This window comes from Flavobacterium hungaricum (assembly GCF_015182285.1).
GTDB lineage: Bacteria > Bacteroidota > Bacteroidia > Flavobacteriales > Flavobacteriaceae > Flavobacterium > Flavobacterium hungaricum.
Genome location: NZ_PRDM01000003.1, coordinates 576,717 through 692,059, shown reverse-complemented (window position 1 = coordinate 692,059; position 115,343 = coordinate 576,717). Strand labels below are relative to the sequence as shown.

At 34.8% G+C, this 115,343-nt stretch carries 93 protein-coding genes and 3 pseudogenes (2 of these 96 cut by a window edge); 40 read left to right on the top strand and 56 right to left on the bottom strand.

Features of this window, described 5'->3' with window-relative positions; all coding sequences use genetic code 11:
• A protein-coding gene (locus C4F50_RS16020) for a Fe(II)-2OG oxygenase family protein (RefSeq protein ID WP_194139650.1) crosses the window boundary here: on the bottom strand, nt 1-1,000 show its 5' portion. The gene continues 113 nt to the left of window position 1, outside the view; 1,000 of the gene's 1,113 nt are visible here — the first part of the coding sequence; it begins with the start codon at nt 998-1,000; its stop codon lies off the left edge, out of view.
• Between the two features lie 274 nt (nt 1,001-1,274).
• On the opposite strand from C4F50_RS16020, the gene C4F50_RS16015 reads away from it, so the two are divergent.
• The 18 genes from C4F50_RS16015 to C4F50_RS15930 all read left to right on the top strand — a co-directional run bounded on the left by C4F50_RS16015 (nt 1,275) and on the right by C4F50_RS15930 (nt 30,878).
• The gene (locus C4F50_RS16015) at nt 1,275-1,910 is read left to right on the top strand and encodes a nitroreductase family protein (RefSeq protein ID WP_194139649.1); all 636 of its coding nucleotides are present in this window, start codon (nt 1,275-1,277) and stop codon (nt 1,908-1,910) included.
• A 23-nt stretch (nt 1,911-1,933) separates the two neighbouring features.
• A complete protein-coding gene (locus C4F50_RS16010) occupies nt 1,934-3,451 on the top strand; it encodes a pyridoxal phosphate-dependent decarboxylase family protein (protein WP_194139648.1) in 1,518 nt (505 codons plus the stop codon).
• Nucleotides 3,432-5,888: a GNAT family N-acetyltransferase gene (locus tag C4F50_RS16005; RefSeq protein WP_194139647.1), complete on the top strand. Its 2,457-nt coding sequence runs from the start codon at nt 3,432-3,434 to the stop codon at nt 5,886-5,888. Before C4F50_RS16010 ends, C4F50_RS16005 begins: the two co-directional genes overlap by 20 nt.
• A 1-nt stretch (nt 5,889) precedes the next feature.
• Nucleotides 5,890-7,212, top strand: a complete 1,323-nt coding sequence (locus C4F50_RS16000) for a lysine N(6)-hydroxylase/L-ornithine N(5)-oxygenase family protein (RefSeq protein ID WP_194139646.1) — start codon at nt 5,890-5,892, stop codon at nt 7,210-7,212.
• Between the two features lie 10 nt (nt 7,213-7,222).
• A complete protein-coding gene (locus tag C4F50_RS15995) occupies nt 7,223-9,076 on the top strand; it encodes an IucA/IucC family protein (protein WP_194139645.1) in 1,854 nt (617 codons plus the stop codon).
• Nucleotides 9,073-10,479, top strand: coding sequence for an MATE family efflux transporter (locus C4F50_RS15990; RefSeq protein WP_194139644.1), 1,407 nt, complete (start codon nt 9,073-9,075; stop codon nt 10,477-10,479). The genes C4F50_RS15995 and C4F50_RS15990 overlap by 4 nt, the downstream gene beginning before the upstream one ends.
• Nucleotides 10,480-10,777: 298 nt before the next feature.
• Nucleotides 10,778-11,020, top strand: a complete 243-nt coding sequence (locus C4F50_RS15985; RefSeq protein ID WP_194139643.1) for an acyl carrier protein — start codon at nt 10,778-10,780, stop codon at nt 11,018-11,020.
• A gap of 17 nt (nt 11,021-11,037) precedes the next feature.
• Nucleotides 11,038-12,453, top strand: coding sequence for an AMP-binding protein (locus C4F50_RS15980; protein WP_194139642.1), 1,416 nt, complete (start codon nt 11,038-11,040; stop codon nt 12,451-12,453).
• A 248-nt stretch (nt 12,454-12,701) separates the two neighbouring features.
• Nucleotides 12,702-13,814 (top strand): heparan-alpha-glucosaminide N-acetyltransferase domain-containing protein, encoded by a 1,113-nt coding sequence (locus C4F50_RS15975; RefSeq protein ID WP_228012052.1) that lies wholly within the window; start codon nt 12,702-12,704, stop codon nt 13,812-13,814.
• A gap of 108 nt (nt 13,815-13,922) precedes the next feature.
• Nucleotides 13,923-16,292 carry a TonB-dependent receptor gene (locus tag C4F50_RS15970; protein WP_194139640.1) on the top strand — a complete coding sequence of 790 codons (2,370 nt, stop codon included), beginning with the start codon at nt 13,923-13,925 and terminating at the stop codon, nt 16,290-16,292.
• A gap of 20 nt (nt 16,293-16,312) precedes the next feature.
• Nucleotides 16,313-17,530, top strand: coding sequence for a DUF4374 domain-containing protein (locus tag C4F50_RS15965; RefSeq protein ID WP_194139639.1), 1,218 nt, complete (start codon nt 16,313-16,315; stop codon nt 17,528-17,530).
• Nucleotides 17,531-17,966: 436 nt separating this feature from the next.
• Entirely contained in the window at nt 17,967-19,979 is a 2,013-nt protein-coding gene (locus C4F50_RS15960) for a M13 family metallopeptidase (protein ID WP_194139638.1), read from the top strand.
• A gap of 115 nt (nt 19,980-20,094) precedes the next feature.
• Nucleotides 20,095-20,481 carry a hypothetical protein gene (locus tag C4F50_RS15955; protein ID WP_194139637.1) on the top strand — a complete coding sequence of 129 codons (387 nt, stop codon included), beginning with the start codon at nt 20,095-20,097 and terminating at the stop codon, nt 20,479-20,481.
• A 336-nt stretch (nt 20,482-20,817) separates the two neighbouring features.
• Nucleotides 20,818-22,080 carry an MFS transporter gene (locus tag C4F50_RS15950; protein ID WP_194139636.1) on the top strand — a complete coding sequence of 421 codons (1,263 nt, stop codon included), beginning with the start codon at nt 20,818-20,820 and terminating at the stop codon, nt 22,078-22,080.
• Nucleotides 22,081-22,918: 838 nt separating this feature from the next.
• Entirely contained in the window at nt 22,919-23,371 is a 453-nt protein-coding gene (locus C4F50_RS15945; RefSeq protein ID WP_194139635.1) for a T9SS type A sorting domain-containing protein, read from the top strand.
• Between the two features lie 5 nt (nt 23,372-23,376).
• The gene (locus tag C4F50_RS15940) at nt 23,377-29,466 is read left to right on the top strand and encodes an FG-GAP-like repeat-containing protein (RefSeq protein ID WP_194139634.1); all 6,090 of its coding nucleotides are present in this window, start codon (nt 23,377-23,379) and stop codon (nt 29,464-29,466) included.
• 9 nt (nt 29,467-29,475) lie between these two features.
• On the top strand, nt 29,476-29,874 hold the full coding sequence (locus C4F50_RS15935; RefSeq protein ID WP_194139633.1) for a DUF6896 domain-containing protein: 399 nt from the start codon (nt 29,476-29,478) through the stop codon (nt 29,872-29,874).
• A gap of 245 nt (nt 29,875-30,119) precedes the next feature.
• Nucleotides 30,120-30,878 (top strand): protein phosphatase 2C domain-containing protein, encoded by a 759-nt coding sequence (locus C4F50_RS15930; protein WP_194139632.1) that lies wholly within the window; start codon nt 30,120-30,122, stop codon nt 30,876-30,878.
• Nucleotides 30,879-30,990: 112 nt separating this feature from the next.
• Here the strand turns inward: C4F50_RS15930 and C4F50_RS25905 are convergent, their stop codons facing one another.
• The 25 genes from C4F50_RS25905 to C4F50_RS15815 form a co-directional block, all read right to left on the bottom strand.
• Nucleotides 30,991-31,266: a DDE-type integrase/transposase/recombinase gene (locus C4F50_RS25905; protein ID WP_431357479.1), complete on the bottom strand. Its 276-nt coding sequence runs from the start codon at nt 31,264-31,266 to the stop codon at nt 30,991-30,993.
• Nucleotides 31,267-31,271: 5 nt separating this feature from the next.
• A complete protein-coding gene (locus tag C4F50_RS25900; RefSeq protein ID WP_431357478.1) occupies nt 31,272-31,394 on the bottom strand; it encodes a DDE-type integrase/transposase/recombinase in 123 nt (40 codons plus the stop codon).
• 23 nt (nt 31,395-31,417) lie between these two features.
• On the bottom strand, nt 31,418-31,606 hold the full coding sequence (locus C4F50_RS25685; protein WP_228012051.1) for a hypothetical protein: 189 nt from the start codon (nt 31,604-31,606) through the stop codon (nt 31,418-31,420).
• 1,406 nt (nt 31,607-33,012) lie between these two features.
• On the bottom strand, nt 33,013-33,834 hold the full coding sequence (locus tag C4F50_RS15920) for a DUF5694 domain-containing protein (RefSeq protein WP_194139631.1): 822 nt from the start codon (nt 33,832-33,834) through the stop codon (nt 33,013-33,015).
• Between the two features lie 139 nt (nt 33,835-33,973).
• Entirely contained in the window at nt 33,974-35,122 is a 1,149-nt protein-coding gene (locus C4F50_RS15915) for a DUF7005 family protein (RefSeq protein ID WP_194139630.1), read from the bottom strand.
• A gap of 2 nt (nt 35,123-35,124) precedes the next feature.
• Nucleotides 35,125-38,025: an NHLP bacteriocin export ABC transporter permease/ATPase subunit gene (locus C4F50_RS15910; protein WP_194139629.1), complete on the bottom strand. Its 2,901-nt coding sequence runs from the start codon at nt 38,023-38,025 to the stop codon at nt 35,125-35,127.
• A 10-nt stretch (nt 38,026-38,035) separates the two neighbouring features.
• Nucleotides 38,036-40,234: an NHLP family bacteriocin export ABC transporter peptidase/permease/ATPase subunit gene (locus C4F50_RS15905; protein ID WP_194139628.1), complete on the bottom strand. Its 2,199-nt coding sequence runs from the start codon at nt 40,232-40,234 to the stop codon at nt 38,036-38,038.
• A gap of 9 nt (nt 40,235-40,243) precedes the next feature.
• Nucleotides 40,244-41,506, bottom strand: a complete 1,263-nt coding sequence (locus C4F50_RS15900) for an NHLP bacteriocin system secretion protein (protein ID WP_194139627.1) — start codon at nt 41,504-41,506, stop codon at nt 40,244-40,246.
• A 12-nt stretch (nt 41,507-41,518) separates the two neighbouring features.
• Nucleotides 41,519-43,069 (bottom strand): TolC family protein, encoded by a 1,551-nt coding sequence (locus C4F50_RS15895; protein WP_194139626.1) that lies wholly within the window; start codon nt 43,067-43,069, stop codon nt 41,519-41,521.
• Nucleotides 43,070-43,093: 24 nt separating this feature from the next.
• On the bottom strand, nt 43,094-43,633 hold the full coding sequence (locus tag C4F50_RS15890; RefSeq protein ID WP_194139625.1) for a cyclic nucleotide-binding domain-containing protein: 540 nt from the start codon (nt 43,631-43,633) through the stop codon (nt 43,094-43,096).
• Nucleotides 43,634-43,737: 104 nt separating this feature from the next.
• Entirely contained in the window at nt 43,738-44,391 is a 654-nt protein-coding gene (locus C4F50_RS15885) for a helix-turn-helix transcriptional regulator (RefSeq protein ID WP_194139624.1), read from the bottom strand.
• A 657-nt stretch (nt 44,392-45,048) separates the two neighbouring features.
• A complete protein-coding gene (locus C4F50_RS15880) occupies nt 45,049-45,711 on the bottom strand; it encodes a response regulator (protein WP_194139623.1) in 663 nt (220 codons plus the stop codon).
• A 6-nt stretch (nt 45,712-45,717) separates the two neighbouring features.
• Nucleotides 45,718-47,598: a tetratricopeptide repeat-containing sensor histidine kinase gene (locus C4F50_RS15875; protein ID WP_194139622.1), complete on the bottom strand. Its 1,881-nt coding sequence runs from the start codon at nt 47,596-47,598 to the stop codon at nt 45,718-45,720.
• A 218-nt stretch (nt 47,599-47,816) separates the two neighbouring features.
• Nucleotides 47,817-48,005 carry a hypothetical protein gene (locus tag C4F50_RS15870; RefSeq protein WP_194139621.1) on the bottom strand — a complete coding sequence of 63 codons (189 nt, stop codon included), beginning with the start codon at nt 48,003-48,005 and terminating at the stop codon, nt 47,817-47,819.
• 529 nt (nt 48,006-48,534) lie between these two features.
• Complete coding sequence (gene lanM, locus C4F50_RS15865; RefSeq protein ID WP_228012050.1) at nt 48,535-50,022, bottom strand: type 2 lanthipeptide synthetase LanM; 1,488 nt, start codon at nt 50,020-50,022, stop codon at nt 48,535-48,537.
• A gap of 140 nt (nt 50,023-50,162) precedes the next feature.
• Complete coding sequence (locus C4F50_RS15860; protein WP_194139619.1) at nt 50,163-50,504, bottom strand: hypothetical protein; 342 nt, start codon at nt 50,502-50,504, stop codon at nt 50,163-50,165.
• A gap of 208 nt (nt 50,505-50,712) precedes the next feature.
• On the bottom strand, nt 50,713-51,054 hold the full coding sequence (locus C4F50_RS15855) for a hypothetical protein (protein ID WP_194139618.1): 342 nt from the start codon (nt 51,052-51,054) through the stop codon (nt 50,713-50,715).
• A gap of 111 nt (nt 51,055-51,165) precedes the next feature.
• Entirely contained in the window at nt 51,166-51,495 is a 330-nt protein-coding gene (locus C4F50_RS15850) for an NHLP leader peptide family RiPP precursor (RefSeq protein ID WP_194139617.1), read from the bottom strand.
• A gap of 100 nt (nt 51,496-51,595) precedes the next feature.
• The gene (locus C4F50_RS15845; protein WP_194139616.1) at nt 51,596-52,675 is read right to left on the bottom strand and encodes a hypothetical protein; all 1,080 of its coding nucleotides are present in this window, start codon (nt 52,673-52,675) and stop codon (nt 51,596-51,598) included.
• Nucleotides 52,676-52,788: 113 nt separating this feature from the next.
• A complete protein-coding gene (locus C4F50_RS15840) occupies nt 52,789-54,741 on the bottom strand; it encodes an adenylate/guanylate cyclase domain-containing protein (RefSeq protein WP_194139615.1) in 1,953 nt (650 codons plus the stop codon).
• Between the two features lie 95 nt (nt 54,742-54,836).
• Nucleotides 54,837-55,163 carry a TOMM propeptide domain-containing protein gene (locus tag C4F50_RS15835; protein ID WP_194139614.1) on the bottom strand — a complete coding sequence of 109 codons (327 nt, stop codon included), beginning with the start codon at nt 55,161-55,163 and terminating at the stop codon, nt 54,837-54,839.
• A gap of 239 nt (nt 55,164-55,402) precedes the next feature.
• Entirely contained in the window at nt 55,403-55,822 is a 420-nt protein-coding gene (locus C4F50_RS15830) for a hypothetical protein (protein ID WP_194139613.1), read from the bottom strand.
• Between the two features lie 295 nt (nt 55,823-56,117).
• Nucleotides 56,118-56,642, bottom strand: a complete 525-nt coding sequence (locus tag C4F50_RS15825) for a hypothetical protein (protein ID WP_194139612.1) — start codon at nt 56,640-56,642, stop codon at nt 56,118-56,120.
• 401 nt (nt 56,643-57,043) lie between these two features.
• A complete protein-coding gene (locus C4F50_RS15820; RefSeq protein ID WP_194139611.1) occupies nt 57,044-57,490 on the bottom strand; it encodes a hypothetical protein in 447 nt (148 codons plus the stop codon).
• A 105-nt stretch (nt 57,491-57,595) separates the two neighbouring features.
• The gene (locus tag C4F50_RS15815) at nt 57,596-58,621 is read right to left on the bottom strand and encodes an SDR family NAD(P)-dependent oxidoreductase (protein ID WP_194139610.1); all 1,026 of its coding nucleotides are present in this window, start codon (nt 58,619-58,621) and stop codon (nt 57,596-57,598) included.
• Nucleotides 58,622-59,065: 444 nt separating this feature from the next.
• Between C4F50_RS15815 and C4F50_RS15810 the strand changes: the two genes are divergently transcribed.
• The 6 genes from C4F50_RS15810 to C4F50_RS15785 all read left to right on the top strand — a co-directional run bounded on the left by C4F50_RS15810 (nt 59,066) and on the right by C4F50_RS15785 (nt 62,622).
• The gene (locus tag C4F50_RS15810; RefSeq protein WP_194139609.1) at nt 59,066-60,646 is read left to right on the top strand and encodes an FAD-dependent oxidoreductase; all 1,581 of its coding nucleotides are present in this window, start codon (nt 59,066-59,068) and stop codon (nt 60,644-60,646) included.
• 13 nt (nt 60,647-60,659) lie between these two features.
• Nucleotides 60,660-61,418 carry an SDR family oxidoreductase gene (locus C4F50_RS15805; protein ID WP_194139608.1) on the top strand — a complete coding sequence of 253 codons (759 nt, stop codon included), beginning with the start codon at nt 60,660-60,662 and terminating at the stop codon, nt 61,416-61,418.
• A 279-nt stretch (nt 61,419-61,697) separates the two neighbouring features.
• Nucleotides 61,698-61,880, top strand: coding sequence for a DUF3606 domain-containing protein (locus tag C4F50_RS15800; RefSeq protein ID WP_194139607.1), 183 nt, complete (start codon nt 61,698-61,700; stop codon nt 61,878-61,880).
• 4 nt (nt 61,881-61,884) lie between these two features.
• On the top strand, nt 61,885-62,097 hold the full coding sequence (locus C4F50_RS15795) for a DUF2188 domain-containing protein (RefSeq protein WP_194139606.1): 213 nt from the start codon (nt 61,885-61,887) through the stop codon (nt 62,095-62,097).
• Nucleotides 62,078-62,299, top strand: a complete 222-nt coding sequence (locus tag C4F50_RS15790; protein ID WP_194139605.1) for a hypothetical protein — start codon at nt 62,078-62,080, stop codon at nt 62,297-62,299. The genes C4F50_RS15795 and C4F50_RS15790 overlap by 20 nt, the downstream gene beginning before the upstream one ends.
• Nucleotides 62,300-62,319: 20 nt before the next feature.
• Nucleotides 62,320-62,622: a hypothetical protein gene (locus C4F50_RS15785; protein WP_194139604.1), complete on the top strand. Its 303-nt coding sequence runs from the start codon at nt 62,320-62,322 to the stop codon at nt 62,620-62,622.
• Between the two features lie 225 nt (nt 62,623-62,847).
• Here C4F50_RS15785 and C4F50_RS15780 read toward each other — a convergent pair whose 3' ends face one another.
• The 4 genes from C4F50_RS15780 to C4F50_RS15765 form a co-directional block, all read right to left on the bottom strand.
• Nucleotides 62,848-64,011 (bottom strand): zinc-dependent alcohol dehydrogenase, encoded by a 1,164-nt coding sequence (locus C4F50_RS15780; protein ID WP_194139603.1) that lies wholly within the window; start codon nt 64,009-64,011, stop codon nt 62,848-62,850.
• 275 nt (nt 64,012-64,286) lie between these two features.
• Entirely contained in the window at nt 64,287-65,303 is a 1,017-nt protein-coding gene (locus C4F50_RS15775) for a VOC family protein (protein WP_194139602.1), read from the bottom strand.
• A gap of 55 nt (nt 65,304-65,358) precedes the next feature.
• Nucleotides 65,359-66,216, bottom strand: a complete 858-nt coding sequence (locus C4F50_RS15770) for an SDR family oxidoreductase (protein ID WP_194139601.1) — start codon at nt 66,214-66,216, stop codon at nt 65,359-65,361.
• Between the two features lie 162 nt (nt 66,217-66,378).
• Nucleotides 66,379-66,957 (bottom strand): Crp/Fnr family transcriptional regulator, encoded by a 579-nt coding sequence (locus C4F50_RS15765; protein WP_194139600.1) that lies wholly within the window; start codon nt 66,955-66,957, stop codon nt 66,379-66,381.
• A gap of 250 nt (nt 66,958-67,207) precedes the next feature.
• Between C4F50_RS15765 and C4F50_RS15760 the strand changes: the two genes are divergently transcribed.
• The 3 genes from C4F50_RS15760 to C4F50_RS15750 all read left to right on the top strand — a co-directional run bounded on the left by C4F50_RS15760 (nt 67,208) and on the right by C4F50_RS15750 (nt 71,037).
• Nucleotides 67,208-68,200 carry an SDR family NAD(P)-dependent oxidoreductase gene (locus C4F50_RS15760; RefSeq protein WP_194139599.1) on the top strand — a complete coding sequence of 331 codons (993 nt, stop codon included), beginning with the start codon at nt 67,208-67,210 and terminating at the stop codon, nt 68,198-68,200.
• A gap of 30 nt (nt 68,201-68,230) precedes the next feature.
• The gene (locus tag C4F50_RS15755) at nt 68,231-69,037 is read left to right on the top strand and encodes a helix-turn-helix domain-containing protein (protein WP_194139598.1); all 807 of its coding nucleotides are present in this window, start codon (nt 68,231-68,233) and stop codon (nt 69,035-69,037) included.
• 272 nt (nt 69,038-69,309) lie between these two features.
• Nucleotides 69,310-71,037, top strand: coding sequence for an FAD/NAD(P)-binding protein (locus C4F50_RS15750; RefSeq protein WP_194139597.1), 1,728 nt, complete (start codon nt 69,310-69,312; stop codon nt 71,035-71,037).
• A gap of 691 nt (nt 71,038-71,728) precedes the next feature.
• Here the strand turns inward: C4F50_RS15750 and C4F50_RS15745 are convergent.
• The 5 genes from C4F50_RS15745 to C4F50_RS15725 form a co-directional block, all read right to left on the bottom strand.
• Nucleotides 71,729-72,064 carry a hypothetical protein gene (locus C4F50_RS15745; protein ID WP_194139596.1) on the bottom strand — a complete coding sequence of 112 codons (336 nt, stop codon included), beginning with the start codon at nt 72,062-72,064 and terminating at the stop codon, nt 71,729-71,731.
• On the bottom strand, nt 72,039-72,458 hold the full coding sequence (locus tag C4F50_RS15740; protein WP_194139595.1) for a hypothetical protein: 420 nt from the start codon (nt 72,456-72,458) through the stop codon (nt 72,039-72,041). The genes C4F50_RS15745 and C4F50_RS15740 overlap by 26 nt, the downstream gene beginning before the upstream one ends.
• A 184-nt stretch (nt 72,459-72,642) precedes the next feature.
• Nucleotides 72,643-73,176, bottom strand: a complete 534-nt coding sequence (locus C4F50_RS15735) for a hypothetical protein (RefSeq protein ID WP_194139594.1) — start codon at nt 73,174-73,176, stop codon at nt 72,643-72,645.
• Nucleotides 73,177-73,234: 58 nt separating this feature from the next.
• Nucleotides 73,235-74,929, bottom strand: a complete 1,695-nt coding sequence (locus tag C4F50_RS15730) for a WG repeat-containing protein (protein ID WP_194139593.1) — start codon at nt 74,927-74,929, stop codon at nt 73,235-73,237.
• Nucleotides 74,930-74,984: 55 nt separating this feature from the next.
• Nucleotides 74,985-75,566, bottom strand: coding sequence for a hypothetical protein (locus C4F50_RS15725; RefSeq protein WP_194139592.1), 582 nt, complete (start codon nt 75,564-75,566; stop codon nt 74,985-74,987).
• Nucleotides 75,567-75,695: 129 nt separating this feature from the next.
• On the opposite strand from C4F50_RS15725, the gene C4F50_RS15720 reads away from it, so the two are divergent.
• The 5 genes from C4F50_RS15720 to C4F50_RS15700 all read left to right on the top strand — a co-directional run bounded on the left by C4F50_RS15720 (nt 75,696) and on the right by C4F50_RS15700 (nt 80,144).
• The gene (locus C4F50_RS15720; protein ID WP_228012049.1) at nt 75,696-75,893 is read left to right on the top strand and encodes an EthD domain-containing protein; all 198 of its coding nucleotides are present in this window, start codon (nt 75,696-75,698) and stop codon (nt 75,891-75,893) included.
• Nucleotides 75,894-76,145: 252 nt separating this feature from the next.
• Nucleotides 76,146-76,868, top strand: coding sequence for a helix-turn-helix domain-containing protein (locus tag C4F50_RS15715; RefSeq protein ID WP_194139591.1), 723 nt, complete (start codon nt 76,146-76,148; stop codon nt 76,866-76,868).
• A 178-nt stretch (nt 76,869-77,046) separates the two neighbouring features.
• Nucleotides 77,047-77,991, top strand: coding sequence for an NADP-dependent oxidoreductase (locus tag C4F50_RS15710; RefSeq protein ID WP_194139590.1), 945 nt, complete (start codon nt 77,047-77,049; stop codon nt 77,989-77,991).
• Between the two features lie 119 nt (nt 77,992-78,110).
• Nucleotides 78,111-78,596, top strand: a complete 486-nt coding sequence (locus C4F50_RS15705) for a hypothetical protein (protein ID WP_194139589.1) — start codon at nt 78,111-78,113, stop codon at nt 78,594-78,596.
• Nucleotides 78,597-78,788: 192 nt separating this feature from the next.
• Nucleotides 78,789-80,144 carry an amidohydrolase family protein gene (locus C4F50_RS15700; protein WP_194139588.1) on the top strand — a complete coding sequence of 452 codons (1,356 nt, stop codon included), beginning with the start codon at nt 78,789-78,791 and terminating at the stop codon, nt 80,142-80,144.
• Between the two features lie 94 nt (nt 80,145-80,238).
• Here the strand turns inward: C4F50_RS15700 and C4F50_RS15695 are convergent, their stop codons facing one another.
• Together C4F50_RS15695 and C4F50_RS15690 are read right to left on the bottom strand one after the other, a co-directional pair.
• Nucleotides 80,239-82,428, bottom strand: a complete 2,190-nt coding sequence (locus C4F50_RS15695) for a glycoside hydrolase family protein (protein WP_194139587.1) — start codon at nt 82,426-82,428, stop codon at nt 80,239-80,241.
• A 194-nt stretch (nt 82,429-82,622) separates the two neighbouring features.
• Entirely contained in the window at nt 82,623-82,793 is a 171-nt protein-coding gene (locus C4F50_RS15690; protein WP_194139586.1) for a hypothetical protein, read from the bottom strand.
• A gap of 258 nt (nt 82,794-83,051) precedes the next feature.
• On the opposite strand from C4F50_RS15690, the gene C4F50_RS15685 reads away from it, so the two are divergent.
• From C4F50_RS15685 to C4F50_RS15675, 3 genes are all read left to right on the top strand, one after another.
• Nucleotides 83,052-83,282: a hypothetical protein gene (locus C4F50_RS15685; protein WP_194139585.1), complete on the top strand. Its 231-nt coding sequence runs from the start codon at nt 83,052-83,054 to the stop codon at nt 83,280-83,282.
• A gap of 38 nt (nt 83,283-83,320) precedes the next feature.
• Nucleotides 83,321-83,470 carry a hypothetical protein gene (locus C4F50_RS15680; RefSeq protein ID WP_194139584.1) on the top strand — a complete coding sequence of 50 codons (150 nt, stop codon included), beginning with the start codon at nt 83,321-83,323 and terminating at the stop codon, nt 83,468-83,470.
• Between the two features lie 334 nt (nt 83,471-83,804).
• Entirely contained in the window at nt 83,805-84,383 is a 579-nt protein-coding gene (locus C4F50_RS15675) for a hypothetical protein (protein ID WP_194139583.1), read from the top strand.
• Between the two features lie 1,256 nt (nt 84,384-85,639).
• Here C4F50_RS15675 and C4F50_RS15670 read toward each other — a convergent pair.
• Nucleotides 85,640-86,668 carry a rod shape-determining protein gene (locus C4F50_RS15670; RefSeq protein WP_194139582.1) on the bottom strand — a complete coding sequence of 343 codons (1,029 nt, stop codon included), beginning with the start codon at nt 86,666-86,668 and terminating at the stop codon, nt 85,640-85,642.
• Between the two features lie 806 nt (nt 86,669-87,474).
• Here C4F50_RS15670 and C4F50_RS15665 point away from each other — a divergent pair.
• Nucleotides 87,475-92,304: a T9SS type A sorting domain-containing protein gene (locus tag C4F50_RS15665; RefSeq protein WP_194139581.1), complete on the top strand. Its 4,830-nt coding sequence runs from the start codon at nt 87,475-87,477 to the stop codon at nt 92,302-92,304.
• Between the two features lie 29 nt (nt 92,305-92,333).
• Nucleotides 92,334-93,644, top strand: coding sequence for an OmpA family protein (locus C4F50_RS15660; RefSeq protein ID WP_194139580.1), 1,311 nt, complete (start codon nt 92,334-92,336; stop codon nt 93,642-93,644).
• Between the two features lie 530 nt (nt 93,645-94,174).
• On the opposite strand, the pseudogene C4F50_RS15655 reads toward C4F50_RS15660, so the two are convergent.
• The 5 genes and pseudogenes from C4F50_RS15655 to C4F50_RS15635 all read right to left on the bottom strand — a co-directional run.
• Nucleotides 94,175-94,900, bottom strand: a pseudogene (locus C4F50_RS15655) (DUF932 domain-containing protein); the annotation flags it as partial.
• A gap of 32 nt (nt 94,901-94,932) precedes the next feature.
• A complete protein-coding gene (locus C4F50_RS15650; RefSeq protein WP_194139578.1) occupies nt 94,933-95,295 on the bottom strand; it encodes a single-stranded DNA-binding protein in 363 nt (120 codons plus the stop codon).
• A 718-nt stretch (nt 95,296-96,013) separates the two neighbouring features.
• Nucleotides 96,014-96,268 (bottom strand): hypothetical protein, encoded by a 255-nt coding sequence (locus C4F50_RS15645; RefSeq protein ID WP_194139577.1) that lies wholly within the window; start codon nt 96,266-96,268, stop codon nt 96,014-96,016.
• A 273-nt stretch (nt 96,269-96,541) separates the two neighbouring features.
• Nucleotides 96,542-97,184 (bottom strand): annotated as a pseudogene (locus tag C4F50_RS15640) (IS6 family transposase).
• Nucleotides 97,185-97,258: 74 nt separating this feature from the next.
• The gene (locus tag C4F50_RS15635; RefSeq protein ID WP_194139576.1) at nt 97,259-97,441 is read right to left on the bottom strand and encodes a hypothetical protein; all 183 of its coding nucleotides are present in this window, start codon (nt 97,439-97,441) and stop codon (nt 97,259-97,261) included.
• 483 nt (nt 97,442-97,924) lie between these two features.
• On the opposite strand from C4F50_RS15635, the gene C4F50_RS15630 reads away from it, so the two are divergent.
• The 3 genes and pseudogenes from C4F50_RS15630 to C4F50_RS15620 all read left to right on the top strand — a co-directional run bounded on the left by C4F50_RS15630 (nt 97,925) and on the right by C4F50_RS15620 (nt 99,289).
• Nucleotides 97,925-98,326 (top strand): hypothetical protein, encoded by a 402-nt coding sequence (locus C4F50_RS15630; protein WP_194139575.1) that lies wholly within the window; start codon nt 97,925-97,927, stop codon nt 98,324-98,326.
• Between the two features lie 8 nt (nt 98,327-98,334).
• Nucleotides 98,335-98,517 (top strand): annotated as a pseudogene (locus C4F50_RS15625) (VIT1/CCC1 transporter family protein); the annotation flags it as partial.
• Nucleotides 98,518-98,902: 385 nt separating this feature from the next.
• Entirely contained in the window at nt 98,903-99,289 is a 387-nt protein-coding gene (locus C4F50_RS15620; RefSeq protein ID WP_194139574.1) for a helix-turn-helix domain-containing protein, read from the top strand.
• A 288-nt stretch (nt 99,290-99,577) separates the two neighbouring features.
• On the opposite strand, the gene C4F50_RS15615 is transcribed toward C4F50_RS15620, so the two are convergent.
• From C4F50_RS15615 to C4F50_RS15555, 13 genes are all read right to left on the bottom strand, one after another.
• Entirely contained in the window at nt 99,578-100,672 is a 1,095-nt protein-coding gene (locus tag C4F50_RS15615) for a glycosyltransferase family 4 protein (RefSeq protein WP_194139573.1), read from the bottom strand.
• Nucleotides 100,673-100,678: 6 nt separating this feature from the next.
• A complete protein-coding gene (locus C4F50_RS15610; protein ID WP_194139572.1) occupies nt 100,679-101,887 on the bottom strand; it encodes a DUF1972 domain-containing protein in 1,209 nt (402 codons plus the stop codon).
• Nucleotides 101,888-102,007: 120 nt separating this feature from the next.
• Complete coding sequence (locus C4F50_RS15605) at nt 102,008-103,078, bottom strand: glycosyltransferase family 4 protein (RefSeq protein ID WP_194139571.1); 1,071 nt, start codon at nt 103,076-103,078, stop codon at nt 102,008-102,010.
• Between the two features lies 1 nt (nt 103,079).
• Entirely contained in the window at nt 103,080-104,306 is a 1,227-nt protein-coding gene (locus C4F50_RS15600; RefSeq protein WP_194139570.1) for a glycosyltransferase family 4 protein, read from the bottom strand.
• Nucleotides 104,303-104,992, bottom strand: a complete 690-nt coding sequence (locus tag C4F50_RS25825) for an acyltransferase (RefSeq protein ID WP_194139569.1) — start codon at nt 104,990-104,992, stop codon at nt 104,303-104,305. Before C4F50_RS25825 ends, C4F50_RS15600 begins: the two co-directional genes overlap by 4 nt.
• A gap of 1 nt (nt 104,993) precedes the next feature.
• Nucleotides 104,994-107,351 (bottom strand): hypothetical protein, encoded by a 2,358-nt coding sequence (locus C4F50_RS15590; RefSeq protein ID WP_194139568.1) that lies wholly within the window; start codon nt 107,349-107,351, stop codon nt 104,994-104,996.
• Between the two features lie 138 nt (nt 107,352-107,489).
• Nucleotides 107,490-108,782 carry an O-antigen ligase family protein gene (locus C4F50_RS15585; protein WP_228012048.1) on the bottom strand — a complete coding sequence of 431 codons (1,293 nt, stop codon included), beginning with the start codon at nt 108,780-108,782 and terminating at the stop codon, nt 107,490-107,492.
• Nucleotides 108,779-109,894, bottom strand: a complete 1,116-nt coding sequence (locus C4F50_RS15580; protein ID WP_194139567.1) for a glycosyltransferase family 4 protein — start codon at nt 109,892-109,894, stop codon at nt 108,779-108,781. The genes C4F50_RS15585 and C4F50_RS15580 overlap by 4 nt, the downstream gene beginning before the upstream one ends.
• Nucleotides 109,885-111,111, bottom strand: a complete 1,227-nt coding sequence (locus C4F50_RS15575; RefSeq protein WP_194139566.1) for a lipopolysaccharide biosynthesis protein — start codon at nt 111,109-111,111, stop codon at nt 109,885-109,887. Before C4F50_RS15575 ends, C4F50_RS15580 begins: the two co-directional genes overlap by 10 nt.
• 12 nt (nt 111,112-111,123) lie before the next feature.
• The gene (locus C4F50_RS15570) at nt 111,124-113,274 is read right to left on the bottom strand and encodes a GumC family protein (RefSeq protein ID WP_194139565.1); all 2,151 of its coding nucleotides are present in this window, start codon (nt 113,272-113,274) and stop codon (nt 111,124-111,126) included.
• Between the two features lie 11 nt (nt 113,275-113,285).
• Nucleotides 113,286-114,014, bottom strand: coding sequence for a polysaccharide biosynthesis/export family protein (locus tag C4F50_RS15565; RefSeq protein ID WP_194139564.1), 729 nt, complete (start codon nt 114,012-114,014; stop codon nt 113,286-113,288).
• 12 nt (nt 114,015-114,026) lie between these two features.
• Nucleotides 114,027-114,461 carry a response regulator gene (locus tag C4F50_RS15560; RefSeq protein ID WP_194139563.1) on the bottom strand — a complete coding sequence of 145 codons (435 nt, stop codon included), beginning with the start codon at nt 114,459-114,461 and terminating at the stop codon, nt 114,027-114,029.
• Nucleotides 114,462-114,597: 136 nt separating this feature from the next.
• A protein-coding gene (locus tag C4F50_RS15555) for a PAS domain S-box protein (RefSeq protein ID WP_194139562.1) crosses the window boundary here: on the bottom strand, nt 114,598-115,343 show its end. Its footprint extends 2,284 nt past the window's final position; the window shows 746 of its 3,030 coding nt (coding positions 2,285-3,030); the start codon falls outside the window, past its right edge — the gene reads right to left on this strand; the stop codon is at nt 114,598-114,600.

Genomic DNA, 115,343 nt, shown 5'->3' with positions numbered 1-115,343 from the left:
TTTGTCGTCTCTCACACTTCACAATCCTGCCGTTTTCCTCCCTCTGCCCTGCCGTAAAAGCACTTCTTCCGTGAGCACATAAGTGATTGTTGACAAATATAACGTCTCCTGAATCGGGTATATAATCACTATTGATCAATTCTTTGGCCTCGTTCCAGAATTCCGTTAAATTGTAAAGTGCTTCAGGCGTCTGTCCGGCCTTTTCATTAAATATCTGCTCTGCGGCATCAAATCTGATAAAAGGCAGTTCTTTATTTCCATATAGAACAGAAGCCAGCGGACCACTATTCGTTTCTTCCTCATAATTAGCATCCTTAGGACATTGATAAATTGGATCAAAAAGTTTTTCCATAACTGAATTAACTTTTCCGTGCGAGCGTACAGAGTAAAGTGTTGAAGGAACTCGCTCTTCATTTCGCAGATAAAGAAAACTCAAAAAATCGGCTTGATGAAGAAGAAACGCATCCTCGGTATGAACATACAGATTTGTTTTAGACCCAGAGCCTGTCTGCGTTACAGCCATTTTTTCATCTGGAATAACCGCATGCAGAATACCGCCCCCTTTTCGCTGCGCATAATACTGCACCGGTTTGGATGGAACGGCCCCATGCAGCAGCGAACAAATAAATCCGTACTTATTAAGCTTTGAGTAATCGGCACTCTGCCAATTAGCAGGAGTCGGTCCCAGATGATCCTGATCGACTTCCAAAAGACCTCTAAAAACAATAGCTCCGTACTGCTCTGCCGAAAAATCAGTTCCAAAACGGCTTAAGATTCTGGCTATCCTTTCTGGAAGAAGCTGAAAAGAATGCAGATGAAGCGCCGCTATATAATCTGGATTTTCATAGCTATTAAACGCTTTCTCCAAAAGAGTGCCCACATGAGATAAAATATTTCTTTCCTGAGGCGTAACCTCCACTATCAGCGGGCTTGTAGGAATTTGATAACCATAATTTTCTTTTACTGCTATTTCATCTTCAATTAATGATTGTGATTTCATTTTACTAGTTTATTTAATAGTTATTAAAAAATTGGGGACAAATAAAAAACACAAACTACTAGAAAATAATCAGATACAAATAAAACATCATTCCTTAACATTCTGATAATGTAGAGAAATTCGTATAATATTTTTTCTGTTTTATTTTTTTTATAAAGATTAATTTCTACATTTGCTTACTCTGTTTTTATTCATTCTAAATAAAATCTACTTACAAATATATTTGTTTTATAATTTAAAAAAAGAATTTTCTTAAATAATTTTTTAAAAAAATATGAATAATACCACGATACCCAATAAAATCAGGACTTCAGATTTTAGGACTGAAAAAAATTCAATCTCAAAAATCATCCGGAAGAGACGAAGTATTTATGCTGATGAATTTATAAAGCAAAATATTCCGGATGCATTATTAAATGAGATTTTGACAAATGCCACTTATGCCCCTACGCATAAAATGACCGAGCCTTGGAGGTTTATTGTTTTGAAGGATACTTATTTAGAACAATTAGGATCTTTTCTCTCCGCCTATTACAAAGACTTTTATTTTGAAAAATTTTCTGCTGAAGCTGCTGCTGAAAAGTACAAGCTTCTTAAAGAATATCCTCTTAATTCTGCCTGTGTTATTGGAGTTGTAATGGTTCGAAATCTCAAAATAGACCTGCCGGAATGGGAAGAAGTCGCTGCCGTTTCATCTGCCGTTCAAAACATGGCACTCACCTGCACTGCCCATAATATCGGGAGTTACTGGAGTACATCTGCCGGCGCAATTGATTATGTAAAGCAATTTGGCTTGGCCGAAAATGAAAAATCTCTCGGGTTAATGTATGTGGGTTATTATCCTGAAGATCTCGAACCTTCTAAAAAAAAGAGAACCCCTGCTTCAAACAAAGTAACTTATTTTAAATAACCTCAATTCTAAAATTAATCATTATGCAAAACCTATTAGACAACGATCAGGACGTCATTGTTAAAAGTTCTACTGATAATTTTTATCAGGATATTTTTCATGAAAATTCAGGCACAGAATACAACAACGCAATTGCGTTAGTACAAAAACGTGTAGCTGGTTTTCTCGAAAATACTAAAATCCCGTTCAGCGGTATTAAGCCAGATGAAATCAAAAATAAAGTAGAAGCCGTAAATTTAGACCAGCCACTCAAAGATTATGAAAGCCTTTGGGATGAGATCGATGAGATTTATGTCAACCATGCAACTGCTTATCATTTACCAGAATATATAGCGCATTTAAACTGCCCTGTAGTAATTCCTGCTTTAGCCGCCGATGTGCTGATTAGTGCTATCAATTCGTCTCAGGATACCTATGATCAAAGTGCCGGAGGAACATTTATAGAACGAAAACTAATTGCCTGGACAGGCGAACAAATTGGATACAACACAGATTGTGACGGAATTTTTACAGGCGGCGGTTCGCAGAGTAATCTTATGGGACTGCTTCTGGCAAGGGATTATTTTGCTTTGAAATACCTGAACTGGAACATCAAAATAAATGGATGTCCTCCTGATTCAAGCAAGTTTAGAATTTTTGTTTCAGAGAAATCTCATTTCAGCAATCAAAAAAATGCCTCTATTCTAGGACTTGGCGAGCAGTCTATCGTTCAGGTTGTTACCGACAGCCGTTATCGAATGGATGCAGAAAAATTAAATCAAGCCATTATTGCAGAACTGGAAAAAGGCAACATTCCGATTGCTATTGTAGCTACGGCTGGTACAACTGATTTTGGAAATATTGATCCACTATCTGAAATCGCAGTTCTGGCAAAAAAATACGAGTTATGGATGCATGTTGATGCGGCTTATGGATGCGGCTTATTATTGACAGACAAATACAAACATCTTCTAAACGGCATCGAACAAGCCGATTCTGTTACGATTGATTACCATAAATCTTTCTTTCAGCCCATCTGCAGCAGTGCTTTTATGGTGAGAAACAAACAGCATCTTCATATTATAAAACACCATGCCGATTATCTAAATCCTAAGGAACAGGATTATGATGAACTGCCGGCTCAGATTAATAAATCGCTGGTACAAAGTACACGTCGTTTTGATGCTTTAAAACTATGGTGTACACTGCGTTATATGGGCAGAACTAAATTAGGACAGTATACCGATACTATTATCGAAACGACCAAAGAAACCGCTGCAATATTAGAAAACGACAAAGATTTTGAACTTTTAACTGATTCTGATTTAAGTGTTTTGGTTTTTAGATATAAACTCGACGGCTGGCCTGGAGATACCTGCAAAATGAACTTACACATCAAAAAGAAAATGTTTTTTAATGGCGAAGTTTTAGTGGCAAGCACAAAAGTAAATGGCATTTTTTACCTGAAGTTCACCATTTTGAACCCATTAACTACTATAGCACATATTAATAATATCCTTTCAATTATAAAAAAACACGGAAATGACTACATCTTCTCCTAAAGAGATTGCTCAGGAAGCAGTCGATATTACGTTTACTATTTTACTGAATTGCTGTCTGCGCGAACTAGGCAACAGCAGTTTTTATGAAGGGGTTCCCAAATACGATCCGGTGCTGCAATCTTATATGTCAAAGTATAATCATAAACTGCATCTAAAATTGGATTTTCCTGTGGATAAGGTCGAAGTCTATGCACCGATACGCTACAGATCTGAAACCTTCAGACATTTGTATGATTTTCCGGTAATGGAACGTGACCTTACAACTGAAACCATAAAAGAAATAGATGCAGACCGTCTTTTAGAATTAATTACAAATCAGGTAAGACAACAGTATCCGCTGGCAGATTCTAAAAATGTAAAGAAAAGAATGCAGCTGAGTACCGAAAAAATAGCACAGTTTTTAGAACATTTTAAAACTTCCGGTCAAGACTTTAACAAACCTGAAATGACCTTTATTGAAGCGGAACAATTATTTCCGGCAGGGCATTTACTGCATCCGCTTACCAAAGGGCGTGAAGGTTTTACGGAAGCTGAAGTTTTAAAGTATGCTCCCGAAACCGGCGGTCATTTTCAATTGTATTATTTTTTAGTGCATCCTGATCTGGTTACCGAAAAATCGGTAGACGATGTTCTGCCTTCTGATTTTGCAAGAACAGCTGTTTTAGAAGCAAGCAACGGAGATCAAAAAGCACACGATTTACTGGCGAAATATCCGGATTGGAAAGTAATTCCAGTGCATCCGTGGGAAGCGACGCATTTTAAATCTCAAACCATATTTGATACACTGACAAAAGAAAATCTGCTGATTGATTTGGGCGAATTTGGAAAAGAATTCACCGCAACCTCATCGGTAAGAACCGTATACAATAACGAAAGTGATTATATGTATAAATTTTCGCTTCATGTAAAAATTACAGGAGCAGAACGCATTAATCATTATCATGAACTTTACAGAGGTTATGAGGTATCGCGCCTGATGCAGAGTGCTTGGGGTGACGCTGTAAGGAAAACTTATCCTGATATTGAATTGATCTGCGATCCGGGTTTTATATCAGTATCTTATGACGGAGATGTATTGGACCCTTTTTCTACCAGTGTGCGATACAATCCGTTTAAAAGTGCTGGAGGCGAAAAAGAAAATAACGTTTCTTTATTGGCTTCTTTATGTCAGGACAGCCTATTGGGAGCACCTTCCAGAATGCAGAACTTGATTCAAAAAGCTTCGCAGCAAACGGGATTATCAATAGAAGAAACTAGTGAGCTTTGGTTTACAAAATACATTGATATTATAGTTGACGGTGTAGTAAAAATGTTCAACGAGCAGGGAATGTTCTGCGAGTGGCATCAGCAAAACACCTTGGTACAATTGGATGCGGCATTCCTGCCTGAAAAATTATTTTTCCGTGATAATCAAAGCTTTTTATTCCGAAAATCTTTTGAAGAGCACTTAAATACTATCGTACCCGGTTTATCTGAAAATGGAAAAATGTTTATTCCAGACGATCGCTTATACAATTTATTACTTCATTATTTCTGGGTGGGTAACATTCTGGCAGTTGTAAATACTTTTGGCACCAGCGGTCTTGCAGATGAAAAAAATCTCTTAAACATTCTGTACGACAAATTAGAGGATTTACAAAAAGAAGACGAAAGCGGTCTGGTTACATTTATCCTTGAAAGCAGACATTGGAAGGTGAAAGGCAATTTGCTTACGGCCTTAAATGACATTGACTGCGGCGGTAATCCTGCCGGCGTGACGCGTATCAATTTTCCGAATGTTTTGCATAAACGCTTTTTTTCAGAACAGCTGATACATCCAAAAGGAAAAGAAAATGTCTACAACCGTTATTTTCCAAAAGAAGATGTGACAATCAGCTTGCGTCCTGTCGATTTAGAAAATGATTTGGAAATGCTGCATGAATGGTTTCATCGCGACCACGCCAAAACCGCATGGAAAATGGACTGGCCTCTGCGTGAACTTGAAACGTATTACAGAACCCTGCTTCCGAGTGACAGCTTGTACAGTTATATCGGAATGGCCAACGGAGAGCCGACTTTTAATATTGAAGTATACTGGCCGACCCGTGATGTGCTGGGAGATTATTATGATGTGCTGCCTACAGATTACGGAACGCATCAATTTATTGCGCCTACAGATCCTAAGCTTAAATATGTTTCACCAGCTACGCAATGTATGATCGATTATGTATTTGCTCAATCGGAAGTTGGTAAAATGGTTGGTGAAGGCGCTGTTGATTCCAGAGCTTCGATGATGAACAAAGCTTTTCATGGTTTTAAAATCGATAAAGTCATCGAAATGCCGCATAAAACCTCAAATCTTAATTTTTGCTACCGCGAATGGTATTGGGCAAAATTCCCTCAGAATAAAGACATTATAATCAACGCTGCAGCAGAGCATAATCTTATAAACCACTAATATGGAAGATCGTAAAGTATATACATTAATAGGAATCGGAATCGGACCTTTCAATTTAGGCTTGGCCGCTTTGTTAGAACCCGTAGAGGACGTTTCATCACTTTTCTTTGATCAAAAAGAACAATTTAACTGGCATCCGGGACTGCTTTTTGACCATGTTACCTTGCAGACTCCATTTTTATGCGACTGTGTTTCAATGGCTGATCCTACAAGTAAGTTTAGTTTTTTAAATTTTCTTAAAAAGACAGATCGCTTGTATAAATTTTTTATCCGCGAAAATTTCTTTGTACTCCGCAAAGAGTATAATTTATACTGTCAATGGGTCATTAAACAGCTGCAAAACTGCCGTTTTTCATCGAGTGTAAAAGAGATTTATTATAAAGACGGTCTTTATGAACTGCATGTTTTTCATAAAGAAGAAAACCAAACCAAAATTTACTATTGCGAAAAATTAGTATTAGGAACAGGTACCGTGCCGATACTTCCTGAGTTTGTCGATTTAAAAGAGATGGAAAAAGTTTGTCATACGTCAAGCTATCTCTTTAGAAAAGAAGAAATTCTGGAACAGGATACCGTAACTGTAATTGGTTCCGGGCAAAGTGCTGCCGAGGTTTTCTTTGATCTGCTTCAAAACCGACCTAAAAATCTAAAACTGAATTGGTATTCACGTCCCGATCGCTTTTTTGCAATGGAATATTCTAAACTTATTTTAGAACATACCTCGCCGGATTACATCGACTATTTTCATCAAATGCCTGCTTCTACCCGTAAGGTCATGCTCGATCGTCAGAAATCACAATTTAAGGGAGTCAACTTTGATTTACTCAACGAAATTTACGATCATCTGTATGCGCTTAGTGTAGACAACGATGACATTGGTGTAAAAATCAGACCCAACATACAATTGGATGATATAACGGCGGGAATTCATAATAATTACGAGTTGCATCTGGAGCAGATCGAACAGCAGAAAAAGTTTACTGAGCATGCCGACTATGTAATTTTAGGCACCGGATATCATTATCAGGAACCGCAATTTCTTAAAGACATACAGCATCGCATCAGCAGGACTTCGACAGGCAGTTATGATGTAAAAAGAAACTATACTATCGATACTAACGGAAGCGAAATTTTTGTGCAGAATGCAGAAATTCATACCCACAGCTACATTTCATCTGATTTGGGCATGGGTGCTTACCGCAATTCTTATATCATTAATGAAGCAGCGAAACGCGAAGTATATAAATTAGAAAAAAGGATTGCTTTTCAGGATTTTGACCTTTCTGGTATTGCCGTAGAAAGAGCTGCCGAAATTAGTATTTAATACCTCTAAAATGAATATAGAAACAATACCACACATAGAAGTTTTTACCGCTCCGGTTTGGAAAAAGGTAAATCTTAATCTGCTGGCCAAGAGTTTAGCCGAATTAATGCATGAAGATGTAGCCAAACCTGCCATTACGGGAAGTGAAAAAGATGGTCTTACACATTTCAAACTGACAACTGATCTGGCAGAGGTCTACTATACTTTTTCATCTTATCCAAGACTTTTGGAATATTGGCATATTGAAAAAGAAAGTATCCAGAGATGGGAAAACGGCACAGCCAAGCCTGCAAACGATGTTCTTTCTTTTTTTATCGAATTACAAAAGACCTTTGGCATTGATTCTTTTACACTGGCAAAATATACAGAAGAACTTCTCAATACCCTATATGCTGATGCCCATTTGTATACGAGAGAAAAGCTGAGTGCAGCTGCTCTGACCCAAGCCGATTATCAGACTATTGAGCACCAGATGGAAGGTCATCCGTGGGTAATTGCGAATAAAGGACGCGTGGGTTTCAACAACAGCGACTATCATAAGTACGCCCCTGAAGCCAATAAAAACACAGATTTATACTGGCTGGCAGCACATACAAAAAGAGCCCAGTTTAATGCTTTGGAAACAATCCATTTTAATGATTTTTATGCCGAAGAATTAGGCGAAGAAGTTTATAACAAATTTCAGGAAAAGCTCCGCAGTATGAACCTTGTGGTTGAAGATTACGTCTTTATCCCCGTGCATCCCTGGCAGTTAAACAATAAAATTTTACTGCAATTCCATCAGGATCTTGCTAACCAATATTTAGTTATTTTAGGCAAAAGCGACGATGTATATTCGCCGCAGCAAAGCATTCGAACTTTCTTTAATTTAAGTTATCCGTCTAAACATTATGTAAAAACTGCAATCTCTATTTTGAGCACAGGAAATATCCGCGGACTTTCTCCAAAACAAATGGATATTGCGCCAAGAGTGACAAAATGGGTCAAAGAAATGCTCGATAAAGACTCATATTTTCAGGAAAAAGAAGTAGTTCTTTTAGGTGAAGTGGCTACGGTTTCTTATCGTCATCCGCAGTACAATGCAATAACTGATAGTCCGTACCATTACCGTGAAATGTTAGGTGCATTATGGAGGGAAAGTGCCGAGAAATACCGCAAACCTGACGAGAAACTAATGACAATGGCATCTTTGTTATACATCGATGACAACAACCGTCCTTTTCTGCAGGAACTGATAAACGTTTCTGGATTAACTACGCAAAACTGGCTGGAGCAATATCTGGAAGTATATCTAAAGCCTTTGCTTCATATTTATTACCAGCATTCTTTGTGCGTAACACCTCATGGCGAGAATATTATTTTAGTGATGAAAAACGGAACACCGCAGCGCATCATTATTAAAGATTTTGTTGATGATATTGTTTTGACAGAAGAAGCCAAAGCAAAACTGCCTGCGGAGCTTAAAGACGGTCTTATTCAATCATCAAATAAAGAGAATACGCCTCTTTTTATTTTGATCGGTGTTTTTGATGCCTTTTTTAGATACCTGTCTGATATTTTACATACCCATATGGATTATGACGAGCATCTGTTTTGGAAAACCGTAATAGGATCAATTGAGGAATACCAGCAAGACAATCTGCATTTGACAGACCGTTTTGAAAAGTATAATCTTTTTGAGCCCGAGTTCAAGCGATTTTATATCAATAGTTTGAAACTGCTGAATAACGGTTATGCTGAACAAACCGGTTTTGCTGTGCCGAAAAAAGGCAGCAAACTCCCTAATCCGCTTTATGTCATTAAACAATATGAAATGAATGAGTTTACTGACATCAGCAGTGAAACAATACAGCACCAATCATGAAGGCAGTTGTATTAAGGCTTCAATCCTATACCGATTTGTTTGTCACGGCGGTATTAGGCAGAGAAAAAAAATTCACTTCGGGCAGTATTAATCGGGCAATTGTACTGCTTGCCGTACCAATGGTTTTAGAATTGGTAATGGAATCTGTTTTTGTTTGCGCCAGTTTGTTTTTTGTGAGCAAACTTGGGGCAGCTGCGGTTTCTATTGTGGGCTCTACAGAATCTGTTATCAGCTTTTCTTATTCGGTTTCTATTGGTTTGAGCATTGCAGCTTCAACTTTAATTGCGCGGCGCGTTGGCGAGCAGAACTTTAAAGAGGCAGGCATTACAGCCGGACAGGTAATCAACATAAGCGTAAGCTGCGGTGTTGTAATAAGTCTCATCTGTTTTGTATGGAGCGATGAAATACTGGGATTGGTTGGACTTTCTCCGCCAATGATCGAACAAGGCAGTTTGTATGCAAAAGTAATGTTTGCCAGCTGCGGTTTTATTATTATCCGCATTGCGTTAAATGGAATCCTTCGCGGTGCCGGTTATGCCTCTATGGCGATGCGCACACTATGGCTGTCCAATGCACTAAACATAATCTTATGTCCGCTGCTGATTTTCGGATGGGGGCCGATACCTGCATACGGACTACTAGGAGTTGGTATCGCTACAGCCGTCGCCCGTTTTATCGGAGTCTGCTATCAGGCATTTCATTTGATTAAAGGCACAACCATTATTCAGATTGGGAAACAACAATTGGCACTTCACCGCGAAACATTTCAAAAAGTATTGAAACTTACTTTTGGAGGCATGCTGCAGTATTTGATTCCGGCTTCCAGCTGGCTGTTTATGATCAAAATTGTTTCTCATTTTGGAGGAAATGCCCTTGCAGGTTATATCATCGCACAGCGCGTTGCTTCGATTGTTACGACACCAGCTTGGGGAATAGGAAATGCTGCAGGAATTTTAACCGGACAAAATCTGGGAGCGCAGCAGCCCGAAAGAGCAGAAAAATCGGTCTGGCGGGCAGGAATGATCAATATGTGCTTTTTGATATCGGTGGCCATAGGATGGATTTTTATGGCAGACCCTGTAGTCAGGATTTTTTCTGACGTACCCGAAGTAATTGATAACAGCACAACCTACATTCATATTATTTCTATTGCCTATGTATTGTTAGGCTACACCATGGTTATTTCCAGAGCACTAAATGCAGCCGGAAAAGTTATGATTGTTACCCTGCTTTACATTCTCATGTTTTACGTGATACAAATACCGCTCTCATTTGTTTTTGGAGTCGCATTAGATTTCGGCCCAAAAGGCATTTTTGCCGCCATCTTAATTTCAGAGCTGGTACTGGCTTTTGGCTGTATCACCATATTCAGAACAGGAAAATGGAAGCTGGCTAAGGTTTAAGAATAAGATAGTATAAATTTTTTAACACAATAGAGGCATATATTCTTTTATAAAAAAAGATATCGAAATGACCAACTTAACGGAAATGTTTTATGACACTGAATGTCCTAGCCCCGATAGAAGTGGAAATCCTTTTTTATTTTTTCTTTAAAAATAAAAAAGATTGGAACGGATAGCGGGATTAGCTCCTAAAAAAAAATGGTAGTAATTGTCCGCTTTCAAAAAAATGTTTCTATGTGTTAAAAATTAAATGCATCAATTTAAAATTAATAATATAACAAATTAAAATAACATCATTATGAGTACAACACAAGAATTACATCAGGTTTTTGCAACTGCATTTGAAATACCAGTAGAATCCATTACACCGGATTTAGAATATCAGGGCATTGTAGAATGGGATTCTATGAGCCATTTGCTTTTGGTTGAAGAATTAGAACGATTTTATAATGTTGCCATTCCTATGGAAGATATTCTGGAAATGGGAAACATCGATAAAATAAAAGCAATACTAAAGAAAAACGGTGTCGAAATCCAATAATTTCAAAAGAAAAAAGTATGGAACTTTATGATTTAATTCAAAAAAACAAAAAATTAAATTTTATAGATGCAAAAACCAAAGTTGTTAAAACGTTTACCGATTTACATGAATCTTTAGATATTGAAGATCTGCGTGCTGTTGTTTTCATTTATAATGACAATCAGCTGCCGTCAATTGAAGCGTTTTTGAATTTCTATCAAAAAAAATACACCGTGGCTCTGCTTAATGCAGATTTACATTCTTCGTTTAAACAAAACCTGGAAAATGAATATAGTCCTGCTTATATTTTTGATCCGTCAAGGACGGCAGTTGAAGGCTATGATTTAAAAAAGGCTTCTGAGGATATTTCTGTTTTTAAAAGAAAGCAGATTCGCCTCTATCCTATTCATGGCGATATTAAGCTTTTAATGAGCACGTCAGGAACTACCGGGTCGCCTAAATTTGTTAAGATTTCAGATCACAATCTGGTTCAGAATGCTTTATCTATCATGGAGTACATGCCAATAACGGAACACGATGTTGTTCCGTTAAATGTACCCATTAATTTTGTGTATGGTTTTTCGATTTTTACGACAAACTGTATAAAAGCAAATACCATTGTGTGCACGGACAGGGATGTACTTCAAAAAGAATTTTGGTCAGATCTTGCTCATTATGGGTATTCTACACTAAGCGGTGTTCCCTATTTTTATGAGCTGCTGCATCGTTTTGGTTTTTTCAAAAAAGACACTCCCTCTTTACGTTATTTGACCCATACGGGCGGCATGCTGAATAAAGAGCTGGCAAACGTCATTTCAGATTATACTCAAATTTATGGCAAACAGTTTTTTGCACAATACGGGCAAACCGAAGCCAGCGGTAGAATGGCCGTGTTACCGCCAAAAGATTTTCAGACAAAAGGAACTTCTATAGGGTTTCCTGTAAAAAATGGAAGATTTGAAATTGACGAAAGCACAGGAGAACTTATTTATTACGGCCCGAATGTTTCTGGAGGTTATGCCAACAACATCTTTGATTTACAGGATTATAATCACACTGATAAACTTTATACCGGTGATCTGGCAGAAAAAGATGAATTGGGTTATTATCATATAAAGGGACGTATTAAACGCATTATAAAGCTGTTTGGAGTTCGTTTAAACCTTGATGAAGTCGAAGTTTTACTAAAAAATGAATTAGGCGGACAAACCTTTATCTGTATCAGTGTTCAGGATAAATATCTGGGTATAATACACCAGGACGAATCTTTACAGCGAGAAACAATTACTCAGGTTTTAAAGGTAAAACTGGGTTTACATGCCAGTTCATTAAAAACCTATTATTTTGAAGAAGTACCTCTGACTGTTAACGGCAAAGTAGATTATCCTGCTGTAAACAAGTATATTAACGAAAACGAAAATTCATTTGCGGCCGCAAAAACGGTTGTCGGATAATTTAAAAATATACTCGTTGTGCACAATTATATTGTCTATACAGCATGTGAAAATTATAACGCGGATAAAACGGATTTGCTTTGCAAAAACGCGGATAAAAACGGATGTTAAGTATTGAAAAAAAATAAAAAATCCGTAAAAATCTGCGTCTTCGTGATAACAAATCCGTTTAATTCGTGTCAAAATATATAATTTTTGAATTACACCCAACAAGTAATTATTTAATAAAAATTAGGTCTTGAAAGCCTATGATAAATAAAAATAAAGCCATGGAACAGCAAAGTAAAAGAATTCCAGCACTGGATCTTATAAAAGGAATGAGTGTTATCGGAATGATAATCATCCATACACTGCTGACATTTGCAGATGTAAAATCGCAGTCAGAAAGCGCTATTGGTCTTTTTATTGTCTTTCTGGGCAGAGGAACTTCTATTTTCCTGATCTGCATGGGAATTACGTTTATGACCTCGCGTCATCAAAGCCTTAAAAGTTCTTTAACCCGCGGCGGAATGCTTTTGGGCGCCGCACTTTTTATGAATTTTTTAAAGTTCATTTTTCCGGTAATTTTTGGTTTTGCGCCAGATAATTTCATTCAACGATACGGCTGGCACGGACCAATAGAACAGCAGTATCTGTATTTGATGTTATTGGGTGATATTCTGCAATTAGCAGGAATGTCGTTGCTGTTCATTGGTTTTATTAGAAAATACGTTACCAATAAATATGGAATCTTAGCCATAGGACTGCTGATCGCATTAGTTTCCCGCGAAGTCAGCGGCATCAATTTAGATTATCCTGTAATTAATTATGTTCTGGATCTTCTTTTCAGTAATGATTTTCCGGCATACGTTTATTTTCCAGTTTTTCCCTGGATGGCTTTTATTATTATAGGAATGTTTTTTGGTAAATGGTATCAGGAACTCGAATATAACAGACCGCAATTATTTAAAAACATGCTTTATAGCGGCTTTTTGTTTGCTGCTTTGGGCGCTCCTTTGGTTTTTATGTACGGAGATTACAATTACAATGGTTTTTACCACATGGGGCCGGGCGGTGTTCTTTATTTTGCAGGCTGGACTTTAATTTTCCTATTTATCATTTATAAAATATCGGTAAACGTCAAAGAAAATAAATTTATAAAACTTTTAAAATACTGCAGCAAGAACCTCACGACAATGTACATGACACAATGGATTTTGATTTCTTGGGGAAAAGGTATTTTCGGTTTTAGAGAAAACGGAATAACCACTGTGCTGGCACTGATCGTGATGTATATTGTACTGACTTTTTCGGTTCAGATACTTCTAGATTTCTTCAGGAAAAAGAAGGAAAAATCAAAAATTATCGAAGCTTTAAATTAATCTTAATATATTTTTAGTCAACATTTGGATATTATTAATAGATAATTTCATACTTTTGAGCTTTTATTTATTCTAAATAAGGATAATTTATAATTCTAAGTATATTTCATGAAGCTCAAAATAGTATTGCTCTTTTTATTCTCGTCAGCATTTTTACTGGCACAAAAAAAAATATCTGGTAAAATAAATGATGAAGCTGGAATTCCGCTAGCAGGAGTTCACATCCAGCTTTTAGGAACAGAAATAAATACCAAAACAAATATTGATGGATTTTATCAGATAGAGAATCTGGCAGATGGCAGGTATACAATTGAAGTAAATTTAGAAGGGTATAATTCAAAGAAACAAACAGTTGTTTTAGAAAATTCTCCAAATACTTTGGTGTCTATAACTTTAGAAAAAGTTGAAAAAACATCAAAAGAAGCAGAAAAACTAAATGATGTCGTGGTAAAAGGTGTGTCTGAAAAAAGAAAAAAAGAAGAAACAGCCCAAGCCGTTTCTGTAATAGAAATGAAAGAAGCGAAGTTTAAAACCGCAGATTTAGGCGAAGTACTTGCCCAGACACAGGGTATAAATATTAGACGTACCGGTGGTTTAGGCTCACGAACCAATTTTTCGATGAATGGACTTACCGGAAATCAAATCCGATTTTTCCTTGAGGGAATTCCTTTGGAATATCACGGTTATACTTTCGGAATTTCAACAGTTCCGGTTAATTTAATTGATCGTGTTGAAGTTTATAAGGGAGTTGTTCCTATCGAATTTGGAGCAGACGCTCTTGGCGGTGCAGTCAATTTAATTACTCCAAAAATGAAATCTGGTTTCAGCGGTTCTTTTTCGGCTCAGGCAGGATCGTTTGGTACTTACAGAACATCATTAATACTTAGTGAATATAATAAAAAGACAGGTTTTTTTATAAAAGGAAACGGGTTTTACGACACTTCACAAAACAATTATAAAGTAGATGTTGATATTCCAGATGCTTCTGGAAAGATTAAAAAAGAAACTGTGCGAAGATTTCATGATGCTTACGAAGGCTACGGAATTCAGTTAATAACAGGAATAAAAGACAGAATTTGGGCAAAGGAATTGAGTATTGAAGGTTTTTATACCGATTATTTAAAAGAAATTCAGCATAATCAGTTAATGGTTGGAGCTCCTTATGGAGAAGTTATGACGTATCGAAAAGCGGCAGGAACTGTCCTTACCTACCGCAACGATTTTGGAGATAATTTTAATTTAGATTTTATTTCTGGATACAATTACAGAGAACGCCAATTTAAAGATGTATCTGATTATGTCTACAATTGGTATGGTCAACGTATCGAAGATTCTGCAGGAAACGTCAGCGGCGAGATTACAGAATCTACAGGCCCAAGCGATACTTTTACATGGAATAATGATGTTTTTGCTCGTTTGAAAGCTTCATGGAAAATCAATGAGCGATATGCTTTGAGTTTTACTTCGGCACCCACCTATTCCAAACAAACCGGAGACGACAGACTTATTAATGGGTATGATGCTGCAGCTGCTGTAAGAGATTTGTTTACATGGGTTAATGGCGCAGATTTTAAAATAAATGCATTTAATGAGAGGCTAGAAAATCTGTTTTTTGTTAAACATTATATGCAGAAAATCAATTCAGAAGAAAAAATTCCTTCTAACAATACTGTAATAGAAGAAAGCAGAAACGTAAACTATTTTGGTTTTGGAGATGGATTGCGTTATAAATTTAATGAGCAGTTTTCAACAAAATTAACGTATGAATATGCTACACGTCTGCCTCAGACAGACGAATTATTTGGAGACGGCCAATTTGTACAAGGGAATATAAACTTAAAACCAGAACGCAGCCACAACGTAAATTTTGAACTTTTCTTCAAGTCTAAAGAAAATTTAGAAAAGAGCAATTGGCAGATTCAGACAAATGTCTTTTTAAGAAAAATAGACAACCAAATCTTATTTGTTCCAGCTCTGGATCGTAATAATGTCTATCAAAATGTATTTGCAGCTACTTCCAAAGGAATTGAATTGGCTGGAAGCTGGACTTCTAAAAACGACAGGCTTTCGTTCCATGCAAACAGTACGTATCAACATTTTTATAATGACTCAAACGAAGGAATATTTGCAGCTTATAAAGGTGACCGAGTTCCAAACCAGCCTTATTTTTTTGCTAACGGAGGCGCTAATTATTCTTTATACAACCTAATTGGCAAGGCAGATAAATTTGCTCTTTTTCTGGATGCAAGGTATGTATATGAATTTTATAGAAGCTGGGAAAGTGCTTCTAATAATCAATTTGTTATTCCAAGCCAGTACACTTTTGATTTTGGAACTACGTATCATAACAGTTTCAACGGAATTAAATATGCTTTAACAGCAGAGATTCAAAACTTAAGTAATGAAAAAAATTATGACTTTTTAGGCGTTCAAAAGCCAGGAAGATCATTTAATATCAAATTAGTAACTCAATTTTAATTAATTATACAACCTGTAATATGAAAACAAATCGATTTTTTAAAAGATATGCTGTATTGGCAATAATGTCTTCAATGTTCGCATTCACATCATGTAGTTCTGATGATCCCAAAACAGATGAAGGAGGTCAAGGTGATAATCCTGCAGTTATTGCATCCGTTCGTGTAAATACTCCATCAGGAAGAGTTTTTTATTTAGGAGCGTATGATAAGTTCCCTTCAACTCTTGATTATAAAACAATGACAGAGATTGGTCCAGGTGCTACAATATACTCTTATGGCGAACATCCTTATGTTTGGAATGGTACAGCTTCTACTTTAACGAAATACAACGTAAGCAACGAGATGAAAATTTCGAGTGCAGATGCTTTAAGCCTTGCCGGAACTGGTGTAAGCGGTACTTTTGGACCTCCTGCTTTCGTATCTGAAACAGAAGCTTATTTTTTCGCCTTAAATGACGGAAAAATTATTAAGTTCAATCCAACGACTATGAGTATTACAGAAACTATTACAGTAACTCCACTGCCATTAAGTAATGATGCTGCTGTTAAAACATCAACTTATATGAGTTATGTTACTTCTGCTAAAAAAATCATTTTACCAGTAGCTGCAACTCCTACTGATTATAATAAGTTTCCACAATACGCTCAAATTGCGGTTTTTGATATAGCATCAAAAGTGGTTACTTATGTTAAAGATACTCGTATGTCAATGGGATATGATACATTTGCTAAAGGAGATGATGGTACTTTATACTACAGACCTTCACGTGCTACATCACTTTCATTAGATTACAGCACAGTTACAGGAGCTCCGCCAGCAGGAGCATTATTAAAAGTAAATCCTGACGGAACATTTGATCAAAATTTCTTTGTAGACCTGAAAGCGCCTTTAAATGCACATTCAGTAAATGTAGTAGCTTACGTTCACGGAGGTAAAGCCCTTGCTCAATATCTTGACAATACATTTACACCACCTGCAAAACCTGCTGATTGGTACAATGCTCCAACAAAATTTGCTCTTGTAGATTTAAAAACATTAAAAGTGGAGCCATTTACATCTTTCGAAAAATACGGTACAGTTTATACTGTTGGTACAATTGATGGTGTAGAATATTATGGTAACATCACAGCTCCAGATGGTAAATTCAGCCTTTTAAAACAAAAAGGTGCTGCTGATTTTGAAGTAGTTTCTGAAGCGCTTGGAGGCAGTTTAATCTTTGTTGGGAAATTAAGATAACAGCTAATATTGATTGTATTACAGCATATAATCATCTTTAAATATACGATTGGAACTTAGGTTAAAATCGTTCAAAAAAGAAGAAACAGTCCGACAAGGATGGTTTCTTCTTTTTTTATTTACACAGTTCTTTTTATACAGTATCCATCTAATTGTTTACCTGAAAAAGCATCCTTCTTAAAACATTTTTATTGGTTTTAGATTCAAACTTAAAACCCTGAAATTTAGGACAGAGAAAAGGAATTGATGTTTTTATCAGCCGTAAAAAAAGTCTTTATAGCATTGCGGAATGTGCAGCTTAAATACTAATTCTAAGAAAAATTCAGAATTAAAAACCGAATTCGTATATTGTTATGCGAAAATTATGTCAAGAATATACATTTTAAATTCTGTCTTCAAACGTTTCCGGTTCATTTTAATAGAAATAATCTAGATTATGAAAAATTCATTAATGCTCTTCATTGCATGCCTGGCTTTTACAGCGTGCTCAAAACATCAAGAAAAAAAAGATGTTGCTATCACTGGAATAGATTCCACATTACGGCCTGGTGATGATTTTTTTAAATACGTAAATGGCAAATGGTATGATTCTGTATCAATACCCGCATCTCAAGCCGGCGTGGGTGCTTACATGTTTATGAATTTCCCGCAGCGAATGCGACTGCAGGGTATTTTGGACAGTATTTCAAAAAGTAATAATGCGCAAGGAAGTATCGCGCAGAAAGTTGGTGATTTTTATGCTTCAGGTATGGATACTGTAACCATTGACAAACGCGGTTATACGCCTATAAAACCTCTTCTAGCCAAAATCGACGCAATCAGCGATTTACCCTCTTTAATGAATTTTGTAGTTAATGAAGTCAAAGCCGATAATTCGTCAATTATAGAATTCGGAGTGTCGACCGATGATAAAAACAGCAGTATGAACATTGCTCAAATCTATCAAACCGGTATTGGTTTGCCAGACAGGGATTATTATTTCAAATCAGATGCTTCAACCGTTGCTATACAGGAGTCGTACAAAAAATACCTTACTGCATTGTTTCAATTAACAGGCAGTAATGCTCAAGAGGCCAAAAAGAATGCTGATTTGGTTTACGATATTGACAAGCAATTGGCCGTTTCGCACAAGACAAAAGTTGAACTTCGTGATGTGCAGGCAAATTATAATAAAATGGCTGTGACAAATCTTGTAAAAAGGCATCCTAATATAAACTGGACTGCTTTTTTAAATAATTTAGGTGCCAAAACCGATTCTATAAATGTATCTCAGCCAGCCTATTATGATGCCCTGAACAAACTCCTAAAAACCATTCCTATTAATAATTGGAAAATTTACTTAAAAGCAAATTCTATCGAAAGATATGCGGATGATTTGAGTAAGCCTTTTGTAGACGCCTCATTTGAGTATACGAAAGTACTTTCTGGTCAGGCAGTTCAAAAATCACGCGGCGAAAAAATGGCGAATGTGGTTGACAATTACTTAGGAGAAGCACTTGGTGAATTGTATGTAAAGAAATATTTTTCTGAAGATGCCAAGAAACGTATGTTGGTTCTCGTGAATAATCTGCAAAAAGCTTATGCCAAAAGAATTGATAAGCTAGATTGGATGAGTAACATTACAAAACAAAAAGCCAAAGAAAAATTATTCGCCATTACGAAAAAAATTGGCTATCCGGATAAATGGAGAGATTATAGTAATGTACGCATAGCTAGGAATACCTACTTTGAGAATATGGTTTCGGCTTCTGCAGCGGCATATCAATTTCAGCTGGCAAAATTGGACAAACCAGTCGATAAATCACAATGGTATACTACCACTCCAACCGTTACGGCATACAATAACCCTACGGCAAACGAAATTGTTTTTCCTGCAGGTATTTTACAAGCCCCGTATTTTGACAATAATGCCGATGACGCACTTAACTATGGAGGTATCGGAATGGTTATAGGTCACGAAATAACCCATACTTTTGACGACCAAGGTGCGCAATATGATAAAAATGGAAACTTAAAAAACTGGTGGACAAAAGAAGATTATGCACAGTTTAAGGCAAGAATACAACAGGTTATCAATTTATACAACACTTATACTGTTTTAGGTGATCTGCACATTAATGGCGCCATGACAGTTGGCGAAAATACAGCAGATATTGCAGGAATTGCGGTTGCCTATGATGCTTTTAAAATGACCGAACAAGGAAAAGGAAATACAAAAATTGACGGCTTTACTCCAGACCAGCGCTTCTTTATCTCTATAGCCAAAATATGGCGTGTAAAAATGAAAGACGAGTTCCTGCGTTTATGGATTAACAATAATCCGCACTCGCCGCCAAATTGGCGTGTAAACGGCCCTCTAATGAACACAACTCCTTTCTACGAAGCATTTAATGTAAAACCTGGAGACAAAATGTTTCTCCCGCAGAAAGACAGAATAACGATTTGGTAATCATTTCGCCAAAGCAGTACTATTAGAATTTGCGCAAAATGGTGCATCTTAAAAATAACATCTTTAATCCTAACTGAGACAGCGCCAAAACCTGTCCGCAACATTTAGAACCTCTATGAAAACATTTTTTTGCTTTGTATTGACCTGTACATTTGGATTTATTTATTCTCAAGAGAAAAATAAAACTGAAAAAGATTCTATTGTTTGGGTGAAACAAAGTTGCGAAAAAGGAATTGAAGACGCCAAAATTGACGCTCAAAAAGGCATTTACAAATGTTTGTCTTATGGTTTGGTATTTGATAAAAATCCTGAATTAAATAAATTCGTTAAGGAATATCGTGAAAAAAAATATGGAATTATTGTAGGTAACGGCGGTTGTGTAATTACCAATTATTCAGAATGTTATTCAAAAACAATAAAAGAAATAATATTGGAAAAATTTGGAACAAATATATTTGACAAATCGAGAAAAGAGGCTGAAGAGCTATTTGCCAAAAAATAATACTGCACACAGCAATCGTATGTAGTGATTGTTTTTTTGGATTGAATTTAGATATGCTTTTGTATTTTTGATTTTTTTGCATAATGAAAAACCTCTATCTATAATCCTAACCACGCCCGCAATCTAAATCAAATTTTGTATAATAAAAAAGCTTCGGAGAAATCTGAAGCTTTTTTGTTACACCGGGAATAGGGCTCTAAACAATACTTTACAAATCTTGCTAAGTCGTCTTAACTAATTTATGCAGCCATACATTATAAACATGTAACATAGAAAAACAATTCTTTCCTGTTCCGTTTGAATTCGTATATTCGGCCTTTATTTTGAAAAAAGAGAATGATTGCAAAATTGAATGAAAAAAAATCCTATCCATGGATTGTTGTCGGCTTGTTGTGGTTTGTAGCTTTATTGAATTATTTGGACCGACAAATGCTTTCCACCATGAAATCAGCGATGATGGACGACATCCCTGAATTGGCTAAAGCTGAAAATTTTGGTCTTTTAATGGCTATTTTCCTTTGGATATATGCGCTTATGAGCCCTGTTTCCGGAATTATAGCAGATCGGTTTAACCGAAAAAGGATAATCATAGGAAGTCTTTTTATTTGGTCCGGGGTTACTATGGCGATGGGTTATGCCACAACCTTCAATCAGATTTATATTTTGCGCGGCATTATGGGTTTTAGTGAAGCTTTTTATATTCCTGCTGCATTATCCTTAATTGCAGATTACCATCAGGAAAAAACACGCTCTTTTGCTATTGCGATTCATACCACTGGAATTTACTTAGGACAGGCGCTGGGTGGTTTTGGAGCCACTATTTCTAAGCATTTTTCATGGCATTTCAGCTTTCATTCTGTAGGTTTGCTCGGTGTCGTTTATAGTCTAGTATTACTATTTTTTTTACAGGAAAAGAAAGCCTACTTTTTTGATCCTTCAAAAAAGTCATCTTTAAGCTATGAATTCAAACAGATGTTCAAAGGATTGGGAATATTATTCGGTAATATCTCCTTTTGGGTTTTACTATTCTATTTCGCTTCACCAAGTTTACCAGGCTGGGCAGCTAAAAACTGGTTACCCACCTTATTTACTGAAACTTTACATTTAGATATGTCTATGGCGGGACCAATTGCAACCGTAACCATTTCAATGTCTTCCTTTTTTGGGGTTTTAATTGGCGGTGCTATTTCAGACAGATGGGTGATGAAACATCTTAAGGGAAGAATTTACACGAGTGCTATTGGGCTGTTTCTTACCATTCCGGCCTTATTTTTATTTGGCTACTGTTGTGATATAGCAGCTATTATTTTTGGAGCGATCCTTTTTGGGCTTGGATTTGGAATATACGATACGAACAATATGCCAATTCTTTGCCAGTTTGTGGCACCTCGTTACAGAGCAACCGGATATGGAATTATGAATTTTGTAGGAATTTCTGCTGGAGCTGTAATCACCGAGTTTTTAGGAAAAGCTGCTGATAATGGAGGAATGAGACACGTTTTTGTACTGCTGTTATTTGTAGTGGTTACTGCCATCGTTTTACAACTGTTGAGTCTGCATCCAAAAACTATAGATATGACCGAGGAGAATGAGGTTTAAGAGTGTAAACAGATAAAATTCTGAAATTCTTGATCGGTGGAATTCATGATTGGTACGCAATAAACCTTGTTTCTAGATAAATATATTCAATTGTTGAAACGAGAATTTTTTACGGTTATTAGGTAAGTTTACATCTTACAAGAACAAATTATAAATTTTGAATCCCACTTAAAAAAGAGAATTCTCATTCCATTACATCTTTCATTTTTTTTTTGTTGATAGAGAAAAGTGAAATTTCTACATCACAATGAAACAATTTTTTGATTCAAAAAAACCGCTTTAACTAACTAAAACCTGCGTAAAGAAATTGTTTAAAACCGAGACTTTTTTTTGCACTGTCTCTTGAATAACATATGAAGTCCAGTATTTACTAGGAGTCTTAGTAATTCAAAGCGGAACCTCTTCCTACACAACAAATAAAATCTAAATCCATCTTAAGGTTACTTAAAAATTGATGTATAGAGTTTCGTGCGACAATCGCGGCACAATACTTTTTAACAAAGTAAAAACTCAGCAAAATTGAGGCCTGCCGAATTTGGGTTCGAATCGTTATGTGCTTTTATTCCTAGTAGTTTTTTCTAACTAACAGATTCGGCTCCTACTCCCGATGATAATTTAAAGTTTCAGAGAAATCTGATTTTTCTGTTTATATAAGAGTTAGGTAAACTTGACTAAAACTACCACGTAAATTCAGAGAAATTCGTACATCTTTTCGAAAAAACATTTCATATATAAATATGTTAAATTTTACAACTTTACGGAAAACCGTAAAGTTTCGATTAAGAAATTTTCAACATTTGTTTTATTTTTTGAAAACTCTAAAATTACCAATCACCCCATGAGAAACATTATAGTAATCTTATTTTTTTGTACTTTTTTCACATCCCACGCACAGTATAAACTCAAATTCTCTTACGATCCCCTGACAGGAAATCAAGTTGTCCGTGAGTTATGTCTAGGCTGTCAGGTAACCGGCAGACCTGCGAAAGAAGTTAAAGAAATTGAAGCGCTCACCCAAGAAGACCTTTTGAAATTTTCACCTGATGATATTATTTCCTACTACCCAAATCCAGTTAAAGAGGAACTATTTTTAAAATGGGAGCTCGCAGATCAAAATTTAGTTACTTCTATTCAGATTTATAACATCAGCGGGCAGGTATTGAAAAATTATTCTGACACTAAAGCAAATAGTATTAACATTCCTTTTCAAGATTACAGCAGCGGTGTCTATCTGGTGCAGTTAAATTATGACAAAGGGAATTCAAAAACTATCAAAATCATAAAAAAATAAAGCATATGAAACAGTTTTACTTTTCAATTCTATTTTTAATATACAGCTTTACTGCTTCTGCTCAATTTTATCCTATTAACAGCTCCTCTGAAGTTGGAATAATTGATGGCAAATTAAATATTTCCTTAACTGGTGCGGCAAATTACTCAGTACCAATAGCCGTCCCGCCGGGAATTACCGGTGTTGTGCCTCAAATAAGCGTGGACTATAGCAGCCGCAGTCCTTTTCAGGGAACTGCTGCCCAAGGCTGGGATATTGGCGGAGTTTCTGCGATCACCAGAATTCCATCTACCAAGTTTCATGACGGAGTGATTGACCCCGTGGATTTTGATGTTTTAGATAGGTTTGCCCTTAACGGCCAGCGATTAATTGTAAAGAACGGAACAGATACATATGGTGCACATGGCACGGTATATGAAACTGAATACTATTCTAATCTTAAAATCACCTCATACGGTGTACACCCAAATGGAAGTAGTTATGGGCCTGCGTACTTTATAGTTGAATATCCAGACGGGACAAAGGCTTATTATGGAAATTCTGCAGATTCGCGTTCAGTTACTGATTGGTCTATTACTAGCTGGATTAATCCTCAAGGAGCACAAATCAGTTACGAATACTTAAATTCAACTAATTCATTATACATTTCTTCAATCAAATATGGAACTTTAACCCCCGCAGCTCCAATCAATGAAATCCAATTTATTTACACAACACGAACTGCCGCTGAAAATGGATACGTAGGAGGAATAAATATTGTCAGGGATAAAAATTTATCTCAGATAAAAGTAACAGGCAATGGAATTGGTTTTAGAAATTATCAGCTAAGGTATGATGAACTGGATGTAATTACCCAGATTGACGAAAAAAGCGGAGATAATACCAAAGCTTACAACCCAACTATATTTTGGTATACGCCGTTGACGGAAGGAATTCATCATTTACCGGCTACATCAAATATAAACTTAGCAGATATTACTACAAAAAATACAGCCAGTATCTCTGGAGATTTTGATTCGGATGGAAAAATGGATTTAATTTTATATCGAACTTCAGGTACTGATATGAAGAATAAATACTGGCTCTACACCAATATAAAATCTGACAATACTAATATTGCAACTCAGGAGAATATAGGTGCTTTCGAAGATATTTTTCCCGTAACAGCTCTAAGCTCTACTAATATTGTAATGCCGCAGGGATGGGCAATTACAAAAAAGACAGATACAAATTATACTTTTACAATCTACAGTAAAGGAAATGTTTCTTCGATTGCACCACAATACAGCAAAGTTGTAAATTTTCCACTGGACCTTATAGACGAAACCTGTACTTCACTTTGCGCATTGACAAGCCAGACAGGCAGAATCTTTCCTAAAAAAATTATTTCAGGAGATTTTAACGGTGATGGACTTACAGATGTAATAGCATTTGATTTAAGTGCCTCGCACCGCTATTGTAAAGAAAATACTTCAACGGGACGATGTACTGCCAGTAATGAAGATGCGGTATCAAGGAAAACATACTTTGTGGATTTAAAAAGAGATCTTACCGCAAACTTTCTATTTTATGCAGGTGAACTGCCAAACTCAATAAGTGCCGCTACAAGAATTGAAGTAGCAGATTTTAATGGTGATGGCAAGTCCGATTTTTTTATTTTTGACCAAGGGTATGTTAGAGTTTTTACTTTGAGTGAGACCAATACTCTAAATTTATTATATCAAAACACTGCCTCAGATCCTGCAATTACATCTGGGATGCCTATATTAATGGGAGATTATAACGGAGATGGCAAGTTTGAATTTTTAATTCCAAATGCATTTAACAGTTCGAACTGGTCTAAATATACATCTACCGGAATCTCATTAATAAAAGAAAATATTACCACTGCTCCACCATATAGTGCAAACAACGCTACAAGCACCAATAATTTCTTTAGTACCGATATAAATAATGATGGCAAAACAGATCTTGTAAATCTTAAAAGCTTTTCCAGTGGAACTGCAACTATAAGTGTTTACCCTAATCGCTATGACTCCTTTACACCATATCCCCAAACATACAGCGTTAACGATCCAAGCATTAGTATGGATATGCTTCCAATATATTTACCGCAGAACATGCAGAGCTTATCCAATACAGTAAACAGTGTCAACTCAACACTAGAAATTGCATTTATTACGCAAAGCAAAATAAATTATTTCACAGCTGAGCAAAATCTAAGACAAAGTGCTCTACTTGCTCAAATTTTTACAGGAAACGGGGTTGAAGAAACTATCGAATATAGCACTTTAAAACCTCAAAACGTTGATTCCGACGGGAACTATATCTACACGCCAAGCACAAACTTGACCTACTATCCTAATTTGGATCTCAGGTTAAGCCCTAACACATATATTGTTTCTAAAATACAGCAGAAAAGTAAAGATGCTACCCGAAAAAGACAGTTTTACTATTATGGTGCTGTTTCAAATTTCCAAGGACTTGGATTTATAAATTTCCAATCTGTAAATCAGACGGACTGGTTCGATGATACTACAGCAATTTTTTCCAATGTGGTAAATAATCAGATTAATTTAAGGGGGGCACCTACTGAAAGTTTTAGACTAGCCCGAGAGTATGCTCCTGATGGAAGTTCCGCTCCTGCCGACTTCATTACTAAGTCTATCATTACATACAACACTCCTGCAGACGCTTTACAGTCCAACAAAGTATTTAAGCTAAAGACTTTAAACTCTAATGAGTTCAACAGTTTGAATAACTCAAATAGTGAAACTGCAAATATTGTTTATGACACATTCAATAATATAACCTCTTCAACTACTACAGTAAAAGAAGGAACGTCTACTCTTCAAACTATTAATGCTGCAACTGAATATTTTAATGCTCCGTCCTCTTCTACTTATATAGTAGGCAGACCCGCAAAAAAAACACAAACTGCAGCTGTTTCTGGAAGTACAATGACAAGTGAACAATTATTTACCTATACAAACAATTTATTAACCCAAACAAAGAAAAAAGGAACAAATACAGGTTATATTACTGAAGACAATGAATTTGATGGTTTTGGCAACCTTAAAAAGCAGACAATTTCTTCACCTAATGTCACTGCGCGGGTAACTTCTTATGAATATGATTCAACAGGCAGATTTGTTACAAAAATAACTGACCCAGAATCACTTTCTTCAACATTTGAGTATAATACAAATAACGGGACACTTACGAAGCAGACTGACAAGTATGGCCAATCCATATCCTATACTTACGATTCATGGTTTAAAATGTTAACATCAAAAGATGAACTTCTGGATAAAACAAAATCATTCACATATACCAGAAATAATGAAAAAACATCAATTACTGTAACTGATGATTTGGACGGCAGTATTTCCGAAGAAACATTTGATGATTTAGGCAGAAAAATAAAATCCGGGACAAAAAATTTAAACGATTCTTTTTCTTACGTTTCTTATCTGTATGATATATTCGATCGAAATTACAAAATCAGTGAGCCATATATCGGTTCTTCGCCAACACAGTGGAACGAAACCAAATATGACATTTACAGCAGACCTACTCAAAATATACAGTTTAACGGCAGAACGGTATCCAGCGCTTATTCAGTCTTGTCGGCTGCTATAACTGATGGCCAAAAAAACAAAACAATTTACAACAATGCGCTTGGCCAAATTTCATCAGTCAATGAAACTATAGGAGGAAGTATCAATTATACTTATTTTGCTGATGGCAATTTGAAGAAAACATCTTATAATGGTCAGGATATAATTATTGAACAAGATGGATGGGGAAGAAAAACGAAGCTGACTGATCCCAATGCAGGCATTTTCACATATACAAACAATGACATAGGCGAACTGACCCAGGAAACTTCACAAAACGGTAACGTAACAACAACAATCACGAGAGATTTGTATGGAAGGCCTACAAAAAAAACAGTTGCCGGAGGCGGTACAAGCACAGAAACAAATTATACCTATAATTCTTTAAAGCTGCCTCTAACCATTCATTTTAAAGATAATAATGAACCCGCAGGAAGCAATGAAACTTTAACTACATATATTTATGATAATCTTCATAACAGACCAACATCCATAAGTGAAGAAAAATTCGGGATCTCAAAGTTTACAACGTCTTTCGAATATGACACTTCAGGAAGGATTGCTGTCGAAACAAAAAAAGCAGAAGTTGGCGGTAAAATAAGCACCGTAGTTTTTAAATATGTTTATAAAAATGGTTCTTTACATAAATTTTTAGATGCTAATAACCAGACTCTGTGGCAGGTCAACGCTATAAATGCTAAAGGGCAGATTTTAGAATCTATATCCGGTAATGGAATAAAAGCAACCAGTACATATGATACAGACGGATACCTATCTAAAATACAGTATGACAAAACAATATCATCTACCGATAACTTGTTAACTCTTACAACCCAGTTCGACAAAAACACAGATAACCTTAAAAAACGAATAAACAGTTCTTTTGGAAATTATACTGAAACATTTTTTTATGATGATCTTAACAGATTAACAGAATTTACAAATAATTCAGGCGTCCAGGAAATACAAAACTATCAGGCGTATGGGGTTATTAAAGATAATAATTTAGGTGCTTATGGCTATGATCCTTCTAAGCCTTATCAGAATACTTCCATAACGCTTTCTACAGAGGCTGCTGATTATTACAGTAACCGCGGCAACATAGCAGAAAAAAAACTAAGCATATCATATAATGCTTTTAAAAGCCCAATACAAATTGAAGAGTCAGGAATTGACAAAATCAGTTTTACATATAATGCAAATGACCAGAGAAGTACTATGTATTATGGCAGTCTGCAGGATGAAAAAGTCTTAAGACCTTTACATAAACATTATTCCGCAGATGGAACGATGGAGGTAAAACAGAATATACAGAAAGGTGAAACGGAATTTATTACTTACATGGGGGGCGATGCCTACTCAGCTCCGGTTATTGTAAAAAGCAACGGAATCAATCAATCAGATTTACTATATTTACACAGGGATTACCAAGGGTCTATTATGGCTGTAACTAATTCCAGCGGTACACTGATCGAAAAAAGATTATATGATGCATGGGGTTCTATAATACAAGTGCAAGATGGATCGGGGAGTATATTGTCGGGGTTAACTGTTATTGACAGAGGATATACTGGACATGAGCACCTGCAGACAACAGGTCTGATCAATATGAATGCAAGATTATATGATCCAAAAATTCATAGGTTCTTACAGGTTGACAATTATATTCAGGATTTAACCGACACACAAAATTACAATCCATATGGTTACGTCTTAAACAATCCACTATTGTATACTGATCCAAGCGGAAACCTGACAAATAAATTTTGGAACACTCTATTGCAAGAAAGCGCCCAGTCAGGCAGTACAATGTGGTATCCTGATGGTTATGGTAATTTTGATAGAGCAGGAACTAACCAGTTTATTAACCGAGATGGAGATATTGGAACTAATGAGGGTATACGTCTTCCAAATATCACTATCAATAGCAGAAATGGAGATGCAAAAAATGCAAGATTAATTCAAGATCATGTTTATAAAAATAGTACTTTTTATTCGAGTTCATTAAACAAACCTACACTAATTGATATAAAGTACATTCTTAAAAACTCGGCTGGTTTAACGGAAGCGCAATGGGAAAAATTACCATTGTTAGAAAGAATGTTTACTGATAGGCCAGGTAGGATTGGTGGTAGTGGAGCACTTGGATTTATATCTGGAGGTGGCGGTATGAAATTTGTTCAATATTCCAGCGAAGGACTAAAACTTTTAAAAAGTACAGAAATAGGGGCACAAGGTGAAGCAGCAATTGCAAAATTTATAAATATGCTTAAATCTGGTGATCCCGCTTTTTACAATGACGGTATTTATGTATATCTTTATAAAGGTGAAAAATTTATTGTAGATGGGCATAATAGAATAGAGGCAGCTATAAGATCTGGAGAAAGTATTGAAGCTATTGAATTTAGCGGAACGAAATTTTATAATAAATTTGCAGCTAAAATTGAAGAAATTTGGTCAGGAGTGCATTTTTAAGTTTATTACATGGAAAATATTTTAAATCAATATATTAACTTTATAAGATATTTTGAAAATTCTTTAAAAATTAAATACAACACAAAAAGAAATCCTTGCGAAATAGCGGGATCTCTTTTTGATCGAAAAGGCTTTATTAATGGAATAAATTATTGGTTTCATGGAACTGGATGTACTGCTGAGAATAATGGGATCATTTACGAATATAATATCTCAATTTTTAAAGATAATGAAATAAATTTTACACTTTGGAAATTTTCAGAATTTATTAGAACTCACCCAGAATACAGTAAGTTAAATTATAGTATGGATAATATAGAAGATGAATTAGCTAAACTTATAGATCAGGGGACTTTAGCTTGGTTGATTATTATGGGACGTACATACAAGACATATAGAGTTATTTAAATCATTCATACTATTTATAGAATACTCTAGAAGCCTGGAAAGTTAATTTTTTTGCAGGCTTCTCTTTTTAAACTTTAAAACAACCTCGACAAAAATATATTCACATCTCTATACCCAAGAAATCAAGAATTAGTATTAATTTCGGGCATACAGAACTATCATATTAATAATATATCTAATTTGGTGGATAAAGTTTATAAAATCTAAAACATGGAAAATATTTATGAAGAAATAAAAAAGATAAAATGAAAATATATTCAGCTATACAGATTGGGGAATATCATGAAAACAATTGCGAAGATCACTTTTATATAGGAGAATATGGGAAAAATAAAATTCTTTGTGCAGTAATGGATGGTTGTACAAATGCATTAGAAAGTCATTTTGCTTCAGTTTTAATTGGTAAAATTCTTAAGAAAATATGCTTAGAAAAAGGCTATAAGGAATTTATTGACTATAACAATGAATCATTAAATATAGAAGAAAACTTAAAATCAATTTTAAGGAATTTATTAAATGAACTTAAAATTGTAAAAAATCAATTGATGATTGATACAAAAGAATTGTTAACCACATTAATCATAATTTTATTTGACAAAAAAGATACGCATGGCATTGTTATTACAATAGGAGATGGTTTGGTCAATATTAATGGAGCGATTATAGAGTATGAGCAAGATAACAAACCTGACTATTTAGGATTTCATTTATCAGAAGATTTTGAAACATTTTATAATTCACAAAAACAAAAAATAGAATTTAATAATATAATAGACATAAGTATTTCTACAGATGGAATATTTTCTTTTGAGAAGGTTATGTCAAATAAAAGAACTGATGAGATAAATGTAATTGATTTTTTGACAATAGACGAGACAAATTATGAAAAAGACGGGATGCTAAGTCTAAAATTAAAAATATTACAAAATGAATTTGGATTAAAACCAACTGATGATTTATCTATTATTAGAATAATTAATAAAGATCGAATTGACAAGATTTAAACAAAATGTTTTTTTGCAAATTAGCATTTTGTTTAAAATTATTGATTAATAAAGATATTTGGTTATATCGGATCTGTCAGAATCAAATATAAGAATTTAAGTAATTTTAAAATTAAATTGCCAATTTACAGAATGATTCAAACATAGTTATCTCTGATCTAACCATCTGATTTTTTCTCACCATATGAACAACTTCAATTCCACTCAATGTTCGTCTTGCCGATTCAAAACTTTTAAAACCTAATCCGTTTTGTATGTGCCACTTGATAAAACGATAATCTTGTTCGATAATATCGTTGAGATATTTAAACTGTCGGATTTTAATCTTTGAGAACGAACGCTTGTTATAGATCTTGATAGCGGCAGTATTAGAACCACTTTTATCAATGTTTATTACTGGTAGCCTGCAGTTATTTGGATTGCTTTAATTAGAAAAGACTGAGCGCTCATTCTCTGTCTTTTTCTAGTCACAAGAAAGTCAACTGTATTACCTGATTTATGCACTGCCCTATACAAATAACAGCAAATACCTTTTACTTTTATACAAGTTTCATCAAATCTCCAGCTTGCCCCACTTTGACCTTTCTCTTCTTTATCACTGATTGAATGAAAGGCGAAAATTTATAAAACCACCGTTGGATTGTGGCATGAATCACAAGCACTCCTCTAATTTTCATTATTTCTTCAACGTCACGATAGCTAAGTGTAAATCTTAATTTAAAATACATTGCCTGCAGGTTTTGAAAAATCAAAGATAAAACTTAGTCATAGATTCGACAGAACCATTTTGAAAAACTCACATTATTTCTTTAGAGATAATTAATTTGGATTAATTTCAATGTAATCTCTTTTTTCATACTCTAGTTCAAAAAGCCCATCTTTAAAACCAACTCTCTTTAAAGCTATTTCTTTGTGAATACTTCCATACTTGCTTGTCTCAAACCATAATTGCACCTGTAAATAAATTCTCAAAAAAAAGAAGCCCTGCTTTTCTATTTAAACACAAATGCATATCCGATCTAAAATCCCTCGTATCATTATACAAACATTTATAAACTTTTATTGATTCACCTTTACTTGCGATGTTCTTTTGATCAATTATTGTTAAAAGTTTATTTTTAAAATAAATTTGCCGTCTATAAACCTGATCGTATCGAAGTGCCTGTCTGACTCATATATCACTATTTTTTCTGTTATGTTCAATTGAAATTTTCTTTGATGCAAAGATTTGGTTATGGCCACCTACAAAGTTAAACACCCTTACTTGAATGCGCTCAATTGTTGTTTTTGGAGTCGGACTGGTACAAGATATAACCAGCAAGATTAACAATAATAAATTTACTTTATTCTTCATATCATAATTTGTTTAATGATCTTTTAAGACCCGTCAGATAAAAGGCAGAATCAGGCTGACAAAAAGAAAAACAAAAACTGTCTTGAAGTGTATGCAAATACATAGCATGACCATTTTCTTGAATAATTAAACCTAACCATCTTAGTTCACAGCATCCAAAACAAAACTAAAAAATCTCACAGAAAAAGAGAGAGGAAGATCAAACAAATAAAAAACAAATTCAAAAAAAAAAGAAAGTTTTATATGATCCAAAATTTAAATCAACATCCCTCTTCCATCCCCCCCGATCAACGGTCAAATCATACTAAGAAAAATTTCAAAAATTATAACAATCAAAAGAACAAAAATTAACTAACTAAATAAATAAAAGATAATTCACCCATCTAAGTTTTGTGGCAGCATCGTGGTGCATGAAGTTTTTTAAAAATAGAAATCCAGCAAAATCAAGCTCTATCAAGTTAGGTTCGAAACTTTTAGAAGAACCAAACTCCTCAACCAGCGTCCCCCTCACTGGCCAAAACCACAATAGAAAAATCTTCCACAATAAAAACAGTCGACAGAAAAGAAAAAAACGACAACTAACTAACTAACTAACTAACTAACTAACTAACTAACTAACTAACTAACTAACTAACTAACTAACTAACTAACTAACTAACTAACTAACTAAAGCTTAAGATAGCTTTTAATAATTCTCTCGTGCTGATAAAAAAAATCCAGCACTAAAAAGTCTAAAATAGATCTTTAAAACACAAATAGCATATTCTCTGCCATGACAGTTTATTTTAGTACACTATTTACTTCAACGAGTTCAAAATCGTCATTATTTTGTATTAGGTGTTTTAGTATAGGAATATGCCCTTGACCAAATATTAATATAACGTATTTGTCATTTGCGCTTATTTGATTCATTATATTGGAGTAAATCGCTATGTTCCTTAAATACCAATCAGAAACTGATTCAGCACCAATATAATTTTCTCCTGCTCCAACTTTTGCCAGATATTTTAAATAGAGCGATAAATTTCTTTGCAAAAGTTCCTCCTTGTTTATGTATTTTATAACTTCTGTTATTGAATTTCGTTTTAACACATTATCTATTTCAAGTAATATTTTTTTTGCATCAGTACTTAATTCTTTTAATAAATATACTTGATTTTTTTCTTTAGCAGTTACACCAAGTAAACTATCATGTTTCATTCTATAAGAAACAACATCTATGCAGTTTATATGCTTTAAATTCAATTTTTCAGCTAATCTAAAACCGATTTGTTCTCGCTCAGAAACTGTTAATTTATAACTTTTTTGCAAGTACGCATTATACAAACTGTCAATTAACTTTTGTTGATCAAATGGTTTTTCTATCATCACTTTATCGGCATTTGTTCGCTTTAAAACTCCAGTCAATTCTTCCAGTTCCAGCTGTCTTTTAGAACTTAAAAAATCGTCTGCCTTTAATTCAAACTCATCCAAATGAGGTGTTTCGAAATGAATAGTCCCGATTAATAAAATTTTAGTTTTATTTTTAGCTTTTTGTCCAAAAGTTGTTGTTACGATTAGAAGTGTAATTGAAAATGTAGAAATTGTTTTAATGAAAGTCATTTTTAGTTTATTTTTTTATTATTATCGTCCTTTAAATTGACTGGCAAGGTTTGTTCGATTATGAAATCCTAAAGCCATCATTTTGACACACCGCTTTTGTATGTCATTTTTATTTATTCCCCAAATCAGGCAGAGATGTTTAATACATATCATATTGCTTGCTTTTCCAGCCTTTATTATAATTATCAATAAGTAAAGAAGCTCCATTTGCAGCTGATAATTCTTCGAGACTTGTTTCGCACAGGGCATCTATTCTACACATTAGATCTATATCTGATTGTAAATTTCCTTGAGATTCATGAAATATTGAAATGTTTTCAATAGCCATTTTTATTATTTTAATCAACTGGTTAAAGTCTTCTTTTGATAATTTATTGTCTGATATATAATTTTCTAACCTCGCTCCTTGCCTGTAGTCTGGATAGTTTTCAAGTCCCATGAATATCAACATCCATGATTTATTGTATTGACCAATAGTCTTTACAATTCCTATGTAATCTGCGATTAACTCATCGTGCAGATTATTTGATGCTGTCCCAAATTTTTTAAGAGTGTACAGGTGTGCAAATTCGTGTTGTATTCTTATCGAAATGGAATAGGATAACCATAAACTTTCATTCAACCCCAATTGCCTTGCCGATACATTACTATACGGTTTTGTACTTATAACAATTAACTTGTCTTGATATAAACTATAATTTGGTAAAACATTCCTATAAAATTCCTCTGCCCAATTTCCTGCAATATTCGCTGCTGACCAATCATTTTTTAAGACAGCTATTTTTTGCCAATTATTTAATCCATTAATCAATACTGCGCCCATCGAATTCGGAATATGTTTAGGATTATTTTTATACAATAGACATTGTAAGATTGCTATAAAGTCATCTTTATCTGGAACTGTTATTATAGGTATTTTACCTGCTATACTTTCTCCAATTCTTAAGGTTATATTTTTGTAATCGTTTAATTTTAATAAAAAAGGAAGCTTTGTATTTTGTGTCTTCCCTCTCAAAACTAAATCTTTATACTCTTCTTTTTTGTCGATCTCTGGTTCAACCGGAAAGTTCAATTGAGGATAACATTTTTTTAATTCATCAAATACTAATTTATCCTTAGTACTTTGTCCTGCAAAATCTTCCCAGTATTTAATACCTGTTTCGCCTTCGAAAAGCGATAGTGTTTTTTTTGATCTAAAATTATTTAACAGATATTTTTGGAGTTCATCAGAACGATCAGGATTAATGAGAAGTTGTTCTTTTTTTAAGGTAGAGGCTTGATTTATCATTGCTAGGCAGTTTGACGTTTAGAAAGTTCTGTAAACAGGCCTTCCTTTTGAATCAGCTCCTCATAAGTTCCAGATTCTTTGATTTCTCCTTTATCTAAAACAAAAATTCGGTCGGCATTTTTTATTGTACTCAACCTATGCGCAATAACTATGCGGGTAGCCTGAAGTTTGTCTAAACTTTCAGCAACAATATTTTGGGTCTTATTATCAAGAGCACTTGTGGCCTCATCCATAAATAACAATCTGGGTTTATGAACAATTGCTCTGGCAATCATTAATCTTTGTCTTTGCCCGCCTGAGAATGTACCTGCTCCTTCACTAATATATGTATGCATTTCCATTGGCATATTCTTTATATCCTCTTCCATACCAGCCATTCGTGCCGCCTCCCAAGCGTCTTCTAATGTTAATTCTGAATTACCAACAATATTTTGATAAATACTGCCTGACATAAGCGCTCCATTTTGCAGGACTACGCCTATCTGCCTACGTGTAAGTTCTTTATTCATCGCATCAAATGTATTACCATCATAAAAAACAGAACCTAACTCAGGGGTTTCAAAACCTAAAAGAAGCCTCATAATAGTTGATTTACCAGAGCCAGACGCTCCTACAAAAGCAACCATTTCACCTGGTTTTATTTTAAACGTGACATTTTTTAAGATGAGCGGCTGATCTGCATAATACCTAAAAGATATTGAATTCAATTCTATCTCGCCCATTAATTCTCCCGGATCAATACTGTCTTTTATAGACTCTGGCTCTTCTTCTAAAATTGGCTTTACTCTCTCATACAGCGGAATAACATTCAGTGAGGTAATAAATGCCATACTTAATCTCAAACTATCATTTAAAAATTTATTAAAGGAAATAATAAAAGCCATAAATGATCCTACCGATAAAACTCTGGAATTTGGTGAATTTAAAACCGTATAATATATAAATGAAAAAAATAATATACTGGTAAAAAGAGGATAAGAGCTATTAAAAACTTCTACAAAATTTTGATAACTCCCTGAACTAAATCCTAACTTTTTTAATTTCGAAAACTTGTCTCCCCATAAAGAAAAAATTCTTTTTTCTCCTCCGCTTACTCGTATTTTACTAATTCCAGATAAAAATTCGAAAAGTAACCCCTGAATTTCACCTTCGCACTTAGACACCTCCCGATCATATTTCAATTTAAGCCAGCCCATTAAAATCATAAAAGCAACAGCAAGTAAAGCAAGCCCAGCTCCCACCCATGCTAAACTCGAATCATAATAAAACAGAAGTAATAAGTTAACAAATGAGAACGCCCCGCTAAGTACTACTGTCATAAGTGTATTAGAAAGGGTCTGCCTAATTGCGTTAATACTTAAAACTCTATTTGTGAGATCACCAGCAGTATATTTTTTGTAAAAAGTTACAGGTAAACGAAGTATATAATCCATCACTCCAGCTTGTAAATTGATGCTTGATTTTGACTCTACTCTCATTTGTAAAACTCCTTGGGTAAGCTGCAGTCCGGCCGATACCAAGGCTATAATTATCATAATCGTAAAGATTTCTAAGTGTATGGATTTATCTGCAGTTGGTATTACATCATCATATATCATCCCTGACAATATGGGAATTAACAAACCTATGAGACTTCCGGCTAAAGAGGCTGCTAATAATAGTTTGGCATCTTTTTTTACACCATTCATAGCAAAACTTAACACTTTTTTTATAGAATCCATTTTTATATCAAATCCAGAAAAAAACATATAACCTACAGGTTCCAAAGATGCTGCTATTTCATTATCAACAACAACTGCGGTTCCAGTTGAAAGATTTTTGATTATATACGTTGTAGAATTTTTCTGTATAAGAGCAACCGGCTCATTAAACTCTTTTAAAAATGCTAATAAATGTCCATTTTCGTCTTTCCACCATACATCTCTCAAAATAACTTTTCGTACTCTTACTTTAGAACTTTGAGCAATGGCATATAAAAGATTGTTTGTGTTATTTACTTCTGATTCAAAATGTTTTGGTTCTTCAAATTTAAAGCCAGCATGTTCCCCAATTAATTGACATGTTAAATAAAGTATGCTTTGCTTTTTCTTATTGGTGAAGTGATTTATTTTTTTTTTAGTACCAGTAACTATAGATTTTATTTTCTCTAAAGTATTTTCTAATACTTCTTCCTGATACATTAATTTGTCATTAAGGGTATTATCTTCCAGCAAACTATTGATCTCAATACTTTTGCAAAGCTGCTTGTAAAAATAAGCTTGTACTTTTTCTAAAGAAATTAAAAAATTAATTTCATCTTCTAAGACTTCTCTGGTACTCAGTAATTTAATCTCAGAAAATTCAGATACTGATTTAATCCATAATTTATTGCAGACAGGAATTGAAAATTTAAGTGAATCGTCAAAGTTAACAGCTTCCTGTTCTGCAAAAACAGAAAGTTGTCCTTGAATTAAATTTACCCAATTTATTCCTTGAGAGGGATATGCAATTGCATTTCGATTTAAAATAAAACTATTATAGCTATCTAACGTATTGTAAGCTTTTGGAATAGTACTCGAATTAATCTTAACTGAAGTTTTTACTATCCATTTATCAATCATACTTGTCAGAAAGAAATGATCAATATTAATGAGTTCGTGTTTGTTTATCGCTAATAAATTAGCTTCATTTGAAAAAACAACTAAACGGATATCATTCTTACAATCAGGAGAAAGTAAACTAAATAACAAATCTCCTTTTTTGGCAGAATAAAGATATTTTAACGCGCATAAATATTCTCCCGTTTCATCAACTCTCACGTAAAATACATTTACTTCTCCCGAAACTAACATCCAAAATTTGTCTGTATCATTAAGTATCAATGGTTCTTCAACTCCTATATATATTTTTTCCTTCGTTGCCATATCTTAACTTTTATTTTGTTTCAATCAATTTTGCATAAACACCATTTAGTTTTAATAATTTTTTATGAGAGCCTCTTTCTACGATTTTACCAAACTCCATTACAATTATCTCATCACAGTCTATTATCGTGCTTAATCTATGGGCAACAATTAAGCAAGTACATCCTCTTTTCTTAATATTATCCATGACAATTTTTTCTGTGGAAGGATCTAATGCACTGGTAGCTTCATCCATAATTAAAATTGTAGGATTACAAACCAAAGCTCTTGCAATTTCAATTCGCTGACGTTGTCCCCCACTGAAGTTCGAACCACCTTCTAATACTGAACTATCATATCCATCATTTCTAGCAGCAATAACATCATGAATATCAGCATCTCTTGCCGAGTTTATAATGTTTTTTTCAGGAATCATGGCATCCCAAAAAGAAATATTTTCTTTAATAGTACCATTAAAAACTAAAACCTCCTGATCTATCACGGCCAATGAGTCTGTTATGATATGTCTGGGTATGTACTTTCTGTTTTTATTATCAAGCAAGATATCTCCTTGCCATGGATCATAAAGCCCTGAAGCTATTTTTGCAACAGTTGACTTTCCACTTCCAGAACCGCCAACCAATGCCACTCTGCTTCCGGGTTTTAATTTTAAATCAAAGTTTTCTATTAATGGAGGCATCGTGCGGCTATAGCCAAAAGTCACATTCTTCATTTCGAAGTATCCAATCAATTTGTTATTAATAATTTGACTATCTGTGTTTTGGATATTTTCATCCGCAGTATTTGTAAATTGTTTGTCAATTTCGTAGTTCAATACATCATCAATGCGTGCCATATCACTTTCTGTTTCGTGCAGCATGGCTCCTGCTGAGACAAGTTGGTTTACAGGTGTAATAAAATTATTCATTAAATAAGTAAAAGCAACTAAAGCTCCTAAGGTCATTTCTCCTTCTATTATCCTTAGTGCACCTATTCCTAATATTAAAGCATTTGTTAACGATAAAATTAGATTTGGAAGTATATTAAGCCTTACCGTTAACCATCCAAACTCTTGTTGAGAATTCACTACTTTAGCTAAGTATCCTATCCAATTAGTAAAAAAATCATTTTCTCTGCCAGAAGATTTTAATGTTTCAATCATACTAATTCCCGAGGTAGTAGTGCCTAACAATTTTCCTGTTTCATTACCTAATCTTCTACTTACATCTTTTCTGGCTGTTGAAACATATCTTAAAGCAGCAACATTTAATGCCGCCATAAAAACACCGATTAAAGTCAGAGTAACATCATAAGAGAACATTAAAATTGCATAAAAAACAACAACAATTACATTTAATGCAGCGTTTGCCAAATCCCCGCTTAAGAGTTTTGCTACTTTATCATTTAATGAGACTCTATTACCTATTTCGCCGCTGTATCTTTGAGTAAAAAAAGCAATTGGTAAATGAAAAACATGCCAAAGAAATTTACTGGAAGTTACCAATGCAAGTTTTGTTTCTAATTTTAGCAAAAAGTATTGCTGGAGATAAACTAAAGAAGCATTAACTATTAAAAGCAAACTCATAATGAGTAAAAGGGGCATTACAAAACCTGAAAAATTATTAATTAAATATTTATCTATAAATATTTTAAGGAACGAAGGAATTACTAAACCAGGAATTACTAAAAATAAACTTGCTATAATAATGTAAATTATACTTGATTTAGAATTAGCAATTCTTGAAATTAAAGACGATAGTAATCCTTTTTTATGATTTCCTTTTTCAAACTCTTTTGAAGGAGTAAAGGTTAAAACTACGCCTGTATAACAATCGTCAAATTCTTTATGACTCACATAATACCTTCCTTGTGCTGGATCACTAAGATAGACCCTCTTTTTTGTAAATCCCTCTAAGACTAGAAAATGATTAAAATTCCAGAAAATAATCGCTGGAGTTTCCATCTGCATAAGTTTTTCAATAGATTTAGAAAATCCTTTTGCTTCCAATCCAAACTCTTTAGCTGCTTTTACGATATTAGTAGCTTTCAATCCATCTCGTGATACCCCGCAAGCTATTCTCAATTTTTCTAATGGAACAAACTTGCCAAAATACCCTAAAATAATACTTAAAGCTGCAGCACCGCATTCAACGCTTTCCATCTGTAGAACAGTTGGCACTCTAACAGGTTTTGCTTGTTTTTTTACAAGTAAGTTTATGTTATTTTTCATCTTAATAGATCAATATAGGTCAAAAAACTTCTTAAATGCGGGAACAACTAATGTTACAGGAGGCTCACGTTTGACAGTAATTTTACCCAAACAGGATGTTCCTTCTTTAAGAAAAATATCCGGCCCTTTAGCAGAAGTCCATTTGTAACCACTATACGATACAGGATCCTTTTCAAAATCGACATAAACTTCAAATAAAGGACCGCCCACTAAAAGCTGTTTCGCAAGCTGATCATTTTTAACGGAGGTTAACATCCCTCGTTCTGTTATCGGAAAATCAGACACATAAGTTACTTTTCCCTTTATAAAACCATATTCTTCGGGTTGTACAGTCGATGGTACAATAAGAGCTTCCATTCCTTTTTTAATTTTTTTCCCATCTTTAGAAGGGATATAAAGAATTCCTTTTAGTTGTGACTGCGCTGTCTTAATGGTATTCTTAAGTTTAAATAATGGAGATCCTGCTGATACTACAATTCCGGCATCAGTTAAAACCTCAACTACTTCTCCGCTATACGGACTTTTAATATTTCTTTGAGTATCATATTTTTCACTTAAAAACTGGAGATTTCTTTGAGCTTCAGCTATTCTTTGGTTTTGTAATGTCACTTTTTGCTGAATATCAAATCCTAAATCATTTTGCTGTCTGGATGTTTCTACGATTTGTTCTTTTAATCTTTCGATTGTATTTTTAGCAGCCTCAATCTGTTCTTTTGTGCCTGCAATCTGCGATTTTGTTATTAAACTTTTTTCAAGAAGTACGTTCTCTGATTCTAATTGATTATTCAGAAATATGATCTTCTTTTTTTGTGATTCAATTTCGCCTGTAACACTTACACGTGACTGACTAATCATTTTACGTTGTAATTGAGCACCTTGATTTCCATAAGACATTAGCTTTTCCATTTCAAATTTTCTATCTGACAATACAACTTTTGCATCTTCGATTTGTTGAAATAATTCTGGCTGTTGTATGGTTGCGATGATATCTCCTTTTTTGACTTTATTGCCTATAGCCACTTTTAACTCTACCAATTGTCCTTGCGCTGTAGCAACTACCTCATGAACGTCTCCGCCTAATACAACCCCAACAACGTCTAATTTTGTTTTAACTGTACCGATAAATGACCATATTAACGCAGTAAAAATCGCAACTATAATTGTGGATAGAGCGATCCAAGCTTTTGTGCCAGTGACCTTGATTAATTGATCTAATTTTTCTGGGGTAGAAAGTTTCTCTAATGCTGATTTTCTAAAAAAAGGTGCTGACATAATCTATATATTTTAATTTTCTATTTTAGGAATAGTATAAAATGCATTTTGAGTAATTTTAAAACCAAGATCTTCTTTAGAAATAAGCGTTCCTGTTTCGTGTCTAAGAGCCAGGATTGCATTTGAAAATTGTTCCTGTGCGTTTAAATTATCTAATTCTGAAGAAGTTAGTCTTTCCTGAAATAAGATTAAATTTAAAAGAGTAGTCAATCCTGATTGAAACTTTATCTGCTCACTATTAAAAGCATCTTGATAAGATTTAAAAGATTCTCTTGATTTCTCAAGAACTATAATACTGTTTTTCAAATTATTAAGTGCGATATCAATATTCAGTTCGATATTTCTGTGAGTGTTTTCAATTATCACGGACTGATTTTCTAAAGCGATTTTATTTATAGAATAATTTCCTTTTGCCAGATTGTTATTCAATGGAAAAGAAAATGTTAGTTTAGCCCCAGCTCCAACATCCTGGCCTTCATTATTAACAAGAGAAGTCCAAGATTTATCAATACCGTTTCCAACGCTTGCACTTCCATAAAAAGCAAATGCTGCCAAATTCAACTGCGGTTTTAGGTTGTTTGCTGCCTGCAGATACCGAAGTTCTATTGCTTTGTATTCTTCTTCAATTGCCTTTGCGTCACTTCTTTTATCTTTTGCAATCTTAATAAGTGCGTTTTTATCAATAGCATCATCATATCCAGATTCTATGACTGTTGGAAAGTCATTAATAGGAATATCCAATCTTTGGCTTTCTTCATCTGTTAGACCAATAACTCTTCCTAAATTTAATCTTGAATTATACAAATCTTGTTTTGCAACAGCAGTTAACCTCTCCTGATTACTTAAATCGGCATTGACCTGAGCTAAATCACTTGCTGGCTTTTTATCTGCTTTTACAAGTTCAAGAGTCATATTTAGTACTTCTCTTACCCTATTTTCATTTTCAATATAAATTGACAGGCTCTTATAGGCAGTGTAGTAATTCCAATAAGCAATACCTATTTGCTGAATCTGATAAGAATTTGCAAATTCATACTCATATTTACTTTTATTAATATAAAAAACAGATGCTTCTTCTAACGCTGTAGCTACCTTACTTCCTCTTCCTCTTAAAAGAGGCTGGGTTAATGTAAGATTAACTTCACTGGTATGATTACCATAATAAGCACCAACATATTGAGCAAAGGAGTTATAAGGATAATTATTATTGTTGTAATTATATTTTAAACTTAAATCTACTATTTGTCCTGTGCGCAATGTTTTTTCTAAACCAGCTAAAACATAAAATGAATTATTTTTCAGGACTTTATCGAGATACTTATTTCTGGAATCAGCATCAAAAAGATTATATCTTTCATTTTGATATACAACTTCAGAATTTAATCTAAAATCAAATACACTTTTTTGTATTTGAAAATTACCTTCGGCATTTTGGATAGAGAAATTAGCGCTTTTTATAGTTGGATTTTTATTAAATGCAATACTAGACACCTCTATTAAGTCACACTTAATTTTAGACTGACCATATAACATATTACCAACAGCCAATAAAATATAAAGCAAAAGGGAATTCCTCATATCTGAACCTTAACAATTAGCACTTAACTTAACCTCGGAAAACCTATTTAATATCTGCCCGAAACGTGAACCTGCCTGAGCAACTACATCCAACACTTTAGCATCAATTAAATCCTCTTCTTCAACAATCCCATATCCTAATTGATCTGTTGTTTTTCTCAGCCTATTAGAAAGGAACAATGCCAATGAATAATAAAAATTGGCTTTGAAATCTGGATTTGAAGAAAGTCTTGTTTCTATTGCATTTCGGGATATTTTATAAACGACAGAGGTATCTTTTGAAATAACCGAAACTGAAGGAGGTCTGGATTCTAAGAAAGACATTTCGCCTATAACTTCTCCTGCTCCTAAAAGTGCAATTTCTTTGCCTTCAATTGAATCTGAATAAATTGACAATTGACCCGATAATAAAATGTATAAATTATCGACATAGTTTCCTTTTTGGATTAGCGTATCTCCAATTTTTAATTCTATTTTTTGGCCATTAAGGACCATCCATTCTAAATCTCTGTCATTTAATTGGCCTAGGAAAAAAAGCACTCGTTTCATAATATATATTTTTAGGGTTATGGTTATTAATTACGTTGTTTTAATGTTGTAAAATCATATCAAAAAAAACTTCCAGCTTTTTTCTGAATCCTGATCAATACTCTTTAGAGTAATGAGTTTATTAATTCTTTGGGCGATATATCATATTGATTGCTAAACAATTTTGAAAAATAATGGGAATCATTGTAGCCAACAGAATAAGAAACCTGCGAAATGGAATCCTGATCATAATTGTCGATAAGCTGCTTTGCTTTATGCAGCCTTAATATGCGTATGTACTTATTAGGGGTTAAGTAAACTAAACTTGCAATTTTTCTATGAAGCTGCCTTTCGCTAACAGCCATCTTATAAGACAGATCACTAAGATCCAAGTCGTTCTTAGAAATAGAATTGTAGATTTCTTTTTCTAAGTTGATTAACCAATTCTGGTCTTTTTTTGTAACTTTTTCTGGATTTATCTTTTTCGAGCACAGCTCCTGAACATTCTTATTGGATGCATAAATATCAAAAATATCTGGCCTGCTTTGTATCGTTAAGCTTACCGATTTAGATTTAATCTCTTTCAGTATTTCTTCTATAATATCATTGATTTCTTTACTGCTGGAAAGAATGATTTCATTTTTAATCTCATTTCCGGCTGCACTTGGAGTACTAGCGGTAATTATAGAATCTAATGGAGTCTTTATATGCAAGAATAAATGATTTAAAATATCCGGTGAAGACCAATCTATTGCATTTCTTTTTACTGTTGTATTCATGATTTGTAATGGTAATTAATTCTATTGATTACTAATTTTCAAGAATCGAGTATTTATAAGTCGTTAGGAAATTCAAGGCGTTTGACTTTTATTTTTTTCAAACAAGACAGCTGTTTGTATCCAGCCTGCAGCCGTTCCAAATACAGCTTCATAAAGCAGATTATGTGATTTTATTACTTTATAATCACGCTGTCTTCTTGGCTTTTCTAAACTCCAAAATTTTAATCACTAATACTATCTGGAGCAGCTTGATATTTCAAATTTAGGCTAAGGGTTTTGTGTGGTTTTACACTTAAAGTGTAAAAAAAGTTAAAAAGCGATAAGTAACCAGTGGCTGCAATAAGTGAGGTAATTGAAAATAAAACCGAATATCCTGCAATAAATCAAATCGCGTATTAACTCCAATTTGTTGTGATCGTTGAAGTTATTTGGATAATTTTTTAAATGTTTAAGAGAAGTATGGGAGAAACGAATAACTGTCGGAAAATGATTTTGCATCATAATCCGATTACGTTTATAAAATCTATCTAAAGTTGAAAGTAAAAATAGCTAAACACGGCCTCAAAGCCATTTGTTTTTTATGCAGTATAGTATAATGAAAACCAAGCGTTTTCTTGCTCAATGCAGGCATTAAAAAAACAAGTATATCATTTATTTCTAAATCATTTGTAATAATCGACACTCACGCAAAATGTCTTCGTCGTTACCCTTATCAATACCCAAAATATCCTTTATTTTACTTTTGCGTTTTTTAACGGTGTCTTCTGAAACTTTTATAGTGTTTGCGATGGTCTTGATTTGACATCCTTTAGAAATTAGTGTTATGATTTGACGATCAAGAGAATCAAAATGCCCCTCTGCTAACAAGCGTTCGGTTTTGGCTTTTTTAGCCGTTTTACTGAAGTAGTTTTCATCGCTCATGATTTTTTCATAAGCCAGCAGCAATTCCTCATCATCAAAATCAGTTTTTACCAGAATTCCGTTGACCTGAGTTTTTTGATAGATATTGTACAAAATAACACTTTCAAAATGCGAAGTAATAATTAATGTTTTTGCACCAGGAATATATTTGTGAACTAAAATTGCTAAATCACCGCCATTAAAAATCTCCTTTTCAGGAAAAGCTGGCAGACTATAATCCAGCATTACCAAATCAAAAGAAATGGGTTTGGTTTCATTTGAAATACAATCGTAAGCATCTTTACAATTGTTTGCAGAATAAAACTCTAACTCATGCCCTAACTTATTATGAGAGAGTATCGTTTGGTATCCTGTAATCATTGAAGGATGATCTTCAACTATTAGTATTTTTCTTATCATTTGTCTTTAAAACTCAAAACTATTGAATTCTATCGGAATTGACAAATTTATTTTCGTACCTATATTTAGTTTAGATTCTACAGAAAATTGGCCTTTAAGTTCCATCGCACGATGATCCATATTCTTCAATCCAATTCCTTTTTTGGTTTGCGCTGCATCAAAACCTTTACCATTATCTGCAATTTGAATACTGATACCTGTTTCACTTTTAGCAATTGCAATTGTTATTACACAAGCATCAGCATATTTATTGATATTTTGTAATGCTTCCTGAAAAATCCTGTAAAGATTCATTTTTACATTTATATCGACCAAAGACCAGTCTATTCTCTGATCAATTTCTACACTTATTTCAGTAATTGGATTCTGGTTTAATTCTGTAAACAATGCTTTTATTGTTGTTTCAAAATCGTCAGATCCAGAAAAAACATTTGTATTTAATTCGTGCGTCAAATTACGGATTTCTTCCTCGATGTTTTTCATCTCAGCAATATATGCCAAATGTTTTTTTAAAGATTCGGGTGATTGATTATATTTTATTTCATATAAATTCATTCGTATTGCCGACAATTTTCCAATGATACCGTCGTGCAGTTCTCTGGAGATGCGTTGCTTTTCGATAAGCTTGCCTTCTTCCATTTTTTGTTGATTGGAAAGCATCAAATTATAAATCTGCGAATCGTTTAGAGCCTGTTCTTGTTTACGGAACAATTTTTCAAGTTTGATATTTTTGTTTTTATGATATAAAATAATCAACAACAATATCAAAACCAGTAAACTCATAATAGCATATAATATGAATTGTTTTGAAATTTCATTCTTTCTATTCTCGACCATTTTCATCTCCTGAATTATTTGGTCGGTTTCAAATTCTATACGGGCATATTTATTACGAGAAGTACGTTCTACATCCTGCAGACTATCGTTAAGATGAATGTATTTATTAGTATAAAAGAATTTTTCCTGCGGGTATGCAAGAGCTAATAAATTAAGGATCGTGCGTTCGTCTTCGAAAAAATTATTTTTATGTGCCTGCAGTTGTGCATCATTTAAGAAGTATCTGGCTCTTAAAGTATCTTTTTTACTTAAATAATATTCGCCTAAGTAAATTTTTGAGGTAATCTGTACAGGAATATTATTTATTTGATCGCCAATTTTTAAAGTTTCTTTAAATTGTTTTAATGACGATTTGTTACCGAGTTTAAATTTAGAATAAGCAAGCTTATTCGTCAGATAACAATATAATGGCGGGTCTACTTTTTTGAAATCTGCTACAGCTAAACCTTGTTTTGCAAATGAAATAGCTTTTTCATAATTTTTGTTTTTTACATAGATATTAGCAATATGATTGTAGGGCTGGCACTTGTAAGACAAATAATTTGGATTTGATTTTAATTTTTCAGAAACTTCAATAGCTTTGTGGTAATAATCTATAGCTTTCTCGTAATTATTCATACCGACTAGTGTACTTCCTAACGTGAGATAACAATTGTAAATCAACAAATTATTCTTCTTTTCAAGACCAAATTTTAAGGCTTCAACTGCCAGTTTTTCAGCCCCTACATAATCATTTTTAAAAGATAATATTTCTGCTTTCCATATTTTTACATTACCCAATAAGTTTTCATTATTATTTTTTAAAAGGGCTTTTTCTGATTTTGTAAAGTAATAATAGGCCGAATCATATTGCGTTTCTTTATTATAAACAACCGCAATACTATAGCTTGCATTTTGAATGCCTTCGTTATCTTTTACCAAAATTGACTTTTTATACAAGTTTTGCAATAAATGAAGACATTTTTCACGTTCTCCAAGTTGTAAAAATGAATCAGCCAATAGAAAATAATAATCAGAAGACATCACTAAAGTGTCATTTTTTTGAATCATTTGAGAGGCTGATAAAGCCTTTTCCAGTCTTTCTTCTTTAGATTTATTTTTGTCTGTCGAAATTGAAATCAACGAATCTAACCTACTAGTGTTCGAAGCGTAAAAATTTTCATCTTTACGCTTGCACCCAATAAAAAAAATACTAAAAATCAATATTGTTGTAAATAGTTTCAATGGCGCTTAATTAGAATAAGTGTAAAAATACATTTTTTAACTTTTTAATATAATGCTAAAAATGTAAAACGATTAACTTTTTTTGGCGGGATTATGCTTCCAGGATTATTTGGATCAATGTCAGCTTGGTTTTGAGTTTTTGTAGGTGTTTCAGATTCAATTTCGTCAGCAGTACAAGAATTTAAGGTAGCTAATAGAAACATGGCAGCAATAGTAAGTAAGAAATTTTTCATGGTGTTTTTGGTTTAGTTTAGAAAATATTTGTTTGAACAACAGCTTTAACAGCTGTTGTGTTATTAAAAAAATGCTTTTCAGGAATTCCTTGTTCTTGTAATATTACAGTAACAAATCTAGGTCGATTCTAAAGTCTGACTTTAGACTAAAAGTGTAAAAAATGTTAAAATTCTTACTTTTCCATAGCATAGATCTTGAAAGAAGTTTAACTACTTCTGGTAACAAACAAATATTCTTTTAAGAAGAGAATCCTGCTTAGATTTCATAAACAAATCACCAATAAAAATGGGTCCTATTTCTAATAAAAAAATAACACAAAAAAATCAACTCACACTTATTCAATTAGTTGTAAGTTTTTGTTTTTTTGCGTTATACTAATATTGAAGTATTACTAAAATTAATAAAAAAGTAAGGCGGCTAAATTAATAAGTAAAGCATGTCAATAACAAACTGTCTAAAAGACCTTTGATCGTTATTGCAGCGGTGCAGCACAATCTCATTCCTACGTTTTTTAAGTTCTTTAAAACGTTATGTGAGACTTTTTAAAATTATATTTTTTTGAAATTCTAAATCTTCTAATGACAGCTTATTTAGTTTTCTTTCTATATTTTCTACTGCACTAAGTTCAAAGTAATCTTTAATTACTCCAAACTCTGTATGTAAATCTCTGGAAGATGAATTTACCTCAAAATAAGGAATGTCTCCTCGTAGCATTTGTGCCGTTTCATGTTTATAGATAAATCGTAAATTAGACTCTACAGGCACGTATTTGAAAACATTTGAAAAATAGTTCTCTATTTTTTGTTGATGCAATTCTTTATTTTTTAAATTTTCCGGTAAACTCATTAATCTTAAAATTCTACCATATGAATTAGTAGGTCTCCAGATATGTCTTATAGGAACATTATGGAATTTTTGTATAGGAGAATCTTTAGACAATAAAAACGACTTTTGTTTCAATAAATGAGTATAACATTCCTCGAACCCCATAAGAAATTCCTGCTGATAGTAATCAATAAAAACCTTCTTCCCATCTAAAGTGGGAATGTTTTTTTTAATATACTCCTCTTTCATTTCCTTGTTTATCAGCTTCCAATCTTTAGAGAATTGATTAATTCCTGTTTTTTTAAAATAATAGCCATAGGTCTTTTTTGAATATCCCAGACCACACATTACACAAGAAGAAGAATTTTCATCATTGCTTGGCAGCAAACCTGACATAAGTATAGAATCCCCTAATTGACTTGGATCATTATATTTTTCTAAATTAGAATTACCAAAAGATTTTCTTACTTTATCATTAATCCTTGGCTGTATTATAGTTTCATGATCGATAAAAACAAGTGAATCACCGTTAGCGATAATATTTTCCGCATGAAAATCAGTGGCGTTTAATAGATATAAGACACATGATAAGTATCCGGCTCTCTCATAATATTTTTTAATTTCTTCTTCGGTACTGCAAGCTTGCTCTTTTACAAATTCCTGCCAATGGTATTGTTTTTTATTGAGTATGTTATACTTATAGTTACCCAAAGAAAAAGAATGATCCAGCCAATCTAACAGATGAAAAAAAGGAAAGGAAATGGTTCCGTTTGTAGGTTTGTAAACTAAGTTATTGTCTTCACACTCAATTATAGCTGTTGATGAACCATTATGAAAATCACCCTCCCCAATTTTAATGTCTTGAATTTCCTCATCGATATGTTTAATCAAACCATTATTAAACAAATCAACAGAATCGTTTTTATAAGAATAAAGTATTTTTTCATACAATTTCTGTATGTTATTTTTTTGCAATGGTAAAATCTCGCCTAAAACAGGAAATAGCTGGCAAAGATTCTTCCAATCATTATTTTTTAAATCCTCAAAAAAATCTTCAAAAATTAAATCCTTATTGTTTGCAATGGTGACAGCAACTAACTCTATTATACTTTTTTCATATAAGGAACAAATAGCAGCATTCGTTTTTTCTTCAACTTGGAAAGGCATGTCTTTGATATTTCCATTTTTCATCTTGTATTCCATCAAAATATTTAATTATTACAGTTCCTAAAACACTTTAAATGCAAGGCTAAAAATAAAAGAGGCTGATTTGAGTTTTCAAACAGCCTCTTTTATTTAAATGAAATAAATTTTCATCCTAAATCTCTATCTTAACAAGATAAAAAGTAGCAGCTTTCAACAGCTAACTCCTGCTCTACTCCACCAGCTACTAAATTTAAATCTTCCTGAGTTAACTCAATTGCATCTGAATCTCCGTCAAGCAAAACATATTGTGTTGCAGATACATTTACATAAATGGTATTTTTATCTGTCTGATCAAAAACAACTATGTTTCTTGTTTCTCTTTCGATAAGATCAGGGTACAGCTCTGCGATTGCTGCTTTAGGATTTTTTACCAATCTTTCTTTAAAAGAAGCATCATTAAGAGATTTAAGAATCACTTCTCTAACTTTTACTTTTGACTCGTCTGTTAATTCAATTTTTTTGCTCATGATTTTAAATTTTTAATGTTTATATTTAATTTTTATTGTACCTGCTCGTACATTGTTTTTGGTTTATCAATTTTAAAAATTGCGTTCAGCACAATTTTTTAAGTAATTGAATTCTTTAAAACGAAATACTATTTTCAGTGTAAGAAATAAAGAACTCCTCAGCCTCTTTTTTATTAACTGAAACCATTTTTCATTCTAAATCTTTATCTTAGCAAGATAAAAAGTAGCAGCTTTCAACAGCTAGTTCCTGCTCTGCTCCACCAGCTACTAAATTTAAATCTTCCTGAGTTAACTCAATTGCGTCTGAATCTCCGTCAAGCAAAACATATTGTGTTGCAGATACATTTACATAAATGGTATTTTTATCCGTCTGATCAAAAACAAGTATGTTTCTTGTTTCTCTTTCGATAAGATCAGGGTACAGCTCTGCAATTGCTGCTTTAGGATTTTTTACCAATCTTTCTTTAAAAGAAGCATCATTAAGAGATTTTAGAATAACTTCTCTAACTTTTACTTTTGACTCGTCTGTTAATTCAATTTTTTTGCTCATGATTTTAAATTTTTAATGTTTATATTTAAATGTTACTATTTGATATACATCTTTTTGGGTTTATCAATTTTAAAAAATTGCGTTCAATACAATCTCTAAAAAAATGATTCTCTACAACCTGATACAATTTTTGAGTGTAGAAAATAAAGAATCGGTTAAATTCTTCCACATCATTTGCTCTCCTCCTGCAATTGCTTCCAGCTGGTCTTCTGTCAGTTCCAGATTCTCTATTTCAGGCTCTGCAGGCAGATTTACATATACTTTAGATTTATCTGTTTGGTCCACAACAACCAACTCTTTTCCTTCTGGTAAAACTATTTTAACACCTGTTAGTTTTTCTATCGCTTCTACAGGGTTTTCCAATAATTCTTTTCTAAATTTGATATCTTCCCAAGCTTTAGAAATGACCTTTTGTATAACTTGCTGTTTTTTGTCTTCCATAGCATTTTGTTTTCTATAATGTAAAAATAAAACTACTTTTTTGTATAAATTTGCCAGATATTACTTCAAAACTGACAAAGTGTTTTCTTTATTAAGTATTTTAGAAAAAACTTTTCTCTAATGAAAATCTGGCTTGATTGTAGAGAGACTGTTTCAAAATCCAAGTATTATATAAGCTTTTATGCGAGCTTATTTTATGATTAAAAAATTCATTTATTTTTTCTGTAATCAATTCCTTATTCTCAACATTCAGCTTAATTACAAGTTTGGTTAAATCAATCAACAAAGCTATTTTTAGAATATCATAATGTTTATTATAGGACTGCTGAAAAAAAGAACTTAATGAATCAAAATATTCCTCGTAATTACCATTTTTTAAATGCTTATTTACAGAAATCCAATGGGATATTATCTGCCTGTCAGGATTGTCGATTCCAAAACTCAGATCTATGTTCCATTCATTCGGTAAAAAATCCAAATGATTATTCAAATTAGACTTAACGGTACTTTCTACAATACTTATAAAAGCTTCATGAGCAAAATACTCTCTTACATCAGGATTTTTACTCCAATAGAAATTGTTTCTAAATATATTTCCAAACAAGCCTTCGTTATATTCTCCATTAAATAAGTAAAGCAGTAAACTATTTGCTGTTTTATTACCTAATTCCATTTGCTTACTTGCAAAATATATTCTCGATATATTTTTATTTTGTTCAAAGCATCTTGTGCATAAAGTATAGATACCCTGTTTTATCAAATACTCGATTAGAGCAGTAGCTTCTAATGTAAAAAGAAGTGCTTTGTTAAAATTTTCAGTTTTATGATAATAGAGTGCCTTAACAGTCAATGTTCGCTGTTTTACATATATGTATTGATTTCCTAAAAAAGAATTTTCAATTTCCTGCTCTATTGCTAAATACTTTTTAAAAGAATCATCTAAATCCTTTTTAGTCAACAACTCCTTTACAATCTCAGTTAATTCTTTACGAATATTACCAATCCTTACACTATCTTCTTTATTCATTCCACATATTTCCTGTAATTCCTTTTCGTGGAGAGCCTCAAACAATTTCATTTTTTCTTCTTCATAGAAAGATCTCTCTACAGATTTTGGGAAAGAAGGAATTAAGGATAAAAACTGCTCTATTTTTTCATTCTCTAAAGTCGTTGTTCTCATGTTTGAATGTTTTTTGTTAAACTGAAAAGTGTTTTTGTAACTAGGTTTTCTTAATCTTAAAGATAAAGCGGGGTTCTTGTATAAATCAGCCAAATAAACTGACAAAAAGGAAATTAATGATTGCTATATTTTTCTACAAAATACATCTTGAGTTCTCCCTTTCCCTTTGCCTCAATACTCCCTCGATATTCGAAACGGAAGCATTCTTCATCTTTTATGATATTATAAAGCGATTCACTGATGTTAACTTTACCTACAACTCCGTTGCTTTCAATCCTGCTGGCGGTATTTACAGTATCACCCCAGACATCATATTGAAATTTCTTTATCCCTACAATACCCGCTACAATCGGTCCTGCATGAATACCTAATCGCATCTCAAAAGAAGCAGTATTATCGGCATCGTTGTTAATTTTTCTTTTAGACATAAAATCCTGCATTTCTAGTCCTGCTAATACAATATTTGTTAAAGATTCTTTGTCTTGTTTTGGGATGCCGCCAGCAGCCATATAAGAATCGCCAATTGTTTTAATTTTCTCTATGCGGTATTTTTCAGTGATCAGATCAAAAGCTTTGAAACAGGTGTTTATTTCTTCTACTAAATTTTGTGGAGACATTTTCTCAGCAGTTTGAGTAAAGGCTTTAAAATCTGAAAAAAGAATAGAAACAAGAGCAAAATCCCTGGCATTAACAAACCCCTTTTGTTTTAGTTCTTGTGCTATTTCTTCTGGCAAAATATTTAATAATAGTTCATCAGAAAGGTCCTTTTCTATTTTTAAAGCTTTTTTAGACTTTCGTGTATAGATTAATCTATTCCATAAGCCTAAAGCTATAAGAACAATAAAACACAGAGAGATAATAATAAGGTTTCGTTGTTTTTCCTTTTTTTGAACTTCTTCTTGATGTTTGGTTTCAACAGCATGTTCTTTCCTTACATGAGAGATACTATCCAGCAATTGCTGCTGGCGGAACTCCATATTCATCATTTTATTAGAAGTTTCTCCAGATTTTAAGCTGTCTTTGAAATTATTTGATTTTTCATAAAAATAAAGCGCCAATTTGTCGTTTTTAGCAGCCTTATAAGCATTATAAAGACAATCACAAGCATCTTTTTTAACTGATACAGCCCCTATTTTTTCAGCATTATCATATCCTTTTAAGCATTTTGTAATTGCTTGTCCGTTTTTATTTAATTTATTTAAGATTTTTCCGAGAGCAACTTCTGCGATACTCACGTATTGCAGACTATTAATTTCAGCAGCATATTTAAGTGACAGATTGTAGTAATAAAATGCTTTTTCAAAATTTGAAAGCTTAAAAAACAATTCTCCTAAACTGGATAATACTTCAATCTTTAATTGTTTATCATTTATTTTATCTGCATTAATCAATGCCTGGTCAAGATTCTTCTGAGCTTTTGAGTAACTGCCTAATTTGGTATAGACTATCCCAGAAGCATTTAAGTTTTGAGAAATAGCTTTTACATCAGTACTATTTTTATAAATCAAATACGATTTATCGTAATATTTCAGTGCATTTGAGTAATCTTCTACCTGCGAATATATTCCGCCAATATTTTGCGAAGTTGCCGCAATCATTTTGGTATCGTTTAATTCTTCCTGAATAACAATAGCTTGTTTGTAATAATTTAAAGCATTAAGATAATTTCCTAAATAATAATAAACACCTCCTATATTATTTAATATCGAAGAGATTCCTTTTTTATATTTTGTTTTTTTATATTCTGCAGCACTTTTTTTAAAAAAGATTAAAGCATTTGAATAATCACCCTGATAATAATAAGTTACCGCTTTATAGCTATAACAATCACCGACTTTTCGGCTTTTACCTAAAGACTTATACAAGATTAAACTTTTATCAAAATACAATAATGATTGTGCATAATCTCCAGCATCCTGACTTTTCATACCTAAATTAAGAATAGAATCTGCATCCTTACTATTTGTACTTGTCACGATCTCTTTTCTCGCGGCTTTTGATTGTCCAAAAAACGAAATTCCATTAAGTAATAGAAATATAGAGAAAACAATATTTATGCTTTTCATGAATTTGTTGTTTTAATAAATATCAAAACGTACACATTCAAAACAGAGAACACGTACGTTTTTTAATCTTTATATTGCCAATGACTTTATTTTTATTAAAAAATACTGCCCGAAGAATTAGTAGGTTTAATAATTATTGGCGGAGTTACATCTCCATCTCCACCAGAAACTGTATCAAGCTGTTCTTCATTCAATTCTAAATCATCCATATCTATTTCTGCAGGAATATTAATAAAGATTGTTGAAGAATCTGTCTGATCCACAAATGCAATGTTTTTACCTTCAGGTAAATGAATTGGGCGCCCTAATAAACTTTCTATTGTTGCGACGGGTCTCGTTATTAAATCGTTCTTAAAAGTTGGATCTTTCCATGCTTTTTTCACGATTGTATCCAGAATTTTTTGGTCATTAGTTAATTCCATTTTTTGTATATTTAGTTAATTCCATTTTCTATTGGGGAAATTAGCTTCTTTTTTAAGTATAGAATTGCCAAATATGCTGACAAAAAAAATCTGTTTTTAACCAAATTCGACCTTTGTGATCATGCTATAAAAAACCACAAAAAAAACTCCTTAATTTCTTAAGGAGTTTTTTTGTCATTCAGAATGGTTTAAGGTTTATAGATCCGCGCTCAGTATTGGAAAGACAAAACTAAAGCCTTTTAATTTTTGCGTTTAGTGCTTTTTTTGACTGTGTCTTTTTGTGCATTTTGCTTTGGGTCTGAAGACGGTGTATATGAAGCTCCATCTTTTGCGCTATGTGCAGGCCCACTTCCTGTTCCTGTTCCTTTAGTTTCATTATTTCCAGAAGCAGTGCTTTCAGCACCGGTTATCGGTCCCGCTTCTCCACTCCCAGTATTCATATCGCCAGAACTGGTTGCTTGAGCAGCTGTCGATTGGGCGTTTGGTGCTGCAGCATTATTATTTGTACTTGCAGAATCATTTGGAGTCTCGGCAGCGGCATTTCCAGAGTTTGGGTTATTGTAAACCTCATCACTGTAGCCATCCTGCTTTTTACATGAAAATAAAAAGCAAGTCAGAATAATACCCAATGTAATTGTTAATTTGATTTGATTTTTCATAATATAAAAATTTGGTGTATATGATTTCAAATTTAGATCAAGCACCGCTTTTTATCTTATAACATTTCCCTTTACTATTACAACTTTACCCCAACGTTCAGCTTTTGCCGTAAAACACTTCTCCAAGTATTTCTAAAGTTCTTCTGCGCTGTAAGGTTTTAAGATGTATTGTTTCTGATGAACCAAGATCATTTCCTCTCCAGCCAGCTATTTCCTCATCGTCCAAAAGAAAAACAATGTAAAAAGAAAAACAACTAAAAAAAATCCGTCCAAAATGATGCAATAGCAGTAATAACTATTGATTTGAAAGCTCGGATTTGAAAGTAATCAGGATAGCTTTCCACATTTTAGCGATCAGATAGTCGAACTGTATAATTTCATCTGCCAGAGGAACGGAAACAACCAGTTTGGTGTTATTCTCTTCCAGTGTAAAGTAATCCGGAGATACACCCTGCTGTACCGAATCCAGAATGGCTTTAAACTCCTGGTCCAAATCTTTAAACTCTTTTTTTGCCGCATTTATGATTACAGCATAATAGATAACATTATTCTCTTGGTCAATTCTTGCAGCGTAGGGTCCTCTCGGAAAGGGATTGTCAGATTTTAAGCCAGCCTGATAATACTGGACAGCCCCGCTTTTTAATGGTTTTTCGGAGAAAAGTTTGACGGCCTCGGGATTGCCTTTTAAAAATGCATCTGTGCCTGCATTCATGCGGAATTTATATTTTTCTTCTAAAGCCTTGACAAACTTTAGACTTTCACTCATGCCTGTTTTCTCCTGCTCAGATCTTTTTATTTCTGTTTCCTTATCACCATACACTTGTAGCTGCTGCTGTATGACTGACTGTATTCATAAACAAAAAAACTCCCTAAAAACTTAAGGAGTTCTTCGGCAGCCGGCGGGTGCCTGAAATGGTATGCGGTAACTAACTAAATCATTGGACAGAACCTCCAGACGAACCCCGCCGGTTCCCTGTTATTTTCTGAGTGATTCTATAAGTATCATTACCAGTATAAAGACAAATTTAGGCATTAAAACAATCACAAGACTTACAGGATCTCTGTGAAAAATTACAGGATTGTAAGCTTTGCTGCCCACACAGTTTTAGAGCATTAATAATAGTTACTTGATACTGTCGCAAAAACTAAGACGAATTTAACATTCAAAAGCAGACATTTTTCGAGAATTTAAAAAACAAGAAAAATCAAAGGGGTGCCGATCTAGATTTCAATAGATATAATATTTGTATAGACTAAAAAAGCCGTGAGACCAAAAATGATGTGAGCAAAAAACAATTGAACATAATATCCCTTGTCAAATGATTTTTTGTAAAAACCAGAAAGTCTGAACATGATAATCCATGAAATGATTCCAATTATACCGCAAACAGCTCCCAAATACAAGCCGCTTAAAATAGTGAGAGGAACAATTTTATTAAACCATAAAAGATGGTAACCTATAACAAATATAAAACCTATTAGATAGTGAATAACCCAGGCATAAATAGTTTTTAAAAATTCGGAAATGGTAATATCAAATCTATCCAGAATTAATTTGAGTAAAAGCGGCTCCTTATATAATTTCTTAAAGCTTTCAGAAATTAAATAGCTGAATAAAGTCATTGCAGAGGTAGAAATTATTGCTGTAATTAAGAGTTGTATAATCATATCGATATTTTTTAATAAATCTGTTATTCAAAATTTTGTATTTAGCTTGAAAATAGTAAACTCAGTATGTCCTTAATGGAATGAATTATATTGATATAAACATATTTACTTCTTTTTATTCTTTTTGTATTCTTTCATTCTCTTTTTAGCTCCATCATCCACACCGCGTCCCTCTGGAATCGGTTCGTAAATAGATCCTTGTGTATTGGGCGTTTCCGGTCCTGTTTCAATCATGTATTTCTCCACCATATTACCTCCGAGCCGTTCAGAAAACCTCGGAAATACATTCGCACTAAATGACGAAACCTGAGCCTTCCATCCTACTGGCACTATCTTTTTCGGACGCAGTGATTTTCTTAAAACAGCATTGACGATTTTTTGAGGTTCATCCATCATAGCCATTTTCGGTTCTACGCCTGTGTAATTGGCAGCGTGCCTCCAGATAGGTGTGTCAACTGCCCAAGGCTCAATCGTAACCACTTTAATTTTATCATAGCCGTTAAGGCGAAGTTCCTGAGAAAGAGCCAGATCTAAACTTCTTACACCAGCTTTAGTGGCAGAATAACCGCTCTGATAAGCAAGCGGAATTTCTCCCATAACCGATGCAACATTAATCAGCACACCTTCTCCTTGTTTAATAAACAAATTAACTGCTGTTCTGCTGGAATAGAAAAAGCCTTTCAAATTAACATCGATCACCCGCATTTGATCTTCAATCGGTACTTCCCAAAAACGTCCTATTGCCGTTATTCCTGCCATATTAATCCATACATCAATTTTGGAATATTCTTTTAAAGCGGCTTCTTTCACTCTCTGCAAATCTTCTTCTTTACTAATATCTATCGTAACGACTACAGCTTTGCCACCAGATTTTCGTATAGTATCCGCAACTTCTTCTAATAGATTCGTGCGTCTTGCGGCGAGAACAACATTGGCTTTGTATTTTCCAAGCTGCTGCGCTATACCACGCCCCATTCCGCTTGACGCCCCAATAATAACGTAGGTTTTAGACGCAATCTTCTTTTGACCCGAAGTACCGACTTTCCATGTTGTACAGCTTGTCGTTAGAATAGAAATGAACAATAAAATAAAAAGCAATTTTAAAATTCTAAGATTGGAGGTGACTTTCATAATTTCTGCTGCGATTAATTGGATTTTAGCTCACATGAAAATACAGCGTACAGCTTTTTTTATTTTATATGATTTAATCTTTAAAGTTGTAAGATTTCAATTTTAATCCTCTCATTATAAACAAATATAAAAACCTAATAATCGGACGCGTTGATTTAGCAATTATTAAAATAGACCTGTCCTCCTTTAAAACAATTCCTTTATCAAAAAACGAATCGAGTGGAACTCCATACAAGTTTTCAATACTTTAATAATATATTCAAAATTATTTCATCAATCCGTTATTTATTAACAAGTTACGCTTATATGTGTTTTTATAAGATTGTTATATAAACACGGCTGGCAATCCTGTAAAAGACAAAATTTAAACTGTAAAGAAAATTTGATTCTTGTTAGTAGCTTTGAAAGAATGATTTATAAAGCATCAATATAAACGGCAAAAAGATGAATAAAGCAGCAGACAAAATAAATGAAGGAAGCATTACATCTGGAGAGAATGTTTCTTTTTGGATTGATACCAGTTCAATCCTAGCTTTCGATAAAGTTACTCAGGATGTTTCAACCGAAGTACTTGTTATCGGAGGAGGAATTGCGGGACTTACAACTGCTTATAAATTATTAAAAGCAGGAAAAAAAGTAGTTCTGGTGGAAGATGGTTTCTTAGGAAGTGGTGAAACAGGGAGAACTACAGCGCATTTAACAGCTGCACTTGACGATCGTTATTATTACCTTGAAAATACTTTTGGTAAAGAAAGTGCAAAACTTGCTGCCGAAAGCCATACCGCTGCTATTGATGAAATCGAAAAAATAGTGACCGAATTAAATATTGACTGTTCGTTTAAAAGGGTCAGCGGTTATTTATTTTTACATCCAAGCGACAAAGAAAAAAATCTTGATAAGGAATTTAAAGCTACTGTAGATGCAGGGCTAAATACTTCCTTATTACTCAATACACCTTACTTATCCGGAACAGAAAATCAGAGATCTATCAAATTTAGAAATCAAGCTCAGTTTCACATTTTACATTATTTAAAAGGACTTGCCGACGCCGTAATAGCACTCGGCGGAACCATTTTTACTGAAGCACATGCCGAAAATATTACGAAAGAAGGAGCTTCAGTTAACGGTTTCGAGTTTAATGCAAAACATATTGTGGTTGCAACCAATACGCCGATAAATGATGTTCTGACCATGCATACGAAACAACATGCCTACAGAACGTATGTAATTGGCGCTAAAATTCCGAAAGACACTTTACCCTGTGCTTTGTGGTGGGATACTGGAGATTTAAACTCAAAATGGGTTTCGCAGCCGTATCATTATGTTCGTCTGGAAAGTTTAGATGAGCAATACGATTTACTGATTTCTGGAGGAGAAGATCATAAAACGGGACAAGCCGACGAAGAAGGAATCTCTGAAACAGAACGATACGAAAGACTTGCGGCCTGGACCAAACAATATTTCCCTATGGTTGATGAGGTCGCTTACCAATGGTCGGGACAAGTTATGGAACCTTATGATTCTTTAGGATTTTTAGGACGTAATCCGGGCGATAAAAACGTTTACATTATTACGGGAGATTCTGGAAATGGTATGACGCATGCCACTATTGGAGCCATGATTATTACCGATCAGATTATGGGTATAAAAAACAAATGGGAAGATTTATATAATCCGTCCAGAATAACTTTTAAAGCTATTGGAGATTTTGTTAAAGAAGCTGGAAACATGGCGTCGCAGTACTTAGACTGGATTACAGCGTCAGATCTCAACAATACAGCCGATTTAAAAGCGGGAGACGGCGGCATTCTTTCTCTCGGATTAAAAAAAGTTGCGGTTTATCGCGATTATGACAATACACTTCATGCTTTTTCGGCCATTTGTCCGCATTTAGGATGCATCGTTCAATGGAATCACGATGAAAAAACATTCGACTGTCCGTGCCACGGTTCAAGATTTGCGACCGACGGAACCGTAACCAACGGACCCGCAAAAAATGATTTACATAAAATTCAAGTTAAATAAAATCAATATAACTATGGAAAATATAGCAGCGTATTTTGGTCAGAACATCATTCAAAAAAGAATCGTAATCACCGGCGGTACAACCGGAATTGGAAAGGCAATCGCCGATCTTTTGGTTTCGCTTGGCGGTCGTGTTCTTATCTTCGGAAGAGACGAAAACGATTTTAACAATGCAATGGATGATATTAAAGAAAAATCAAAAAAGGGAGAGATTTACGGCGTAACTGCAGATATTACCAAAAAAGAAGATATTGCTATGATCTGGGAAAAAGTGGACAGTATTCTTGGTGGAATCGATATTCTCATAAACAATGCCGCTTTGCCTGCAGGTGGCATAATGGAAGGTGAATATGAAGACTGGAAATATATTTTAGAAACCAATATTCTGGGGTATATTGCTTTTGCGAAAGAAGCTGTTAACCGAATGAAAGAGCAAAAATCAGGACATTTAATTAATATTGGCTCTATGAGTGCTGAGGTAAAGGAGAAAACAGGCGTTATTTATGTTGCAACCAAAACCGCAATAAGAGGTTTCAGTACAGCACTCAGAAAGGAAATAAATCCGCTTGGCATAAAAGTTTCGCATATTGAGCCTGGTGCTGTAACAAGCGAAATGCAGAAAGATCCAAAAGAAGTTCAAGAAGAAAAAATCGAAAAGATGGAAATGCTTGAAGCAGAAGATATTGCTAGGAGTGTTCTGTTTTGTTTATCGCAGCCAAAAAGATGTGATATAGTAAGTATGCAGATCAGACCGCACTTACAACTTATTTAAAACAGCCAAAAAAAATCCCGATACCACGAAATTTAAATTAATATCTCAAAATAATTTCGAAACAGACTTTATTCTAAGTCTGCAGAACGGTATTTCAACTAGCTGCTATTCGTAAAAGTTATCTGAACAATTATGTATGATAGCGCATTTCGTGCAAAAGTTCAAGCACAACTTATAACACATTGAAAATCATTACAATCCTATAAAAAACGCTTTTTATAATATAACAAGATCTTTTTTCTGGATAGTAACTTTGGATAAACTATAAAAATTAAAATCATGGAGGATAATAATGCAGACAGAGGAAAAGCGGATGATGCAAATATCAACATTTCAGAACCGCAGGAAATTCAATATTGGTCCGAAAAATTAAATGTACCCGAAGAAGTTTTAAAAAATGCTGTCAGGGCAGCCGGAACCAGTGTAGAAGATTTTAGTGAACATCTGACACAAAACACCTGATATCATGCCTTGGTATAACGGGGATTATCCCCCATCTTACAAAAACCAGCCGGCGCAACTCAGGGAAAAGGCAGTAGAAATAGCTAATGCCCTGCTTTTGGATGGTGCAGCAGAAGGAATTGCAATTGCCACGGGACTTAAACAGTCCCGCGAGCTCTTAAAAAATCATAAAGAGAAAACTGAAAAACCGAAAAATCATGGAAAGCAGCAAGTATAAAGAAAATCACAAAGAATCCGAAGATCAAAATATCCGAAACGCTCCACACGGTTCAAATCAGGGATCTTCAGCGGAAAGTGCCGCAGAAACGGTGCATCTTAAAGACGGCCCATGGCACGATAAGGAAAAAGAAACTAAACACAATCCCGAAGGAAAAAGCATTGAAGAGGCTACCGATCCTTCAAAATTATCACAATTGTAAATATTTTACAATACTCTTATTTGTATTTAAGGCACAAGCCCTTAATACTAAACTTTAATAATAAAAATCACAGAATTATGTCAAGAGAAAACTTTGATAGCTATGATCAGGATGAACGTACCTATCACGCAGCAGATGATTCCATAAATTCAGAGTTGATGGAGAAAAAAGATCCTGCCATCAATCAGCATGAAAATGATACCAAAGGAGTACACAGCGATCCTTCAAAACATCCTAACCCTCGTCCCGACGAACGGGACCCTGATGCTGACAGAAGAACCTTGGATGAGGAAAAAGCCGTTGAAGACGACGACGATAATTAATCCTTTTTCCGAAAGCTGCCTTATACTGCACAATACAAAAGATGTGCGATCGATAAGATCCTGAAGAGAGTTATGTACTTGTTGCACTGATTCTCTTCAGGATTTTTTTTATCTGCGTTAAAAGTAATCTTTGCTTTAACTGCAGTATCAATAAAAAAAAGCGCATTGTTCGATGACAGTGCGCTTTTTTTGTTAAAATTTAATCTCCATTAATGGATTATTTTTTTACTTCCACGGATCAAGGACAACCTTTACACATCCGTCTTCTTTCTTATTGAAAATATCATATGCATGTGAGATCTCCGACAAAGGCAGTCTGTGGGTGATAATGTCATCAAGCTGTACTTTTCCCTGAATCACATATTCCAATAATTTATCTATATACTTATGTGCTGGCGCCTGTCCGCCTTTTAAAATAATTCCCTTATCGAAAAACTGGCCTAGTGGAAAATTATCATAATTTACTGGATAGACGCCCAAAACAGAAACAATACCGCTTCTTCGAACAGCACTCATACAGGCTTCCAATACCTTTATCGAACCTTTTTCAAAATTGATAGTTGCTTTGATTTTGTCTGTCAGGCTTCTCTCGGGTTCAAATCCAACAGCATCAATACAAACGTCTGCACCACGTCCGTTGGTGAGCGATCTTATATGTTCTACCACATCCTTTGGATCATCCCATAGAATTGTTGTTGAGCCTGTTGAAACTCTCGCTTTGTCCAAGCGGTACTGTAATGTATCGACTATTATAACCTGCGCAGCGCCTCTAAGCCAGGCACTTTTTGCTGCCATGATTCCAACAGGACCAGAACCGAAAATAGCAACAGTTTCTCCTCCTTTCACCTCTCCCCAATCCACTCCTGTATAACCTGTTGGAAATATATCTGTTAAGAACAGCACCTGTTCATCTGTAAGATTTTCAGGAACTACACGAGGTCCGTAATTTGCATACGGCACCCTTACATACTGCGCCTGTCCTCCATCAATTCCACCGTATAAATCGGTATACCCAAAAAGCGCCCCGCCCTTTTCAGTCAGAATCCCGCCTTCTGGTCCATAATGCTCAGGATTGCTGTGCTCACAGTTTCCTGGAACGTCGTGATTACAGAAGAAACAGTTTCCGCAGGCAACTGGAAAAGGAACCACAACACGGTCACCCCTTTTAAGATGTGTAACTGCTGGTCCGGTTTCTTCAACGATTCCCATAAATTCGTGGCCTAGAACCATAGGCGAAGTAGGCATTGCTCCTGAATATATGTGTAAATCTGACCCGCATATAGCAGTGGATGTTACTTTCAAAATTATATCGTCTTGTGCATTGATTTTTGGGTCCTCTACTGTATCATACTTTACGGAACCTGGTCCGTGAATAACTGCTGCTTTCATAATGTCTTTTTAAAAATTAATAGACACCTAAGTAACTACAATACAAACAGTTAATTTTACATCATCTTTAGATATTCTTACAGATAAATGGGTACCCTATTGTATATGTATGACAGAAATAATCTAAGCTATCTCTAGATTTAATGGATCTCATTGTTAATTCATTCTTATTACGATGTAAAATTGAGATCCCAAAAATAACCATCATCTGTAAAGGCTCAACAAATGCTTTGACATCCTGACTCTCTGCCATACTATAAAGTTTTAACTTGTGCTTATTTTTTGCTGTCAACGAAAACATATAGTCTGGCAACTTTTCCATTTTCGAAGACAAAAACATCCATTCCGGTAACGGCGTCAGGTTTTTCGGCAGTGCCGTTCTGCCAATAAAGTCTTGCACTATTGTGATTGACATCAATAGCTTTAACAGCTGTAAATCTAGAATTGAAACTTTTTTTCTGAAGACCTTCTACAAATCCGTTGATTTCTTGATATCCATTGGCAATAAAATGACTATCAATCATCTGTATGTTTTCAGCATACACTTTTTTCATTAAATTATCACGTTTTTTAAGATCTCTTTCATTCCAAATTGCAAGGTGCAGTTCTACTAATGATTTGATTTCAGATTCAGAAATCACATTTGAATTCGGTTTATCAGCTCCAATTTTAGTTGTATCTTTAGGTGACCAGAGAATTACCGCAGGTTTGTTTTTTTCGTATCCTTTCCCATTTGGATAAGAAACCAGCTCCATTTTAGAACCCCAAGGTGTCTCAAAATAAACCCATGATTCTCCAGCCGTATCTCCAGATGGAGTTAAAAATGGTTCTCCCAATATTTTTACGTTCTTAGATTTTAGATATTTTAGGGATTCATTTATATCTGATGTATAAAAAGCAATATGAGAAGCTCCGATATCATCAGAATTAGGATGTATTTTACTGCCTTTGCTGTCAGCGTAACTAAATACTTCAATACTTGCACCTGTTCCTGCATTTATCATTCTTATAGTTACAGCTCCGGTGGCCGGGTTTATATGATTGGCCTCTTTCCAGCTAGCATCGAGCGGTATAGGTCCTAGTTGTGTTACGGGTTTAAAACCAAGTACATCGCTGAAAAATGTTATTCCTTGATTTAAATCCGGGACATTAATTCCAACGTGATCGATTCCAATAATTCCCGCATTATTTTGAGCCTCCGCTTTTTCTGACGTTGAAAAGAAAAAAAAGAGATTTAATAACGCAACTGCAGAAGTTTGTACTTTTTTATTTGATTTATTATGTGTTTTCATGATTATTATTTTTGATGTATTTATATCTAATTTGATTTGGATTTTTTGATGTGAATTAATTACTGTATGCCGCTAACCATTTTGCTTTGATAGCTGCACGAGCTTCTATAAATTCCTTGTCAGTCCCTTGAGCGATCGCATCCAGTGGAAAACGAAGCGGTCTGTCTCCTTTTTTCATACTTACCAATTCCAGAATTCCATCAGCAATAGTCTGGGGATTCATTTCAAACTCAGCCATTTTACCAAACAATGCAGTTCCTAATGCATTAAATTTTTCAGATGCTGCTTCTCCATATTCCTCTATAATTTTAGTTTTATCGGCATGAATACCAGCTTTAGAACCGTTATTCATTTCTGTTGGATAAACTCCCGGCTGAATACTCACATTTTCAATTCCGTAATCTTTTAATTCATCCTGCAGACCTTCTGTAAAACTTTCGACCACCAGTTTTGATGCGATATAGGGGATCATAAAAGGAAGTGTATGGGCACTTGCTCCTGTAGTAATATTAATAATAAGGCCATTTTTTTCTTTTCTCATAGAAGGAAGTACCGCCTGATACATGCGAAGCACGCTGTAAACATTTACATCGAACATCCTGCGGACCTGGTCAATTGAATATCCTTCCAGCAGACCAAAACCACTTACTGCAACATTATTGATAAGCACATCAATTTTTGCGTATTTATTAAGCATTTTTTCTACAGCATTACTAACTGATTGATCATCTGTAATATCTATATCTACTACTTCAATATTATCAATTGCAGTTAATTCTTTTGCCGCTGCTGTATTTTTATCTTTTGTGTTTCGCATTCCTGCAATTACTGAATGGCCGGCATTTGCTAATGTAACAGCTGTGAGTTTACCAAATCCTGAACTTGTTCCGGTAATGAAAATTGTTTTTGACATGATTTCTAATTTTATATGTTTATAAAGTTTGTCCCTTTTGAACATTACAAAATTGCGACAACTACAAAACCTGTACATTGATTAGAAATAAGTAAAAACTTGATATAGATCAAGTGTTCGGCATAGGAAATAAAAAAGGAGCTTAAAGCTCCTTTTAATTAATTATTTTTTTGCTGTCTGTTTCCGTATACGGCTTAATGTTTCTGGTGTCATGCCGAGATAAGATGCGATCATGGTCTGTGGTATTCTTGAAGCAAAACCCGGATATTTATTGATAAAGTTTAAGTACTTTTCTTCTGCAGTAAAACTAAGCGATGCCTGAATTCGGTTTTGTGCCGCTATAAAGCTTTTTTGTAAAATGGCATTTACCATATTATTAAAGGCCGGTATTTCCCGGCAGAGCATTTCAAAATTTTCATGAGTAAACAATATCAGTTCACTATCTTCAATGGCATCTATATTAAAACGGGACGGCTGCTGGAAGAGGAGGCTTTCTCTGTCGCCTGTCCACCAATTTTCAATACTGAAACTGTTTACATGTTCACTTCCCTTTTCATCCACCGAGTAAGTCCGCAGACATCCGCGGGTTATAAAAGCATCATATTTCCAAATATCGCCTTCTTGGAGGAGGTACTGTCTTTTACGCAGTTTTTTAATAATGGCAAAGGATTTAATATAATCAGACTCTGAATCTGTCAGGGTTACTTTATCGTCTAGATACTTTTGGAATACTTCATACATACAACGTAAAAATATACAAATAACGTCTGATGCACAAATTTGATAATAACAATCATAGTTAAATAAAGGATACTGCAGAATAGCGGCGTTTCGGAGTTTAAAAAAGTGCAGCCTAAAAAAATAAAGACCTAAGAGTTTTAGGTTCAAATATAAAGAACGTTTAAACAAAACATATTCGGACGTTTAAACAAAGTGACAACTTTTTGTATCATGTAATTTTGTCCCATTAAATAACTAAAATTTAAAAAAAATGGAACAGAATAATTATCAGGGAAAACTGCAGAAAGCGATCGGATCGGGATTTGATGCTAAATCGACCTCAAAAGAAGTTATAAACCGAATCGACCTTAACGGGAAAATTGCCATTGTTACCGGCGGCAATACAGGCATTGGTCTGGAAACGGTTAAAACACTTGCAAAAGCCGGTGCAACAGTCATTGTACCAGCCAGAGATGTAGAAAAAGCCAAAAGAAATCTGGACGGAATTGCAAATGTATTGATAGAAAAAATGGATTTGATGAACCCTGATTCTGTTGATGCTTTTGCCGAAAAGTTTTTGCATTCAAACAAACCGTTGCATTTACTGATCAACAATGCAGGGATTATGTGGGTGCCGTTACGCAGAGATAACCGCGGTTATGAATCGCAGCTGGCAACCAATTATCTGGCTCTTTTTCAGCTCACGGCAAGATTATGGCCGGCATTAACAAAAGCAAATGGCGCCAGAGTAGTCAATGTATCTTCGGGCGGGCATCAATTTTCTGATTTTGATTTTGAAGATCCTAATTTCCTAAATCGGGAATATGAAACTCTACAGGGATACGGGCAGTCAAAAACAGCTGTTAATCTTTTTTCACTGGAATTAGATACAAGAGCAAAAGCCCATAATGTACGCAGTTATTCCTTATGCCCAGGTGCTGTGGGTGAAACTGAATTAGCAAGAGAAGCACCAATTGATTTGTTTCAAAAACTGGGTTATAGTGATGCAGAAGGAACTATATTACCCGAAGTCGCAGCCTCATTAAAAACGATTCCACAAGGCGCAGCCACAACAGTTTGGGCCGCTACAAGCAAACTTCTTAATGATATTGGCGGGGTTTATTGTGAAAATGCAGATATCGCAACATTGAGTTCGAATGAAGCAATTATTGGCGGTATTAAAGCTTATTCATTAGATGAAAAAAATGCAAAACGTTTATGGAAATTAAGCGAGGAGATGACTGGAATAAAATTCGAGCTTTAATATTTGTATCTTTATACCACACAAGCAATTATGGATTATCAGGTAAATTACATCCACCCAGACATTAAACTTTCTAATTATTCCGGAAGACTGTTTAAAACAGAAGCTGCGTTTAATGACCATTTGCTTGTGTGGTTAATTTCGGGTGAAACAAAAATTATTCAAGCAGATGAAAGTTTCGTATTTGGCGGAGGCAGTACTTTTTTAATTCCCCGAAATCAATTGGCCACCATAATCAATATTCCGAAAGATGGTTTTCCGCACAAAGCTGTTGCCATGCACTTATCGGCTAAGAGGCTGAGGGAATTTTATGATCACGAAAATGCAAAGCCAAAAACCGCCGCATCAAAAATTTTTAGTTTTAATAAACACCCTTTGCTGGAAAGCTGTTTGGCATCGCTTATTCCGTATTTTGAAATGCAGGAGAATTTTCCAGAAAATATTGCTTCATTAAAAATTAGCGAAGCAATTTCAATACTTAGAGCTATTGACCAAGATATCGACGCTGTACTGGCAAACTTTGAAGAACCAGACAAGATTGATTTAATTGCTTTTATGGAGAAGAACTTTATGTTTAATATGCCATTAGAAAAGTTTGGCTATTTAACAGGCCGAAGTCTGACCACTTTTAAGCGGGATTTCTATAAGGCTTTTAATATTACACCGCAACGATGGCTCACCAAAAAAAGATTAGAACTAGCTTATTATCAGCTTACCGAAAAAAACAAAAAACCTGTTGACATTTATTATGAAATCGGATTTGAGAATTTATCACATTTTTCTTTCGCCTTCAAAAAACAGTTTGGCTGTTCACCAACTGAACTGCAGAGAAAATGATAGTTTCTCAGCATCATTACAAACTGATTTATAGTTAAGATCCTGATTTATTCCTATAATTTTTACAATGTAAATTTTAATTTACACAGAGCCAGACCTCTTCTCATTGATAATACGAAGAAACCATTTCAGAAAGTATCAAATTTGCTGGATGATTTCGATTGTAAAATAAATAATCAGCTGATTTTGAGAGCTGAATTTTAAAACAACTGGCTGCTAATTCTGTAAAACTTCTGTATTAAAGCAAATTATATTTGTTTAAAAATGTAAACATGCCGAAAAATACATCTAACAAGAAGATTGCAATTTTGGGAGGCGGTCCAAGCGGTCTTTTCCTTTATAAAAGATTAGTTGAATCTGGAAGTACAGATCTCGAAATTACCATTTTTGAAAGAAAAAGCATGCTTGGCGCAGGTATGCCGTACAGCACCGAAGGCGCCAATGAAGAACATCTTACCAATGTTTCGGATAATGAGATTCCTGAAATTGTCAATTCAATCGAAGAGTGGCTGCAGACTGCTCCGACCGAATTATTGGATAAATTCGATATAAATCCCAATAAGTTTAATGAATACAAAGTATTGCCGCGAATTTTATTTGGATATTATCTTTCTTCACAATTCGAACTGCTGCAGCAAATTGCTTCTGTAAAAGGAATTCTTACCACTATACATTATCAAACTAATGTTCTCGACATTATTTACAATAAAGAACACCATAATGTCACCATAGAAACTACACATGATAAAGCAGTTTTTGATTATGCGGTAATATGTACCGGCCATAATTGGCCAATACGATATGAAGGAAAAGTAAAAGGTTACTTTGACTCGCCGTATCCTCCCGCAAAATTGGAAGTGCATTTGAATCATGCCGTCGCAATAAGAGGATCTTCTCTTACTGCAATTGATGCCATTAGGACTTTAGCCCGTAGTAACGGAAAATTTATTAAAGAGGCTGATGGAACTACTCGTTTTGAAAAAGCAGCTGAAAGTCCAGATTTTAAAATGGTTATTCATTCCAGAAGCGGTATGCTTCCTGCGGTGCGTTTTCATTTAGAAGACTCTCATTTGTCCAATGATTCATTGCTGACCAGAGAAGATATAGACGAACATCGAAAAAAAAACGACGGCTTTTTATCGCTTGATTTTATTTTTAAAAACAATTTTAAAGAAATTTTCCGAGAAAAAGATCCTGACTTTTATGATCGTATTAAAGAGCTGTCAATAGAGGAATTTGTTGAAGAAATGATGGAACTCAGGGAGCGCCTGGATCCGTTTCAGCTTTTAAAGGCAGAATATATACAGGCCGAAAAATCAATAAAAAGACAGGAGTCCATCTATTGGAAAGAAATGCTGGCGGTATTAAGTTTTGCTATGAACCACCCGGCAAAATATCTTTCGGCAGAAGATATGCAGCGATTACAAAAAGTACTAATGCCTTTAATTTCTATTGTAATTGCATTTGTACCGCAGAAATCCTGCATCGAATTACTTTCTTTACACCATGCAGGGGTGCTGGATATTGTTGCCGTAAATCACAATAGTTTGGTAGAACCTCAAAATGGCGGAGGCGTACTTTACAAGTACAATGACGAAAATGAAAACTTACAGGCTGTTTACTACAATACTTTTATAGACTGCATTGGTCAGCCTCATTTATCGTACGAAGATTTTCCATTTAAAAGTCTGCTTACGCAAAAAGTGATAAGTCCCGCCAAATTAAAGTTTAAATCTCATGAGACAGCATCTAAAGCACTCGAAACAGGAAGTTCTGTTGAGAAAGATTCGCAGGGAAATTACTTTTTAAATGTATCGGGTATTGCGATGAACGATAATTTTCAAATTATCGATCAATATGGCGCATACAATGAAAATATTTACATTATGGCAGTACCTTATATCGGAGGATTCAACCCAGACTATTCTGGTTTGGATTTCTGTGAGGCAGCTTCAAAATTAATTGTCGAATCTATTCTATCTGATACTTACAATTTTTAATTATTCAAAAGAAATAAATCACACCAGAAGCCAATGGTCTAAATAGATAAAATTAATCAAGGCAAATAATGTATAAATACCTGTCTTTCTCTTCAAAATGATCAATTTTACAAAAGCTTACATTCATGACTCCTCGTTCTTCATCATAAAATTGACTTTGCCTTGCAGCACCTGATACTAAGAAAGAAAGAAAGAAAGAAAGAAAGAAAGAAAGAAAGAAAGAAAGAAAGAAAGAAAAACTTCAAATATCCATGAAATCAGGTATTGCCATCAATAGATCACAATGGTAAATTTGCTGTCAATTTTGCCCTAAATATCCGCCATTATTAGCAATACCAGAATGAAAAAGTTTAAAATCAGCAGAACAGACGAGAACCAATGGATGGTGTCTCATCACGAGAACCCAAAATTTACATGCCTTTTTGAGTCCAACCGGTTCAATTATGAAAGGACTATAAACGGCCTTTCCGATCCATCGGGGAACTTCAATGAAATCGAGCTGCTTCATAAAATGGAGAAATGGCTCGCACAGCATCACATGGAAAAAATAAACGGATAGCGGTTAAATCAAAATTATCCGTTGCGTCTTTTTCAAAAAATGATTATCACAAATAACTTTGTATCAAAAACAAACGTCTAATCTTACAAATCCTTACTGAATTCCTTATTGCAAGCTTATTATTCCAACCAATTATTTCATAATTTTAAAAAAGTCATCAGAATACGAAACACTTGGTTCTTTCTCAAATGTAGTATCAACTTCAACATAAATCCACGCTGTTTTTTTTTTAGCATTGCTCTTCCATCCATATAAAATATGATTTCTTCTTGGTTGAAAATTTTTATCATCTTTTTTTAATATAATAGGCCCCGTAAAATCTTTAACATCTAAGTTTAAATCATTAACATAATAATTAAATTCTCCGTCGGCATCCAACATTGCTCTTTCTTTGTTTGAGGTACAAGAAACAAAAAATAAAAATGTAAAAAGCAGTGTGTATTTACTTTGAAATTTTTCCAACTCCATAAAAATATATATTAAATTCTTGATTATTTAATCTCATCGGGAATCTATCAGCCAACATTCTTCCCCCAACTGTTGCAAAATTCCTAAAAGCTCTTGAAGTATTCTGTCCAATTCTTCTAAAAACGCTTGGACTAGTGCTTCTATTACCATGCGTTTCGAAATTATATGTATCGTAATACCCCTTTGATACGGTAACTCTCGTTCCTCCCTCATATTTGAGGGTGATGTTTCCATACACAAAACCATCCTCTGACTTAAACAAAGATTGAAATGTTTTAACTTCACCAACTTTTTTAAAATCGCTTGCAGAAACGAAAGATAAATCAATTTTCGATAAATCAGCATACAAAGGTTCACCATGTCCATTTCTATACCAGTAATTAGCTTCTGCCAAAGTTATTTTTCCGTCTACATATAACTAACTAACTAACTAACTAACTAACTAACTAACTAACTAACTAACTAACTAACTAACTTTTTAATAATCTCCCTTACCAAAATCAACATATCTTCAGCACCTAAGTCTCCTTCACCAATTTTTTTAATCTTAAAATAAAATCTTAAAATCCCTTTTAGAATCAAAAAATTGGCTTTTCAGGATTGCCAAAATGATCGGTACTGTCAAAGAGATCAAGATACACATTACAATTAGGCATTCGCTGCTTCAATATGAAAGCTTTTTCCAAGAGATCTTTCTCCTGGCCATCCTCTGATTGTGAAGATACAAAGACTTCTTTTAAACTTTGATTATTTAAATTCTCACACAAATCAGTCAGCGTAATTGCAGTTCGTGTCACATTTAAAAGTTCCAACCCCTGCATTTGGTTAAAATAAAGAATGCTTGCTTTTGTGATATGGCTGTGTCTTCTTACAATAAGACTTTTAAGATCTTTAAAATGAACAAAATATTCCACCGCTCTATCGGTAATCAGCGTCTCTTTGAGATAAATATCGGTAATTGAATTCACTCGTAAAGTGAAAAAATAAAAGAAATCATCATCTTCATCTCCATCTTTAGATTTGAAAAACGTCCAGTCTTTTGGGATATTAGCAGCGCTTTCAATGCGAAATTGCTTTTGCCAAAACTTTCTTTCTTCTTTGGTGAATTTCATAGTTCATTTCATTATGTAATCGTATTGACATTACTAAAAAAATCTTTCGAAAACTATATTAATGGTCCTCTTTTGGCTTTTCTGTTTTCTGTCCTTTTGAATTAAAATAAAATTCTTTTCCGTCCAAGACAGCAGTAATAATCCCATTATAATCAATATCAATTTTGTCATATTGTATTGGAATGACTTCATTGCCCACTAAATCAATACATCCTATTTTTGAATCTAATTGTACCTTTGCTATCCCCCCATCAAAACTCCAAACCGCGTCATATTCAAGAGCAATTACCAACTTGCCCTTTTTATTTACATAACCCGCTTTGTCATTAAAAAACACCCAGCAAAGACCATCATGAAAACTGCCAACATTATTATAATTAGAAACTCCATTGTAAATAAGAGGAAATTCCTCTCCATTTTTATTTACAAACAACCAATTTTTATCGTTTAAAGCTGTTCCTAAACCCTCAGAAAAGGCTCTGGCGTATCTATAGTTAGGAGAAACCAATTCTTTTGCCAACATATCCACATAGCCAAATTTATTGTCCTTCCTAACCACAACAAATCCGTCCTTGAATTTTCCTATGGAATCATATTTTACTTCAGTTAATTCTTTCTTATTGATTTCATCAAAAAAACAAAATTTATTATCCACCCTGCATTTGTAAAGATTATCTGAGTCCCATAAATAATCTTTTTCATTATATTTGAACGGCACAATGACCTTTCCTGATTTATTTATCATTCCCCATTTGCCATCCAGTTGTGCCCATGCTGTCATATCTTTTTGGAATCGTTGAAGAGCGCTATAAACAGGCGGAAAAATTTCTTTTCCAGTTGCACTCTCAATCCGGCCGTATTTTCCATCGAGTTTAACATTCATAACATCTTCTCTTGAAAACCCAAACCCAGAATATTTTAAATCTTTTATTGTTTTGCCGGTTTTATCAATAATCTTCATTTTTTTATCTAACTGAACTATTGCTGTACCTTTATAAAAAGACTCAACTCGATCATAGATAATTGGGATTACAATCGCTCCGGATTTATCAATAAAACCATATTTTTCTTTTAACTTCACCGCACCTAGATTTTCTGAAAAGCTTTGATAATCATCAAAGATAAAATGTCCGGTATTCTTTCCCTTTTCCACATTATCTAAGAAAGTCTTTGTAAAGCCTTCCAAACCATCGGGATGTAACGAGACGATCTCCTTTCCTTGTTTGTCAATTAGCCCATACTTGCCTGCTAATTCTCCAAAGGCAACTCCGTCAGAAAAGCTTGATAACTTATCATACTTAAACTCGGTAATTTCTTTTCCTGTCTTGTCAATGAATCCCCATTTTTTATTGTCTTTCATCACGGCACATATTCCTTCCGAGAATAGTGCTGCATCTTGATAAATAAGAGGAATAACTACTTTCCCAGTGGTATCTGCAAAACCCCGTTTTCTTTCTTCTCCATAAATTTCTACCGAAAATAACCCCTCTGAAAATCCCCAGATAAAAGAATATTTTGGCTCCAGAATTACTTTACCTTTTTTATCTAGTACCCCCTTTTCATGATTTAATTCAACACAATAGTATTTATCTCCTCCTATTTCATATACCTCATCATATTGAGCCGGTACAACAATTTCTCCTGATGTGTTTTTAAAGCCTATTTTACCTTGGGATGAATATTTTGTAAGGCTTTGCGCATTCGCTGTAGTAAGGCTTAGTACTAAAAGAAAAAAAGATAGTAGTTGTTTCATGGTATGTAAGGTTTTTGAATCGTTCTATTTGTAATTAGGTTTTCAAATTTTGCATTTACTTTTTGTTTTTACTAAGTTCATCTGCTTTTTTCATTGCGGCCTCAGCAGCTGCCCTTTTTTTGGGATCGGGAAGATCACACCTATAATGATCTGCAATGGCTTTGGCTTTTGCCTCATCTCTCTTCTTTACATAATTAAAACAAAGAGATTGCAGTATATAAAACTGTTCTTTCATATTTTGCATGTCGGCCTGCTTCAGACCTGTAAATTGACCAATATTCTCTCCATTTTCATTTTTTAAATATGCATTTGGAAAATGAATATCCCATTTATTGATGTTCAAAATATCTAATGTTCTGGAATCTTTTTGAGCACAGCAGTCAGCAATTAATTCTGACTTGGGATTTGTGCTTTTTGCAGCCGGAACAATACTGTCCTTAAAACTTATTACACCATCATAAGTCACATTTATTTTCTTTACAAAGGCATCATATTGCTTCTCCGGCATATAGTAAAACAATGGATTGGCTTTGATGATCGCATTAATACTATCAATTGTTGTAACAAATGACGGATTTTGCGCTTTTGAAGCAAAACTCAAAATAACCCAAAAAAACAGAAGTACTTTTTTTTGCATTGAAATTATATTTGAAGCTAAAGTAATTACAAATTCCTCAATTATTTATCACCAGGCTCTTATTTTTTAACAGCATTCTCTTTTTCAGCGATTTCCCTTTATTTTTCAAAAGAACTAAATCAATTCCCTATGATAGCTGAAGGTTTTCCTAAGCCTTTATATGATGCTGTAGTAGAAATCTCCTTTGACTCGTTTGAAGATTTCAACGCCTTCTTTTCTTCAGAAAATTATTTAACAAAAGTTCATCCCGATGAACCTAATTTTTTTGATACCGAAAACTATATTGCAATGGCAAATAATGAAACAATCGTTAAAGCCGGCGCATAGCCAATAAGCTTATCAGTAACCCGTCGCACATCTACATCACTAGTTTAGATGTGCGTTACTGATTGAGCGAATTACGATTTCAATTAGAAAAGAATAGACTCAAGAGCACATTATTTTTCGATTTAGAACTATTTAAAAATGAAAGGTTAATCACTAAACGGTGATCAATTGTTTTTATGTAAAAAGAGTACTAAAACATATAAAAAATTAATGATTTTTTAAATATTTTTAGGCTGGAATTAAATATAAAATATGAACCCTTTTATCCTTGCACTTCAAGCCCGTAATCTTACTGTTGAGATCCATCATCACGCTGCATACCAGATTGTCCTCTCGAACGATACACCCTTTACTTCAACGATCAACGGAACATTATATGAACCTATTTACGGCTTTTTGATAAAGCCGCATGTAAGCCATCACTGCATTGCTGAAAAAGGAACATTAAACGTATTGAACATAGAGCCCTACTCTTCTATTGGTTTAGATCTCTCAGGCAGGTTTAAAGAAAATGAAGAAACCATAATTTTTAATTCTCCATTAGAAACAAATACCTTTTTTAATACTCCTGAAAACTGTATTGACATCAATATGATTATTGACGCACTGCTTACTAAATTACCCGCAGCAGGTTATGATGAAAGAATCAGTAAAATTGTTCAGTACATTAAAGAGAATTATTTTAAATCAGATATAACACCACAGACCTTTGCAGATATTGTTTTTCTCTCTCCATCCCGTCTGGCCTCTCTATTTAAGCAGCAAACCGGCAGCAGCCTCTCCAAGTACTTATTATGGACCCGGCTGCGTCAGGCGATTTACCTTACTCTGACCGATAAAGAAAAAAGCCTTACCGATATTGCCTACGATACCGGATTCTACGACCTTCCCCAGCTTAACAAATATATGTATGAAATGTTCGGCATGCCTCCAAAAGCATTAAAATTCAGCAGTGATCTCATCCAGATTTACTAAGTAACCCATAACACCACCTAATTCATAAAGGGTATCCGCAACTATGCTGATACCCTTTCCTGTTTTCCGGATTTTCAATTTGTGATCTGTAAATCACAATAGTGATCTGATACAAGTCTGGCTGGCAGGTTATCTGCAACTTTGCCTTATCAAAATGAAACAATTAAAAAATTTAATCATGAAAGCAATAGTCTACAGCAATTTTGGAAACACAGATGTTCTGCAAACAGCAGAACAAACTAAACCATTAATCGAGCCGAATGAGGTACTGGTAAAAATAAAAGCATTTTCTATCAATCCAATGGATTGGAAAATCAGAAAAGGAGAAATGAAACTAATGTCAGGGTCGAAGTTCCCAAAGCATACGGGAGCTGATTTTGCCGGCATCATTGAAGCTATTGGATCTTCTGTCAGCAATTTCAAAATTGGAGATGAAGTTTTTGGAGTGGTAAAAAACATAATGAAAGAAGGCGCTTCATCAGAATATACTGCCGTGCCGTCTTCCCTGGTTTGGAAAAAACCTAAAAACATCAGTTTTGCACAGGCAGCTTCTATTCCTATAGCGGGAACAGCCGCAGTAACTGCCATAGCAAAAATGGGAAAAATTAATTCTAAAACTTCCATTTTGGTAAATGGCGCAACAGGCGGTTTCGGAATGTTTTTATTACAGCTTTTAAAGCAGTATGGCGCAAACGTTACAGCAGTCACAAGTACAAAAAGTATAGAATATGCTAAAAAATGGGGCGCGAATACCGTCATCGATTACACGAAGGAAAATATTCTTTTACAAAGAACCGCCTATGACATTATCATCGACTTGTCTGGCAGACTGGGATATAAAAACGCAAAAAAAATCATGAAGCCCAAATCCATTTTTCTCAACCCAACCCCACAGCCAATTGAAATTCCGTTTTCCATTTTAAAAAACTTTTTTACCAGTAAAAAACACATCGTTGTGCTGTCCAGTCCTGGCACAAGTCACACTACTATTTTGTTAGATGCTGTGAATAACGGACTAGATATCGAGATCAGCAAAGTATTTCCCTTCGCCCAGTATAAAGAGGCGTATCAATATGCTGAAAAGGGCGGCTACATAGGAAAGACTACCATAGAAATAAACTAAGAACAGTAATTTGATACCAGTTTTTCAAAGCTGACCACAACATCTCTGTCATGTAATTAACATATAAAATTTAAAAAATGAAACGAAGAATAATAATGACTTATAAAAAATTAAATAAGATGAAAAATATATTAAAATCCATGCGATTTGCAGGGGTATGCAGCTTACTCTTAACGTCCTGCGCATTAGTACAACCGCAGAAGGCGAATGAAATATCCGGCAGTCCAAAATCAAAAAAAGTACTCCTGGTGGGTATTGATCCCAAGAAATTAGACTTTACAAATATTCCCAACCTTACAGAACAGCAATTGAGTACAGCCTTGGAAAACCAAAAACAAAAACTGATCACAGCAGGTTATGATGCACAGTGGTGCTTAACAGATTTAGGTCTTACTGCAGAGAAAACGGTAAAGGAAAAATTAGAGAAAGAACAATATGCTTTAGTACTGATTGGGGCCGGCATACGAACTTTACCAGACAATTTTTTATTGTTTGAAAACCTGATAAATGTAATTCATCAATATGCTCCGAACTCCCAAATTGGATTCAACACGAATCAAAATGACACCGAAATTTCCGTGAAAAGACGTGTAAAATTACAATAATGAATAGCGTCTATTGATTTGGAGCTGACGCAGAAGATAGCAATTGTTTTTTGCAAAATCTTCATAAAAATTTACTCCACTTAAGTTCTAATAATTATAATGCTGCAAACCGATGTGTTAAGTTAACCCGTCGGTTTGCAGCATTTTTAGTATTTTTACAATATGATTACACAGCTAACAACACACAGTACCATGAAAAATTTTTTTTTCACATCAAAAAGACTGATTTTATTACTCTTTTTTTTGAGCAGTAACTATATAGCGCAAGCACAGCAGAAGTTGTTTCAGGACGTTACAATCCTAGACGGAACCGGAAAACCAGCTAAAGAACATCAGGACATTTTAGTGTTGAATGATAAAATAATATCTATAAGTGCTGCATCTGCCAAAACCCCAAAAGGTATCACAATAATTAATTTAAAAGGCAAAACTATAATGCCGCTTATCATAGACACGCACGCGCATCTTGGACTTTTAAAAGACACTGTAATGGCATCTAAAAACTTTACAAAAGAAAACATTGCCAAACATCTTTTGCGTTTTCAGGATTACGGAATTGGCTCGCTGCTTTCCATGGGAACAGATCATCAGGAAATATTTAATTTCAGAGAAGATTCCCGATCAGGAAAATTAGCCGGCGCAGCAATTTATACCGCTGGGATAGGTTTTGGCGTAAAAGATGGAGCCCCGCCGGTAAGCTTTGGGATGGACAAGGTAAATCGCCCGCAAACTCCAGAAGAAGCGAGTCAGCAGGTAAAAGAAATTGCTGCTTTTAAACCAGATGTAATTAAAATATGGGTAGATGATTTTTTTGGAAAATTTCCGAAAATGAAACCAGAGATTTATAAAGCAATTATAGACGAAGCCCATAAAAATAATATCAGGGTTTCTACTCATTTATATTATTTAGAAGATGCACGTCAGCTCGTTAATAGCGGCGTTGACATTATTGCACACAGTATTAGAGATCAAGAAGTTGACGAGTCATTATTAGCCTTAATGAAGAAAAATAAGGTTACTTACATCCCTACTCTTTCCTTAGATGAGTTTGCTTATATTTATGAAGGAAATCCAGAATGGACAAATGACCCGTTTTTTAAAGCATCATTAGAACCTTTGGTCTTTGAAATGATAAACAGTCCCGCTTATAAAGCTAAAGTCAAAAAAAATCCATCGACTCCAAAAGAAAAACTGGCGCTTGAAACTGCATTAATCAACTTAAAAAAAATATTTGATGCCGGAATTTCAATTACCCTTGGAACAGATGCTGGCGCACAGCCAATCCGCGCGATGGGATTTTCTGAACATATGGAAATGGAGCTGATGGTAAAAGCTGGAATTCCTGTTCTGGAAACCATAAAAATTGCTACAGAAAATGGAGCTGTATTATTAAAATCTGAAAAAGAAAACGGCACGTTACAAGCCGGAAAAAAAGCGAATTTTATTGTGCTGGAAAAAAATCCAGTTGAGGATATCACCAACACCAGAACTATAAAAGAAGTGTGGAAAAATGGAATCAAGGTGAGTAATGGTCCAATAAAAAAATAAAAAAAACAAACAGTAATTAAGTCGCCGTACTTCCTTGATAGCATTCACTTCCTCAGAATTTCAGCTTTTTTTTAAAGTTACAAATTCTAATAGTTTATTTCCAAGATACTTTAACGGCACTTCCTCCCGCAACGGTGTATTCCAGAAGTAAATTTGATTTTGCTGCAGGTTCAATTATTTGCTTTTGCGCAAAAACCTGAAATTTTATATTTCTATTTTCAGGAAGCACAATCTTAAAATTACATTCAAATTCTGCAGATCCCAAAACGGTAAAGAGTACGCTCTGTTTGGATTTTCGGTAATTTATAAGCGGATAATCCAGAAAGAGTAAAAAGTCTTCATTCTTAACTTTATGATATTGGCGTATCATAGCGCCAAAACCAACTCCCGCACCGTAAACCTCCTGTCCTACCTGCCCGCTTTTTTCCCAGCCGTTGTAAAGATCTTCCAATGGAATCCATAATTCTTTTTGAATTTCTCCAGTTTTTACTTCTTCAGAAATCATTTCCAAAGGCAGATTTACAGGATAATAGAACGGCAGTCTGCATACTGCATATTTTATGAATTCCGCAATAAGAATTTTTAAAGACGGCAGCAGATCAATTGCCGCCGCCTGTATTAAATATTCTGAAAGTGCTGCATATACTTCCATTTCCTCATAAGCGGCTGTATAGGGCGCGTTGTTAAGAGGGAAAACAGAAAAGTAATTGGTGTAATTTTTACCGAATCCGTACTGGCAGTCCCATAACTGCATGTTCTTAAATAAGCATGCCATACAGGCATAGCTCAAATCTAAATACTCTTTTTTACCGGTGATCTTAAATAATTCCAATAAAGCCCCTGCCGAAAAGGCCGTATTGTTTGCCTGATAAAAAATATGAAAACCACAGCCGGCAAGTTTTTTAACTGATCTTTCTGCTTCATTAAGATAACGTTTATCGTCCGTCAATCGGTACTCCAGCAGCATTAAGTGTGCATAAGAACCTGGAACATCTTTTTCTCCGCCTTTCCCGGGCTCGGTTTCCTTACGTATTATTTCCAAAGTATCCATTTTAAAGAAAACAGGCCATTGATAATCAAAGTGATGTGCCACTTTTATGGCATATTGAATTGATTTTAAAACGAGTTCTTCCGCTTTTTTTTCTCCTTTTAAGGCAAGTCGTGTAAGGTTCATCAGAGGGTGATACAGATACCATGAATCCATGACCATTTCCTTTTTCTGTATCTCAGAATTATCAAGCTGGTTATTAAGTGCAGGAAGCCATCGGTTAATGCTTTTCACCTTTTGGTCATAGAAGGCATCTATGCCGTTAAGAAGATCATTATAAACCGAATGCGTTTCTCCATACCAGTGTTTCAGTTCATTTAATGGCATTAATACGGCAAGTTGCACCATCACTTCTGCCGGTGTATCATAATCGCACAGATAAGCATTTAGATAAGGAGAGCCATTGGTCTGGGTCCAGCAGCCTTTATTACTATAAATATCGTTAAGGCAGTTCTGCGTGATTTCCGGCCAGTTGTGGTAAATGATTTCCGGATGCGGCAGCAAACGGTACACTGCTGCCAGATTATTTAAAAATTGGTGCGTTACAGCTATGTCATCTTCAATAATGTCCTCGGAAAATAAAACATACGCATCGGAAATAATATACGGTTTATCGGAAGGCAGCGGTTTATCGTCTGCAGAGGGAAGCTTGAATCCAATTTCAGGCCAGCTTCCGCAGACAGTGTCGTCAACTGTGGTCTGTGTAGCTTCACAGTAAGCGCTTAAGGATCCCAAATCCTGAAAATAAAAAAAAGATCCAGTCTTTGGCTTGGTCATGCTGGCAAACAAAATACCTGACCGGGAACCCATCTGGTGCATGTGAATTTTTCCATTGGTATTTTCCACACTTCCTTTTTGAGTTAAAGGAATAATATCTCTGGGCCAAAATGGAATAAGTAAGGGCTGGTTTGCTTTAAAAGTTGTTGTATAATGCAAGATTGCCGTATTCTCGTCCGGAAAAGCAATAATAACTTCGTAACGGCCTAATCTTGTTTCTAAGTTTAAAACCAGAGTCTGACCATCATCAAACATATTAGTTATTGTAAAGCAGCTGTTCATACCAAAAGCAGCTCGAAAAGCCATTTTACCCCTATCGGGCCAAGTAACTGCAATCCATAATGAATCTCCTGCATTATAAGCTTGGAAATTATATTTATGCCATTCTTTTTCCCAAATTACAACACTGCTTTCTAAATCGGCCTGTACAGTGGCGGCCCAGGGTGAAATAGTATTCATAACATTTATGTTTAACAAGAATTAATTTTAACGTAATGAAAATCGCTGCTATAAAAGATATACACTACCCACTGGTTTCCATATGTGTTGTATTAAAAGTTTGACATCTGATCAAAATAATCTGAATATCTTTTTCCTGATACGCATTGAATAGGGACTTTGTATGTTTTCATTATTTTGATTTTTCTAATAATTTACTCTTCTGCTGGAAAAAGTTGGGATTCCATAAATTTTCCTGTTACAATTGTACCTTGTTCATCTTCCCATTGGGTTATTACATTTTCGATTAACTCAGGTTCAAAACCTATTACCTTCATTACCTGAGCACCGAATTCCTGCTGTACATTCTGTCCTTTTTTAAACATAGCTAAAAGATTTAATGATTATATTCAAATTCCCTATCTAATTATTATTCAAGTTTTTGCACAGGGAATTTTGAGTAAAGTTAAATGACAAGCTTCCGCCTTACTTACATGATTTTGAGGGTTTATTATATTATTATGCCATTAATCAACTATTCCTCAGATTATATGATAATTAAATAAATCCAAACTGTTTTTCTGTAAGCTTAATTTCTTATATCCAGTTAATTTTAAGGTGCAAAATTTTAAAATAGAAAAACTATGGAAAAGATTCCTAATTTCAGCGAAGATCTTCAAAAGTGTCCCTACCATCAGATGCTGCATGCCCAGGACCATGACGAAAACAATGCAGACCACGGTCACCAAAATACCGGCGACTGGGGCGAAATCGATGAGCAAGATGAGGCCGGCACCGACCCAAACCGCAACCAGAAAACAGAAACTGATAATCCAGCTGGGACTGCAGGTTCAGGACAGGTCACAAACACCTGATCCTTTACACCAAAATCAATTTAATCCAATCGATCATCATGAGCGGCGATCTAAATAATAAAGGAACCGCAGGAACGCTCCCGCATCAATATGAACCAGCACCGCCAGACATTGTAAACAAAACCAAATATTCAAAAAAAAAAAACACTAAAAAAAGAGCTGAAAATGTTAATTATAAACACTTTTAGCTCTTTTGATTGTTTTTGATAGCTCTTTTGATTGTTTTTTATTTCTTTTTTCCATTTCTTTTTTCCTAGCTGATTTATCTAAGCTGCTTTATCTACAAAAACTAGTACTTCAACTTTATTCACACAAAAAAGTTAAGACGAATATTGCTAATTTTTCACCAGTTTTAATTTTTATGACCAAATTATTTGCAAATTTATTCTGGTTGGTGGTTTATGAAATAAAAAAACTATTTTTGAAAATAAAAAAGCAGTGGCATTCTTCGCACCTACTGCGAGAAGTTAAGCTAAATAATCCGGACATATTTACATATATAAGTCCTAGTTAAAATAATTTATGAAAAAGACTTTCTACTATGTTTTGATATTGATTATAACTATTTCTTGTTCAGAAAAAAAAACAAAAACAGAAAATAGTATAATTAAGAATAGTAAATCCGAGACGGTTTCTAAAACAGATAATAATGAATTAGAAAACCATTCTGATTGTATATTTGATGACAATTACAAAAAAATAACGGAAAAATGGCTGAGTGAACTTGAAATCAAAAAATATGTTTGGGATTCAAAAATTAACAAAGCGATATTAATTTACAATGGTGATACTTTACATGTATTTAAAGGTGGATGTAACCATTTTATCAGTTCGGTAGAAATTAAAACGAATATTTACCCGAATAAGGAATTAGATACTTCGTTGATAAGAAAAATTAATAATATAGCATGTAAATTTAAATTCAATAATTATTGCAAAAAGATTGTTGAAGGTCAATTTAAAAAAAATAAAAATGGTGATTCATCTTTTTTTTTGGAGTTTGAAGATGATGATCCGGAAGATAATTTAATCTCTGAAGGTATAGAAATTTTAGAAAAAGAAAAAAACACAATTATTAAAATATCAGAGTATTATAATTAATACAAATTCAAAAAACAAAAAATTATAAAAAATTCTCTATAAAGCAAACAATGAATCACGAGCCCTACATGGCTAAATCTATTGAACTTGCAAAAATAGCCAGAAAAAATGGCGATAGTCCTGTGGGATCAATTTGGTAAAAAATGATGAAATTGTTGGAGAAGGTATTGAAGGCGGAAAAACATTTAAGGATATAACTTTTCAATCTGAAATTCAAGCTGTTCGAAACGCCAGAGTATTACTTCAGACAGCCGACCTTTCTGATTGCATTATGTATACAACGCATGAGTGAATGTGCAAAAGTATATTGGAGAGTGAGAAAAGAATATTATTGTAGATGCTAAAATGTGCCACAATCTACCCTCATCATTTCAATTTTCTAATTTCGCCCGACTTCTTCCCATTTTCTGTCCAATTTCTGTTCGTTTTTTTTATCTTATTTTTTTATGTGCCTTTAATTGTCCTCAAAATAATCTGCTAGATGCCAAAGTGCGCCACAAGATGCCAATATGTGCCAAAACCTGTCCATATCATTATTTTTTGTCTGCAGCTCGCATTTCAAGGTACAAATAGGGTACAAATTTTAGCAGAACAAAACCAAATATTCAAAAAAAACACCCACTAAAAAAAGAGCTAAAAATGTTAATTATAAACACTTTTAGCTCTTTTTTTTGTTTTTGTTTTGCGTTATTTTGCGCCTTTTATTTTCCGATGCAGAAATTAACTTTCCTTATTTAATAAGGCTTAAGCAATGTCGAGGTGCAAATAAGGTACAAATTTTACAAAACATAATCTTACAAAAGACACCGGTTTGTTATGTGTCCGATAATTTGGAAAAATATCTAGATTTTCAGAGAACATTTTAATCTAGCAGTAGAGACAAATATAGAAGAAAAAGTACTAAAATCACCAGACTCCACTTAAAATTTCTATACATATCGAAGATTGTTAAGCCAGATGATGGCACAATGTTTTATAAAAAACGATAACATCTGCAAAATAATAATCTAAAAAAATAATGGTATTATTTCAAGGAAAGATCAAAACTTTGGCTATTAAACCACAGAAAACAATCTCAATCTTGATCCTTAAAATACAGCCTTAAAACAAAACAAAACAAAAACAAATGCTATTTTTAGCTTCCCAATTTTCCCATTGAAAAACAGTGGAAATACGCAGATTTGAAATAAATAATAGCTTTATATCTGTTCATCGAATGGCGAGACATTCTCTTCGGATAGATCAATATGAAGCATCTACTTAACCACTACGCTTTTATATTTGTCTATATTTTTCAAAACAATCCCCGTGCCTCTTACTACTGCACGCAGGGGATCTTCTGCAATATAGACCGGCAGGTCTGTTTTCTGGGAAATTCTCTTATCAAGGCCGCGCAGCATTGCTCCTCCTCCTGCAAGATACAGTCCTGTGTTATAAATATCTGCTGCCAGCTCAGGAGGTGTCACTGAAAGCGTTACCATAATGGCATCTTCAATTCGTAGTATTGATTTGTCTAGAGCTCTTGCAATTTCTCTTGAAGTGATCTGCACCTCTTTGGGCTTTCCGGTAAGCAGATCCCTTCCGCGTACCATCATATCAGCTGGAGCATCCTCAAGCGATTCAATTGCTGCTCCCACTTCTATTTTTATACGCTCTGCGGTGGCTTCACCTATATAGAGATTATGATGCGTTCTCATATAATAGAGTATATCTCCCGTAAAAACATCTCCCGCAATTTTTATGGATTTATCGCATATGATTCCTCCAAGCGCAACTACAGCAATTTCTGTAGTGCCTCCTCCGATATCCACAATGATGTTCCCTTTGGGCTGCATAACATCGAGCCCCATTCCTATAGCCGCCGCCATCGGCTCATGAATTAAGAAAACTTCTTTGCCGTTCACCCTTTCGCAGGACTCTTTTACAGCTCTCATTTCAACTTCCGTAATGCCGCTTGGAATACACACCACCATACGCAGTGCGGGCTTAAAAAGATTTTTCTTTATCTCGGGTATATTACTGATAAACCAGCTGATCATTTTTTCCGAAGCATCAAAATCCGCAATGACGCCATCCTTAAGCGGGCGGATAGTTTTAATATTCTCGTGGGTCTTGCCCTGCATTAAGCCGGCTTCCTTACCCACTGCAATGATTTTTCCGTTCCTGATATCTCTTGCCACTATTGAAGGACTGTCGACTACAATCTTCCCTCCGTGAATTATTAAAGTGTTGGCAGTTCCCAAATCCATAGCGATTTCCACTATCATAAAATCAAATAAACCCATAAGTATCGTTTTATTAAAAAACGATGCTATGGGAATTTTATTCTCTTTTCTCTGAAAATCCAATGGATGGAATTATATATAAATCCAACTCAAAATAATATTAACACACTGATTTAAAACCATTAAAAAACAAACAATTAATCTTTTACTTGAAATCGAATTTTAACACAGTTGGCTGACCAGACAAATCAAAAGCGGCTCGCTTTAAGATTTTACATCACGCGCATAATGCTATAATCACTGCACATTTAAACCAAGGGCATCAATATTCTTTTCTCCTTCAAATATGGAACTAAAATTCCTAGCCAGAAAAACAGCACATCTCATATAACTATCCATCCTGATTCTACTGGCCAGCGTGCCGATTTAGGCAAATTAAACTTTTCTTAAGCTTCTTTCTTGCAAAAACAGGGTAAACACCTATTGATTACACCTTTTTTATTCTTAAACTTGCAGCGCTTAAATAAAACTATTTTCATTATTGCTAACTGAATGCAGTGCAGTGCATCAAACTGAGGCTTACCGCGCGTATTGCTGAAATGTGCTGCCGTTCCGTTTTCAATACTAAAATATTCAGCAAGAATCTCTAATGCAATTTAACTTATACCAGCCTATGACAAACTTATACTTTTCACTTCAGATCGGGTTATTTTTCTTTTGCCGCATACCGATTTAAGAATGGCCAGAATTCATTATTCCGCTCCTTCGGAATACTTTTTTTACATCTTCCATATCGCATACCATTTCAAATTCTGGTGCAGATTCTATGCCTGAATCAGACTTTTAAATCTTTAGAATCAAAAACTATGAAAAAAAAACTACTCCTTTTAATCTTTCTATTTGAAATAACAGCATTACTGCACACTAGCAATGCTTCGCCACTTCCCTCTTCTGGCGCTCCGCTGCCGTCTTCTGCAAGACAGTCCAGCGGCCTATTGCCCTATGCTCTCACTCCCAGCGCCGAAGGCATCCTGTATGTCAGAAAAGGCGCTGCAGGCAATGGAAGCAGCTGGGCCAATGCGGCGGGAGAATTAGCCGACGCGCTGCAGGAAGCAGCGGGGAATGCTGCCATTAAGCAGATTTGGGCTGCAGGGGGGACCTATTATCCAAAATATGCCGCCGATTTCGCCAGCACCGATGGCAGGGATAAGTCTTTTGTGCTGGTAAAGGATGTCAAGCTTTATGGCGGCTTTGCCGGAACAGAAACAGAATTAGCAGAACGCAACCTTGGACTGGATGCCAATAAGACGATCTTGAGCGGCGATCTTGGCGCAGCGGACGACTACACAGATAATTCCTATCACGTGGTAATAGCCTCCGGCGATATGGGCAGTGCGGCACTGGACGGATTTACCATTATGAAAGGCTGTTCCGCAACAGGATCCGAAACAAATCGCTTAGCTGTCAACGGCAATAACATCATGCGAATTGCGGGCGGCGGCATTATACTTTACAGCGCATCTCCTGCAGTGACAAATGTAATTATCTGCGGCAACCAGGCGATCGCAGGAGCGGGCATCTACTTTTACAGCAGCAGTACGCGTATGACCAACTGTTTAATCACCGGCAATAATGCCAATGTTTCCGGAACCGGCAATGGAGGGGGATCATTTGCTTACTCCTCTTCGCCTGTATTTGTTAATTCAGTTCTTGCCGGCAATAATGCCGCAGGCTGGGGCGGCGCCTTTGTGGTGTCCAGCTCAACTTTCACTTTTTATAACAGCATCATCTACGGCAATGGAACATCTCAGCCCGCATGGATTATCTCCGGCTCGTACAGCATGCAGTACAGCATGCTGCAGGGAGCTGCAGAAAACACTGCCAGCCACAATCCTGCTTCGACAGATCCACTCTTCATAAATTCTATCCCATACAGTCTTGCGCCTTTTACGTCTGGCAATTACGCTTTAGCGTTTAATAGTCCCCTGATAAATAAAGGATCAAACAGCCTCTACAGCGGTCTTGACTCCGCTTCCAGAGACCTCGTCGGAAATCCCAGAGTCTCTGATTATGCCGGTTCAGGCATTATCGATATGGGGGCCTATGAATTTCAGGAACTGCCCCTTAGCGTTTCTCCCGGCCTGCAGGCTGATATCACGTGCAATGGCGGAAATAATGGCTCGGCATCAGTAGCTGTAGCAGGCGGAACGAAACCCTACATGTACAGCTGGGACACCACACCGGTGCAGACCGCTGCGACAGCATCCGGCCTCAAAGCAGGAACCTATACCGTTACCGTGACAGATGCTCGGCATACTGCACTGACACAGTCCTTCACCATAACCGAACCTCCAGTACTAGCCGTAACGCCAAGCCAGAACGATGTCAGCTGTAATGGAGGAAATAACGGTTCTGCCGCAGTGAGCGTAACAGGAGGAACCGGAGCGTACTCCTACAGCTGGAACACCACACCGGTGCAGACCGCTGCGACGGCATCCGGGCTGAAAGCCGGAACCTATACCGTTACCATAACAGACGCCAATAGCTGCTCGGCAGTCCAGACGTTCACCATCACAGAACCTCCAGTCCTTGCCGTAACGCAAAGCCAGACCAATGTCAGCTGCAATGGAGGAAATAACGGTTCTGCCGCAGTAACCGTCACAGGAGGAACCGGAGCGTACTCCTACAGCTGGAACACCACACCGGTGCAGACCGCTGCGACGGCATCCGGCCTGAAAGCCGGAACCTATACCGTCACTATAACAGATGCCAATAGCTGCTCGGCAGTCCAGTCTTTTACCATCACAGAACCTCCACTCCTAGCCGTAACGCCAAGCCAGACCGATGTCAGCTGCAATGGAGGAAATAACGGTTCTGCCGCAGTGAGCGTAACAGGAGGAACTGGAGCGTACTCCTACAGCTGGAACACCACTCCGGTACAGACCGCTGCGACGGCATCCGGGCTGAAAGCCGGAACCTATACCGTTACCATAACAGACGCCAATAACTGCTCGGCAGTCCAGCCGTTCACCATCACAGAACCTCCAGTCCTTGTCGTAACGCCAAGCCAGACCAATGTCAGCTGCAATGGAGGAAATAACGGTTCTGCCGCAGTAAGCGTAACAGGGGGAAGCGGCGGCTATACTTATGCATGGGACACAGCACCTTCTCAATCAACAGCCGCCGCAACTGGACTTTCTGCTGGAACTTACATTGTAACTGTTACAGATGCTAATTTATGCTCCAAAACACAAAGTTTTACCATAGCAGAACCCGATGCACTTACTGCATCAGCATCTAAAACTGATGTTTCTTGCAATGGAGGTTCAAACGGATCTGCAACTGTAAGCGTTACAGGAGGAACTGGAACTTATACTTATGCATGGTCTCCTTCTGGCGGAACTAACGAAACTGCCAGCGGATTATCTGCGGGAACCTATACTGTTCTTATAAAAGATAGTAACTTATGTGAGACAACAGCAAGTGTAACTATTGCTGAACCTGCTTTACTTACAGCGACAATAGAAAAAACAGATGTTTTATGCAATCAGGCAAATAATGGTACTGCAACGGTAATTCCTTCTGGAGGAACTGGAACTTATACGTATTCTTGGTCGCCATCGGGAGGAACTGCTGCAACAGCAGCCGGATTAAGTCCAAACACTTACTCTGTTACGGTTACCGATGCAAACGGATGTTTTGTAACTGCGTCTGTACAAATTACAGAGCCAGCACCTCTTTCGGCTGCAGACACACAAACAAATGTATCTTGTAAGGGAGGAAATGATGGTACCGCATCTGTAGCGGCTTCTGGAGGAACAGGAAACTACAGCTATTTATGGGCACCTTCCGGCGGAACTGCTGCAACAGCAACCGGTCTTACAGCGGGAACTTATACGGTAACCATTACAGATGAAAACTCATGTTCTCTTACAAATACGATTTTAATTACAGAGCCAGATACTTTAAAATTAACGGCGACTGTTGAAGAAGTTTCGTGCTATAAGGGAAATAACGGGTCGGCTACAGTAAACGTAACTGGCGGTACAGGTTCTTACACTTACTCTTGGGCTCCATCTGGAGGAACTGCTGCCACAGCAACTGGTCTTGCGGCAGGAACTTATACTGTAACTGTAACAGATGAAAACTCATGTTCTATTACAAATACGATTCTAATTACAGAACCAGATGTTTTAAATTTAACAGCGGCTCTTACAGAAGTTTCGTGCTACAATGGAAATAACGGGTCGGCTACAGTAAGCGTAACTGGAGGTACAGGTTCTTACACTTACTCTTGGGCTCCATCTGGAGGAACTGCTGCAACAGCTACTGGACTTACGGCAGGAACTTATACTGTAACTGTAACAGATGGCAATTTTTGCACTGCTTCTGCAGCTGTCGAAATATTGCAGCCAGCAAATCCTGTTACTTTAAATACTGGGTCTGTTGCTGGAATAACTGCAAATGGCGCATCTTTATCTGGAACTGCATCTTCTGACGGAATAAATACCGATAGCGGATCTTGTTTAACAGAAGTTGGTTTTGTATATGCACAGCATGCAAACCCAACTACAGCAGATACTAAAATAAATATTTCTGCCGCATTAGGAACATTCACAAATTCTTTATCTGGACTTAGAGGAAATAGAACTTATTATGTTAGAACTTATGCAATAAATAGTAATGGTTTTGTCAATTACGGAAACGAAGTTAGTTTCACGACTCAAAAATATACTCTTACTATAACTGCAGCAGCGGGACATACAAAAGTATACGGCACAGAAGATCCTGCATTTAATTACACACCGCTGGGTTTTGCTAACGGAGATACACCTTCAATAATTACAGGTCTGCTTTCTAGAGATGCTGGCGAAAATGTTGGAAAATACAATATAAAGCTAGGATCAATCAGCGCTGGCGCAGATTATACAATTGCCTTTACTGGTGCCGAATTTGAAATTACAAAAGCTGACCAAACAATCACTTGGAACCAAACTTTAGAATTTGGATGCATAGATTCTAATAACGTGACTTTAACTGCGGCAGCAGACAGCGGATTACCAGTATCGTACACTATTTCAAATGCAGCGTTAGGGACAATTTCTGGATCAACATTAAACATCACTGGATCAGGAAGCTCAACAATTACAGCTGTACAAAACGGTGACCAAAATCACAACGCAGCTGCATCCGCTGTTAAACCAATAGAAGTAAGCCGCTCTGGACTTGTAACACAACATTGGGCAAATGTGCTATTCTTTGACAATAAATCGAACAATTACGAAGCATGGCAGTGGTATAAAAACGGAACTGCTGTTTCTGGTGCAACCCGCCAGTATTACAGCGAAGTTCAGCCTTTAAACGGAAGCTATTACGTAATTGCAAAAGACAAAAACGGAAATTCAATTAAATCTTGTCCAATTGAGACTACTGGAACAGTTTTTACCAGCAAGATAAAAATTTATCCAAACCCAGTTAAACCTGGAGCTGAATTTACTTTAGAGTGCGATTTCAGCGATTCTCAATTAAATGAATCTGAGGTGGTTATTTATGACATTACAGGAAAATTAGTTCAGACTATTTCAAATGTAAAAGCCAAAAATGAAATTATTGCGCCATCGCAGGCAGCCGTATATGTTGTCGTTCTTAAATTGGCTGACGGCCAGTTAAAAACAATCAACTTATTGGTGAAATAAAAATGAGATTTAATTTAAAATTACAAGCAATGAAAATTAAAACCACCATAGCCATACTATTACTGTGCATTGTCACTATAAAAGCACAGCAAATTAATGTCAAGATTAATGGAGGGCCATCAGGAATTCTTTATGACAGCACTCTTGGAGATGGCAAACTCAAATTTGGCGCAGGAATAGGTGTCGGTTACACCTATTTCTTCAGCAGCCACTGGGGAATTTCGACAGGAATTGATGCAGTGTACAATCAGAACAGTTTTGAACTCAACAACGGAACAACAATTTCAACTTACGAAGTTGATGACCAGACTTCTGCATTTGAGTATCAAGCAACGCCGGCAAACTATAAAGAAGAGCAGCGTTTCATTTCTCTTGCAGTTCCGCTTATGATGCAGTACAGAACATCAATTGCATCTCAAACACAACTTTATTTTGGATTTGGAGGAAAAATTCTGTTTCCAGCAAAACAAACGGCAAAAGCTTCCGCATCTGAGTTGCAATTGAGCGGTTACTATCCTGATATGAATCTTTTAATTGATGATCTGCCTTCTCACGGATTTGGTAAAGCAACCATCTGGCAGGATAAAGCAACTGTAAGCTTAGATCCTTCTTTTCTTTTAAGTGTTGAAACAGGTCTTACTTTCAAACTAAAAGAGAATACACAGCTTTACACTGGCGTATATGCTGACTATGGTCTGACAGAAATGGCAAAAGAAAATGCAAATCTTAACATCGTTGCGTACAACGCCAACGGATTGGATAACATTCAAGCAAATGGTATAAGCGGCAATAGAAAAATTCTTCAAGAAAGCCGTTACTTTTCTGCCGGCATTCAACTGAAATTAGGTTTTATGCTGCATAAAAACAAGCCATTACCCGTACAGCCAAAAGAAGAAGTGGTGACTAAGACTCAAGCGCCTGTTCAAGAAAAAGCGCCTGTGCAGCAAAAAACGGCTCAAACTCCACCAGCTAAAAAGGAACTTACAGCAACTGAGCGCTCGTACATTGAAAAGCCCCTTGCTTTCCAAGAAGTCGGAAACACCGATGTAACCCCGCAATTGGTTGCAAGACTAGATGAAATTGCTAAAATTCTAAAATCAAATAAAGACATAGATCTCAATATTACAGGATACACTTGCGATATAGGAACGGAAGCACGCAATCTTGAAATTGGAATGAAAAGAGCACAGGCAGTTTCAGATTATTTACAGAATAAAGGAATTGAAGCTATTCGTATGCATTTATTTTCGAAAGGTGAAAGCGAACCTTTGGTTCCAAATACTCCAGTAGAAAATAGACTGCTGAACAGAAGAGTAACTCTTACATTAGCAGATCGATAAATTCTGACCCCTTTTTAAAATTTAAAAGCCAGAAAAAGGAGATTTAACTCTCCTGTTTCTGGCTTTTTATAAGATAAATTTTTCCGGTTCTCCAATGCAGACATATATGCACCATGCATAGAAAAATGGAATCAGAATGCTATTGTTCTGATTCTCCATCGGCCATCATCTTCTCGGTTCATCCAGGTCTGCCGTCACTGTATCTGTCAGACTTCCCCTCACTTAAATGAGTATTGGGATCCTGCCGTTTTCTAACCGGCGCATGACCAGATAATAAAAATGTTTTTTATGTTCCGGAAGCACTTCCAGCCCTCCCGAAACATGATTATACGGGAATTTTAAATGAAGAAGAACCTTTTCCGGCTCCAGAGTATCATTTTTTCCGATGCACCAGTAAAGCAGATTGCCATCTTCCAATAATGTTTTCAATGCCTTATCGCGTCATGATACGCGCAGTGCGGAAGACGCCAGCACTCAGGCATCCATTTCCAATTCTTGTTCCGCTGTCATGTTTCTGCAATTTAAAACAGAATGAGTTTTTTAACTTCTCTATCTGAGATGCGTACTCTTGTCCAGTACTTAAATACTGCCTCAAGTCCTTCTGAAAGCTTATCGCTTATCCCCATTACTTTGTGAGCCTGTTCGAGACGGTCTTTTGCATTTGAGGTATGGCGGATGCGCACTGTATTGGTTTTGGACTGCAGGGCGGCATTCAGTGTATTGGCGCATACAATTCGTATCGGCGTAAAGGCGGCCGTAATACTCCCGCTCCCATCGTGGGAGGTGGTCAGGAAAAGATACTTTTCAATTAAATCCTCTTTCCCCACTCTGATATAATCAGGAAGTTTAGCAGTGATAAAAATCCTTTCGCCGGTGCCCAGCGCACCTGCTGTTTCATAGAGAATCCCGTCTCCTGAAACGATGCTGTCAAAAAACGAAAATGCATCCCTGTTCTGCACGATATGATAATCTTTCCCCACGACACCCAAAACGGTATCGGTATCGGTCCGCACAGTGCTGCAGTACTCTGTTATATCCAGCCTTCCTGAAATAATCTCATCGCGGGCCACTATTGAAGCAGAAGGTGTAAAAAGCCTTCTTTTCTCCACTTCAAAATCCAGCCCTGCATGGGCAATTGCCTGCGCGCTTGTCGGATAGTCCTGCACTGTCTGTCCTAAATTATGCCAAGGCTTTTCCTTTACGCTGTAAAAACTGTGTCTTCCTGTCTGCTCGTTAAAATGAATCTGATGTGCCATGATTTCTAATTTTTAAATTATCAAACATTCCCTTAAAAAGGCACTTCATCAGAAGTTTTACCTTTTCCTTTCTCTGAACTGTCCCCTTTTCTTCCCTTCTTTACCCTGCCGGCATCTTCGCTGTCAGTATTACCGCTTCCGTTTCTCTTCGCAAAAGCAATAATACTCATAGAATTCACATGAAAATCAATACTTCCCAGCGGGTTCCCGTCACTGTTAATATACACATGCATTCCCAGCCTGCCGTTTAACAGCACTACCGCTCCTTTTTTAACCCACTGCCCCGCCTTGATACCGATCCAGTACGAGCAGTTAATAAAAGTTGCCACTTCCTTGTACTCACTGCTTCCTGCGGGTTTGTAACGATCGTTAACCGCTATGTTGAAATTCAGCACCTCTTTAATCTCATCGGGAATCTAAGATAGTAAAGTAATGATAAGAAACGCATTTAAACTGCAAGTGGTGTGGAAGTTTAATATGTAGTTATCGACCTTTTGGGGTTACAATACTGAAATGCATGTGCCCATTAGCGATCAGAACTTTAAGGTTCGAATTCTATTTCCACTTATTGGAAATTCAAAATCTCACTAATACGAAAATTAAATATTTAATAGAATTTTAATAAATCAGGGAGGAACCTCTTTCTCTGCAAAGCATAGTTTATAGAACTATCGCACTCCAACCAACATCACCCTCAACGGTCAAAATCAAACTAAATAGATCTAAAACAATTAAAATAATATGTGAAAAACAAAGGAAAAACAACTAACTAACTAACTAACTAACTAACTAACTAACTAACTAACTAACTAACTAACTAACTAACTAACTAACTAACTAACTAACTAACTAACTAACTAACTAACTAACTAACTAACTAACTAACTAACAAAAATGGTTTACCTTTTCATTACGGCTTTAATTTTCTTCTCTCCTATCTTCGACTATTTGTTACTAGAGTGAAACAAAACATTGATTTATTGCTCACACACATAGAAACATTTTCAGATGAAGAAAAACAGACTTTGTTTAATATCCTTGACGCATTTGTTTCCAAGCTTCCCCCTTTACGATGTGAAATAAATAAAGCCGAGCATTGCCGGCTTTATTGCTCTAATTTATTATATAATAATCGGACAAAACCCATTTATCGTCCATTTTATGTACCTGCTGAAAATACGAATAGGGCTTTTTAAGATTTGTTTTTATAATATAAATAAAATAGGCTTCATCCTTGTTTTTGAAATAAATAGGACTTAAATATATTTGTTTATATTGGTCGCTTTCTATGAGTTTAAAAGTTTTATCAATACTATATTTTAAAGCTGTTCTAATCAATTTTTTTTGGTCAATAGATTTTATATTCATTTTCTCTATTTCATAAAAAATAGAATCTTTAATTTCAAATTAATTGGTATCCCAAAAGTTATCGGGTAAAATTGATAACCTTGTTCTCCAATTAATGTACCGTAAATTTCATATTCGTTTTTACTTACTTCTTGAGAATAACTTACACAAGAAAAACAAATAGTTAAGATTAAAAAAATTATATTTCTCATAGTTAGGTTATGTCGCATCTATCAGAATCAAATGTAAGAATTTAAGTTATTTAAAAGTCAAACTGCCAATTTACAGAATGATTTAAAACATAGATATTCCTGGTTTAACCATCTGATTCTTTCTCAACATATGGACAACTTCAATTCCGCTCAATGTTCGTTTGGCCCATTCAAAACTTTTAAAACCTAGTCCATTTTGGATGCGCCATTTTATAAAACGATGGTCTTGCTCTACAATATTGCTGCGATATTTACACTGCCGGATTTTAATCTTTGAGAACGAACGCTTGTTATATACTTTGATCGCAGCAGTATTAGAACCCCTTTTATCAATGTTTATTACTCTTGGCCGGCAATTATTACTAATTGCTTTAATTAGAAAAGACTGGGCGCTCATTCTCTGTCTTCTTCTGGTCAAAAGAAAGTCAACCGTATTGCCTAATTTATCTACTGCCCTATATAAATAACACCAAATGCCTTTTACTTTGATATAGGTCTCATCCAATCTCCAACTTGTACCTACCTTACCTTTTCTCTTCTTCATCTCTGCCTCAAGCAAAGGTGTAAACTTATAAACCCAGCGCTGGATCGTGGCATGATCCACAATCAACCCCCTAATCTTCATTATTTCCTCAACGTCACGATAGCTAAGTGTAAATCGTAATTTTAAAATACACTGCCTGAAGAATTGTAAATTTTGGATAACAATGACCTTTAGTATTCATTTTTTATTAGCTTTGAAAAACCAAAGATAAAACTTAGTCATAGATGCGACAGAACCCCAGCTGCCGGCTGTATGTTAATTTATTCTATAAACCTGAATTTTTCCCAATAGATCAAAGCTCATATCATAAGCTTTTTGCTGGAGATAACTTTCATCTGTAAGCACCGCAGGCATAACTTTATAAATGATATCACTGCCGCTCTGCAGTGCATTATTTCCAGATAAAATAATACCGCACGGAAATAAGGAAGTGCTCAATGAATTCAAGGCAAATATATTGCGGCCTTCCTCTTTGGCCTGATGGATAAAATACTGACCTGGGAAATTACTTTTATTCAGATCAATGTACCTCTTAAACTCTTCAATTTCAAAGTCCTTTAATGGAACTCACTGTATCTGCAGATCACTTATCACGGCGGCCTTAAACCAGGTAATATTGACCAGCATCCTTTTAGGATCCGGGCCGTATTTGAAATAAGCCAGCTGTGTATTGATGCTGTACATTATGCTTGAATAATTTATGGTCAAACTTCGGAGATCGGCCCTTTTATAACGTAAAGAAAATAATTCTCACAGTCCCTATTGGACACAAAAGAACTCAGCCTCTCTTTACAGCACTAACATACTCTAATTGTGCCATAAAAAAAAATATTAAAAGAAATTTAGAACCATTCTAATAGTCTTTTTCGTTCAATATTATGTTTTTTCAAAGTAACTTTACTTATGAAAAAAGCATAAAAAATGGCTGTTATCAAAAATGAAAACGATTTAAGGCAGGCACTCAAAGAAATTGACCAGAGCATCAGCCGGCTCAACAGCCGGAAAATAACAGCGTTTCTTGAATCGCTCGCCCTGCATGAAAGAGAGGACTATTCTACTGACTATCTGCAGTGGGAAGAGATTCTTATTGTGGTTCCAAGCCGCACTATTTTAAATGATTTAAAAAAATATAAAGTCCTAATATCCGGTATTTCATTTGCTGTCAATACAAATGCAGCACAGATCCATATTTATGATTTTAAACAGTGGGAGAACATGACCCGCAATAAAACGCAGTTTCAGATCCGCGAGCTTCTGAAAACTAATTTTGGAGGAGTTCCCAAAAAACCTGAAGACCGGGACTGGACCAAATTATTTAAATAAAAGCAGCTATGAAAGATGAAAATCATTATATAGACAGAAGCGGCTGGCTCAGGGCAGCTGTGCTGGGAGCCAATGACGGTATATTATCCACCACCAGCATAGTGATCGGCGTTGCGGTCGCCAGCGTGACAAGAGAGCCGGTACTGCTGGCCGCAGCTGCAGGACTGACAGCCGGCGCGCTTTCCATGGCAAGAGTAAAAAGGACAAAAAAGAAACTGAAATAAAAAGACTAACGACAGAGATAACAGATTACAAAGCTTTATAAAAAAAAATAGAGGAAAAAGATCGGCAGATTTAGACACTATTATCAATGAATACGGAAAGTTGTCAGCTATTAAGCTCCTTGAGAGATGTCCAGTATTTTGGCACCTGAAAGATTTATACTTGTTTATAAGAGAAAATCCTCCGCCGGCAGAAAGTAAAAACCACGCTCTATAACCAGAAAACCAGCCCGGCCAATATTGAAAAGGAAAATTAACTTGGGCAGATAAAGCAGATCCAGCCGGCGTATTTATGAGGGTCTCCTGATTGGAATAATGGGCCGTAAACTATCGGATTGAAGAATAAAAAAATGATATGCATATAGAAAAACGCGAAACTGGTCTTAATATGACCCAGACCCTGAAAAATCTTATCAGAGAATATTACAGCTGTGAGGATACCGCACGCCGCGGCATCCCTACTGTATGCTATTTTGCAGAAAAACTCGGCATGGGTTATGAATATTTTGAAAATCAGGTCTTTAAACAAACCGGCTTATCAGCGGAAGACTTCATATCTTCACAGCTTGCAGAAACAGCCAAATTAAAACTTTTTGACACATCCAGATCCATTGCATTTACCGCTTGTGAATTGGGTTTTAAAAACACCAATAAATTTGCGCGTTTCTTTAAGCAGAAAACTGGATTTACACCCTTCAGGTACAGAGAAATAATAACAAAAAAATTTACCGGCAGGCAGTAAAGCTCCCGTTTTCTGTAACACATGTTCTAATTAAAAAGAGAGGAAGCCGAAGGTCTTGAAGATCCCGATAACTTAATGTAAACCTAAGCTTAAAATATACTGCCCGCAGTATAATGGACCTCGGATAGCAAGGACCTTTCGTATTCATTTTTCGACTGGATTAAATTCCAAAGATAAAAGTTATTCTCAGATGCGACAGCAGCAAAAAAACTCAAAAGTCCAAAAAAATGATTAATAGGACTGAATGTCACATTGAAATAAGTAACAGCAATTTTTAAGCACTTTCTATTAGTAACTATTCCGCTTATTTTCTAAATCTTTAAGTACAAATCTCCATCGATGAAGATTGTTTATCATGATCAATATTCTCACTATAATAGAAAATATGATAATACTGGTTACAAGTATAATGGTTAAAGACAGAAAAGACTGCATTGATGTTTCTATTAGAAGTACAAAAGCAAAAATTGCACTAATCATAAGGGTTGTTTTTTTATGACTACATCCTGCCCCAAGAAATAGATGGTGTAAATGTGATTTGTCGGCACTAAAAGGAGAATCACCTCTTTTAATTCTTCCCATATAAACTCTTAAAGAATCTAAAACCGGAATTGAAAAAAATAAAATAAGCAATAAAACGGTGCAACTGCCAGAGGAGTGTTTATTACCGATTTCGTGTTTTTGCAAAAACTTAATTGCTTCACTAATTAAGATAAAGCCAATGAACAAAGAACCGGAATCTCCCATAAAAATCTTTTCACTGCTTAAATTGAATCTTAAGAAACCTAAAAGGGCTCCAATAAATAGTGTACTGGAAAATGCCAGATTATAATCATTAAAATAAATTGCAATAAGAAGAAAGATTAAAAAGCCTAAAAGCGACAGTGTTCCTATTAAACCATCAACTCCATCCATGAGGTTAAAAGCATTGACAACACCTGTGATCATCAAAATTGTTACCAGATATTGTTGCCAGATTACAATTTCATAAACTCCAAACACTCCATAGAAGGATGTTATTCTTGTACCTGAAAACGCAATTATCAGCGCTAAAAGAAACTGGATCGTCAATTTGTATTTTGCACTGAGGTCTTTTTTGTCATCGATAACACCAACAATTAACAAAACTATCGCCGATGCCAATATTGGAAGATATTCTTTAAGGAATGAAAATCTGTAATTTGAAACAAAAATTGCAGTAAAAACGGCTAAGGCAATTGAGATACCGCCTACTAAAGGTACTGCTGCCAAATGAACTTTCCTGTAATTAGGTTTGTCTACAAGATTAACTTTAATGGCAATATTTTTAACTGCCGGAATAAATATCAGGGTCAAAATTAAGGATAAGAATCCATAGGATAAAAATTCAAATATTATTTTCATGATCTGTTAGTTTTCGTAAAACAAATTACTATTCTGCAAATGCAGCAATTGAAAATCCTGTAAAAAAGAAGTGTTCAGGTTTTTTAATTCAGAACAAACGCTTACTTTACTTTTACTTGAGAGCGCTTCTTTAATCAACAATTCATATAGTCTGGAGATAACTTTCCAAGTGTAACGTCTTTCGGCAATTAAGGACATTTCATTGGCTATATCTGCTAGTTGGCTTTCTGATGTTGCGCCTAGCTCTTCAACTAAGTCTTCTAAAGAGGAGAAATAAACAGCCTTACCTTCTGTGGTTGTAATATTATAAGAGACTTTAAAAGCGAATACAGGCAGTTTTAAATACATCGCTTCTACAAGAGAAGGATTTGTTCCTCCCGCAGAATGTCCGTGAATGTATAATGAAGCGTTTCCTCTAATTAAATCTATTTCACGCTGTTCGTATATGGGATCCAATAAATGAATGTTCTCTACATCTTTATACATTTTCTTCAATTTTTGTCCGTAATCACTATTTTTCCAATTGCCAACCAGAACTAAGGTCATTTGAGTTTGTATTTTAAAGGCTTCTAATACTAAATGCACATTATTTTCCGGTTCGATTCTACAGACTTTTACAGCATATTTTGTTTTCAAAAACGGGTACTTTTCAAAATCATCACTTTTGGGTAATACTTTCATCGTATGGTCAGCTCCATACTCAATAACGCGGCTTAATGTTTTGTACCTAACGGCTGTATAATCCTGAATTGACTCATTATCTGAAATATCGATATGCGAGAACCTCACTGCTATCATTTCTGACCACCATAAGTATAGTTTTGCCAGTAAAGACCATTTATCTCTCTTCCATTCTATACCGTCGATAGAGATTATAATTTTCTTGTTAGTAAACAATCTAATAAAAGGCAGCAGCCAGGCACCTGCTACACCTAATATTAATAAAATATCGCTGCTCCACAAAGCATGAAGCATTGATAGAGAATCATAGGCAATACTCTGAATTCCATTTGCTTGTAGTGGAATATAAGTCAGCTTTGCTCCTTTATAGGATCGTAATTGCTCTTCTTTTTTATATTTCTTTTTAGAACAATAAACTCTAAAATCATACTTATCAGATAGGTTACTTACTAAATGTTCTGCAAGGGTTTCAAATCCTCCATATTTTGCAGGTAAACCTACTGTGCCAATAATGGCGATTCTTTTGTTTTTCATAGCCTATTCGATTTTAAATATTCTTTGCCAAAATCATACAAAACACCTAAACACTTAAAATACAACACCTTAAATCAATTCGCGTTTTACAAAAATTCCAAATTTTGGATTCTATTCTTTTTAATGGAATATAATTTCGGCTGATTTTTTTTCAAACAATTCTAAACTATACTCTTTACTCAACTCAACAGCGCTGCAGCTCATAGATCTATATAATTCCTTGTTCTCAAAAAGCTCGTGCAGCTTATCAGATATTTGATCAATCCTGCTGCTTTCAATCAAATAACCATTTTTGCCTTCTGTAACAAGTTCTGTAACTCCGCCAACCGGAGGCACAATTGCAGGAAGTCCATAAGCCATAGCTTCAAGTATGGTTAACCCAAATGTTTCCACCCAAAGTTTAGGGTCTGACAAATTCAATACAACACTTGCTTCTCTATAAAATAAATGTGTATCTGTTTGTGTTGGATAAATGCATAGATTTTCGGGAATTTTTACATGCTTGAAATAGTTATTTATTTCTAAAACTGATGCATTGAGCACCAGTTTAAATAGGTATTTTGAATTCGCCTGCGCTAATTTTAAAAATTGATCTACTCCTTTATATGCCTTTAATGAGCATAACATTAAAATAATTTTTTCTTGTTTATCTGTCCTTTTACTGGCAAAAGCTGATTTTACAAAATCCTCTTCTAAAACATTATAAATTACTGTTTTTTGAATATTTACCGGTTCTTTATCGGCTAAAAAATTAGAAACATAAACAACCTCATTTGCAAATAAATCCAGTACTCCAAAAAGAAATTTCTTTAATAATAGCGGCTTCATGCTGGTTTCATGCACATGATAAATCACTTTATTTCCTCTTATTTTTCCGGCAATAGCTGCTCCAAAGGGAAGTACGGTATTGATATAAACCACGTCGTTCTTTTTTAAACTAAACAGCAATTTAAAAGCAAGTAAAAATTGACTGGTCATAAAAAATAACAATCTCAGCACGGAATTTTTCATAAACCTATACCAGTAAAAATTATATTTTACATCAGGCAGCCCTGATAAAAAACCTTCACGTCCGCTACAGGTGTATAAATGGAGTTCTATATCTCTTTTAGCCCAGCCGGTAAGCAATTGTTTCAATACTTTAGGGCTTCCGCTGTAATCGTTTAATAAATGAACGGCAATAACTCTCATGTTACAAATTGTTATAAATTGCATTTAAATGTTCTCCCCTGCTCTCCCAGGTAAATATATCCAGATACCGCTTTCTTGCACCAGCGCTCATTTCTGAGAATAATGTCTCATTTAAGTATAACTTACTTAACGCCTGCTTTAAATTAAAAATCGAGGAAGTATAATCAGACTCAGGAATTACAAAACCACATTCTTTTGTAATGTACTGGCCAGGACCAATGTTATCAAGACATATTACAGGCAAGCCAAATGATAAAGCTTCTGCCACCACCATTCCTGCACCTTCATGTGATGGAAACAGAAATAATGTTGCTCTTTCATAAAGCTTCATTAGTTCTTTGCGTTCTATCCATTCGATTATTTCAACATTGTCCTGCACATTATGTTCTTTTATTATTTTTTCATAGAAACCTCTCTCAGGTCCTGATCCAACCAATGTTAGTTTGCAATTGGCACGTTCTGATAAAGAAACGGAGTCCAAAAACGCAATAAAAGAACGAATACTAAGATCAAAACCTTTTAGTGGTACAAAGCGTCCGACACTTATAACTTGGAAGTGGCTTTTTTTATCCTTACTGCCTTGACCAAAATCTTCTGACGCTACTGAAGGAAACACTGAATAGGAGCTTCCTTTTAGATTTAGTTTTTCTACCACTCCAGTATTCATACACCATATATGGCTTGCATTACTTACTGTTTTTTTAAGTGCAGCTGAGTAATTCCAGAATAAATTCTTTATCAGCCAGGTAATACGATCTTTAATAAAGTATTTTACTGAATAAGGTTCTAAATAAACAGATGGAATAAGAGGATGATGTCCCACTGGTCCCCAAACCATAGGTTTTTCCAGTTTCCATAAAAAACTTGGCGTCCAGTCGTTATGAAAATTTACATTGTGCACAATATCAAAAACGAGTTTCTTCTTTTTAATATGAGTTACAATTCCTTTTTGCCACATACAATAATACAACATGGCGCCGTGGCTGCCTTTTTTCCAAAACCTCATCCAATATGGAAGATCAAAATAAATAAAACTAATATTGTTATAGACTTCATCAGGATTTTGCTTCATATAAGATTCAATTGCCTCCTGGTTATTTTCTCTGGTAACGGCAAATACTTTATTAAAACGGGCGATCTGTTTTATAAAATTCCATCCCATTGCATCTTCTGATCCTTTAAAAGGATTTACGGCATAGCAGCTTGCCAGAATGATTTTAGTACTCATAATCTCGATTTTAAAAGTTTAGAAGGAACGCCTCCAATAATAGAGTTTTCAGGAAATGATTTAGTAACGACACTTCCGGCGGCTATCACACAGCCGTCTCCAATTTCTACCCCGTCCAGAATGGTTACTTTGCTTCCAATCCAGCAATTTTTGCCAATCATTATTCCGTTTCGCGTAACTCCCTGATGCCGTATTAAAATCTTATTCTTCTTGTAATTATGATTCTCCGGATGGCAGCTAAAATACTGCCCAACTATACAATCATCTCCTATTTCAAGACCTCCAGCCCCACCGAGATAGGCAAACTCACCAATACCCACATTATTCCCTATTATAATACTGTCTCCTAGATTATTTAATGAGGTTGAAATTATTATTCGGCTAAAGGCTCCTACGCTAACATTGTCGCCAAACCAAATCCCATTCTTACCCAGCGCCGAAATAGCGACATAATTGCCTAATCTTAAAAACCTGCCCCAATGTATTTTTGAAGGATTAAAAAAAGTTACGGCTTTGCCCAGCATAAGTCCTTTGGCTTTCTTAAAATAAAAAACGACAAATAAACCTCTGATAATGGTCAGACCTTGTATCCAAAAAAATTGTACCAGAGCCAGGGTGTCTAAGCTGTCATCAAGGCTAAAATTAGGATTGCGCAGCCTTACCAGTTTTTGTAAAAGAGTCTTCATATCAGCTATTGATTAAAGTTTGTAAAACAATACTCAGGGTCAGATCTATTTCTTTATTTTCGATTGTTTTATAAACTGTTGTGCTGTTTATTTTCTCCAGTTTGCTAAACAGACTGCGGTAGTTAGTGGTTAATTCATTTATAAGTTTCTCGTCTAACTCTTTTTTCCGACTAAGAATAGTTTCTGAATCTGCAAAAAGAAAAAAATTGAATCTCGGTTTTAGCAGTAATTTATATCCCAAGAATGATATTTTTTTAGATAAAACAAGGTTGCTCCTTTTGCTGTCTTCTATAAAATCAAAATAGTAGCGATCATAAATTACCACATAACCTCTAATGGTATATTTTATAAAAATCACAAACTGACCAAAAAAATAATCCGTATAATAATAGGTAAAACGCAGTAAAGAAGATAACCTGCTTTTATTAGTTCCTGAGTGAGGAAGTGTGTTTTCAAAATTTTCCTGAGCCATTTTTCCTCTAAAGAGGACACTAATAATAGGCAATACAGAAGGACGATGGCGCAAAACAACTACTGGTTTTCTTAGTTGTTTTTCTATCATATTTTTTACATTTTCAATTATGGTAGATTTTCCGGCTCCATCTACACCGCTAAAAGTTATTACATATCCTTTAGAGAAACTTCTAAAAATTGTATCATAGAGATAATAAAATACATTTCTAAAATAATAGATCCCTTTATTTTCTCTTTTTTTTCGAAGTTGTTTTATTAAATCTGTTTTATTCAAACAAACATCCTGAATATCCTGATCGCCATCATTTTTTTCGATTTGATATGCTCCCTGTTCTTCATATATTTTGTATTTTTCAGGAACTGATGAATTATTCAAAATGTAAAATGCATTTAGATAATTTTGAGTATCTAAAAATGACAGCTTTTTCACTCCAAAATTATTCATACAAGCATTTTCTAGTGCTTTTCGGGCATCCATAAAAACTATATTTCTTCTTTTCAATTTCCAGATTAAATCGATGGATAAAATGGATCCATCAATCATTACCAGTTGTAAAGTGTTCATAAAAGATTTTTTGTTCTGAGATACTTTTACAACTAATGAATGATTTTTAACTAACCTAAAGATTGATTCAGAAAGACCTTTATTGATTAAGATATCAATGTCAGAGTTCCTGCTAAGCAGATCAGGATATGTATTTGGAAATTTTATTGCCGCATATTCCTGATTTTGCAATGCGTCGAAAATATCCATAATCACAAGTTCTCTGGCTGTTTTCTCTTTAATAAATTCATTTAAAGCATCATTCCATACTTGTAATAACCAATCTACCTGTGTATGCCACTTAGGCTGAAAAGAATATATTCTTAAATAACTCATACAATTGATAAGCAGATAAAACTTTAAGTATTTTTTGAGTATTGCTAAATCATAATTGAATAGGAAACCTGCAGACTCACCGCTGCATTGTTCTTTTATATCCTGATAAATTTCTCTCCAGGATTTACGATCTACTAAAATACCTTGTTGTATAATGAAATGAAAATAATCAAAGCCTGTTGATCTGTCAAAAGCAAATAACTCCCAATCGTATAATGAAATTTTTTCTTTGTTCTCAAACATATTCCATGAAGTAAAATCGCCATGAGAAAGAGATACATTAATATAATCGTCTTTAGAAATGTCATCCAAGAGCATCAAAATTTTTCTCATTATGTTTTTAGGAATTCTCTCATCTGTGATTTCACTAAAATTAAACTTCAGCTCATTAAATAATTTCCAATCTTTAATTTGTATTAAATCACGTCCTTTAAAATTCATTTCGGTCAATGCTTTTAGATGAGCAATTTCAATTTTTTTAGTACGTTTTCCTCCACAGGTTATATCTGAAAGTTGAATTACGTGCTCTGAAATTTGTTTTGACTTTGGTATATGAAAGAAATCAAAATTTAAATTAGATAAAACTTTATGCTCAGATCTAATTAACCTTTTTGAATTGGCAGTAGCTGCTATCTTAAAGAAGGATGCATCAGTATATAAAACAGCTTTATTGTTGGCACCAGCAGTTCCTGTAAATAGCGCCCATTTATCTGTACAATCAAAAAAGGAATTTTCCTGTTTTTTAAAATAATACGTCTTTTTATTGAAAACTATTTTCTGCACTTTTAATCCGAAAATTATTTTAACCGCCAACGTGAAAATTTTAGATCGAATGCCTCCTACATTATAAAATTTCAAGAAAAGAGGCTGACTATTGCTGGCATTCCAAATCCATCTAATACTGCCATTTGGATTTTTAATAAATAAAACATCCTGAACGACATCCTGTTCACTATTTTTTTGATTAGAAATAGTGTATCCGACTTTGTTAAATATATTTTCCATAATAAAAAAGTTTTATTAATCAATGTATTTGGAAAATCGTGCCTAAAACCTAAACACTTAATAAACAAGGACCTAAGAATAATTTATTGCTATTTAAATTTCCATATTTTGGAAAAAAAACATTATTTTGGAAATTAATCAGATGACAAGATCGGGTCTTCTCTTTCTTAAGTAAATTTTCTGCTGCGAGGTAAAATGTTTATTACTTTTAAAACAAACTGAAAAAATAATCATTTGATAAAACAAAATCCCATAATTACTTTCGCCAAAAATTCCAAATTCAGTAAACGAATTTATAAGAACAGGAATCAGCATACCAATGAGCATTAAACGATTTTCTTTATCCTCATAAAAAAAAGCCCTGAGTGTAAAGAACATCTGAAAAATTGCCGTGCACAGGCCGATAAATCCTAAATTCATTAGTACCTGCATAAAAGTATTATGTGTCATTTTACCGGGATAAGTATGTACACTTTGGAAAAACTCTTTATAATCAATTCTCATATAGCCAAAGCCCAGCAGAGGTTCTCTGGGCAAACCTTCTGTTATGAGTGCCTGCCAAAATGGTAATCGCCCTGTTAAGGTTAATATCTCGTCCAGACGCTTTTGATCTCCGCCTTTTAAAATAATTTGATTTACTGCAAACGGAACAACCATAAGCACTCCTGCAATAATAGCCAGTTTTAACCCTTTGTTTTTAGTTTGATTAATATGGAAAAAAATAATTAAAAGAACCCCGATTAATGATGATCTGGAACCTGTCATAAATAAGGCATAAAAAATCACCAGAATTTTTATAATAGTCCATACTTTTCTTTTTTTTCGGTACAAATCAAAAATAAGACAGGCAGCACCAACCCCGGCAAGCATTCCCAATTCATTGGGATTCATCATCACCCCACCCAGTCTGGCCTCTTCTCCTCCATTGGTAAGCCTGAAAAAGGTATCGGGATCAATCCACATTCCCACAACAAAAATGGTCTGTAATACAAATACTGAGTTGCCTAAAAGATGATAAAGCCGGATAGTATGCCCTTGAAAAAAAACGTCTAACGTTTTTATACTTTTGATGAAAAAGAAAGCAAAAACCAGACTTTGAAAAGTCATAAACCATTGTAAGGCACTAAATCCTGGATTGGTGCTCCACATAAAAGATAGAAATCCCAGACTCAAATAGCCAAAATAAAATAAGGGAGAAAATATGTTTTTATAATTTAACGTGTTTACTGCTCCATACCTTATTATTTTATAATAAATCGCAATCGAAGAAAGCATAAGTCCCATTCGTCCAGCTACCTTTATAGCTCTGGTAATAATTACATTTTCGCTCCATGTAAAAAAACAAGCTATCATAAGCAGTAAAACAATAAACATATAATTGTTAACTGTCTTTAAAAAAGGTTCGTGATTAATGGTTTGCTTTTCCATCATATTTGGTATAAATCAGTATTGAATTTTAAAAGCAGTTTATTCCAGTTATAGTTTTCTTTTACCATGTTTATTGCATTACGCTGCATGGCTATAAACTCTTCCTGTTTGTTGTAGACTGCAAACATCTCACTCATTGCTTCTTCTAACTTTTTAATGTTTTGAGAATAAACTGTTCTGCCTGAATTATATCTTACCACTTCGGCGCCAATATTTGTTGCATCCGTTACGATACAGGGTTTTCCATAACTGGCTGCTTCAATAACCGAAAGCGGCAGCCCTTCATTTCTTGACGGATGAACGAAGACATCCATTCTTTGTAATAATTCATCTTTGTCCTGGCCAAATTTACTTCCGTAAAGTATCACACTATTGTCTAATAAATTTCTGGAAATAATATGCTGTAGCTCAAATTTCTCCTTACTGTCTCCCAGAATCCACAGCATAGAAGACGGTTCTTTTGCATGAAATTTTTTGAATGCTTTTATCAAAGTATCTAAGCCTTTAGTGTAAATATCCAGCCTGCCTATAAATCCAAAAACAATATTATCTTCTTTGACTTTCTTTAACTCTATTACAGGATTATTTTCGAAACCATAAGGAAGCAGAATGATGTTTCTGGTATTAAAAATTCTTTTTAGACCATGTACTTCGCTCTTGCCGATACAATGAATATGATGGGCTTTCTGAAGTATTTTTTTTTCGAAAAAATAAAAGTAAACCTTCTTTACGATACTGTTTTTTTGCATCGCTATGGTATTATAAGCTCCGTGCGGGGTAAAGACAACTTTTATATCATGCTTAAAAAACAATTTTACTAAAGTATAATATACAGGTATCCAGCCTCCATGAAGATGAAAAATGGCTTTGCCTTTTTTATTGATTACTGCTTCTTTAAGTTCTTTTGAAATGAAAAAAGGAAACTTTCTTTTTTGAAACAATCGTGTTTCAAAATTACGTGTTTCAAAATTTAATTCCAGATTTTCAGTAATGCCCCAAATAGCTGCTTTTACTCCAAAAACAGCTTGTTTTTCTGCCAGCTGATGCACTACTTTGTTTACCCCATTCATTCTTTGGGGATTTGCTTTTCCGAGAATCAGGTGAATTATTTCCATAACTGAAATTGTTTTTTGTGTAATTGATATTTCCAATATAAAACCATAATAACCTGATTGATTATCAGTCCCGTCACAGCTCCATAAAGTCCAGAATATCTTAGTAAAAAATGAAAAGTAACCAGAGAAGTAATAAAAGAGAATAAATACCCCGTAAAAAAAATCTTATTGAGCATCAATATCCTCACTGCAATTCGTATTGGATATCCCAAGAAAATAAAAAAATAAAGCACCGCTATCATTTTGATTACATAACCATAATGCTCATATTTCTGACCACCGGCCATGACTATTATTTGATTTGAAAAAATAAAAAACACCAATGTTAATAAGCCAAAAATGATCGCGCCTGTAAAAGTTAACCTGAGCAGATATTCTTTTGCTTCGGTAACATTCTGATGGTATAATAAAGCTATTTTAGGCAGAAAATAATTTTCAATTGTCTGCAATCCGATATTGATAATACCGAAAAAAGATTGTACCAGCCTTAAAGCCCCTAAAGCCTCAACACCCAGATAAATTCCGGCAGTTAATATAAAAAAATTGCTCGAACTCCATTGTACAACTGCCACACTTAACAGCCACTTCCCTTCTTTTAAATGAGCTGCCGCATACAGCCTCCATAGAATGGGTTTTTCGTAGTTCTTTATCATAAATAAAAATCCCGGCAAGGCTGCAATCAAATTACTAAGTCCGATAATAAGTAATACTTGCGACAGGTTTATGGTATCCAAAACCAAAATCAAAACAACCAAAACCAGCAACAGAATATCCATGATTAATACCGCTTTAATTCTGAATAAACCCAAAAGTAATTTTCTAAAAAAATCATTAATCAAAAATCCTGTCACAAAACAAATCAATGCACCAGTGCCTAATTGAAATAAACTGTTTTTTATAAAAAAATGGGATAGTATTACTATGAATACTGGGGGAATAAATAACAATAAGACTATCCCGAGAAATAAAGCTGTGATGTATTGTTTTCTCTTTTCTACTTTTACAGCCATAACCTGAAATGGCTGAATAACCAAAGCATTCATAATACTTACTGCTAAGTAAAGAAGCAGTACTATTGAAGAGTACAGACCAAAACTTTTAATATCCAGTTTTTGCGCGAGCAAAAGCGTCAGGCAAAAATTAGTTCCGCTGCTAATTACCTGGTCAGCAAGCGCCAAAAACGAATCTTTGGCTATTAATGCTTTTAGTGTATGCATTTTTTGTAAAAATTAGCGTTGAAAATATTTGTTATAGATTTTTTTGACAAACAAAAAAATACTTGGATTGTAACCTGCTTTATTGAGTATAAACGACAGGTTTGGCAAATGATATTCTTCCTGCAGTAACTCAATGCTTATTATGGTTTTCTCTGCTGTTCTCCGACTGTCCAGCACAACGAAATTTTGAGATGCTAAACTCATAAACAACAGAGCCAGTCTACCTTTATTTACAGCCTGATTATGAATAACACAGAGGTCGTAATTTTTCATTTTGTCTTCGATTTCATTTTTAAACACTGATTGGGTTGCCCTTAGATATTTGGAGCCCGATATATTGATGTAATTGTTATGATCCATCTGATTCTCCAGTTCACCAGTAGTATCAACTACCAGTACCTTTCTTCCCTGAGTACAGAAAGCCTTGATCAGATTTTTAGAATGAAACAAATGCTCTCTTGTTTTGTCATAAGAACTAATGGTGATAATATCTTTTTGCTGTACCAGTCCTTTCAGCTCCATTTGTAATGCTTCTTTTAAAAAATGATCTTCAGTTAGTTCGCTTTTTTTTATATACGGTGTTGCAATTGCAACAGGAATTGTACTGTTTTTTTCTATGGTATAGGTATCATTTACTTTTGCTTTTGCAAAATGAACTGCATATATTAATATTACAGAACCAAGCATTCCCATAATAGCCGCAACAATAATGATTATGGACCGAACTGGAGAAACCGGAGCGGTAGAAATTTCTGCAGGGCTTATCACTTTATGAAAAGCAATTTTAGCTGATTTTGCTATTTCGGCGTCAATTCTTTTTTCATTGAGAAAATTATAATTCTTTTCGTATAAATTAAAATCCCTGTTTAAAATGGTTAATTTTCTCTCTTTTTCAGGAAGCCCTATAAAAGCTTTTTCAGATTCCTTAATTTCACCCGAAAGCTCAGCATATTTTATCTGCAGATTATTCTCAGTATTCTTTATGCTTTCAATTTGGTAGTCTGTTAAATCTTTTAGCTTGGCATCAATCACTTTTACTTTTTCATTTTCAGGAGTATAGGTAAGTAAAAGGTCTTTTTTTTCTGCCTGTAAGTTCTTCATATTCTTAACCATCTCAGTAGAGAGCAGATCTGTAAAGGCTTCAAAATTTGGCGCTAAGTCCAGGAAACTGCCTTTGCCGCCGGCTATGTATTTATTTAAATCCTTAATGGCATCAAGGCTCATTTTCAAATTGGTTTTTTCTATTTTTAACTGTGCAATTTTTCTTAAATCTGTCTCTGTTTCCTGCGGTATATTAACAATATGCTCTTTGTCTTTAAAATTTTGAATATTATTTTCTGAAGCAGCCAATTTCTTATTAGAGCTCTTGATCTCTTCTTTTAAAAAATCAACTGTCGTATCTGCAGCCCTGAATTTACTTTCGATATAATCTTTTACATATACTTCTGCCAGTTTGTTTACAAACATTGCCGCCTTCTCCGGGACATTGCTTTTTAGATTTATACGTATTACGGGAACATCTTTATCAACAGATACAATATCAAGATTTTTATTAATCTTATCCATTAACTTTTGTTTGCTTAAAAACTCAAACTCATAAGAATCAATAATTTTCAGGTCTTTTTTGTATTTTATAAAAGGTTCATTCAAATGAATTAAAATAATACCTCCTTTAATTGTCATAGGTTTTCCAAAGGAACCTTTTATCCCTTTTTTTGAATCCGGATAAAAGAAAACAAACTCTTTAGTCGAAATCACATTTACACCGTATTTTTTATCAAGTGCATCTGCAGTGCGAAATGTCCCCTCTATTAAAATGGGAGAGTTCCTGAACAATTCGACTGATTGAAAACTTCCTTTTCTGTATATTTCCTTATTAAATGGCAATTCATCAATAGCTCTTCCTATTAGTAATGCTGATTTTAAAACTTCAATTTCTGTTGCTATTTTATTTTCTGAAGCAAAAACATCAAAATCTTTAAAAAGATTGGCGCTGGGAACTCCTTCCTGAACATCCGCCAGTTTTAACTTTGCTGTACTCTCATACAAGGGAGTTACATAATTAAGGTACTTTTTTGCAGCCAATACTGAAATTGCCACAGCTAAAATTATAATGGGAAGCCCTCTGAAAAATGGTTTTAATATTCTTAAGTTCTCATTCATATCCTTTTGTTTTATAATACTCCCATAATTATTGCTGCCGCGCTTATTGTTGTTGTCAGTGGAATAATGGTGGCTATTCGTTTATCAAAATCTTTATTCTTTTTAGAAGGAACAATAACAATGTCGCCAGGATGCAGTTGTATATTTCTATATACAATATTATCTCCCAGAGTAAGGTCTAAATTAGTAACTCTTACATTTTCACCTTCTTGTCTTAAGATTTTAACTGACTTTAAATTGGCATAAAACTCAAATCCTCCAGTTTTGCTGATCATTTCCAAAAGGCTTACATGATCTTTGTCTATTGCCACTGTATTTGGATTTCGAACTTCTCCTAAAACAATAATCTCTTTGTTGAGTACCTTTACATCTACAATAGGATTAACAAGCCATTTTTTAAGCCCTGTTTTCAGCATTTCTTTTACTTCCGGAATGGTTTTACCCAGAACATTTATTGTTCCTATTTTAGGCATTTCGATAGTGCCGTTTGTATCTACCATCAGCCATTTGCCATAGACTTCGTTTGAATTATAAATTCCGTAAACAGAACCAACACTCAAATTATCTTCTCCCCATACAGATATCGATATTTTATCATCTCTTCGTATTTTATATTGATAATTATTATCATATTCAAAATACTGTTTATCATTTGTTTCTGTTTTACTAACCAGTAAATTCTGTGTCTTACAGGAACAAAAACATAAGGCTATAACAAGTAAAGCGGCTAGTTTTTTCATAAAGGAAATTGATTAAAAAATCGACAATAAACGTTTGATAAAGCCAGGATAGTTATTTTTCAGCTGCTCTTTTACAGCAATTATTTTGTTTATAATAAGCTCTAATTTTTCATAAACATCATTTCCTTTTATCACATAATCAAAAGCGCCATACTTTAAAGCATCTACCGCTGTTTCTATGTTTTCTTGTCCGGAAATCATAACTACATATATATTAGGATCATACCGTTTGATCTTTTTAAGAACTTCAAATCCATTAATATCTTCCATATTATGATCCAGAAAAATAATATCTGGTTTTAGATGTAAATTAGCAATACAATCGCTGCCGTTAGAATAATGTGTGAGGTCGTCATATTTCATATTAACGAGATATTGATTGTACATATTGGCACAAAAAACATCATCGTCTACTATAAAAAATTTAAATTGAGTTTTAGTTTCCATATTATCCTGCTTTTATTGATAACATGTAAGCTATAGTTAAGCCAAAAAAACAAAACCACTGAAAATCAGTGGTTTAAATTAATAATAAGATGTTTTTTTTTCCAATTTTTGGAATAGTTTCCACAAAAATAGATTCTTAGCCCTGAATTTCTTCTTTGAGCTGTTCCACGGCAGTGAGTAATGTATCTTTTATTTGAAAAAAGATGCTGGTAATTTTTTCCTTATCAGAACCTTCTTTACTGATTTTCTCTAAAATTTTGATATCCTCGATAATACTGAAGATTCCCATGCCTTCAATACTAGGCCTAATCTTATGAATAAACTGGCTCAATACTAAAAATTCATCACAAGACAGCGCTGCTTCTGCATTTGGAATAACCTCTTTTATCTGTTCAATAAAAATGATAATCATTTTTGTAATAAACTCCGGATTGTCTCTACCGATACTATACAAAGACTTTAAGTCATAGAGTTTTTTATCTTTTTCTTTGACAGCATCATTTAAAGCACCATGTTTATTGGTATATCTTGAAATGGTTTCAATAAGATCGAATTCTTCAAAAGGTTTTGTAATATAATCATCCATACCTGCATTTTTGCATTTATCAACTTCGCTTTTAAAAGCGTTGGCCGTAAGGGCAATTATAGGAGTTTGTAATTTCAATTCTTCCCTGATTTTCATTGTAGCTTCAATACCATCCATTTCAGGCATCTGAACATCCATTAAGATAATATCAAAACTTTTATTTTTTAAAATTTCTATTGCTTCAATACCATTTGTGGCTTCGGTAACCAAACAGTTAAAGTAATTCAGTGTATTAATGGCTACCATTCTGTTAATAATATTATCTTCAACCAGTAAAACATTAATTCCCGAAATAT

Coding starts and splice junctions, on each gene's coding strand:
- C4F50_RS15675 (WP_194139583.1), top strand. CDS start 83,805: ATGAAAAAGACTTTCTACTATGTTTTGATATTGATTATAACTATTTCT.
- C4F50_RS15815 (WP_194139610.1), bottom strand. CDS start 58,621: ATGAAAGTCACCTCCAATCTTAGAATTTTAAAATTGCTTTTTATTTTA.
- C4F50_RS15795 (WP_194139606.1), top strand. CDS start 61,885: ATGCCTTGGTATAACGGGGATTATCCCCCATCTTACAAAAACCAGCCG.
- C4F50_RS15860 (WP_194139619.1), bottom strand. CDS start 50,504: ATGAGCAAAAAAATTGAATTAACAGACGAGTCAAAAGTAAAAGTTAGA.
- C4F50_RS15645 (WP_194139577.1), bottom strand. CDS start 96,268: ATGAATATAAAATCTATTGACCAAAAAAAATTGATTAGAACAGCTTTA.
- C4F50_RS15955 (WP_194139637.1), top strand. CDS start 20,095: ATGAAAACATTTTTTTGCTTTGTATTGACCTGTACATTTGGATTTATT.
- C4F50_RS15565 (WP_194139564.1), bottom strand. CDS start 114,014: ATGAAAAAACTAGCCGCTTTACTTGTTATAGCCTTATGTTTTTGTTCC.
- C4F50_RS15810 (WP_194139609.1), top strand. CDS start 59,066: ATGAATAAAGCAGCAGACAAAATAAATGAAGGAAGCATTACATCTGGA.
- C4F50_RS15630 (WP_194139575.1), top strand. CDS start 97,925: ATGGCTGTTATCAAAAATGAAAACGATTTAAGGCAGGCACTCAAAGAA.
- C4F50_RS15660 (WP_194139580.1), top strand. CDS start 92,334: ATGAAAATTAAAACCACCATAGCCATACTATTACTGTGCATTGTCACT.
- C4F50_RS15730 (WP_194139593.1), bottom strand. CDS start 74,929: ATGAAACAACTACTATCTTTTTTTCTTTTAGTACTAAGCCTTACTACA.
- C4F50_RS15715 (WP_194139591.1), top strand. CDS start 76,146: ATGAACCCTTTTATCCTTGCACTTCAAGCCCGTAATCTTACTGTTGAG.
- C4F50_RS15900 (WP_194139627.1), bottom strand. CDS start 41,506: ATGTCAGCACCTTTTTTTAGAAAATCAGCATTAGAGAAACTTTCTACC.
- C4F50_RS15875 (WP_194139622.1), bottom strand. CDS start 47,598: ATGATTCAAAAAAATGACACTTTAGTGATGTCTTCTGATTATTATTTT.
- C4F50_RS15790 (WP_194139605.1), top strand. CDS start 62,078: ATGGAAAGCAGCAAGTATAAAGAAAATCACAAAGAATCCGAAGATCAA.
- C4F50_RS15800 (WP_194139607.1), top strand. CDS start 61,698: ATGGAGGATAATAATGCAGACAGAGGAAAAGCGGATGATGCAAATATC.
- C4F50_RS15855 (WP_194139618.1), bottom strand. CDS start 51,054: ATGAGCAAAAAAATTGAATTAACAGACGAGTCAAAAGTAAAAGTTAGA.
- C4F50_RS16000 (WP_194139646.1), top strand. CDS start 5,890: ATGGAAGATCGTAAAGTATATACATTAATAGGAATCGGAATCGGACCT.
- C4F50_RS15935 (WP_194139633.1), top strand. CDS start 29,476: ATGGAAAATATTTTAAATCAATATATTAACTTTATAAGATATTTTGAA.
- C4F50_RS15720 (WP_228012049.1), top strand. CDS start 75,696: ATGATAGCTGAAGGTTTTCCTAAGCCTTTATATGATGCTGTAGTAGAA.
- C4F50_RS15805 (WP_194139608.1), top strand. CDS start 60,660: ATGGAAAATATAGCAGCGTATTTTGGTCAGAACATCATTCAAAAAAGA.
- C4F50_RS15600 (WP_194139570.1), bottom strand. CDS start 104,306: ATGAGTACTAAAATCATTCTGGCAAGCTGCTATGCCGTAAATCCTTTT.
- C4F50_RS15970 (WP_194139640.1), top strand. CDS start 13,923: ATGAAGCTCAAAATAGTATTGCTCTTTTTATTCTCGTCAGCATTTTTA.
- C4F50_RS15575 (WP_194139566.1), bottom strand. CDS start 111,111: ATGCATACACTAAAAGCATTAATAGCCAAAGATTCGTTTTTGGCGCTT.
- C4F50_RS15920 (WP_194139631.1), bottom strand. CDS start 33,834: ATGACTTTCATTAAAACAATTTCTACATTTTCAATTACACTTCTAATC.
- C4F50_RS15775 (WP_194139602.1), bottom strand. CDS start 65,303: ATGAAAACACATAATAAATCAAATAAAAAAGTACAAACTTCTGCAGTT.
- C4F50_RS15610 (WP_194139572.1), bottom strand. CDS start 101,887: ATGAAAAACAAAAGAATCGCCATTATTGGCACAGTAGGTTTACCTGCA.
- C4F50_RS16005 (WP_194139647.1), top strand. CDS start 3,432: ATGACTACATCTTCTCCTAAAGAGATTGCTCAGGAAGCAGTCGATATT.
- C4F50_RS15835 (WP_194139614.1), bottom strand. CDS start 55,163: ATGGAATTAACTAATGACCAAAAAATTCTGGATACAATCGTGAAAAAA.
- C4F50_RS15890 (WP_194139625.1), bottom strand. CDS start 43,633: ATGAAACGAGTGCTTTTTTTCCTAGGCCAATTAAATGACAGAGATTTA.
- C4F50_RS15570 (WP_194139565.1), bottom strand. CDS start 113,274: ATGAATGAGAACTTAAGAATATTAAAACCATTTTTCAGAGGGCTTCCC.
- C4F50_RS15840 (WP_194139615.1), bottom strand. CDS start 54,741: ATGAAAAGCATAAATATTGTTTTCTCTATATTTCTATTACTTAATGGA.
- C4F50_RS15670 (WP_194139582.1), bottom strand. CDS start 86,668: ATGGGTTTATTTGATTTTATGATAGTGGAAATCGCTATGGATTTGGGA.
- C4F50_RS15940 (WP_194139634.1), top strand. CDS start 23,377: ATGAAACAGTTTTACTTTTCAATTCTATTTTTAATATACAGCTTTACT.
- C4F50_RS15830 (WP_194139613.1), bottom strand. CDS start 55,822: ATGAAAAATCAAATCAAATTAACAATTACATTGGGTATTATTCTGACT.
- lanM (WP_228012050.1), bottom strand. CDS start 50,022: ATGAAAAATGGAAATATCAAAGACATGCCTTTCCAAGTTGAAGAAAAA.
- C4F50_RS15710 (WP_194139590.1), top strand. CDS start 77,047: ATGAAAGCAATAGTCTACAGCAATTTTGGAAACACAGATGTTCTGCAA.
- C4F50_RS16015 (WP_194139649.1), top strand. CDS start 1,275: ATGAATAATACCACGATACCCAATAAAATCAGGACTTCAGATTTTAGG.
- C4F50_RS15950 (WP_194139636.1), top strand. CDS start 20,818: ATGATTGCAAAATTGAATGAAAAAAAATCCTATCCATGGATTGTTGTC.
- C4F50_RS15965 (WP_194139639.1), top strand. CDS start 16,313: ATGAAAACAAATCGATTTTTTAAAAGATATGCTGTATTGGCAATAATG.
- C4F50_RS15760 (WP_194139599.1), top strand. CDS start 67,208: ATGGAACAGAATAATTATCAGGGAAAACTGCAGAAAGCGATCGGATCG.
- C4F50_RS15725 (WP_194139592.1), bottom strand. CDS start 75,566: ATGCAAAAAAAAGTACTTCTGTTTTTTTGGGTTATTTTGAGTTTTGCT.
- C4F50_RS15995 (WP_194139645.1), top strand. CDS start 7,223: ATGAATATAGAAACAATACCACACATAGAAGTTTTTACCGCTCCGGTT.
- C4F50_RS15755 (WP_194139598.1), top strand. CDS start 68,231: ATGGATTATCAGGTAAATTACATCCACCCAGACATTAAACTTTCTAAT.
- C4F50_RS15695 (WP_194139587.1), bottom strand. CDS start 82,428: ATGAATACTATTTCACCCTGGGCCGCCACTGTACAGGCCGATTTAGAA.
- C4F50_RS15615 (WP_194139573.1), bottom strand. CDS start 100,672: ATGAAAATAATATTTGAATTTTTATCCTATGGATTCTTATCCTTAATT.
- C4F50_RS15745 (WP_194139596.1), bottom strand. CDS start 72,064: ATGGAGTTGGAAAAATTTCAAAGTAAATACACACTGCTTTTTACATTT.
- C4F50_RS15780 (WP_194139603.1), bottom strand. CDS start 64,011: ATGAAAGCAGCAGTTATTCACGGACCAGGTTCCGTAAAGTATGATACA.
- C4F50_RS15620 (WP_194139574.1), top strand. CDS start 98,903: ATGCATATAGAAAAACGCGAAACTGGTCTTAATATGACCCAGACCCTG.
- C4F50_RS15735 (WP_194139594.1), bottom strand. CDS start 73,176: ATGAAATTCACCAAAGAAGAAAGAAAGTTTTGGCAAAAGCAATTTCGC.
- C4F50_RS15680 (WP_194139584.1), top strand. CDS start 83,321: ATGAGCGGCGATCTAAATAATAAAGGAACCGCAGGAACGCTCCCGCAT.
- C4F50_RS15665 (WP_194139581.1), top strand. CDS start 87,475: ATGAAAAAAAAACTACTCCTTTTAATCTTTCTATTTGAAATAACAGCA.
- C4F50_RS15870 (WP_194139621.1), bottom strand. CDS start 48,005: ATGAAAAATTTCTTACTTACTATTGCTGCCATGTTTCTATTAGCTACC.
- C4F50_RS15690 (WP_194139586.1), bottom strand. CDS start 82,793: ATGTTTAAAAAAGGACAGAATGTACAGCAGGAATTCGGTGCTCAGGTA.
- C4F50_RS15750 (WP_194139597.1), top strand. CDS start 69,310: ATGCCGAAAAATACATCTAACAAGAAGATTGCAATTTTGGGAGGCGGT.
- C4F50_RS25825 (WP_194139569.1), bottom strand. CDS start 104,992: ATGAAGACTCTTTTACAAAAACTGGTAAGGCTGCGCAATCCTAATTTT.
- C4F50_RS15700 (WP_194139588.1), top strand. CDS start 78,789: ATGAAAAATTTTTTTTTCACATCAAAAAGACTGATTTTATTACTCTTT.
- C4F50_RS25685 (WP_228012051.1), bottom strand. CDS start 31,606: ATGTATTTTAAATTAAGATTTACACTTAGCTATCGTGACGTTGAAGAA.
- C4F50_RS15685 (WP_194139585.1), top strand. CDS start 83,052: ATGGAAAAGATTCCTAATTTCAGCGAAGATCTTCAAAAGTGTCCCTAC.
- C4F50_RS15560 (WP_194139563.1), bottom strand. CDS start 114,461: ATGGAAACTAAAACTCAATTTAAATTTTTTATAGTAGACGATGATGTT.
- C4F50_RS15915 (WP_194139630.1), bottom strand. CDS start 35,122: ATGATAAATCAAGCCTCTACCTTAAAAAAAGAACAACTTCTCATTAAT.
- C4F50_RS15705 (WP_194139589.1), top strand. CDS start 78,111: ATGAAAAATATATTAAAATCCATGCGATTTGCAGGGGTATGCAGCTTA.
- C4F50_RS15850 (WP_194139617.1), bottom strand. CDS start 51,495: ATGGAAGACAAAAAACAGCAAGTTATACAAAAGGTCATTTCTAAAGCT.
- C4F50_RS15960 (WP_194139638.1), top strand. CDS start 17,967: ATGAAAAATTCATTAATGCTCTTCATTGCATGCCTGGCTTTTACAGCG.
- C4F50_RS15885 (WP_194139624.1), bottom strand. CDS start 44,391: ATGAATACAACAGTAAAAAGAAATGCAATAGATTGGTCTTCACCGGAT.
- C4F50_RS15880 (WP_194139623.1), bottom strand. CDS start 45,711: ATGATAAGAAAAATACTAATAGTTGAAGATCATCCTTCAATGATTACA.
- C4F50_RS15820 (WP_194139611.1), bottom strand. CDS start 57,490: ATGATTATACAACTCTTAATTACAGCAATAATTTCTACCTCTGCAATG.
- C4F50_RS15945 (WP_194139635.1), top strand. CDS start 22,919: ATGAGAAACATTATAGTAATCTTATTTTTTTGTACTTTTTTCACATCC.
- C4F50_RS15905 (WP_194139628.1), bottom strand. CDS start 40,234: ATGAAAAATAACATAAACTTACTTGTAAAAAAACAAGCAAAACCTGTT.
- C4F50_RS15580 (WP_194139567.1), bottom strand. CDS start 109,894: ATGGAAATAATTCACCTGATTCTCGGAAAAGCAAATCCCCAAAGAATG.
- C4F50_RS16010 (WP_194139648.1), top strand. CDS start 1,934: ATGCAAAACCTATTAGACAACGATCAGGACGTCATTGTTAAAAGTTCT.
- C4F50_RS15930 (WP_194139632.1), top strand. CDS start 30,120: ATGAAAATATATTCAGCTATACAGATTGGGGAATATCATGAAAACAAT.
- C4F50_RS15985 (WP_194139643.1), top strand. CDS start 10,778: ATGAGTACAACACAAGAATTACATCAGGTTTTTGCAACTGCATTTGAA.
- C4F50_RS15605 (WP_194139571.1), bottom strand. CDS start 103,078: ATGAGAGTTATTGCCGTTCATTTATTAAACGATTACAGCGGAAGCCCT.
- C4F50_RS15765 (WP_194139600.1), bottom strand. CDS start 66,957: ATGTATGAAGTATTCCAAAAGTATCTAGACGATAAAGTAACCCTGACA.
- C4F50_RS15585 (WP_228012048.1), bottom strand. CDS start 108,782: ATGATGGAAAAGCAAACCATTAATCACGAACCTTTTTTAAAGACAGTT.
- C4F50_RS15980 (WP_194139642.1), top strand. CDS start 11,038: ATGGAACTTTATGATTTAATTCAAAAAAACAAAAAATTAAATTTTATA.
- C4F50_RS15590 (WP_194139568.1), bottom strand. CDS start 107,351: ATGGAAAATATATTTAACAAAGTCGGATACACTATTTCTAATCAAAAA.
- C4F50_RS15910 (WP_194139629.1), bottom strand. CDS start 38,025: ATGGCAACGAAGGAAAAAATATATATAGGAGTTGAAGAACCATTGATA.
- C4F50_RS15990 (WP_194139644.1), top strand. CDS start 9,073: ATGAAGGCAGTTGTATTAAGGCTTCAATCCTATACCGATTTGTTTGTC.
- C4F50_RS15770 (WP_194139601.1), bottom strand. CDS start 66,216: ATGTCAAAAACAATTTTCATTACCGGAACAAGTTCAGGATTTGGTAAA.
- C4F50_RS15975 (WP_228012052.1), top strand. CDS start 12,702: ATGATAAATAAAAATAAAGCCATGGAACAGCAAAGTAAAAGAATTCCA.
- C4F50_RS15845 (WP_194139616.1), bottom strand. CDS start 52,675: ATGAGAACAACGACTTTAGAGAATGAAAAAATAGAGCAGTTTTTATCC.